At 66.8% G+C, this 111,516-nt stretch carries 106 protein-coding genes (1 of these 106 cut by a window edge); 75 read left to right on the top strand and 31 right to left on the bottom strand.

Going from position 1 to position 111,516, the window contains the following annotated elements:
* The 7 genes from BACI349Y_RS18420 to BACI349Y_RS18390 form a co-directional block, all read left to right on the top strand.
* Positions 1 to 353 carry the 3' portion of an urease subunit beta gene (locus tag BACI349Y_RS18420; protein ID WP_159634193.1) on the top strand. It extends 1 nt beyond the left edge of the window, so the window shows 353 of its 354 coding nt (coding positions 2-354); the start codon is cut by the window's left edge — 2 of its three bases fall inside, at positions 1 to 2; its stop codon occupies positions 351 to 353.
* The gene (gene ureC / locus BACI349Y_RS18415; RefSeq protein WP_159634191.1) at positions 350 to 2,080 is read left to right on the top strand and encodes an urease subunit alpha; all 1,731 of its coding nucleotides are present in this window, start codon (positions 350 to 352) and stop codon (positions 2,078 to 2,080) included. The genes BACI349Y_RS18420 and ureC overlap by 4 nt, the downstream gene beginning before the upstream one ends.
* A gap of 34 nt (positions 2,081 to 2,114) precedes the next feature.
* Positions 2,115 to 2,600, top strand: coding sequence for an urease accessory protein UreE (ureE, locus tag BACI349Y_RS18410; protein ID WP_159634188.1), 486 nt, complete (start codon positions 2,115 to 2,117; stop codon positions 2,598 to 2,600).
* Positions 2,601 to 2,807: 207 nt separating this feature from the next.
* Positions 2,808 to 3,476: an urease accessory protein UreF gene (locus tag BACI349Y_RS18405; RefSeq protein WP_159634185.1), complete on the top strand. Its 669-nt coding sequence runs from the start codon at positions 2,808 to 2,810 to the stop codon at positions 3,474 to 3,476.
* Positions 3,477 to 3,502: 26 nt separating this feature from the next.
* Positions 3,503 to 4,117 (top strand): urease accessory protein UreG, encoded by a 615-nt coding sequence (gene ureG, locus BACI349Y_RS18400; protein WP_159634182.1) that lies wholly within the window; start codon positions 3,503 to 3,505, stop codon positions 4,115 to 4,117.
* A gap of 71 nt (positions 4,118 to 4,188) precedes the next feature.
* Positions 4,189 to 5,019 (top strand): urease accessory protein UreD, encoded by an 831-nt coding sequence (locus tag BACI349Y_RS18395; RefSeq protein WP_236560919.1) that lies wholly within the window; start codon positions 4,189 to 4,191, stop codon positions 5,017 to 5,019.
* Positions 5,019 to 6,056 (top strand): HoxN/HupN/NixA family nickel/cobalt transporter, encoded by a 1,038-nt coding sequence (locus BACI349Y_RS18390; RefSeq protein WP_159634176.1) that lies wholly within the window; start codon positions 5,019 to 5,021, stop codon positions 6,054 to 6,056. Before BACI349Y_RS18395 ends, BACI349Y_RS18390 begins: the two co-directional genes overlap by 1 nt.
* Before the next feature lie 60 nt (positions 6,057 to 6,116).
* Here BACI349Y_RS18390 and BACI349Y_RS18385 read toward each other — a convergent pair whose 3' ends face one another.
* The gene (locus tag BACI349Y_RS18385; protein WP_159634173.1) at positions 6,117 to 8,033 is read right to left on the bottom strand and encodes an adenylyl cyclase; all 1,917 of its coding nucleotides are present in this window, start codon (positions 8,031 to 8,033) and stop codon (positions 6,117 to 6,119) included.
* 168 nt (positions 8,034 to 8,201) lie between these two features.
* Here BACI349Y_RS18385 and BACI349Y_RS18380 point away from each other — a divergent pair, with 168 nt between their 5' ends.
* Positions 8,202 to 9,254 (top strand): LacI family DNA-binding transcriptional regulator, encoded by a 1,053-nt coding sequence (locus tag BACI349Y_RS18380; protein ID WP_159634169.1) that lies wholly within the window; start codon positions 8,202 to 8,204, stop codon positions 9,252 to 9,254.
* 28 nt (positions 9,255 to 9,282) lie between these two features.
* On the opposite strand, the gene BACI349Y_RS18375 is transcribed toward BACI349Y_RS18380, so the two are convergent.
* The 5 genes from BACI349Y_RS18375 to BACI349Y_RS18355 form a co-directional block, all read right to left on the bottom strand.
* Entirely contained in the window at positions 9,283 to 9,732 is a 450-nt protein-coding gene (locus tag BACI349Y_RS18375; protein ID WP_159634165.1) for a DapH/DapD/GlmU-related protein, read from the bottom strand.
* Between the two features lie 91 nt (positions 9,733 to 9,823).
* The gene (locus BACI349Y_RS18370) at positions 9,824 to 10,483 is read right to left on the bottom strand and encodes a GntR family transcriptional regulator (protein WP_159635915.1); all 660 of its coding nucleotides are present in this window, start codon (positions 10,481 to 10,483) and stop codon (positions 9,824 to 9,826) included.
* Between the two features lie 119 nt (positions 10,484 to 10,602).
* Positions 10,603 to 11,622, bottom strand: a complete 1,020-nt coding sequence (locus tag BACI349Y_RS18365; RefSeq protein ID WP_159634162.1) for a transketolase family protein — start codon at positions 11,620 to 11,622, stop codon at positions 10,603 to 10,605.
* Positions 11,619 to 12,542 carry a transketolase gene (locus BACI349Y_RS18360; RefSeq protein WP_159634159.1) on the bottom strand — a complete coding sequence of 308 codons (924 nt, stop codon included), beginning with the start codon at positions 12,540 to 12,542 and terminating at the stop codon, positions 11,619 to 11,621. Before BACI349Y_RS18360 ends, BACI349Y_RS18365 begins: the two co-directional genes overlap by 4 nt.
* A gap of 36 nt (positions 12,543 to 12,578) precedes the next feature.
* Entirely contained in the window at positions 12,579 to 13,916 is a 1,338-nt protein-coding gene (locus BACI349Y_RS18355) for an MFS transporter (protein WP_159634156.1), read from the bottom strand.
* A 186-nt stretch (positions 13,917 to 14,102) separates the two neighbouring features.
* Between BACI349Y_RS18355 and BACI349Y_RS18350 the strand changes: the two genes are divergently transcribed.
* From BACI349Y_RS18350 to BACI349Y_RS18325, 6 genes are all read left to right on the top strand, one after another.
* A complete protein-coding gene (locus tag BACI349Y_RS18350) occupies positions 14,103 to 14,927 on the top strand; it encodes a sugar phosphate isomerase/epimerase family protein (protein ID WP_159634153.1) in 825 nt (274 codons plus the stop codon).
* Positions 14,928 to 15,028: 101 nt separating this feature from the next.
* Positions 15,029 to 15,802 carry an SDR family NAD(P)-dependent oxidoreductase gene (locus BACI349Y_RS18345; protein ID WP_159634150.1) on the top strand — a complete coding sequence of 258 codons (774 nt, stop codon included), beginning with the start codon at positions 15,029 to 15,031 and terminating at the stop codon, positions 15,800 to 15,802.
* 53 nt (positions 15,803 to 15,855) lie between these two features.
* Complete coding sequence (locus tag BACI349Y_RS18340; protein ID WP_159634147.1) at positions 15,856 to 17,604, top strand: dihydroxyacetone kinase family protein; 1,749 nt, start codon at positions 15,856 to 15,858, stop codon at positions 17,602 to 17,604.
* Complete coding sequence (locus tag BACI349Y_RS18335; protein ID WP_275181914.1) at positions 17,604 to 18,095, top strand: RpiB/LacA/LacB family sugar-phosphate isomerase; 492 nt, start codon at positions 17,604 to 17,606, stop codon at positions 18,093 to 18,095. The genes BACI349Y_RS18340 and BACI349Y_RS18335 overlap by 1 nt, the downstream gene beginning before the upstream one ends.
* Positions 18,096 to 18,117: 22 nt before the next feature.
* Positions 18,118 to 18,387: a hypothetical protein gene (locus tag BACI349Y_RS18330; protein ID WP_159634144.1), complete on the top strand. Its 270-nt coding sequence runs from the start codon at positions 18,118 to 18,120 to the stop codon at positions 18,385 to 18,387.
* The gene (locus tag BACI349Y_RS18325) at positions 18,387 to 18,827 is read left to right on the top strand and encodes an SRPBCC family protein (RefSeq protein WP_159634141.1); all 441 of its coding nucleotides are present in this window, start codon (positions 18,387 to 18,389) and stop codon (positions 18,825 to 18,827) included. Before BACI349Y_RS18330 ends, BACI349Y_RS18325 begins: the two co-directional genes overlap by 1 nt.
* Here BACI349Y_RS18325 and BACI349Y_RS18320 read toward each other — a convergent pair.
* Positions 18,805 to 20,376 (bottom strand): carboxylesterase/lipase family protein, encoded by a 1,572-nt coding sequence (locus tag BACI349Y_RS18320; protein ID WP_159634138.1) that lies wholly within the window; start codon positions 20,374 to 20,376, stop codon positions 18,805 to 18,807. The genes BACI349Y_RS18325 and BACI349Y_RS18320 overlap by 23 nt on opposite strands.
* A gap of 102 nt (positions 20,377 to 20,478) precedes the next feature.
* Between BACI349Y_RS18320 and BACI349Y_RS18315 the strand changes: the two genes are divergently transcribed.
* Positions 20,479 to 21,231, top strand: a complete 753-nt coding sequence (locus BACI349Y_RS18315) for a GAF and ANTAR domain-containing protein (protein ID WP_159634135.1) — start codon at positions 20,479 to 20,481, stop codon at positions 21,229 to 21,231.
* Here BACI349Y_RS18315 and BACI349Y_RS18310 read toward each other — a convergent pair.
* Entirely contained in the window at positions 21,216 to 21,521 is a 306-nt protein-coding gene (locus BACI349Y_RS18310) for a hypothetical protein (protein ID WP_159634131.1), read from the bottom strand. The genes BACI349Y_RS18315 and BACI349Y_RS18310 overlap by 16 nt on opposite strands.
* 106 nt (positions 21,522 to 21,627) lie before the next feature.
* On the opposite strand from BACI349Y_RS18310, the gene BACI349Y_RS18305 reads away from it, so the two are divergent.
* The 3 genes from BACI349Y_RS18305 (at position 21,628) to BACI349Y_RS18295 (ending at position 23,210) form a co-directional block, all read left to right on the top strand.
* Positions 21,628 to 22,350 (top strand): AAA family ATPase, encoded by a 723-nt coding sequence (locus tag BACI349Y_RS18305; RefSeq protein ID WP_159634128.1) that lies wholly within the window; start codon positions 21,628 to 21,630, stop codon positions 22,348 to 22,350.
* 99 nt (positions 22,351 to 22,449) lie between these two features.
* Positions 22,450 to 22,734 carry a hypothetical protein gene (locus tag BACI349Y_RS18300; protein WP_159634125.1) on the top strand — a complete coding sequence of 95 codons (285 nt, stop codon included), beginning with the start codon at positions 22,450 to 22,452 and terminating at the stop codon, positions 22,732 to 22,734.
* A 38-nt stretch (positions 22,735 to 22,772) separates the two neighbouring features.
* Positions 22,773 to 23,210, top strand: a complete 438-nt coding sequence (locus BACI349Y_RS18295; RefSeq protein WP_159634122.1) for a universal stress protein — start codon at positions 22,773 to 22,775, stop codon at positions 23,208 to 23,210.
* Here BACI349Y_RS18295 and BACI349Y_RS18290 read toward each other — a convergent pair.
* The gene (locus tag BACI349Y_RS18290; RefSeq protein ID WP_236561069.1) at positions 23,207 to 24,088 is read right to left on the bottom strand and encodes a methyltransferase family protein; all 882 of its coding nucleotides are present in this window, start codon (positions 24,086 to 24,088) and stop codon (positions 23,207 to 23,209) included. The genes BACI349Y_RS18295 and BACI349Y_RS18290 overlap by 4 nt on opposite strands.
* A 215-nt stretch (positions 24,089 to 24,303) precedes the next feature.
* Between BACI349Y_RS18290 and BACI349Y_RS18285 the strand changes: the two genes are divergently transcribed.
* Positions 24,304 to 25,134 carry a nucleoside hydrolase gene (locus BACI349Y_RS18285; protein ID WP_159634119.1) on the top strand — a complete coding sequence of 277 codons (831 nt, stop codon included), beginning with the start codon at positions 24,304 to 24,306 and terminating at the stop codon, positions 25,132 to 25,134.
* A gap of 54 nt (positions 25,135 to 25,188) precedes the next feature.
* Here BACI349Y_RS18285 and BACI349Y_RS18280 read toward each other — a convergent pair whose 3' ends face one another.
* Positions 25,189 to 26,448 (bottom strand): glycoside hydrolase family 1 protein, encoded by a 1,260-nt coding sequence (locus tag BACI349Y_RS18280; protein WP_159634116.1) that lies wholly within the window; start codon positions 26,446 to 26,448, stop codon positions 25,189 to 25,191.
* 223 nt (positions 26,449 to 26,671) lie between these two features.
* On the opposite strand from BACI349Y_RS18280, the gene BACI349Y_RS18275 reads away from it, so the two are divergent.
* From BACI349Y_RS18275 to BACI349Y_RS18245, 7 genes are all read left to right on the top strand, one after another.
* Positions 26,672 to 28,228, top strand: a complete 1,557-nt coding sequence (locus BACI349Y_RS18275) for an ABC transporter substrate-binding protein (RefSeq protein ID WP_159634113.1) — start codon at positions 26,672 to 26,674, stop codon at positions 28,226 to 28,228.
* A 57-nt stretch (positions 28,229 to 28,285) separates the two neighbouring features.
* Complete coding sequence (locus BACI349Y_RS18270; RefSeq protein ID WP_159634110.1) at positions 28,286 to 29,239, top strand: ABC transporter permease; 954 nt, start codon at positions 28,286 to 28,288, stop codon at positions 29,237 to 29,239.
* Entirely contained in the window at positions 29,236 to 31,350 is a 2,115-nt protein-coding gene (locus BACI349Y_RS18265; RefSeq protein WP_159634107.1) for a dipeptide/oligopeptide/nickel ABC transporter permease/ATP-binding protein, read from the top strand. Before BACI349Y_RS18270 ends, BACI349Y_RS18265 begins: the two co-directional genes overlap by 4 nt.
* A complete protein-coding gene (locus tag BACI349Y_RS18260) occupies positions 31,347 to 32,354 on the top strand; it encodes an oligopeptide/dipeptide ABC transporter ATP-binding protein (protein WP_159634104.1) in 1,008 nt (335 codons plus the stop codon). Before BACI349Y_RS18265 ends, BACI349Y_RS18260 begins: the two co-directional genes overlap by 4 nt.
* Positions 32,355 to 32,388: 34 nt before the next feature.
* Entirely contained in the window at positions 32,389 to 34,665 is a 2,277-nt protein-coding gene (locus BACI349Y_RS18255) for a glycoside hydrolase family 78 protein (protein WP_159634101.1), read from the top strand.
* 80 nt (positions 34,666 to 34,745) lie between these two features.
* Positions 34,746 to 35,210 (top strand): phage tail protein, encoded by a 465-nt coding sequence (locus BACI349Y_RS18250; RefSeq protein WP_159634098.1) that lies wholly within the window; start codon positions 34,746 to 34,748, stop codon positions 35,208 to 35,210.
* Positions 35,211 to 35,300: 90 nt separating this feature from the next.
* On the top strand, positions 35,301 to 36,788 hold the full coding sequence (locus tag BACI349Y_RS18245; RefSeq protein ID WP_159634095.1) for a glycoside hydrolase family 43 protein: 1,488 nt from the start codon (positions 35,301 to 35,303) through the stop codon (positions 36,786 to 36,788).
* Positions 36,789 to 36,792: 4 nt separating this feature from the next.
* On the opposite strand, the gene BACI349Y_RS18240 is transcribed toward BACI349Y_RS18245, so the two are convergent.
* Positions 36,793 to 37,176 (bottom strand): CBU_0592 family membrane protein, encoded by a 384-nt coding sequence (locus BACI349Y_RS18240; RefSeq protein ID WP_201302474.1) that lies wholly within the window; start codon positions 37,174 to 37,176, stop codon positions 36,793 to 36,795.
* Positions 37,177 to 37,277: 101 nt separating this feature from the next.
* Between BACI349Y_RS18240 and BACI349Y_RS18235 the strand changes: the two genes are divergently transcribed.
* Together BACI349Y_RS18235 and BACI349Y_RS18230 are read left to right on the top strand one after the other, a co-directional pair.
* A complete protein-coding gene (locus BACI349Y_RS18235; RefSeq protein WP_159634093.1) occupies positions 37,278 to 38,201 on the top strand; it encodes a LysR family transcriptional regulator in 924 nt (307 codons plus the stop codon).
* A gap of 142 nt (positions 38,202 to 38,343) precedes the next feature.
* Entirely contained in the window at positions 38,344 to 39,492 is a 1,149-nt protein-coding gene (locus tag BACI349Y_RS18230; protein WP_159634090.1) for a cation:proton antiporter, read from the top strand.
* Positions 39,493 to 39,498: 6 nt separating this feature from the next.
* Here BACI349Y_RS18230 and BACI349Y_RS18225 read toward each other — a convergent pair whose 3' ends face one another.
* On the bottom strand, positions 39,499 to 40,329 hold the full coding sequence (locus BACI349Y_RS18225) for an IclR family transcriptional regulator (protein ID WP_159634087.1): 831 nt from the start codon (positions 40,327 to 40,329) through the stop codon (positions 39,499 to 39,501).
* Positions 40,330 to 40,489: 160 nt separating this feature from the next.
* Here BACI349Y_RS18225 and BACI349Y_RS18220 point away from each other — a divergent pair, with 160 nt between their 5' ends.
* Genes BACI349Y_RS18220 through BACI349Y_RS18210 form a run of 3 tightly spaced genes read left to right on the top strand, consistent with a single transcriptional unit; the run spans position 40,490 to position 45,182 of the window.
* Entirely contained in the window at positions 40,490 to 43,234 is a 2,745-nt protein-coding gene (locus BACI349Y_RS18220) for an alpha-L-rhamnosidase (protein WP_159634084.1), read from the top strand.
* On the top strand, positions 43,231 to 44,220 hold the full coding sequence (locus BACI349Y_RS18215; RefSeq protein ID WP_159634081.1) for an alpha/beta hydrolase: 990 nt from the start codon (positions 43,231 to 43,233) through the stop codon (positions 44,218 to 44,220). Before BACI349Y_RS18220 ends, BACI349Y_RS18215 begins: the two co-directional genes overlap by 4 nt.
* Entirely contained in the window at positions 44,217 to 45,182 is a 966-nt protein-coding gene (locus BACI349Y_RS18210; RefSeq protein ID WP_159634078.1) for an alpha/beta hydrolase, read from the top strand. Before BACI349Y_RS18215 ends, BACI349Y_RS18210 begins: the two co-directional genes overlap by 4 nt.
* 13 nt (positions 45,183 to 45,195) lie before the next feature.
* Here BACI349Y_RS18210 and BACI349Y_RS18205 read toward each other — a convergent pair whose 3' ends face one another.
* A complete protein-coding gene (locus BACI349Y_RS18205) occupies positions 45,196 to 45,945 on the bottom strand; it encodes a FadR/GntR family transcriptional regulator (RefSeq protein ID WP_159634075.1) in 750 nt (249 codons plus the stop codon).
* A gap of 137 nt (positions 45,946 to 46,082) precedes the next feature.
* On the opposite strand from BACI349Y_RS18205, the gene BACI349Y_RS18200 reads away from it, so the two are divergent.
* The 9 genes from BACI349Y_RS18200 (at position 46,083) to BACI349Y_RS18160 (ending at position 55,972) form a co-directional block, all read left to right on the top strand.
* Positions 46,083 to 47,381 carry an ABC transporter substrate-binding protein gene (locus BACI349Y_RS18200; protein ID WP_159634072.1) on the top strand — a complete coding sequence of 433 codons (1,299 nt, stop codon included), beginning with the start codon at positions 46,083 to 46,085 and terminating at the stop codon, positions 47,379 to 47,381.
* A 106-nt stretch (positions 47,382 to 47,487) separates the two neighbouring features.
* Positions 47,488 to 48,432 (top strand): carbohydrate ABC transporter permease, encoded by a 945-nt coding sequence (locus BACI349Y_RS18195; RefSeq protein WP_236560915.1) that lies wholly within the window; start codon positions 47,488 to 47,490, stop codon positions 48,430 to 48,432.
* Positions 48,429 to 49,304: a carbohydrate ABC transporter permease gene (locus tag BACI349Y_RS18190; RefSeq protein ID WP_159634066.1), complete on the top strand. Its 876-nt coding sequence runs from the start codon at positions 48,429 to 48,431 to the stop codon at positions 49,302 to 49,304. The genes BACI349Y_RS18195 and BACI349Y_RS18190 overlap by 4 nt, the downstream gene beginning before the upstream one ends.
* Before the next feature lie 10 nt (positions 49,305 to 49,314).
* Positions 49,315 to 50,463 carry a galactonate dehydratase gene (gene dgoD / locus BACI349Y_RS18185; protein ID WP_159634063.1) on the top strand — a complete coding sequence of 383 codons (1,149 nt, stop codon included), beginning with the start codon at positions 49,315 to 49,317 and terminating at the stop codon, positions 50,461 to 50,463.
* Between the two features lie 5 nt (positions 50,464 to 50,468).
* On the top strand, positions 50,469 to 51,146 hold the full coding sequence (locus BACI349Y_RS18180) for a bifunctional 4-hydroxy-2-oxoglutarate aldolase/2-dehydro-3-deoxy-phosphogluconate aldolase (protein ID WP_236560913.1): 678 nt from the start codon (positions 50,469 to 50,471) through the stop codon (positions 51,144 to 51,146).
* Positions 51,143 to 52,105 carry a sugar kinase gene (locus BACI349Y_RS18175; RefSeq protein ID WP_159634057.1) on the top strand — a complete coding sequence of 321 codons (963 nt, stop codon included), beginning with the start codon at positions 51,143 to 51,145 and terminating at the stop codon, positions 52,103 to 52,105. The genes BACI349Y_RS18180 and BACI349Y_RS18175 overlap by 4 nt, the downstream gene beginning before the upstream one ends.
* A gap of 52 nt (positions 52,106 to 52,157) precedes the next feature.
* On the top strand, positions 52,158 to 53,387 hold the full coding sequence (gene manD / locus BACI349Y_RS18170) for a D-mannonate dehydratase ManD (protein ID WP_159634054.1): 1,230 nt from the start codon (positions 52,158 to 52,160) through the stop codon (positions 53,385 to 53,387).
* A 47-nt stretch (positions 53,388 to 53,434) separates the two neighbouring features.
* The gene (locus BACI349Y_RS18165) at positions 53,435 to 54,259 is read left to right on the top strand and encodes a class I SAM-dependent methyltransferase (protein WP_159634051.1); all 825 of its coding nucleotides are present in this window, start codon (positions 53,435 to 53,437) and stop codon (positions 54,257 to 54,259) included.
* 975 nt (positions 54,260 to 55,234) lie between these two features.
* Complete coding sequence (locus BACI349Y_RS18160) at positions 55,235 to 55,972, top strand: Pr6Pr family membrane protein (protein WP_159634048.1); 738 nt, start codon at positions 55,235 to 55,237, stop codon at positions 55,970 to 55,972.
* Positions 55,973 to 56,194: 222 nt separating this feature from the next.
* Here the strand turns inward: BACI349Y_RS18160 and BACI349Y_RS18155 are convergent, their stop codons facing one another.
* Positions 56,195 to 57,091: an NAD-dependent epimerase/dehydratase family protein gene (locus tag BACI349Y_RS18155; protein WP_159634045.1), complete on the bottom strand. Its 897-nt coding sequence runs from the start codon at positions 57,089 to 57,091 to the stop codon at positions 56,195 to 56,197.
* Positions 57,092 to 57,371: 280 nt separating this feature from the next.
* Between BACI349Y_RS18155 and BACI349Y_RS18150 the strand changes: the two genes are divergently transcribed.
* Positions 57,372 to 58,076: a hypothetical protein gene (locus BACI349Y_RS18150; protein WP_159634042.1), complete on the top strand. Its 705-nt coding sequence runs from the start codon at positions 57,372 to 57,374 to the stop codon at positions 58,074 to 58,076.
* A 440-nt stretch (positions 58,077 to 58,516) separates the two neighbouring features.
* Here BACI349Y_RS18150 and BACI349Y_RS18145 read toward each other — a convergent pair whose 3' ends face one another.
* Positions 58,517 to 58,978 (bottom strand): hypothetical protein, encoded by a 462-nt coding sequence (locus BACI349Y_RS18145; protein WP_159634039.1) that lies wholly within the window; start codon positions 58,976 to 58,978, stop codon positions 58,517 to 58,519.
* A 248-nt stretch (positions 58,979 to 59,226) separates the two neighbouring features.
* Here BACI349Y_RS18145 and BACI349Y_RS18140 point away from each other — a divergent pair, with 248 nt between their 5' ends.
* Together BACI349Y_RS18140 and BACI349Y_RS18135 are read left to right on the top strand one after the other, a co-directional pair.
* Positions 59,227 to 59,514 carry a hypothetical protein gene (locus tag BACI349Y_RS18140; protein WP_159634036.1) on the top strand — a complete coding sequence of 96 codons (288 nt, stop codon included), beginning with the start codon at positions 59,227 to 59,229 and terminating at the stop codon, positions 59,512 to 59,514.
* A gap of 109 nt (positions 59,515 to 59,623) precedes the next feature.
* The gene (locus tag BACI349Y_RS18135) at positions 59,624 to 59,848 is read left to right on the top strand and encodes a hypothetical protein (RefSeq protein ID WP_159634033.1); all 225 of its coding nucleotides are present in this window, start codon (positions 59,624 to 59,626) and stop codon (positions 59,846 to 59,848) included.
* 55 nt (positions 59,849 to 59,903) lie between these two features.
* Here the strand turns inward: BACI349Y_RS18135 and BACI349Y_RS18130 are convergent, their stop codons facing one another.
* A complete protein-coding gene (locus tag BACI349Y_RS18130; RefSeq protein WP_159634030.1) occupies positions 59,904 to 60,254 on the bottom strand; it encodes a DUF2750 domain-containing protein in 351 nt (116 codons plus the stop codon).
* Between the two features lie 111 nt (positions 60,255 to 60,365).
* Positions 60,366 to 61,367 carry an RNA-binding domain-containing protein gene (locus BACI349Y_RS18125; RefSeq protein WP_159634027.1) on the bottom strand — a complete coding sequence of 334 codons (1,002 nt, stop codon included), beginning with the start codon at positions 61,365 to 61,367 and terminating at the stop codon, positions 60,366 to 60,368.
* Between the two features lie 182 nt (positions 61,368 to 61,549).
* On the opposite strand from BACI349Y_RS18125, the gene BACI349Y_RS18120 reads away from it, so the two are divergent.
* A complete protein-coding gene (locus BACI349Y_RS18120) occupies positions 61,550 to 62,140 on the top strand; it encodes a recombinase family protein (RefSeq protein ID WP_201302473.1) in 591 nt (196 codons plus the stop codon).
* Between the two features lie 235 nt (positions 62,141 to 62,375).
* A complete protein-coding gene (locus BACI349Y_RS18115) occupies positions 62,376 to 62,855 on the top strand; it encodes a hypothetical protein (RefSeq protein ID WP_159634024.1) in 480 nt (159 codons plus the stop codon).
* A 51-nt stretch (positions 62,856 to 62,906) separates the two neighbouring features.
* Here the strand turns inward: BACI349Y_RS18115 and BACI349Y_RS18110 are convergent, their stop codons facing one another.
* On the bottom strand, positions 62,907 to 63,374 hold the full coding sequence (locus BACI349Y_RS18110) for a MarR family winged helix-turn-helix transcriptional regulator (protein ID WP_159635903.1): 468 nt from the start codon (positions 63,372 to 63,374) through the stop codon (positions 62,907 to 62,909).
* 130 nt (positions 63,375 to 63,504) lie between these two features.
* Between BACI349Y_RS18110 and BACI349Y_RS18105 the strand changes: the two genes are divergently transcribed.
* From BACI349Y_RS18105 to BACI349Y_RS18080, 6 genes are all read left to right on the top strand, one after another.
* Positions 63,505 to 64,446: an SDR family NAD(P)-dependent oxidoreductase gene (locus tag BACI349Y_RS18105; protein ID WP_159634021.1), complete on the top strand. Its 942-nt coding sequence runs from the start codon at positions 63,505 to 63,507 to the stop codon at positions 64,444 to 64,446.
* Positions 64,447 to 64,448: 2 nt separating this feature from the next.
* Positions 64,449 to 65,339, top strand: a complete 891-nt coding sequence (locus BACI349Y_RS18100; RefSeq protein WP_159634018.1) for an amidohydrolase family protein — start codon at positions 64,449 to 64,451, stop codon at positions 65,337 to 65,339.
* Between the two features lies 1 nt (position 65,340).
* Positions 65,341 to 66,570: an acyl-CoA dehydrogenase family protein gene (locus tag BACI349Y_RS18095; RefSeq protein WP_159634015.1), complete on the top strand. Its 1,230-nt coding sequence runs from the start codon at positions 65,341 to 65,343 to the stop codon at positions 66,568 to 66,570.
* 53 nt (positions 66,571 to 66,623) lie between these two features.
* Positions 66,624 to 67,079: a MaoC family dehydratase gene (locus BACI349Y_RS18090; RefSeq protein WP_141183076.1), complete on the top strand. Its 456-nt coding sequence runs from the start codon at positions 66,624 to 66,626 to the stop codon at positions 67,077 to 67,079.
* A gap of 110 nt (positions 67,080 to 67,189) precedes the next feature.
* Positions 67,190 to 68,515, top strand: coding sequence for an MFS transporter (locus BACI349Y_RS18085; protein ID WP_159634012.1), 1,326 nt, complete (start codon positions 67,190 to 67,192; stop codon positions 68,513 to 68,515).
* Positions 68,516 to 68,522: 7 nt separating this feature from the next.
* Positions 68,523 to 70,085, top strand: a complete 1,563-nt coding sequence (locus BACI349Y_RS18080; RefSeq protein WP_159634009.1) for an acyl-CoA synthetase — start codon at positions 68,523 to 68,525, stop codon at positions 70,083 to 70,085.
* 277 nt (positions 70,086 to 70,362) lie between these two features.
* Here BACI349Y_RS18080 and BACI349Y_RS18075 read toward each other — a convergent pair whose 3' ends face one another.
* Entirely contained in the window at positions 70,363 to 71,388 is a 1,026-nt protein-coding gene (locus BACI349Y_RS18075) for a LacI family DNA-binding transcriptional regulator (protein WP_159635900.1), read from the bottom strand.
* A 166-nt stretch (positions 71,389 to 71,554) separates the two neighbouring features.
* On the opposite strand from BACI349Y_RS18075, the gene BACI349Y_RS18070 reads away from it, so the two are divergent.
* The 5 genes from BACI349Y_RS18070 to BACI349Y_RS18050 all read left to right on the top strand — a co-directional run bounded on the left by BACI349Y_RS18070 (position 71,555) and on the right by BACI349Y_RS18050 (position 78,299).
* Positions 71,555 to 72,490, top strand: coding sequence for a dihydrodipicolinate synthase family protein (locus tag BACI349Y_RS18070; protein ID WP_159634005.1), 936 nt, complete (start codon positions 71,555 to 71,557; stop codon positions 72,488 to 72,490).
* Positions 72,491 to 72,605: 115 nt separating this feature from the next.
* Complete coding sequence (locus BACI349Y_RS18065; RefSeq protein ID WP_159634002.1) at positions 72,606 to 74,003, top strand: MFS transporter; 1,398 nt, start codon at positions 72,606 to 72,608, stop codon at positions 74,001 to 74,003.
* Positions 74,004 to 74,260: 257 nt separating this feature from the next.
* The gene (locus tag BACI349Y_RS18060; protein ID WP_159633999.1) at positions 74,261 to 75,259 is read left to right on the top strand and encodes a bile acid:sodium symporter family protein; all 999 of its coding nucleotides are present in this window, start codon (positions 74,261 to 74,263) and stop codon (positions 75,257 to 75,259) included.
* 95 nt (positions 75,260 to 75,354) lie between these two features.
* Entirely contained in the window at positions 75,355 to 77,820 is a 2,466-nt protein-coding gene (locus tag BACI349Y_RS18055) for a molybdopterin oxidoreductase family protein (protein WP_159633996.1), read from the top strand.
* On the top strand, positions 77,817 to 78,299 hold the full coding sequence (locus BACI349Y_RS18050; RefSeq protein WP_159633993.1) for a hypothetical protein: 483 nt from the start codon (positions 77,817 to 77,819) through the stop codon (positions 78,297 to 78,299). Before BACI349Y_RS18055 ends, BACI349Y_RS18050 begins: the two co-directional genes overlap by 4 nt.
* 119 nt (positions 78,300 to 78,418) lie before the next feature.
* Here the strand turns inward: BACI349Y_RS18050 and BACI349Y_RS18045 are convergent, their stop codons facing one another.
* Positions 78,419 to 78,658 carry a MerR family transcriptional regulator gene (locus tag BACI349Y_RS18045; RefSeq protein WP_236560911.1) on the bottom strand — a complete coding sequence of 80 codons (240 nt, stop codon included), beginning with the start codon at positions 78,656 to 78,658 and terminating at the stop codon, positions 78,419 to 78,421.
* 244 nt (positions 78,659 to 78,902) lie between these two features.
* Here BACI349Y_RS18045 and BACI349Y_RS18040 point away from each other — a divergent pair, with 244 nt between their 5' ends.
* Genes BACI349Y_RS18040 through BACI349Y_RS18025 form a run of 4 tightly spaced genes read left to right on the top strand, consistent with a single transcriptional unit; the run spans position 78,903 to position 83,691 of the window.
* On the top strand, positions 78,903 to 79,772 hold the full coding sequence (locus BACI349Y_RS18040) for an alpha/beta hydrolase (RefSeq protein WP_159633990.1): 870 nt from the start codon (positions 78,903 to 78,905) through the stop codon (positions 79,770 to 79,772).
* 58 nt (positions 79,773 to 79,830) lie between these two features.
* Positions 79,831 to 80,712: a fumarylacetoacetate hydrolase family protein gene (locus tag BACI349Y_RS18035; protein WP_159633987.1), complete on the top strand. Its 882-nt coding sequence runs from the start codon at positions 79,831 to 79,833 to the stop codon at positions 80,710 to 80,712.
* Positions 80,712 to 82,478, top strand: coding sequence for an FAD-dependent monooxygenase (locus BACI349Y_RS18030; protein WP_159633984.1), 1,767 nt, complete (start codon positions 80,712 to 80,714; stop codon positions 82,476 to 82,478). Before BACI349Y_RS18035 ends, BACI349Y_RS18030 begins: the two co-directional genes overlap by 1 nt.
* Complete coding sequence (locus BACI349Y_RS18025; RefSeq protein ID WP_159633982.1) at positions 82,456 to 83,691, top strand: DUF3500 domain-containing protein; 1,236 nt, start codon at positions 82,456 to 82,458, stop codon at positions 83,689 to 83,691. The genes BACI349Y_RS18030 and BACI349Y_RS18025 overlap by 23 nt, the downstream gene beginning before the upstream one ends.
* A gap of 154 nt (positions 83,692 to 83,845) precedes the next feature.
* Here the strand turns inward: BACI349Y_RS18025 and BACI349Y_RS18020 are convergent, their stop codons facing one another.
* From BACI349Y_RS18020 to BACI349Y_RS18005, 4 genes are all read right to left on the bottom strand, one after another.
* Positions 83,846 to 84,916, bottom strand: coding sequence for a quercetin 2,3-dioxygenase (locus BACI349Y_RS18020; protein ID WP_159633979.1), 1,071 nt, complete (start codon positions 84,914 to 84,916; stop codon positions 83,846 to 83,848).
* Between the two features lie 127 nt (positions 84,917 to 85,043).
* Positions 85,044 to 85,343, bottom strand: a complete 300-nt coding sequence (locus BACI349Y_RS18015; RefSeq protein ID WP_018772148.1) for a DUF4193 domain-containing protein — start codon at positions 85,341 to 85,343, stop codon at positions 85,044 to 85,046.
* Positions 85,344 to 85,581: 238 nt separating this feature from the next.
* Positions 85,582 to 86,961, bottom strand: coding sequence for an MFS transporter (locus BACI349Y_RS18010; protein WP_159633976.1), 1,380 nt, complete (start codon positions 86,959 to 86,961; stop codon positions 85,582 to 85,584).
* A gap of 245 nt (positions 86,962 to 87,206) precedes the next feature.
* Positions 87,207 to 87,761, bottom strand: coding sequence for a hypothetical protein (locus BACI349Y_RS18005; RefSeq protein WP_236560909.1), 555 nt, complete (start codon positions 87,759 to 87,761; stop codon positions 87,207 to 87,209).
* A gap of 327 nt (positions 87,762 to 88,088) precedes the next feature.
* On the opposite strand from BACI349Y_RS18005, the gene BACI349Y_RS18000 reads away from it, so the two are divergent.
* Together BACI349Y_RS18000 and BACI349Y_RS17995 are read left to right on the top strand one after the other, a co-directional pair.
* Complete coding sequence (locus tag BACI349Y_RS18000; RefSeq protein ID WP_159633973.1) at positions 88,089 to 89,297, top strand: aspartate transaminase; 1,209 nt, start codon at positions 88,089 to 88,091, stop codon at positions 89,295 to 89,297.
* A gap of 46 nt (positions 89,298 to 89,343) precedes the next feature.
* A complete protein-coding gene (locus tag BACI349Y_RS17995; protein WP_159633970.1) occupies positions 89,344 to 90,039 on the top strand; it encodes a 4-carboxy-4-hydroxy-2-oxoadipate aldolase/oxaloacetate decarboxylase in 696 nt (231 codons plus the stop codon).
* 149 nt (positions 90,040 to 90,188) lie between these two features.
* On the opposite strand, the gene BACI349Y_RS17990 is transcribed toward BACI349Y_RS17995, so the two are convergent.
* Complete coding sequence (locus tag BACI349Y_RS17990; RefSeq protein ID WP_159633967.1) at positions 90,189 to 90,431, bottom strand: hypothetical protein; 243 nt, start codon at positions 90,429 to 90,431, stop codon at positions 90,189 to 90,191.
* Positions 90,432 to 90,553: 122 nt separating this feature from the next.
* Positions 90,554 to 91,504, bottom strand: a complete 951-nt coding sequence (nac, locus tag BACI349Y_RS17985; RefSeq protein ID WP_159633964.1) for a nitrogen assimilation transcriptional regulator NAC — start codon at positions 91,502 to 91,504, stop codon at positions 90,554 to 90,556.
* 392 nt (positions 91,505 to 91,896) lie between these two features.
* Here nac and BACI349Y_RS17980 point away from each other — a divergent pair, with 392 nt between their 5' ends.
* The 10 genes from BACI349Y_RS17980 (at position 91,897) to BACI349Y_RS17935 (ending at position 100,457) form a co-directional block, all read left to right on the top strand.
* Positions 91,897 to 92,682 carry a LamB/YcsF family protein gene (locus BACI349Y_RS17980; protein ID WP_159633961.1) on the top strand — a complete coding sequence of 262 codons (786 nt, stop codon included), beginning with the start codon at positions 91,897 to 91,899 and terminating at the stop codon, positions 92,680 to 92,682.
* A gap of 2 nt (positions 92,683 to 92,684) precedes the next feature.
* A complete protein-coding gene (locus BACI349Y_RS17975; protein ID WP_159633958.1) occupies positions 92,685 to 93,416 on the top strand; it encodes a 5-oxoprolinase subunit B family protein in 732 nt (243 codons plus the stop codon).
* Complete coding sequence (locus tag BACI349Y_RS17970) at positions 93,413 to 94,426, top strand: biotin-dependent carboxyltransferase family protein (protein WP_159633955.1); 1,014 nt, start codon at positions 93,413 to 93,415, stop codon at positions 94,424 to 94,426. The genes BACI349Y_RS17975 and BACI349Y_RS17970 overlap by 4 nt, the downstream gene beginning before the upstream one ends.
* Before the next feature lie 143 nt (positions 94,427 to 94,569).
* On the top strand, positions 94,570 to 95,331 hold the full coding sequence (locus BACI349Y_RS17965) for an SDR family oxidoreductase (RefSeq protein WP_159633952.1): 762 nt from the start codon (positions 94,570 to 94,572) through the stop codon (positions 95,329 to 95,331).
* Between the two features lie 45 nt (positions 95,332 to 95,376).
* The gene (locus BACI349Y_RS17960; RefSeq protein WP_159633949.1) at positions 95,377 to 96,318 is read left to right on the top strand and encodes a 2-hydroxyacid dehydrogenase; all 942 of its coding nucleotides are present in this window, start codon (positions 95,377 to 95,379) and stop codon (positions 96,316 to 96,318) included.
* Positions 96,315 to 97,085, top strand: a complete 771-nt coding sequence (locus BACI349Y_RS17955; RefSeq protein ID WP_159633946.1) for an SDR family oxidoreductase — start codon at positions 96,315 to 96,317, stop codon at positions 97,083 to 97,085. The genes BACI349Y_RS17960 and BACI349Y_RS17955 overlap by 4 nt, the downstream gene beginning before the upstream one ends.
* Positions 97,085 to 98,161 (top strand): L-idonate 5-dehydrogenase, encoded by a 1,077-nt coding sequence (locus BACI349Y_RS17950; RefSeq protein ID WP_159633943.1) that lies wholly within the window; start codon positions 97,085 to 97,087, stop codon positions 98,159 to 98,161. Before BACI349Y_RS17955 ends, BACI349Y_RS17950 begins: the two co-directional genes overlap by 1 nt.
* Positions 98,158 to 98,778, top strand: coding sequence for a gluconokinase (locus BACI349Y_RS17945; protein WP_159633940.1), 621 nt, complete (start codon positions 98,158 to 98,160; stop codon positions 98,776 to 98,778). Before BACI349Y_RS17950 ends, BACI349Y_RS17945 begins: the two co-directional genes overlap by 4 nt.
* Positions 98,779 to 98,781: 3 nt before the next feature.
* Positions 98,782 to 99,393, top strand: a complete 612-nt coding sequence (locus BACI349Y_RS17940; RefSeq protein WP_159633937.1) for a TetR/AcrR family transcriptional regulator — start codon at positions 98,782 to 98,784, stop codon at positions 99,391 to 99,393.
* Positions 99,394 to 99,434: 41 nt separating this feature from the next.
* Complete coding sequence (locus BACI349Y_RS17935; protein WP_201302536.1) at positions 99,435 to 100,457, top strand: DMT family transporter; 1,023 nt, start codon at positions 99,435 to 99,437, stop codon at positions 100,455 to 100,457.
* Here BACI349Y_RS17935 and BACI349Y_RS17930 read toward each other — a convergent pair.
* The 3 genes from BACI349Y_RS17930 to BACI349Y_RS17920 all read right to left on the bottom strand — a co-directional run bounded on the left by BACI349Y_RS17930 (position 100,377) and on the right by BACI349Y_RS17920 (position 102,384).
* Positions 100,377 to 100,673 (bottom strand): DUF3040 domain-containing protein, encoded by a 297-nt coding sequence (locus tag BACI349Y_RS17930; protein WP_224024459.1) that lies wholly within the window; start codon positions 100,671 to 100,673, stop codon positions 100,377 to 100,379. The genes BACI349Y_RS17935 and BACI349Y_RS17930 overlap by 81 nt on opposite strands.
* Before the next feature lie 94 nt (positions 100,674 to 100,767).
* Entirely contained in the window at positions 100,768 to 101,301 is a 534-nt protein-coding gene (locus tag BACI349Y_RS17925; protein WP_236560905.1) for a DUF488 domain-containing protein, read from the bottom strand.
* A gap of 36 nt (positions 101,302 to 101,337) precedes the next feature.
* The gene (locus BACI349Y_RS17920; protein WP_159633934.1) at positions 101,338 to 102,384 is read right to left on the bottom strand and encodes an aldo/keto reductase; all 1,047 of its coding nucleotides are present in this window, start codon (positions 102,382 to 102,384) and stop codon (positions 101,338 to 101,340) included.
* 178 nt (positions 102,385 to 102,562) lie between these two features.
* Here BACI349Y_RS17920 and BACI349Y_RS17915 point away from each other — a divergent pair, with 178 nt between their 5' ends.
* Together BACI349Y_RS17915 and malQ are read left to right on the top strand one after the other, a co-directional pair.
* Positions 102,563 to 103,297 carry a GAF and ANTAR domain-containing protein gene (locus BACI349Y_RS17915; RefSeq protein ID WP_159633931.1) on the top strand — a complete coding sequence of 245 codons (735 nt, stop codon included), beginning with the start codon at positions 102,563 to 102,565 and terminating at the stop codon, positions 103,295 to 103,297.
* Between the two features lie 171 nt (positions 103,298 to 103,468).
* On the top strand, positions 103,469 to 105,691 hold the full coding sequence (gene malQ / locus BACI349Y_RS17910) for a 4-alpha-glucanotransferase (protein ID WP_159633928.1): 2,223 nt from the start codon (positions 103,469 to 103,471) through the stop codon (positions 105,689 to 105,691).
* A gap of 69 nt (positions 105,692 to 105,760) precedes the next feature.
* Here the strand turns inward: malQ and BACI349Y_RS17905 are convergent, their stop codons facing one another.
* Entirely contained in the window at positions 105,761 to 108,922 is a 3,162-nt protein-coding gene (locus tag BACI349Y_RS17905; RefSeq protein ID WP_159633924.1) for an alpha-amylase family glycosyl hydrolase, read from the bottom strand.
* A 186-nt stretch (positions 108,923 to 109,108) separates the two neighbouring features.
* On the bottom strand, positions 109,109 to 110,185 hold the full coding sequence (locus BACI349Y_RS17900; protein WP_159633921.1) for a lactonase family protein: 1,077 nt from the start codon (positions 110,183 to 110,185) through the stop codon (positions 109,109 to 109,111).
* 210 nt (positions 110,186 to 110,395) lie between these two features.
* Here BACI349Y_RS17900 and BACI349Y_RS17895 point away from each other — a divergent pair, with 210 nt between their 5' ends.
* The gene (locus BACI349Y_RS17895; RefSeq protein WP_224024471.1) at positions 110,396 to 111,253 is read left to right on the top strand and encodes a putative protein N(5)-glutamine methyltransferase; all 858 of its coding nucleotides are present in this window, start codon (positions 110,396 to 110,398) and stop codon (positions 111,251 to 111,253) included.
* The last annotated feature ends 263 nt before the right edge of the window (positions 111,254 to 111,516 follow it).

Here is a 111,516-nt window from a genome sequence, read left to right as displayed (position 1 = left end):
TGATTCCAGGCGAGTACGTCCTCCGGCCGGAGCCCGTGACCGCGAATGCGGGCCGTAAGGCCATCGAGGTGGCCGTGACCAACACGGGCGACCGGCCCGTCCAGGTGGGGTCGCATTTCCATTTTGCCGAGGCCAACGCGGCCCTGGCCTTCGACCGCGAAGCAGCTTACGGCCGGCGCCTGGACATCCCAGCGGGAACGGCGGCCAGGTTCGAGCCGGGGGATTCGCGGAACGTAAGGCTTATCGAACTGGCGGGGACACGGGAGGTTTACGGGCTCAGCAACGCGGTCAATGGAAGGCTCGACGGCGGGACGCGCCAAAGCGGGCCTGTTACGGAAGGGGACGGCGAGTGAGCTTCGACATTCCGCGCCGGCAGTACGCGGACCTCTACGGCCCCACCACCGGGGACAGGATCCGCCTGGCGGACACCGGACTCTTCCTCGAAATCGAAGAGGACCTCACCGTGTACGGCGAGGAAGTGGTGTTCGGCGGCGGCAAGGTGATCCGGGACGGCATGGGGCAGAACGGCCAGGCAACCCGTGATGAGGACATTCCGGACACCGTCATCACCAACGCCGTGATCCTGGACCACACGGGCATCTACAAGGCGGACGTGGCGCTGAAGGACGGCCACATCTGCCGGATCGGCAAGGCCGGCAACCCGCAGATCACCGACGGCGTGGACATCGTGATCGGCTCGAGCACCGAAATCATCGCGGGCGAGCGGAAAATCCTCACCGCCGGCGGCATCGACACCCACATCCACTTCATCTCCCCGGACCAGATCCCCACCGCCCTGGCAAGCGGCGTGACCACGATGATCGGCGGCGGCACCGGCCCTGCCGAAGGCACCAAAGCCACCACCGTGACGCCCGGAAAGTGGCACATCCAGCGGATGCTGCAGGCCGCCGAGGCATTCCCCATGAACATCGGCCTGTTCGGCAAAGGCCACGCGTCCGCCGTCGAACCCCTCGCCGAGCAGATCCGTGCCGGTGCCATCGGGCTCAAAGTCCATGAAGACTGGGGAGCCACCACCTCCTCCATCGACACATCGCTCCAGGTCGCGGACGAGTACGACGTCCAGGTGGCCATCCACACCGACACCCTGAACGAGTGCGGGTTCGTGGAGGACACCATCCGCGCCATCGCCGGCCGGGTCATCCACACTTTCCACACCGAAGGCGCAGGCGGCGGCCACGCTCCGGACATCATCAAGATTGCAGGCATGCCCAACGTCCTGCCGGCCTCCACCAACCCCACACTGCCGTACACGCGCAACACCATCGAAGAGCACCTGGACATGCTGATGGTCTGCCACCACCTCAACCCGGACATCCCCGAGGACGTGGCCTTCGCCGATTCCCGCATCCGCGCCGAAACCATCGCCGCGGAGGACGTCCTGCAGGACCTGGGCATCTTCTCCATCACCTCCTCCGACTCCCAGGCCATGGGCCGGGTAGGCGAGGTAATAACGCGCACCTGGCAGGTGGCGGACAAGATGAAGAAGCAGCGCGGGATGTTGGAAGATGCCGACGGCGGGGCGCACGGCAGTGCGGACAGCGACAACTTCCGGCTCAAGCGCTACGTGGCCAAGTACACCGTCAACCCCGCCATCGCACAGGGCATCGCTGATTCCGTAGGGTCAGTGGAAGTGGGCAAGTTCGCGGACCTGGTGCTGTGGGACCCGGCATTCTTCGGCGTCAAACCGGAATTGGTGCTCAAGGGCGGCCAGATCGCCTACGCACTCATGGGCGACTCCAACGGGTCCATCCCCACCCCGCAGCCGCGCACCATGCGTCCCATGTTCGCCACCTTCGGCAAGGCCGTTCAGCAGTCCTCCATCACCTTCCTGTCCAAAGCAGCTATCGACGCCGGTGTGCCCCAGGAGCTGGGGCTGGAAAAGGTCATCCGGCCCGTCTCCGGCATCCGGACCCTCACCAAAGCCGACCTCAAATACAACGACGCCACGCCCGACATCCAGGTGGACCCGGAAACCTACCGGGTCACGGTGGACGGCGAGGACGTCACCTGCGAACCGTCCGACGTGCTGCCCATGGCCCAGCGGTACTTCCTCTTCTAGAACCGCGAAATTCCAAACCCCCGAAAGCAACCACATGATCATCGACAAAGTCCTGGGCAACCTGCACGACCTGCCGGACTCCGACCTCGCAGCCTACGCCGGCCTGCACCGCGAAAAAGTCGTCCTGCCCAGCGCCCAGCTGGTCAAACGCATCCAGCGCGCCACCACCGACCACGGCAAGGAAATCGGCATCCGCCTCCCCGCCGGCTCCGGCGACCTCCGCGACGGCGACATCCTCCACGTCGAAGAAGCCAACATGATCGTGGTGTCCGTGCTGCCCACCGACGTCCTGGTCATCGCGCCCCGCACCATCCACGAAATGGGCGTCACTGCGCACTCCCTCGGCAACCGCCACCTCCAGGCACAATTCTTCGACGCGGACAGCGAGTACGGGGCGGCCGTCATGGTGTGCGCCTACGACCACACCGTCGAGGACTACCTCACTCATGCCGGTGTGCCCTACTCCCGCCAGGAACGCGTCATGCCCGTGCCTTTTCGCCATGCTGAACACTCGCACTAGTAACCCTGTCGCAGCGCTGCGCGCTCCACGGGTGGTGTCACTTGGGTGCGCCGGCCCGGATTGGGGGCCGTGCCCGTCCCCAGGCGCTCCCAACCCTCGCAAGCTCGGGTCGGGGCCCTCGCGCCAGTGGGCCCCCCACGAGGCCCGCCACGCCGCGGCCCCATATCCCTCGCGTCGCTTGGGTTCGTCGCCTTGGGTGCGCCTTTCGTGAGCGGGTATCAGCTTGCTCTTCAGCAGCTCACTGACTCTGCGCTTCCTACTGGGGCTTTTGCTCACTCTTTTGGGTTTGAGACGTACATCGATCGGGAGCTCGTTTTTGATGAAGGGTCTTTCGGGCTCTGGCTCGGTGCCTTCGTCGGCCAGCAGCTGACTTACTCCGATGGGCTTGCTGTTCGGCTTTTGTATGAGGGGGCTGAACTTGGGGCGCTGGATGCTCTCCTCTCTGCCTCTTTGTTGCCGCGGCAGGTCCGGGAGGCGAGCGTGAAGATGGGCGGCCGGCTGCTCGAGATTGGGGCTGAGGTGTTTCCCTCGCCTGCGCTGGAACTGTACCGGGACCTGGTGGCCACAGGACGGGCCGCCGGGCACCAGCCGCTGGCGTTCGCCGTCGTCGCCCGCTCCCTGGGCGTACCGCTGCAGGAGGCGCTCGCCGCCTACCTCTTCGCCACCGTCACGTCCCTCACCCAGAACGCCGTCCGCGCCATCCCGCTCGGCCAGAACGCCGGCCAGCGCGTGCTGCGGAAAGCGCACGACGACGTCGCTGCCGCCATCGACGCGGTCGCGCACCTCACGGCGGACGACCTCGGCGCCGTCAGCCCCGGACTGGAAATTTCGCAAATGCGGCACGAACGCCAGCGTGCCCGGATGTTCATGAGCTGACAGGGCTCGTGACCTAGGAGGAAACCATGACTGAACCCATCAAAATCGGCATCGGCGGGCCCGTCGGCGCCGGCAAAACCCAGCTCGTGGAACGGCTCACCCGACATATGAGCGGCGACATCTCCATGGCCGCCATCACCAACGACATCTACACCATCGAGGACGCCAAAATCCTCGCCGCCAACGGCATCCTGCCCGTGGATCGCATCATCGGCGTCGAAACCGGCGGCTGCCCGCACACCGCCATCCGCGAAGACACCTCCATGAACACCGCCGCCATCGAGGAACTCAAAGCCCGGCACCCGGACCTGCAGGTCATCTTCGTCGAATCCGGCGGCGACAACCTCTCCGCCACCTTCAGCCCCGAACTGGTGGACTTCTCCATCTACATCATCGACGTGGCCCAAGGCGAAAAGATCCCCCGCAAAGCCGGCCAGGGCATGATCAAATCCGACCTCTTCATCATCAACAAAACCGACCTCGCACCTCACGTCGGCGCCGACCTCGCCGTCATGGAACGGGACTCCAAGGAATTCCGTGGCAACAAGCCGTTCTGCTTCACCAACCTCAAAACCGACGAAGGCCTCGAGAAGGTCATCGAATGGATAAGGCACGACGTCCTGATGCTCGACCTGGCATGAGCACGACGGCGGCAGCAAGTTCCGCGCGTCCGTCACCGGGGCTTCCACCCGCGTCCGCTGATCGGCCCCCGATGGGCGAGCTTGAGCTTCGGGTCGCCGTTCGTGGTCGGCGATCCTTTGCCGAGCATCAGTACCATCGGGGTGCCTTGAGGGTTATGCGGCCGCATTACCTCGATGACTCCGGGCAGGTTTGTTATGTGGTCGTGAATCCTGGCGGGGCTTATCTTGGGGCGGACCTGTTCCTGCTCGATATTGAAGTCCAGGACGGGGCTGACCTGCTGCTGACCACCCAGTCCGCCACCAAGATTTACCGGACTCCGGGCTCTTTTGCCGAGCAGCGGATGGTTTTGCGGCTCGGGGAGGAGGCGCGGCTGGAACTCATGCCGGACCAGCTCATCGCCTACCGGGAAGCCAGCTACCGGCAGCGGACGTCCGTGACCCTGCGGCCCTCGTCGTCGCTGGTCATGGCCGAGGTTGTGACGCCCGGATGGTCGCCCGACGGCGCCGCCTTCCGGTATGAGGAAGTGCGCCTGAGGAACCACATCTGTGTGGAAACCGGGGCGGGGACCGAACTGCTGGCGCTGGACAACCTGCTGATCCGGCCGCCGCTCCACGACGTCACCGGGCTGGGATTCATGGAAGGCTACAGCCACCTCGGATCGCTGGTGGTGGTGGATCCCCGGGCGGACCAGGCGCTTGCCGACGAACTGCACCTGCTGACCACCGACCACCGGGCCCTGACCGGCATCTCGCTGACCCGCACTGTGTCGGGGACCACCGGGCTGGTGCTGCGGAGCCTCTCCAACAGCACCGACGAACTGAACCGCCTGCTTCGATCCTGCACGGACCTGCTGCGCGGACGCTGGTACGGCCAGGGACCGCTGGACCTGAGGAAGCACTGATGGCCGGCATCGCCGCACTCTACCGGGACCGGGACTCGCTGCCGCTCCGGACCCGGGCGCTCTTCACCTTTGGTGCCGTGGCCGCGCTGCACGCTGCCGCCGTCGTCCTTTTGCTTGCCGGAACCCGGACCGGGGGCGGCGGGGCGCTCTCCTGGGGACTTGTCCTCACCGCCTACCTGGCCGGGGTGAAGCACAGCTACGACTGGGACCACCTGGCCGCCATCGACAACTCCACCCGGAAGTTCGTGGCACAGCGGCAGCATCCGGTGAGCGTGGGCTTCGCGTTCAGCCTGGGCCACAGCTCGGTGGTGACCCTGGCGGGGGTGCTGGTAATCGCCGGTGCGTCCATGGTTGGCGGCCTGATGGAGGACGGTACGGCCGGGAACCTGGTGCTGGGGCTGATCGGCAGCGGTGTATCCGGGCTGTTCCTGCTGGCCATGGGGCTGTTCAACGGCTCGGCCTTCACCCGCTCGGCCGCTGCCTTCCGGCGTTCCCGGGCCGGAGCAGCCATTGATCCCGGCGACCTGGAACCGCAGGGCCTGGTGGCGCGGCTGCTGGCCAAACCCCTCGCCAGGGTGCGCCGGCCGCGGAACATCTACGTGATTGGCTTCCTCTTTGGGCTGGGTTTCGATACCGCCACCACCATCGGGCTGCTGATGATGACGACGGCGGCGTCCCTGGCCGGGGTGCCCCCGTTTGCCCTGCTCGCCCTGCCGCTCGCCTTCGCGGCCGCGATGACGCTGTGTGATTCGGTGAACGGGATGGCGATGATGCGGATGTACCGCTCGGCACTGGCTGACCCGCGGCGGAAGCTTGGCTTCAATGCTGCGGTGACGGGCATCTCGGCGGTCTCGGCCCTGTTCATTGCCGTGATCACTTTGGCCGGCTTCTTTCACGCCGCATTCGGCTTGCATGATCCGGTGACGGCGTGGCTTTCATCGATCGACCTGGGCGACGCCGGCCTGTTGCTGGTGGCGCTGCTGCTGGCCGTCTGGGGCGGGGCCGCGCTGGCGTGGAGGCAGGCCCGCAACGGATAGGGGCGCGGAGCCGGCAATCCACTGCCGGTGCCGCGCCCCCCCCGTTGTGGTAGGCGGCTCCTAGCCGAAATCGGCCACGTAGCTGGGAACTCCGACGGCGTCCGTGGACACCGGCGCTCCGGTGTCATTGACCACGTGGTCCAGTGTCCCGGCGCCAAGATTCACGGTCAGCAGGCTGTGCAGCTTCACGTTCGGTGTCACCGGGACCTCGAAGCCACGGCTGGCGTGGATGGTGGGGTCCACGTTGTTGTACACGTAGCTGCCGCCGCCCCACAGTTCGTGGGTTTTGACGGAGTCGGCCACCTTGTACCCGGCCCAGCCCAGGACCCCGTCATGCTGCCACGCTGCCTGGTTGGGGGCGTCGTAGGGCAGTTCATTCTGGAAGAAGACCGTTTTGCCGTTTTCGCCGTTCCAGATGACGTTGTACTCCTGGTAGTGCTCCACGAACAAGCCGGTGGCGGTGACGTTGTTGCCGTTGACGATCACGCCGTTCCTGCCGGGGTTGGTGGTCCAACCGACACCGTTCCCGTGGTCTGCGCGCCAGGCCCAGATGTGGTCCAGGAGGACGTTGTCGCTGTTGACTTCCAGGCTGACCGAGGCCTTGCCCACGTGGGGCCCGCCGATGCGGAAGAACACATCGTGGAGGGTGGTGGGATTGGCTGGATCGCTGCGGACGGCAGAGTTGGCCGGTCCGCCCCCTGCGCCCGGGATTGCCTTGCCGATGCGCATCAGGGCGGGTGAGCTGACCTCACCGGCATCCACGGTAACGGCAGCAATGTCCACGCCGGGGACATCCGCGACTGTCAGGGGAACCGATCCGTTGACGGCGGAAAGTGTTGCCATTCCGAGTCCAAGCACCACCGTGCCTGCCCGCTTGACCTCGATGCTGCGGTCAATGTCGTAGACCCCGGGGGTAAGGAGCAGGTTCTTTCCGCGGGCCAGTTGCGTGTTGATGGTCTGCACTGAATCGCCGGGCGATGCGACGTAGAAGTCGGCCAGCGGGATGCTGCGGCCTTCCGTAGGTCCGTTTTCCCAGGTGGTCCCCGCTGAGTCCTGGCGCACGGAGGGCACGAACACGCTGTACTGCCCGGCGGGGTCCACCGTCAGGTAGGGCTTCTCGCGGCTGATGGGAGTCGTGTCCAGGGTGGTGTACGGCGGGTCCGGGAAGGAATCTGCCGGTGCCCCGTTGACGCCCGAGAACACCTGGTTCCAGACTCCGTTGGACCAGCTTCCAATGCTGCTGTTGCGCACCAGGTACTGCTGCTGGGAGCCGTTGATGACGGCGCCCGCCTTGGAATCAGCGATGAAGCCGCCGCTGGCGTACTGCGGGCCGGCGGTGCAGTAGTCCATCAGGGAAAGGTTGCCGCCGGTGATGTTGACCCGGCGCATCGGCGAAGCCTGGGAGGCGGCCCAGAAGTTTGCCGAGCTGCGGCAGCCTTCGAGGCCGGTGACATTGATGGTGAGGTTGGACAGGGAGCGCCAGAAGTTGTTGAGGGCGATGCAGTTGTCCGCGGTGAGGCAGCGGTTGTAGACGTCGACGTGTCCATTGATGGTGACGTCGGTGGGTGCAGCGCCCAGTCCGGCGACTTCCGTGGAATAGCCCACCTGGACAATCAGGGGCTCCTCGGGGGTGCCGTAGGTACCGGGCTTGAACAGCAGGGAGTAGCGCTTGGTCCCCATTTCGTCATCCACCTGCTGCGCCGCAATGGCGTCCACCGTGGCCTGGATCTGCGCCACGGGCATGCTGGGATCGAAGACGTAGGTGTTGGACCCGAACGGGTTTTGCGGCGCCGGCGGTGGCGACGCCGGAGCCTGGACTGCGGGCTGCGCGGCTGAGGGTGCGGCCTGTGCCGGAACGGTCGCGCCGCCGGCGAAAAGCCCGATGAGGAGGGCGGTGCTTGCGGCAACGATGCCATGGTGGTGCCGGCGCTGCGGCGGAAGGGGTCTGGGTGCATCAGGGCGTGAGGATAGCGGCATTGCTGGTCCTGTCAGTGGTGGGGCTGGACGACCATAACGGCTGCGACAGGCAGCCGGGGTCGAGTGGTGGGAGCGCTCCCGTCGGGGAAGCGTAGCATCGGGTTTTTGCCGGGGCAAGGGTTTCGCGGGAGCGCTCCCATGGAGCGGCGGTGTCGTATTGTCGGTGTAATGAACGAAAAGACCAGCCGGGCCGCTCCGGCCGGCCCCGCGCGGCCCAGCCCCACGCTGGAGGACCTGGCATCGGCCGCTGGGGTGTCCCGCTCCACGGCATCCCGCGCCATCAACGGCGGCTCCAAGGTGAGTGCGCAGGCCCAGGCTGCGGTTGATGCCGCGATCGTGGCACTCGGCTACACCCCAAACCGTGCCGCGCGAAGCTTGGTCACCCGGCGCACGGGTTCGGTGGCGCTGGTCATCCCCGAACCCGACGCCCGGGTCATGATGGACCCGTACTTCGCCGCAGTCATTACGGGAGTCAATGAAGCACTGCGTGAGACGGACCTGCAGCTGGTACTGCTGATGTCCCGAACCGGCGACGACTCGGCGCGGACCATCCGCTACCTGCGCGGGGGCCACGTTGACGGTGCGATCGTGGTATCCCACCACCGTGCTGACGACTGGGTGGAGACCCTGGGCGTTACCGGGTTGCCCACCGTCTTCATCGGAAGGCCGTGGGACACGGAATCCGGAATTCCCTACGTGGACCTGGACAACGTCGAGGGCGGGCGGCTGGCGGCACGGCACCTGGCGGGAACCGGCCGCACCCGACTCGCCACTGTCGCCGGCCCCACTGACATGACGGCCGCCGTCGACCGCCTGGAAGGATGGCTACAGGGGCTCAGGGAAGCCGGCCTTGAGCCCGGACCGGTGATGCACGGGGACTTCACGACGGCGGGAGGTGCCGCCGCTGCCAAGAGCCTGCTGGCCGGGACGCCCGGCGTGGACGGGATATTCGCCGCATCAGACCTCATGGCGCTCGGCGTGGTGGACACTCTTCGCGGAAGCGGGCGGCGGGTGCCGGACGACGTGGCGGTGGTGGGCTTCGACAACCACCCCATCCAGGCGGCAAACGGCCTGGGGCTCACCACCGTGGCCCATCCCGTGGCGGACATCGCGGCTGCGGCCGGAAAGCTGCTGGTAAGCGCCATCGGCAACCCCGGAGAGGCCTGGGAACCCGTCATTTATCCGGCGGAGCTCGTGGTACGCGGAAGCACTGTTTTGTAGCCGGCGGCGCCGGTCTTCCGCCCGGGACTTAGGCGGCCAGCCCGCCCTTCGCCTTGCGGTGCGTCCGGTGCCTGGCCGGTGCCAGGCGTGAATGGGCGCCCCCCAGGACCTCGCTGCCGTCCGGAACGGTGCTGTCCGAATCCAGGTGTACGCCGTGCTCGATCAGGGCGCTGGAGCCGATGCGCGAGTGGCTGCCAATGTGGACGCGGTTGCCGATCACGGTGCCCCGGCCGATGCGCACGCCGTCGCCGATGACCGTCCGGTCACCGATGGTCGCGCCGCGGTCGATCCAGCTGCCGTGTCCAATCCGGCAGCCTGAACCCACCTGCGCGCCGTGCTCAACGTAGGTCATGGGGCCGATCCGGGCGCTCTCCGCCACGCTGGCTCCCGGAGCGATGAGGCCGCCGCCGTTGTCATGGCGGCTGTACCGGGTGACCTTTCCGGCGTCGTCCTCGACTGACACAAACTTTGCGGTCATACCATCCCTCGTTACCACCGCGGTTATTTACCGCGCAGTAGGTTAACGGCCGGGAGGCCGCGAGGATTCCCTGGACTGGGCCGCGGAGGGGCTACGCCACCAGGTTGGCGGCGGCGGTATCCATGTGTTCCAGGATGGTCTTCCGGGCCAGGGTGGCATCCCCGGTGTCGATGGCGCCCACGATGTCCTTGTGGCGGTCAACGCTCATGTTGCTGACGCCCTTTTCCAGGCCCGCGAACATGATGGACATCCGGATGGACCCTTCCAATGACTCCCAGGAGTGGAGCAGGGTTTCATTGCCCGTGAGCCGGCAGAGGGTTCGGTGGAATTCGAGGTCGGATTCGATCCGCTCCTCCAGGCTTCCGTTCGTGGCCTCCGTCATGGCGTCGATGGCTTTGTGGAGGGATTCGGTGACGTGCTGCCGGTCCGGGAGCTCGCAGAGTGTCCGGGCGGCGAGGGATTCCAGGGCGGCGCGGACGGCGTAGATGTCCCGGATTTCCTTTTCGTCCAGGTGGCGGACGGAGAGGCGGCCACGGGGTCCGGCGGACAGCAGGCCCTCCTGTTCCAGCTGGCGGAGGGCTTCGCGGAGCGTGCCGCGGCTGATCTGCAGCATCTCGGACAGTTCGGTTTCCACCAGGTGCCGGCCCGGTTCCAGCTCGCCGCTGGTGATGGCGGTCCTCAGTGCCGAGAGCGCCTGCTCGCGCAGGCTTTTCTTTTCCAGTCCCAGCAGCGGGGCGGTCAGTCCGGCCATGGCTTCTGTCCTCAATGTCATAAGTCGACTGTTTACAGTCGGTAGTGGTTTCGATATTACGGCAGAAAGCACGGCACCGGAGGGGACCGGTGCCGTGCTTTCTGCATTGGTTTCGTGCCCTAGCCGAGCTCGGCGAGGACTTTGGCCACGATGCGGTCCACGGCAAGGCCGTACCGGTCGTGCAGGGTGGGCAGGGCGCCGGCGTCCAGGAACTGGTCCGGCAGCGCCACGGGCACCACGCGCTTGCCCACACCGGCGGTGACGACGGCGGAGGCCACGGTTTCGAACAGCCCACCCACCACGGAGTGGTTCTCCAGGGTGACGGCGAGGCGGTCCGTGTTGATTTCCTTGAGGACGGTTTCGGCGTCGAACGGCTTGATCGTGGGGGTATGCACGACGGCGACGTCCACGTTGTGTGCCGCCAGGGCCTTGGCTGCCTGCAGGGCGCGCATGGTCATCAGGCCGGAGGAAATGAACACCACGTCGTTGCCGCCGCGCAGCACCTTGGCCTTGCCGAGCTCGAACGTGTAGTCGTACTCATCCAGGACGGTGGGCACGTTGCCGCGCAGCAGGCGCAGGTAGGTGGGGCCCTCCGAGACGGCGAGCTGCGGCACGGCCTGTTCGATGTCGATCGAGTCGCAGGGGTCAACGATGGTCAGGTTGGGCATGCCGCGGAAGATCGCCATGTCCTCCGTGGCCTGGTGGCTGGGGCCGTACCCGGTGGTCAGGCCGGGCAGGCCGCCCACGATGTTGACGTTCAGGTTCGGTTCGGCCGCGTCCAGGCAGAGGAAGTCGTAGGCGCGGCGCGCGGCGAACACCGAGTAGGTGGACGCGAAGGGCACCAGCCCCGTCTCGGCGAGCCCGGCGGCTGCGCCGAAGAGCAGCTGCTCGGCCATGCCCATCTGGAAGAACCGCTCCGGGAAGGCCTGGGCGAAGATGTGCATGTCCGTGTACTTGCCTAGGTCCGCGGTCAGGCCCACGATCTTGTCGTTCTCCTGTGCGGCCTTGACCAGGGCGTGCCCGAACGGTGCGTTGGAGGTCTTCTGGCCCGGGTCGGCGAACGATGCGATCATCGCCGAGGTCTTCAGCTTCGGCTTGGCCGCTGCTGCGGTGTCGGGGGCCTCGGTGGTGGTGCTCATGCGGAAGCCTTTCCTTCGTAGCCGGCAGTGAGCTGCTCGCGGCAGATCTGCCATTCGTTCTCTTCGATGCGCATGAAGTGCGCCTTTTCGCGGTTCTCCAGCAGCGGAACACCCCGGCCCACCTTCGTGTCGCACAGGATCACAGAAGGACGTCCGACGGTGGCGGCCTGGGCAGCTGCGTTGTCGAACGCCGCCAGCAGCGCCCCGACGTCGTTCCCGTCCACCCGCTGGGTGTACCAGCCGAAGGATTCCCACTTTTCGGTGACCGGTTCGGTGCGCAGCACCGTGTCCGTCTTGCCGTCGGCCTGCAGGGCGTTGATGTCCACCATGGCGGTGAGGTTGCCCAGCTGGTGGTGGTGCGCGCCCATCGCGGCCTCCCAGGTGGAGCCCTCGTCCAGTTCCCCGTCGGAGAGGAAGTTGAACACCCGGGCGGACGAGCCCTGGTAGCGCAGGCCCAGGGCCATGCCGACGGCGATGGTCAGGCCGTGGCCCAAGGAGCCCCCCGAGATTTCCATCCCGGGCGTATAGGTGGACATCCCGGACATCGGCAGGCGGGAATCGTCCGAGCCGTAGGTTTCCAGTTCCTCCACCGGAACGATCCCGGCTTCGGCGAGAGCGGCATAGTGGCCGATGGCGTAGTGGCCGGTGGAGAGCAGGAACCGGTCGCGGGCTTCCCAGTGCGGGTCCTCGGCGCGGTACCGGAGCTGGTCACCGTAGACGGTGGCGAGCATGTCCGCGGCACCCAGGGCCTGGCCCACGTACCCCTGGCCCTGGACCTCGCCCATGTTCAGGGCGTGGTGCCGGATCCGGTAGGCGGCGGCGCTGATCTTATCCAGCCGTTCCGGAGTCACCGCAGTCTGCAGTGTTTGTCCCTGCAGTGTTTCTCCCTGCGGGGCGTCCTGGACGGTATCTGTAGGCATTACTGGCTCCGTGGTCGTTTGGTGCGTGGTGGTCATTCAGGCGTTGACGGTGTTCGGGGTGCTTTTGGTGGCCTCGTCAGCCAGCTCGCGTTCCCGCTTGCCCCAGGTTTCCCGGGTGGCGACGGCGGCCCAGAGGCCGATCAGGGCGTACGCGCCGAAGAGCAGTGCGGGGCCCATCCAGCCGAAGCTGACGAACAGCAGCGTGGTGATGAACGGGGTGAAGCCGGACACCATGGCCGAGATCTGGTAGGCCAGGCTGGCGCCGGAGGCGCGGGTCTTGGCCTGGAAAAGCTCCGGGAACCAGGCGCCCTGGGCGCCGGCCAGGGAGTTCTGGCATACCGCGTAGGAAATCACGATGGTCAGGATGATGGCGATGAACAGGCCGGTGTTGACCAGCAGGAACATCGGGATGGCGAACAGTGCGGCGAAAGCGGTGGACCAGATGTAGAGCGGGCGGCGGCCGATGCGGTCCGTCATTGCTGCCCAGGCCTGGGTGGCAAAGATGCCGATGGCCGAAGCGATGCAGAGGGCGATCAGGGTCTGGCTCTTGTCCGCCAGGTGCTGGCTGTTGATGTAGGAAATCATGTAGGTGATGGAGACGGCGTAGCCGGCGGTCTCGGCGATGCGGAGGCCGATGCCCTTGACGATGTTGCGCCAGTCCGTCTTGATGACCTCCACGATGGGGGCCTTCACGATGGCGCCGCTGTCCTTGACCTCATCGAACACCGGGGACTCGGGGACCTTGGAACGGATGACCAGGCCCACGATGACCAGCAGGATGCTGGCAAGGAACGGGATGCGCCAGGCGAGCTCGCCACCCAGTTGGACGCTGAACAGGAAGGTCAGGTTGGCCAGCAGCAGGCCCACGGGGAAGCCGGCCTGGACAATGCCGGTGTACTTGCCTTTGGCCTTCCAGGGTGCGTGCTCGTAGCTCATCAGGATCGCGCCGCCCCACTCAGCGCCGAAGGCCAGGCCCTGGACGATGCGGACGAAGACCAGCAGTGCCGGGGCCAGCAGTCCGACTGCCGCGTATGTGGGGAGCAGGCCGATGGCGAAGGTGGCCAGGCCCATCAGGATGAGGGAGGCGACCAGGACCGGCTTGCGGCCCACCTTGTCGCCGAGGTGGCCGCCGATGATGCCGCCAAGGGGGCGGGCTGCGAATCCGACGCCGAGGGTGGCGAAGGAGGCCAGGGTGCCGGTCACGGGATCGCTTCCGGGGAAGAATGCAGTGCCGAAGTACAGTGCGGCAGCGGTGCCGAAGCCGATGAAGTCATACGTCTCAATCACGGCCCCCACGCCGGATCCGATGGCAACTCGCCGGGCGTCCTTGGTGCCGTGGACCGGGCCGCGCATGGTCAGAGCATCTTTGCTCATGGTGGTTCCCTTTCGAAAAGCGGCTGAAGGAGGTCGGCCGCTGTCGACTGTTAACAATTGATGGGATCCAGTGTGACCCAGATCATTCTTACTGTCAACAGTCGACTTTTAGAGTTGACTGTTGACAGTTAACGTCCGTATTGTGGTCCCCATCACTACAGCCCGGCACGAACCAAAGGATCAATGATGTTCCATTCCAGACTTGGGTGCTCGTCCATCAGCTTCCGGCACCAGGACCTGGGCACCGCCCTGCGCACCATGAAGGGGCTGGGCTTCGAGGAAATCGACCTGGGCGCGCTGCCCGGCGTTTGCGACCACGTGCCCTACGAGCTGAACGCGGCCGCGGTGGACACTGTCTCCGCCGAGGTCAACGCTTCGGGCCTGCGCGTCCGTTCCGTGAACGGCGACATCGGGGACCTGAACAAAGTGCTCGACGACGAGGGCCGGGCCGGGCGGGAGCGCCACCTTGACGCCCTGCTGACCCTGACGTCCAACATCGGTGCGAAGGCACTGGTCCTGCCGTGCGGCGCCCTCGTCAACGCCCCGGTCCGGAGCGTTGACGAGGACCTGGACCTCGTTGCCGCCCAGCTCATAGGTGCCGGGCGGCGGGCGGCGGAGTTCGGCGTCGAACTCTGGACCGAATCCCTGCACTTCCTGCGGTTCTGCTGGAACCTGGAGCGCGCGGGACTCCTGGCCGACCGCCTAGCCGGTTCCGGCGTCGGAATCGTCATGGACTTCAGCCACATTGTGGCCTCCGGCGAGGACATCCAGGCTTACCTGGACCGGCACCAGGGCCGCATCAGCCACGTCCACCTGCGCGACGCCGTGCCGGGGAACATCAACCTCAGCATCGGCAACGGGGACGCCGACTTCGCCGGCGGCCTGAAGCGGCTCGCCGCCGACGGCTACACCGGCCACTTCTCGCTCGAACTGGAAACCCGGGACGTCACCAATGACGAACGCCCGGCCGCCGCCGCCAAGGCAGCAAGCTTCATCACCGACCTCATCTGAACCCACTCCCTCCATCGACTGCTGAGTAAGTGTCGTTTTGAACGTCCAAAACGACACTTACGGAGCAATCGATCCATCAAAACAATTCAAGGAGCACCACCATGACCACCATCCAGCGCACCGCCGTCCTCACCGGAGCAACCTCGGACCGCGGCATCGGCATCACCACCGCCCGCCGCTACGCCCGTGACGGCTGGGGCATCGTCATCCTGGACCTCGACGGCGAGAAATCCGCCAAGGTCGCCGCCGAAATCGGCAACGAATTCAACGTCCCCGCCTTCGGCCACGAGATCGACGTCGCCAACGAAGCATCCGTGATTGCCGCCCAGGCCGCCGTCGCCGCCGAAGTGGCCGCCGGCAACCTCCCGCCCGTCGGCGCCTTGGCCAACATCGCCGGCATCACCTCGCCCATCCCGTTCCTGGAGACCACCCTTGAGCTGTGGCACAAGGTCATGGACGTCAACGCCACCGGCACCTACCTGGTGACCAAGGCCTTCCTGCCGGACATGATCAACAACGGCTGGGGCCGGATCGTCAACATGTCCTCCGTGTCAGCCCAGCGCGGCGGCGGCGTCTTCGGCAAGGTCCCCTACTCCGCCGCCAAGGCAGCCATCCTGGGCTTCACCAAGGCCCTGGCCCGCGAACTCGGCACCACCGGCGTCACCGTCAACGCCATCACCCCCGGCGCCGTGGACACCAACATCCGCGTGGGCAGCACCGAGGAGCAGGAAGCGGCCATCAACGCCGGCATCCCGCTGGGCCGCAACGCCACCACCGAGGAAGTGGCCGCCGTGATCGCCTTCCTCTCCTCCGAGGACTCGGCCTACCTCACCGGCACCACCGTCGACATCAACGGCGGCAGCCACATCCACTAGCAGCCCCTGACAGCCCCCAGCACTGACAGCCCCCGGACGCCGGAGAACCCACCATGACCAAAATCTTCAACGACCCCTCAGAGTTCGCCGAGGAGGCCCTGGCAGGCTTCTGCGACGTCCACTCGGACCTGGTCCGCCAGGTCCCCGGCGGCGCCGTCCGCCGCTACCGGCCCGCGCAGCCCAAGGTTGCCGTCCTGGCCGGCGGTGGATCCGGGCACTACCCGGCGTTCGCCGGCGTGATCGGTACCGGCTTCGCCGACGGCGCCGTGGTGGGCAACATCTTCACCTCGCCGTCCGCCCAGCAGGCCTACTCGGTGGCCAAGGCCGCAGAGTCCGGCGCCGGCGTCGTCTTCACCTACGGCAACTACGCCGGCGACGTGATGAACTTCGGCATGGCCAGCGAGCGCCTGGCCGCCGAGGGCATCGCCGTGGAGAACGTCCTGGTGACGGACGACATCGCCAGCGCCCCGCCGTCGGAATCCGGAAAGCGCCGGGGGATCGCCGGTGACTTCACCGTCTTCAAGGTGATGGGGGCCGCCGCCGAGAACGGCGCGGACCTGGCCGAGGTGGTCCGCCTGGGCCGCAAGGCCAATGACCTGACCCGCACCATCGGCAGCGCGTTCGCCGGCTGCACGTTCCCCGGCGCCGACGCCCCGCTGTTCACCCTTCCGGAGGGGCAGATGGGCCTGGGCCTTGGCATTCACGGTGAGCCGGGACTGCATGATACCGACCTGCCGTCGGCGAAGGAACTGGGCCGGGAACTGGTGGCCCGGGTACTCTCCGAAACCCCTCCGGATGCCGGCAGCAGGATCGCCGTCATCCTCAACGGGCTCGGCTCCACCAAGCACGAGGAGCTGTTCGTCCTCTGGGGAACCATTGCGCCGCTGCTGCGCGACGCCGGCTACACGCTGGTGATGCCTGAGGTCGGCGAGCTGGTCACCAGCCTGGACATGGCCGGCGTCTCGCTGACCATCACCTGGCTGGATGGGGAGCTGGAACCGCTGTGGGTTGCCCCTGCCGAGACTCCGGCCTACCGCCGGGGTGCCGTGGTCACCCCGGCGGGAGCTTCCGCCGGGGAAGAAGCGGCCGACGCCGGCGCCTCCGCGGAGGCGTTCGTCGCCACTGACGCCTCCCGTGGGTATGCCGCGGCCTGCGTCGAGGCCATTGGTGCCGCGCGCACCCTGCTGCACGGGGCCGAGGAACGGCTGGGCCGGATGGACGCCATCGCCGGCGACGGCGACCACGGCCGCGGCATGGTCCGCGGGGTGGACGCCGCCGCTGCCGCAGCATCCGCCGCCCTCACCGCCGGTGCAGGTGCCGGCGACGTGCTGGCTGCCGCTGGCGACGCCTGGGCGGACAAGGCCGGCGGAACCTCCGGTGTGCTCTGGGGAGCGGGCCTGCGCGCCTTCGGTGAGACGGTGGGAAACTCCTCCCCACCCGGGGCTCCCGTCCTCGCGGCCGGCGTGACCGCATTCGCGGACCGCATCGTCCAGCTGGGCAAGGCCGAAATCGGCGACAAGACCATGGTGGACGCCCTGCTGCCGTTCGCTTCAACATTCAGCCGCGCGGTGGCTGACGGTGCCGAGCCAGGCCTGGCCTGGCAGGACGCCGCCCGCGAAGCGGCAGCCGCGGCGGCGGCAACCGCCGATTTGCTGCCGCTCAAGGGCCGCGCCCGCCCGCTGGCCGAGAAAAGCCTGGGCACCGCCGACCCCGGCGCCACGTCCCTTGCCATGGTCTTCGCCGTGATGGGGCCTCATTTCACCACCACTACAGCTGGCGCTGCGCCGGCGGGAGCCAAGTAATGACGACGGAAGGACACACCATGGGGCTGCGGCTCATTGTCGGCGCGGACGAAGCCGGCGTTGATTACAAGGACAAGGTCCTGGCGGATCTCCGCAACGACCCCCGTGTCAGCGAGGTGATCGACATCGGCGTCAACAGGACCGACGCCGCGGACGACTTCACCAGGCCCTACCCCTACGTGGGCATCGCGGCCGGCGAGATGATCCGCGACGGCCGGGCCGACCGGGCCATCCTCTTCTGCGGCACGGGCATCGGGGTGGCCATCGCCGCGAACAAGGTGGAAGGCATCCGCGCCACCGCGGCGCACGACTCGTTCTCGGTTGAGCGTTCCATCCTGTCCAACGACTGCCAGGTCCTCACCATGGGCCAGCGCGTGGTGGGCGTCGAACTCGCCCGCCGCCTCGCAAAGGAATGGATCGGGTACACGTTCGATCCGTCGTCGGCCTCGGCGGGCAAGGTCAAGGTCCTCACCGACTTCGAGGGCTGCTAGCCGGACACATCGGGGGAACGTCATGAAGCCCTACCCCTGCCACGACTGGGGGCGCCTGATCGGGGTTCCGGTGGAGATCCGGAGGGACTCCGAGGTGGTGCGGGCCGGTGTGGTGGATGACGCCATGCCGCGCCCGGCCGCGCTGTGGCTCGCAGCCGACGCCGGTGGCGGCAGGGAACTGTTCACCGCCGCCGAAGGGTACGAGGCATGGATCCGGCCCCGGGAGCTGGGCGGAAAACTCTGCTACAAGATGGCTGCCGCCCCGTTGCGCGGTGCTCCTAGACTGGGGTGATGATCACAGTCACCGGAAGTGTGGAAACCAACCTGTCCGCGGAGAAGGCCTTTGCCTTCATGCGTGAGTTCGAAAACACCACCAAGTGGGACCCCAACACCCCTGTCATGGACAAAATCACGCCGGGACCCGTAGCTGTGGGGCACAAGTACCACGCCGAGTCCGAGTTCCGCGGGAAACGCCAGACCCTGGTCTACGAGGTCATCGAACTGACGGACAACCACATCAAGCTGCGCGGCGAGAACAAGACCGTCACCTCGTTCGATTCCATCGATGTCATCCCCAACGGGACAGGCTCGGTGGTGAAGTACACGGCCGAGTTCAGCATCCACGGGCCGGCCAAGATCATCCAGCCGCTCCTGAAGCCTGCCTTCAATTCCCTGCGCGATCCCGCACTGAACGGGATCCGGGACACGCTTAACGCGCTGGCAGCGGCCTGACGGCTTCGAAGAACTCCCGGAGCTCCCGGCGCGGATCGTCCTCCAGCCGGATTTCGTCGCCCAGCACCAGGGTGCTGCGAGCCTCCCCATACTCGGGCCACTCCAGCCCCGCAGTTGCCGGGTTTCCGGTGCCGGCGAAGGCCGCCCAGGCCCCGCTCATGGCGTAGCCGAGGGCTTCCGGTGCCTTGCCCCTGGTGAGGAACGCAGCCTCCGGTGCGTCCAGGTGCCGGAAGACGAAGGGGATGTCCAGTGCGTGGCAGGCACCAAGTTTTCCGCCCATCGCCGGGCTGCGCCACGTGAACAGGTAGGCAAAGGTCTTCCCGGCGCCGCCTTGTGCTGTTGAACCGTCCTCTGCAGCCAGTTGGCGCGCTGCCAGGAGCCGGTTGCTGGGTTGGCGGTAGACGGTATCGGCGATGGCGGCCTCCAACAGTTCCTTGCCGGCAGGCTCGCGGAACAGCACCCGGGCGAGCGCCTGCGGGTAGCCCGAGGCCTGCGCCGACGGCACCCCCGCACCCGCCAGGACGGCGGCGGCGCGGCCAGGGTAGTCCGGATCGCCGGCGGCAGGCGGGCGCATCTCGACCGCAAAGGAGCCCTCGTTGAGGTTGGTCCCGATCAGCAGGTCCACACCGCTGTTGAGCCCGGCCCGGACGCTGTCCAGCGGCGGCACGGGCAGGGACGGCGTCCCCACCGTGGGCTGGAAGGGCAGCGGCACGGCGAAGGTTTCGGCTGCGAGCCGCCGTTCCAGGGCGGCCTGGGCCTCCAGCAGCCGCTCCACAGGGAGGGTGAGCAGCTCCTTCGCGGTCGATTCGTCCAGGCCGCACAGCCCCAGGAACCCGGCGCTGATGCGGGCCGAGTCCTCCGGCCGGCGGTACCGTTCCGCCGTGCCGCTCTGCATGATGGCCCGGCGGAAGAGCCCGTCCGACGCCGGCATGCCCAGCAGGGTGCCGATCGCTGCCGCGCCTGCGGACTCGCCGAACACGGTGACGTTGTCCGGGTCGCCGCCGAACGCGCCGATGTTCCGGCGCACCCAGCGGAGGGCCTCCAGCTGGTCCAGCAGGGCGAGGTTTCCGGAGTCCTCATAGCCGGCACCCAAAAGATCAGCCAGGTGCAGGAAGCCCAGCGCGCCCAGGCGGTAGTTGATGGACACCAGCACCACGCCCGCCGCGGCGGCGAGCCGGGCGCCGTCGTACATGCCGTCACTGTTGGCGCCCAGAAGGTACGCGCCGCCATGGACCCAAACCATGACCGGCCTGGCGGGACCGTCCGTCCCCGGTGTCCAGATGTTCAGGTTGAGGCAGCCTTCCTCGCTCCAGGTGCGCGGCCTGGCGCCCGGGGGCGCGGGGGATTCGGGGTTCTGCGGCGCAGCGGATCCCGGTGCCGTGCAGTCCAGCGCTTCGGTCCACGGCGGCACCGGGACCGGGGGCCGGAAGCGGTGGGCGCCCGACGGCGGCGCGGCGTAGGGGATGCCAAGGAACCGGTGGACGGTGGTCCCGTCAGCTTCCAGGGAGCTGCCATGGACGGGTCCGCTGGGCGTGGAGAGGCGCGTCATGGTTGACAGGTTACGGGGTCCGCACAGGTAGGCTGTCATCACCGTTCGGCAGTGGGCGGCCACGATGCTGTGGCGTTTAACCATTGTCCGGAGGTAAGACCCGTGCTGAACGCCGGCGTCCCTGAATACAGGGACTTCGCAGACGTTGCCCTGCATCTCCAGGAGTCGTTCCTGCAGAACCAGGAGGTGGAGGCATTCCTCCGTGACCTGGCGGAGTATGCTGCCGCGCGGCTCGGCTCTCCGGATCATGAGTGTTCGTGTGAAATTACGGTGCTGCGTCCCAAGAAGCCCGCGGCGACCGCCAGCAGCCAGCCGGGTGGAGCGCTCATAACCCCGCTGGAGTCCAAGTATGGCGACGGTCCGGGACTGACTGCCATGGGCAGCGGAGGCACGGTCCTGGTGGGAGACCTGCGGCGGGAGCAACGGTGGCCGGAGTACGTCAAGGCGCTCCGGCGGCAGGGCATCCTTTCGGTCCTGAGCATCCCGGCCGCGCTGGAAGGGGACACCCGGGGTGTCCTGACGTTCTACTGCTCACAGCCCGTTGCATCCGGCAGCGACGGCGTCCGCGCCGCCGAGGCGTTCGTGAGGCAGGCGTCCAAGGGCCTTAAGCTTGCCCTGCGGATGCTGAAGCTGGAGGAGACGCGGGAGGGCATGAGCGCCGCCATGCAGACCCGCACGGTGATCGACCTGGCCACCGGGGCCATCATGGCGCAGAACCGCTGCAGCCAGGCCGCCGCCTTCAAGTTGCTGCGGGACGCGTCCAACAGCAGGAACATGAAGCTTCGCGACGTCGCCGCCGCCGTGGTCGCATCCGTGGCCGGCGCCGCGGACACCTTCAGCTACTTCGACGAGTAGGGGTCTTTCCGCTCCGGGTCATGCCACTCCGGCCGGAAGAGGAACAAATCGGAGTTGCTGAGGGGAGCCCGCAGCAGCAGGCCTTCGGCGGCACAGTGTTCATTGACGGCCTGGGCCAACGCGTCCCGCTCCTTGGGCGGGAGGGTCCCCTGGCCATCGCAGTAGTCACGGATGAGCTGTTCGGAGGCATCGCCACCCAGCCCAACGAACTCCAGCCACAACTGGGCCAGGTCCAGCCGGTGTTCCTTGATGACAGCCCCGGTCAGGGCCTGCTGGTCCACGGCATCCATCATCCCGTCCTCGCGATTGGCTACACTCCTACACTTTGTCTTCGGAACCGCTGGCCCGGTGGATGGGAAAGATTTTTAAGATTCTTTTGCCTGCAAGAATGGGTCCATGCCTCTGCGCACTTACCCCGTCCGGCGGCTGGCAGAGGATCCGGGGAACGTTCTGGACCGGGCACTCTGGCCGGCGGTGCTGCCACCGGTGTCCCAGGTCCTTGACCAGGGACTCGACCTGGGGCCCGCCACCATCCTGGTCGGCGAGAACGGGTCGGGGAAATCAACCCTGGTTGAAGCCCTCGCGCTCGCCTACGGGCTGTCTCCAGAGGGCGGCTCCACAGGCGCACGGCATGCCACCCGCCGCACCGAATCAGTCCTGGGAGACCACCTGCAGCTCATCCGGAACGCCGGTGCCACCCGGCGGGGGTACTTCCTGAGGGCTGAGACGATGCACGGGTTCTACACGTACCTGGAGCAGAACCCCAGCACAGCCCTCCCGGACATTCCGTTCCACGACATGTCTCACGGAGAGTCCTTCCTGCAGCTGGCAGCCGACCGCTTCAACGGTCCTGGGCTGTGGGTCCTTGACGAACCGGAATCCGCCCTGTCCTTCTCGGGCTGCCTGAGCCTGCTGTCCGTCCTGAAGGAACTGCTGGCCGGCGGAGGATCCCAAGTGGTGATGTCCACGCATTCCCCGTTGCTGGCGGCCCTTCCCGGAGCCTCGATCCTCGAAGTGGGGCCCTGGGGATTACGGCCCCGCGCCTGGGAGGAACTGGAACTCGTCGCGAACTGGCGGCGGTTCATGGACTCGCCGGAACGCTACCTCCGCCACATCTAGACCGCTAGCCCCGGGGGACCTTCGCCCCTAGGCAGCGGACCCGCCCCGGCAGTCAACTTGAGTGTCTGGAGCAGGCAAGCACAACAGGAGGCAAGGACCATGGGCGCATGTGACGTCTGCGGCAGCAGCGAGGGCCGCATGTTCACCGTCAGTATGGGGAACCAGACCGGAACATTCGACAGCTTCGAATGCGCCATCCACATGATGGCGCCGGCCTGCGAGCACTGCGGCTGCCGGATCCTGGGCCATGCCGTTGAAAGCGAGGCCGGCATCTACTGCTGCCTGCACTGCGCAAAGGAAGCGGGGAATCCGCACCAGGCCGCCAAAGCGGAGCACTCGACGGTGGCCGTGCCGGCACAGGGGACCGCAGCGGGCCAGGCCTAGCCCCGCCGGAAGAACTTCACAACAGGAAGAGGGGAACTGTGGCCGGCAGCGGAAGTTTCAGGATCGTGGTGGGCGCGGACGGGTCAGACCAGTCCAAGGCGGCAATGGACTGGGCCATCGAGGAGTCCAGGCTGGGCGGCGGCGAGGTGCAGGCCCTGACAGCCTGGAACTTCCCCTACGTCAGCGATGCCCTCGGCACAGCCTGGGACTACGACATCTTCCAGAAGGACGCCCAGGCCATCCTCGAGGCAGAACTCGAACGCGTCAAGGACCGGGGCGTGCCCATCACGGGGCGCATCGTGGAAGGGAATCCGGCGTCGGCACTTATCGACGCCTCCAGGGACGCGGACCTGGTGGCGGTCGGTTCGCGCGGCCACGGCGGATTCACCGGGATGCTGCTCGGCTCCGTGTCCCACCAGACCATCCACCACGCGCACTGCCCGGTGCTGCTGATCCGCGAACCCGGTTCCGCCTAGGGCGTGCGGGGGGCTCCAGGGAACGTGGGGACCCAGCAGCGCACCGCCTCGCGGTAGTGCTGGAACCCGGCGCCGAACCGCTCCGCGAGGTCTGCTTCTTCCAAAGGCCGGACGGCATAGTTCCACACCAGCGAGCCCAGGACTGCGTAGGCCACCGCGAGCCACGACTGCAGCAGCAGGCCCACCGCGGCTCCCTGCACTATGCCTGCCACCGCCATCGGGTTCCGGATCCACCGGTAGGGCCCGGCGATCACCAGGCGGTTGGGCATGGCCGACGGCAATGGCGTTCCATCCCCCAAGGTGGACATCACCACGGCCGACCAAATCCCCAAGGCGCTCGCCAGGACCAGGAAGGCGGCACCGGCCGGAACTGCCAACGGGGGAAAGGGCAGGGAGAGGCCCCAGCGCTGTTCAAGGAAACCCAGGATGGGCGGAACAAGGCCCAGGAAGAAACCCCAGAACACCACGATCTGCGCAAGCGTTCCGGCCATGTGGAGTCCCGGTCGTGGCCGGCTGCGGGCCTGCCGGAAAGCGAAGGGGCCGCGCACAATCCACTCGGTAGGTATCCGCCCCAGCATGACAAGGCAGAGCGCAGCGGCTGAACCTGAGGTGGCAGCCCCCATAGCCAGCACACCCAGGCCCGCCTGGGCCGTGGCGGTGGCATAGACGGCCAGGGCGGCGGTGACGAGGACGGTCCACGAGGTACTGACGACGGCGGCTGTCCTTACTCCGGCAGCCGCGGCAGCGGAGGCAACAACAAACAGGGGAACGTCCAGGGTGGCGGTGAGGACGGGGTCGAGTCCACCGAGGGTGGCCCGGCGGATCCCGGGCGAGAGGAAAACAGCGACCCACCAGAGGCCACCAGCCACTGCCTGCAGGGCAAAGTACGCCCGGCCCCACCAAGCCAAATCCCCTTGGGCCAAGCGTGGCACGGATCCCCCCGAATCGTTCCACTGAATGAAAGCTGCCGCCCCACCGACGTATCGGGCAGCAAGACTTGTTCCTGAGACTACCTGTTGAGCCGGGACTGCCTGCCGGTCCGGGCGCGGGATCACTCCCGGCCGGCCGCCCCCGGACCTGTGAAAGGACCAGCATGGACATGATTCGGGTCGAGCCCCGGTGCCGCGTGATAATCGACAACGACTGGGCAGGGGACCCGGACGGGCTGGTGGCCCTGGCCCACCATGCGTTGTCGCCCGCCAACAGGATCGTCGGCGTCACCAGTTCACTGACCAACCCGATGTTTGGACCGCCCGGCGGCATGGCGCAAAGGGGCGCAGACCTCGCGGCCGGTTTGCTGCGGGTCCTGAAGCGGCCGGAAGTGTCCGACGTGCAGGCCGGCTCCGATGCCCCCTTCACCGGACAAGCCCGGGACAATGCGGCTGCCCGTGCCATTGTGGACGCCGCGGCGGCCGGAGGAGAGCTGCCCCTGATCCTTGTCTGTGCCGGCCCGCTCACCAACGTGGCCGATGCGCTCCTGCTGGATCCCGCCGTCGCCCATTCCCTCACCCTGGCGTGGGTGGGCGGGGCGGCGGCGAATGAGGAGGAATACAACTACTTCACGGATCCCGCCGCCGCGGATTCTGTGCTGGAAAACCAACAGTTGGCCGTCTGGCAGTTCCCGGCAGAGACGTACCGGCAGGTGGTTGCCCCGGTGGCAGAACTCGATCATGCCTTCAGGAACTCAGGGCCGGCCGGCGCATGGCTGTGGGAGCTCTACAACAGCCTGGAGGTGCCGGATTTCGTGAAGTTCGGGCCGTTGTGGTGCCTGGGCGACAGCGCACCCCTGGTGGTCACCGGGCTCGACGACGTCACGTCCACCTTCACGGAAACGGGCACCCAGCCCTCCCGCCGGACCTACACCTCGGTGGATACGCGGTTGATCATGGCGGACTTCCTCGCGAAGCTGCGCCTGCATCAGTAGCAGGCTAAAACAATGGCCCGGACCGCCAAAGGCGGTCCGGGCCATTGTTTGCCACTATGCCGGCTGCGTGACCGTGGATGCAGTGTGCTGCCGGGCGAAGGTGCCCAGCCAGCGTGCACTGTCCTTCGGGGTCCGTTCCTGGGTGGAGCGGTCGACGGCGATCAGGCCGAACATGGGCCGATAGCCGAAAATCCACTCGAAGTTATCGAACGCGGTCCAGGCGATGTAGCCCCGCACGTCGATGCCGTCGGCAAGGCAGGAGGCAACGCCGTCGACCGCCGCCTCCAGGAAGGCCACGCGCTGCGAGTCATCCTCCGTGGCCAGCCCGTTCTCGGTGACCATCACCGGGATGCCGGCAACGCGCCAGGCCTCCCGGATGGTTGCTTCCAGGCCCTGGGGGTAGATCTCCTCGCCCATCTGGTTCACCGCCGCTCCCTCCGGAGCGGGAGCGTGGCCGTCCGGGCCGTACACGGTGCGGCCGTAGGTCTGGATGCCCACGAAGTCGTCGCCGCGGGATGCTTCCAGGAACCGCTCGTTGACGTCCCGGCGCACCAGGTCCGCGGTTTCCTCGCCGCCGGGGATGGACTGGATGTCCGAGTTGGCCAGGGTCCAGCCCACCTGCAGCTCCGGTCGGTGCGCCTTGATCGCTGCGGTGGCCGCCTTGTGCGCCGCAAGTTTGACGTTGAAGCCGGCCTCCGTGGAGCAGAACTGGAACGGGGCCACCGTGCTGGCGTCCACGCCAAGGCGTTCCGCCGCGGCTGCCCACATGGGAACCCTCCCGCGGTTCTCCGGTGCTTCCCCGCCGATGCCGAACGATTCCAGCAGCCACGGAAGATTGGGTTCGTTCAGGGTGCAGGCGACGCCGATCAGGTCGCCCAGGTGCGCCATCACACGGTCGCAGTAGCGCGCGAAGAGCTCCGGCGTACGCCCGCCCTCCCAGCCGCCGGACCGCAACAGCCAGAGCGGCGACGCGAAGTGGTGGAACGTGACCACCGGGGTGAGCCCGTGCTCGTGGCAGGCCTCCAGCACCCGCTTGTAGTGCTCCAGCTCGGCCACCGAGAAGTGGCCCTCTTCCGGTTCGATCCGGGCCCACTCCAGGGAAAAGCGGTAGCTGGTGAAGCCCAGGCCGGCGATCAGCGCGATGTCCTCCCGGTACCGGTTGTAGTGGTCCACGGCGTCCCCCGAGGGCTCGGCGAAGATGGTGCCCGGAAGGTGTTCCAGGAACCAGACATCGCTGTTGACGTTGTTGCCTTCAACCTGGTGGCCGGCGGTAGCCACGCCCCAAAGGAAGTCATGCGGAAACGGGTTGGTCATAGGGGATTCCTCTCATCATGGACGCGCGGAGGCGTCCCAGGCCTCACTGCCTGCATCCATCCTGTCCAGCGGCGTGACCGCCGCCACAATACTTTTTCAATCAATGACATTCTCATGTTTGGTCCCGCAGGCCCCAACGGATTCTTGAAGGGAGCCGGACAGCTCCGGCCCCTCGAATTTCCTCCGTTTGTCACCGTCATAGAAGAATGCGAAGGCGCACCAGATGAAACTTATGACCTCCACCGCACGCGGCAGCGCTGCCGTCCTGACCGGTGCCCTGCTGATGGGTTCCCTGGCCGCCTGCGGCGGCGGCAATTCCCAAGCGTCCGCGAAGGCTGATGCGAGCAGCCTGACCCTGGCCATCGACAGCGATTCGGCCTCCTTCGGCTACGACCCCCTGCGCGTTGCTGCAGCCCAACGCCAGTTCTTCGAGGGCCTCTACGACAGCCTGATGACCCTCCAGCCGGACGGCTCCACGGGCCCCGGCCTGGCCAAGGACTTCAGCTACAACGCGGACAGCACCGTCCTGACGCTCAACCTCAAGGACGACATCACCTTCACGGACGGCTCCAAGCTTGACGCGGCACTGGTCAAGGCCAACCTGGACCGCCGGTCCGACCCCGCCCTGACCGCCTACTCCGCCGTGGCCAAGGGCGGCGCCCAGGAAATCACGTCCGTGGACGTAGTCAGCCCCACCCAGGTGACCCTGACCTTCGCCAAGCCGCAGCCCGGGTTCGAGAAAAACCTGGCCTCCACCACCGGAATGATCGTGGGCAAGAACGGTGTCACGGACACCGCCAGCCTGGCTGCCACGCCGGACGGTTCCGGTCCCTACACCCTTGACCCGTCCACCGTGAAGGGCAACAAGTACATCCTGGTCAAGAACGACAAAAGCGCTGACGCAGCCAGGTTCGCCTACAAGAAGGTTGTCTTCAGCGTCGTCCTGGACCCCCAGGCCCGCGCCAACGCCCTGGTCTCGGGGCAGGCCGACGTCGCGATGCTGACGTCCTCCACGGTGGACTTCGCCAAGTCCAAGGGAGTGGGCGTTTCCCAGGCGGGCGGCACCGTCAACACCATGATCTCGTTCGACAAGATCGGCAAGACCGCGCCCGCGTTCGCACAGGAAAAGGTGCGCCAGGCCATCCAGTACGCCATCAACCGCCAGGCCCTGGTGGATGCCCTGCACAAGGGTGACATCCCCGCCTGGAATGCCCTCCCCAAGGACTCCGCGGGCTTCACCAAGGACCTCGAAACCAAATTCGCCTACAACCCGGACAAGGCCAAGAGCCTGCTGGCCGAGGCCGGTTACCCCAACGGCTTCGAATTCACCATCATCGCCGGCGCCCAGACCCAGACAGACCTCCAGGCCGTCCAAAAGGACCTCGCCGCCGTCGGCATCACCATGAATGTGAAGATGGCCGCTTCCACCGACGAAGCCTTCGCCGCGGTGGCCACCACGCCCCTGGGGTACGCGCCGCTGAACTGGGACAACCCGGTGGGCGTCATGTACGGCGTCGTCCTCAACGGTTTCACCAACGTCCAGAAGGCCACCGATGACCAGCTCAGCGCCGCCACCGGCGAGCTGGCCGCGGCCAAGGATGACGCTGCTGTGAAGGCCGCCGCCACCAAGCTGAACACGCGGCTGGTGGAGTCCGGCTGGATGATCCCGCTGTACGAGGCGCTGACCAACCAGGGTTACAACACCAAGAAGGTAGCCCCGGTGAAGTTCGCCGGCACCAACGCCTACCCGCTCCTCTCGTCCTACACGCCGGCAAGCTGATACCCGCACCTTCCCGGGCGGCCGCAGGACCAGGGCCGCCCGGGAGGGGCCTGACCGATGGAGGTCACCATGGCACTATTCATCACCAAGCGCCTGCTGATGGCGCTGGCCACCGTGCTGGTGGTTGCGGTGCTGGCATTCCTGCTGGTGCACGCGATGCCGGGCAGCCCGGGGGCCGTGTCCCTTGGCGCCGGTGCGTCCCAGGAAGCCATTGACGAGGTCAACCAGCGGCTGGGCTGGAACGATCCGCTGCCGGCGCAGTTCATTACCTGGCTGGGTTCCGCAGTACAGGGCGACCTGGGCGTCTCGCTCATTGATGGCCGCTCCGTCAGCACAGACCTCGCCAGCCGCCTGCCCGTCACGGCCTCCCTCGCCGCCGGTGCCACCATCCTCAGCGCCATCCTGGGCATCGCCCTTGGCGTCACGGCCGCGGTCCGCGGGGGAGTGCTCGACCAGGCAATCGGCGGCTTCGTGGGCCTCCTGGTTGCCCTGCCCGCCTTCTGGGTGGGCGTCATCTTCGTGTACCTGTTCGCCGTCCAGTCCTCAATCTTTCCGGCCACAGGTTATGTGCCGTTCGACGTTTCGCCGCAGGACTGGGGTTTATCCCTGGCGCTGCCGGTGATCACACTGGCGGTGGGCGGCGCCGCCTTCATTGCCCGCCAGACCAGGGCGTCCATGCTCGAAGCCCTGCAGCAGGAACACATCCGCACGCTGCGCGCCACCGCCACGCCCACGTGGAAGATCCTCTACGTCCACGCCCTGCGCTACGCCAGCCTGCCCATCGTGGCCGGCATCGCCCTGCAGTTCATCGGCCTGTTCGGCGGTTCCGTCATCGCGGAGCAGCTGTTCGCCATGCCCGGACTGGGGCAGGCCGTCCAGACCTCCGTCAGCACCCACGATGCCCCTGCCGTCCAGGGCGTGGTGGTGATCGCCACCGTGGTGGTGGTCGCCGTCAACCTGGTGCTGGAACTCGCCACCAAGTTCCTCGACCCGAAGTTGCGTGCCTCATGATCCCCACAGTTTCCCCGGCCCCCGCGGACGCGGACCAGGCAGGAAGTACGACGGCGGCAGGCGCCTCCGTGCCCGGCGCAGGCAAGGCTGCACCCACCAGATTGTCCAGGCACCGGCTCCTCAGTTCGCCCGGTGCCGTGGCCGGACTGCTCTGGCTGGCCGTGGTGGTCACCGCGTCCCTGACGGCTCCACTCTGGCTGCCGTTCAAGACCGAGGACCAGGATTTCACCGCCGTCCTGTCCGGCCCCACCGCCGCCCACTGGCTGGGGACCGACGAACTGGGCCGCGACATCCTCAGCCGCATCTTCGCTGCCGCGGCAGGCACCCTGGGAACGTCGATGATCACGGTGATTGTCGGCGTCGGACTCGGCACCGTCCTCGCCATGGCCGCTGCCGGTGCCGGCGAGCGGACCGAAGCCGTGATCAACCGCATCACCGAAATCATGATGTCCCTGCCGGGCACCGTGATCATCCTGGCCGTCATCGGCGCCGTGGGCACCAACATCCCCATGGTCATGGCCATCCTGGGCATCCTGATGTCCGCCGGCATCTACCGGGTGATCCTGGGCCAGGCCAAATCACTGCAGTCCCAGCTCTACGTGGACGCGGCCAAGGTGGACGGCGTGGGGCCGCTGGGCATCAGTGTCCGGCACGTCCTGCCCGGCCTTGCCAACACCATCGTGGTCCAGGCGGCTCTCATCTTCGCCGTGGGCATGCTCATCCAGGCAGGCCTGGCGTTCATCGGGTTCGGGCCGCCCATCCCGCAGCCCAGCTGGGGCGGCATGATCCAGGGCGCCTCCCAGCACGTCTATGACGCCCCCTGGATGATGGTGCCCACCGGCGCCGTGCTGGCACTGACGGTCCTGTCCGCCAACGCCATCGGCAATGCGCTCGGCAAGGCGCCCAACGCCGCGGCCCCGCACCTGCCCTCCGCGGCAGCCCGCCGCCAGCGGGCCAGGGCCGTCGCCGCCATCGCCGCGGCTGCCCCGGCGCCCGGGGACGGCGCCCCCGGGGACGCGCCAAAGGGCACCCTGTCCGTGCGCAGCCTGTCCGTCGGCGTCGGCAATGCGGGGACAGGCAACGGCGTCCGGCTGGTCACCGACGTCTCCTTCGACGTCGAACAGGGCACCGTCCTGGGACTGGTGGGCGAATCCGGCTGCGGCAAGACCATGACGGCGCTGTCCCTCCTGGGCTTGCTCCCGTCCGGCGTCTCGGTAACCGGGGGCCAGATCCTCTGGAACGGGAAGAACCTTGCGGCCGCCACGGACAAGGAGATGGAAGGCATCCGGGGCCGTGACATCGCCCTGATCAGCCAGGAGCCCATGCGGGCCCTGGACCCGATGTTCACGGTGGGCTACCAGCTCACGGCAACCATCCGGCGGCTCCGCGGCCTGGGCAAGGCCGAAGCCCGGAAGGAGGCCCTGGCCCTGCTGGAGAAGGTGGGCATCGTGGATGCCCCCCGGATCCTGAAGACCTATCCGCACCAGATCAGCGGTGGCATGGCCCAGCGCGTGGCCATCGCCCTGGCCCTTTCCGGCCAGCCCAAACTGCTGGTGGCGGACGAGCCCACCACAGCCCTGGATGTCACGGTCCAGGCCGAGATCCTGTCCCTGCTGCGGGCCCTGGTGAAGGACACCGGCATGTCCGTGGTGATGGTCACCCACGACCTCGGCGTGGTGGCGGACATCTGCGACCAGGTGGCCGTCATGTACGCCGGGCAGGTGGTGGAGAACGGAAAGACCCAGGCCATCCTGGACAACCCGCGCCACCCCTACACCCTGGCCCTGCTCGCCGCCGACCCGCACGCCAACCACGGGGACGCCATGCCGGAGCGGCTTGCCACGATTCAAGGCCAGGTGCCGCAGCCCAAGGACTGGCCCTCCGGCTGCCGCTTCGCCGCACGCTGCCAGTTCGCCGGCTCCGCGTGCACGGAACCGGTCCCGCTGCTGGCGTCCGGCACCGGCGACGGCCTGGTCCGGTGCGTCAAGGCGGACCAGTTGGCTGTTGAGGGCATGGACTGGCTGGCCACGGACGTCGCCGCTGCCCGGCTCCTCCCGGTCACCCCGGTCAGCCCAACGAACACCACCATCGTCGAAAAGGACCTGGCATGAGCACCGCAGTCACGGAACGCCGCGATTCACCAGCACCTGCGGCCGGCACCCCCGTCCTGGAGGTCAAGGACCTGGTGGTCCGCTACGGCCGCGGGCGCAAGGCAGCTGCCGCAGCCGCCGCCGTCGACCACGTCAGCTTTTCGATTGCGCCCGGCGAGACCGTGGGCCTGGTGGGGGAGTCCGGCTCCGGGAAGTCGACCATCGGCAAGGCCATCCTGGGCCTGCAGAAGGTCTCCGGCGGCTCCATCAGCTACCAGGGCAGGGACATCACGTCCGCCAATGCCGCGCAGCGGCGGGCGCTGGGCGGGGAACTGCGCGCCGTCTTCCAGGACCCCAACTCCTCGCTGAACCCCCGCAACACCATCGGCACCTCCCTTGCCGAACCGCTCCGGCTGCGCGGCGTTTCACCCACTGAAGCCAGGGTCAAAGCGGAGGACATGCTGGAACGCGTGGGGTTGCCGCGGGAGGCCGTGGACCGGTACCCCAGCCAGTTTTCCGGCGGCCAGCGGCAGCGGATCTCCGTGGCCCGCGCCCTGATCTGCGACCCCCAGCTGGTGGTCTGCGATGAGGCCGTCAGCGCCCTGGATCTATCCACCCAGGCGCAGGTCCTCAACCTCCTGGCCGATCTCCGCGACGAACGCGGCCTGAGCTACCTGTTCATTGCGCACGACATCGCCGTGGTCCAGTTCCTGGCCGAACGGGTGGTGGTGCTCTACCGCGGCCAGGTGATGGAAACCGGGCCGGCCGCCGCCGTCACGGAAAACCCGAAACACCCCTTCACCCAGGCCCTGGTGGCCGCATCCCCGGTGCCCCGGCCTGCCGAGCAGGCCGCCCGGCGGGAAGCCCGCGAATCGCTGGGTGTCCGCACCGGCGCCGCCGCCGTTCCCGGACCCGGCGGCTGCCCGTTCCGGCTCCGCTGCCCGCTCGCCACCGAGCTGTGCGCCACGGAACGGCCGGCCCTGCGCCGCGTGGGTGCCGCCGACGTCGCCTGCCACTACGCCTGAATTTGCTGCCCTACTTCAGAACGGACCATCCCGCATGACATCCACCTGGCACGCCGCCATGATCACCCCCGAGCAGGATTTCGACGGCGCCCCGCGCCTCCGCAAGGCGTTCCGGCTCGACGAGGGCCACGGCGGCGTGGTGAAGGCAACGCTGCGGGCCACCGCCCTGGGCGTCTATGAGGCGTTCATCAACGGCACCCCGGTGGGTGACGACGTGCTGAGCCCGGGCTGGAGCTCCTATGAGTGGCGGGTGCGCTACCGCACCTATGACGTCACCGCGCTGGTTGGCCCGTCCACCGTGATCGGCATCGAGCTGGGCAACGGCTGGTACCGTGGCCGGCTGGCCTGGCACGGCCTGTCCAACCTGTATGGCAGCGAGCTGGGCTTCGTTGGGCAGCTGGACATCGAGTTCGCGGACGGCCAAGTGCAGTCGGTCGCTTCGGACACTTCCTGGCAGGCCGGACCGTCCGCCACCACCTTCAACGACCTCTACGATGGCCAGACCATTGACGCCCGACGCGCCCAGCCGGGCTGGGCGGAGCCCGGCTTCGCGCCCGGGACTGAATGGGCGGGCGTGCGGGAGCTGGAGTTCGACGCCGGCCGGCTGGCTGAGCCGGTGGGCCCGCCCGTGGTGCGTGCCGGCGTCGTCCGTCCCGTGGCAATCCTCACCTCACCCGCAGGGAAGACGTTGGTGGACTTCGGCCAGAACCTGGTGGGATGGCTGCGTTTCAGCGTGCAGGGCGAGGCCGGACACGTGATCAGCGTCCGGCACGCGGAGGTGCTGGAAAACGGGGAACTGGGCGTCCGTCCGCTGCGCTCTGCAAAGGCCGAGGATATGTTCATCCTCTCCGGCGGCACGGACCTTTTCGAACCCACCAAGACCTTCCACGGCTTCCGGTATGCCGAGGTCACCGGCTGGCCCGGAACCCTGACAGCAGATGATCTCGAGGCCGTGGTGGTCCACTCCGACCTGGAGCGGACCGGCACCTTCGAGTGCTCCAACGACCTCGTCAACCAGCTGCACCGCAACATCGTCTGGGGCCTGCGCGGCAACTTCCTGGACCTGCCCACCGACTGCCCGCAGCGCGACGAGCGGCTCGGCTGGACCGGCGACATCGCCGTCTTCGCCCCCACCGCCGCCTACCTGTACGACGTCAAGGGCTTCCTGCAGGACTGGCTGCTGGACCTCGCCGTGGAGCAGCAGGCACAGGACGGGCTGGTGCCCATCGTGGTCCCGGATGTCCTGAAGTACTGCCCGCAGCCGCCGGAATTCCCGTCGCCCGAGTCCTCCGCGCTGTGGAGCGAAGCCTCGGTGTGGGTGCCTTGGGCGCTGTGGGAGGCGTACGGTGACCTCGGCGTGCTGCGGAACCAGTACGAATCCATGGCTGCGCACACCCGCCGCGTGGAGGGCCTGCTCTCGCCGTCCGGGCTGTGGGATTCCGGCTTCCAGTTCGGCGACTGGCTGGACCCTGATGCCGCGCCGGACCAGCCGTGGGCAGCCAAGGCGGACACCGCCGTCGTGGCCACCGCCTGCATGTACCGCACCGCCCGGCTCACCGCCCAGGCCGCCGGGCTGCTGGGAAAGCACGACGACGAGGCCCACTTCAACGCGCTCGCGGACCGGGTGCGGAACGCCTTCGCCGAGCACTACGTGGCGCCCGGCGGCACCATCCGCAGCGACTGCACCACGGTCTACGCGCTGGCCATCGCCTTCGACATCCTGGCCACCCCCGAGCTGCGGGAGTTTGCCGGGAACCGCCTGGCCGAGCTGGTCCGGGACAATGGCTACCGGGTGTCCACCGGGTTCGCGGGAACGCCGTTCATCACCCACGCCCTCACGGACACCGGCCACGTGGATGAGGCCTACCGGCTCCTGCTGGAAGAAGGCTGCCCGTCCTGGCTGTACCCGGTCACCATGGGTGCCACCACCGTCTGGGAACGCTGGGACTCCATGCTCCCGGACGGCACCATCAACCCCGGGCAGATGACCAGCTTCAACCACTACGCCCTGGGCGCCGTGGCGGACTGGATGCACAAGGCCATCGGCGGCATCCGGCCGCTGGAGCCCGGCTATGCGCGCGTCCTCATCCAGCCGCGGCCGGGGGAGGGGATCAGCTGGGCCAGGACGTCCCTGAAGACCCCGCACGGTGAGGTCCGCGTGGCATGGACGTCCGGCGACGGGGAGTTCCGCCTCGAGGCGACCGTTCCGGCCGGGGTGGCGGCCGACGTCGTGCTTCCGGACGGCGCGCGGCACACGGTCGAGGGCGGGGAGCACTCCTTCGCGGCAGGGCTGGGCCTGGCGGTGCGGTAGCCGGGGGAAAAGCCGGGGAGTAGTGCAGGCACGGCGCTGATCTGCAACGATGTGCCACAGGACCAAACCCAGGAGGACTCATGCCGTACACCGTGGATTTCAAGAACGTCTCCACCGCCGGCCTGGAATCGTCACCGGTGGCGGAGGCGCTGGCCGGGCTGCGCGCGAACGAGGCGCGCTATTACAAGAACAAATACGACCACGACTTCACCGTCACTCCGGCCGAAGACGATCAGGAGACGCTGCAGTACATCACCAACATCCTGTCCACGGAGCGGAACCTGGTGATCGCGTCCAAGCCCCTTGAAGTGTCCTCCTTCGAGGTGGACGGGCTGCGAATGGCCTACGTCTTCTACGAGTCCGGGCTGTCCATCAACGTCATGTACTCCGTCGAAGAGGGCGGAAAACGGGCCGTGGGCTTCAAGCTGTCCGACGGCATGGAGGTCCCGGAGGAACTGGCGTCCAGCTTCAAGTTCGCCAGGCAAAAATCCAAGCTCGCCGGCACCATCCGCGGCTCCTACTTTGTGATCAAGGGCCAGTACTAGGGTCAGCACAAGGCCGCAGGGCCGAAGAACGCCTTCCAACGATTGGAACCGGGCCCTGCCTGGGGCGCCGCTGGGCGGCACGATAGCGGGATGACCTCCAATCCCATCCTTGCCGGCTTCAACCCCGACCCGAGCATCGTCCGCGCCCCGGACGGTTTCTACCTGGTCACGTCGTCCTTCGAATACCTGCCGGGCCTGCCGGTCTACCACAGCGAGGACCTGGAACGCTGGGAACTGGTGGGCCATGTGGCTACAAGGGAGGAGCAGGTCCAGGTTGCCCAGGTCCCCACGCCGGGCGGCGTCTGGGCGCCCACCCTGCGCTACCGGGACGGTGTGTTCTACCTGATCGTGTCCGTGTTCCTCGGTGGGCGCGGTTGCGTCCTGTTCACGGCCGCCGATCCCGCGGGCCCATGGAGCGACGGGACGGTCATCGGGGCGGTGGACGGCATCGACCCGGACCTCGCTTGGGACGACGACGGAACTGCGTTCGTGACGTTCGCCCGCCACCCCGACGCCCTCCAGCAGGTGCGGGTGGACCTCGCAACCGGGGAAGCCCTCGAGAAGCCGCGACCGCTGTGGTCCGGCAGCGGGCTGTATTCGCCGGAAGGCCCGCACCTTTACCGGCGCGGTGACTGGTGGTACCTGCTGGCGGCCGAGGGCGGCACGGACAGGGGCCATGCTGTGACCGTGGCACGGTCGCGGCGGCCGGACGGGCCGTTCGAATCCGCTCCGCACAATCCCCTCCTCACCGCCGCGGGAACCGGCTCGCCCATCCAGAACACCGGGCACGCAGACCTCGTTGAGCTTCCCGACGGCGGAACAGCCATGGTCCTTCTGGGTGTCCGCCCGGTGGGGCTGGCGAAGTCGTTCGCACCGCTGGGCCGTGAGACGTTCCTGACCACCGTGGACTGGATTGACGGCTGGCCGCACGCCCGGATGCCCCAGCCCGGCGTGACGCCGCCGGAGCAACTTGAGTACGACTTCAGCAACGGTGCCGGGCTGGAGGATCCGCGATGGATCGGTGTCCGCAGGACGCCCGCTGAGTTCTCGGCACCCACGTCCAAAGGGCTCCTGCTCAGGGGCGAAGGCAGCACCATGGGGTCGCCCAGGCCTTGTTTCGTCGCCCAACGCCAGCGCCACCTCGCGATGGAATTCAGGGCCGTGCTGGACGTCGGCTCCGGCGCGGGCGGCATCGCCGTGCGGAACGCCGAGGACAACTGGTTCGGCATCGAGGCCCGCCAGGACGGCGACGCCGTCAGGATCACGGCGCGTGCCGTTGTCGCGGGCTTTGACCGCACCTGGGAAGCAACTGTTCCGCCCGGGGATGTTGAGCTGGCAATCGAGGCCAGCCCGCCGCCGTCGGACTTCCGCGCCGGCGCCGTGGGCGGCGACAGGATCCGCCTGCTGGTCCGTGACGCCGGGGCGGGCGGCAGCGCTGAAGGCGAGCTGCTCACCGAACTGGACGGACGGCACTGGGCCTTCGAAACTGCCAAGGCCTTCACCGGCAGGGCTTTTGGCGTCTTCGCGGTGGACGGCGAGGTCCTGGTCCGCCGGCTGTCCTACCGCGGCAGGGACTGACCCGCTACGCGGCCACGGCGCCGGGCTGCGCGGCGTGTCCGGCCGGCGCCGTGCATGCGGCCCTCGCCGGATCTACGACGGCAAGCTGGCCGGTGGTGTCCGGGACGCCGGGAAGGTGTATGGCAGGGGCCTCGGCGCCGGCCTCCGTACCCCGGGCGCCGCGCAGGCGGAGGAGCGAAACGGCGGAAATGAGGAGCCACGCGGCATTGGTGGCCACTGAGGGCCACGCCTCGTGGAAGGCGCCGTTGAGGATAAAGGCAGCGGCGCCGAGGAGGTTGGCGCCCTGGAACGCCCGGCCGGCCTTCACCCACCCCATGGAGACCGACAGAAACGCGGTCAGAATCATGGCGGCGCCGGCCCAACCGGAAATTTCCCAAACGAGTTCCATTGGTGTCCTTTCGTAAATCGTTACCTAATGGCAATTCTGCGGGCCCGTAGACGTGTAGTTCAATTGCATTCTTCTGCACTCCTGGTTTAGAAATGCTTAACATGGACATGGATCCCCGCCGGCTGCTCGTGCTGCTGGCTGTCGCCCGGACCGGCGGCGTGCTCGCAGCCGCCGATGAACTGCACCTCACGCCCTCCGCGGTGTCCCAGCAAATCACCAAGCTGGAGCGGGAAACCGGGCATGCGCTGATGGTCCGCACCCCGAAGGGGTCTGTGCTGACTCCTGCGGGCCTTGCCATGGCCGAAGCCGGCGAGGAGATTGAACGCGCCCTCAGTGTTGCCCGGACCCGGATGGAGAGCGGGGCCAACATTTCAGGTGTGGTGCGGCTGGGCGGCTTCACCAGTTTCATCCGCACCGTGGTGATCCCCCGGTTGCCTGAGTGGCGGAGCAAATATCCGCAGCTCCAGATCCGCATCGTGGAGGACGATTTTCCCGCCCTGATGCGGCTTCTCCGGCAACGCCAGCTCGACGCCGTGGTGGTGGAACACGACTCCACCACCGCCGGCCAGCTTTCACTCGGGGCAGGAATGATCGAGGAACCTCTGCTGGATGAACCGTGGAGGCTGGCGGTGCCCACCGGAGCGCTGCTTAGCACTGAAAGCGTGGACCTTGCCCGGCTGCCGCTTCCCTGGCTCGGGGTGGATTCCGCAGCCGCGAACTCCGCGGTGCTGGGGCGGCTGCGCCATTCAACGGGCGCCAGCATGGAGACTGCTCACCAGTACCAGGAGACGCTGACGGCGCTGGCACTGGTCGCTGCCGGCGAAGGCGTTGCCATCGTGCCCACGCTGGCCCTGGCTGGCGTGGCCCATGAAGGGGTGGACATCCTTGACGTTCCCGGGCTGGGGACACGGCGCATCGTCCTGCGGCGGTTCGACGGGCGCCGGCGTTCCAGCACCCCGGTGGACACCGTGGCGCGGCTCCTGCGCGAATCAGCGGCGGCGTTCGATACGCGGTCGGCGTCCTGACCGGCCCTGATGTGCAGTCCGCGGTGCCGTTGACCCCCTGCAGGGGCATGGGTACTGTGGGCGCACAATCCGTCCGCGGCGCCGGCAGGCTGCGGATGCCTGCGGCGGGTAACGGTCCGGGCGCGCCGGCAAAAGGAGGCAGGTGTCGTTCTTCCAGCTTTCGCTGATCGCCGCCGTCGCGCTCCTCGGACCCTTGCTGGCATTTCCCCGGACATGGCACCTTCCCATGGTGCTCGGGCAACTGCTGGCCGGAATCGCCATCGGACGCACCGGACTGGGGCTCGTGGATTCCACAGATCCGACGTTCACGTTCGTTGCCGATGTGGGATTCGCCCTCATCATGTTCGTCGCCGGAACGCACGTGCCGGTACGGGACCAGGCCATCCGTCCCGCCCTGGGCGGCGGCGCGCTGCGGGCTGCCATCGCTGCGGCCCTCGCGGCTGCCGTAGGAACCGTCATTGCGTTCGCCTTCGGCACCGGACATGCGCCGCTCTACATCGTGCTGCTCGCTTCCTCGTCAGCCGCCCTTGTGCTGCCCATTGTCGATTCCCTGCGGCTGGCGGGACCGAAGGTCCTGACGACGACGGCGCAGGTGGCGGTGGCGGATATCGCCTGCATTGTGGCGCTTCCGCTGGCCGTCGATCCGCCCAACGCGCCGAGGGCAGCCATCGGGGCGACCGCCGTCGCGGCGTGTTCGGTGGTGTTGTTCTTCGTGCTTCGCTGGCTGGAGCTCAGCGGCACCCGCGGGCGGGTGCATGACGTGTCCGAGGAACGGAAGTTCGCCCTGGAACTGCGGATCCAGCTTGCCTTGCTCTTCGCGCTGTCCGGGCTTGCCGTGGCGGGCCACGTGTCCGTCATGCTCGCCGGATTCTCCTTCGGACTGGTGGTGGCGGCAGTGGGTGAACCCCGCCGGCTGGCGCACCAGCTCTTCGCAGTCAGCGACGGCTTCCTGGGGCCGGTGTTCTTCGTCTGGCTGGGCGCGTCGCTGGACCTGCGCGCGCTCGCCGGCACCCCGGCCATGGTTCTCCTCGGGGTCTGCCTTGGAGCGGGGACCCTCCTGGTGCACGGCAGCCTGCGCCTGCTGGGCCAGCCGCTGCCGCTCGCCGTCCTGTCGGCATCCCAGCTGGGCGTGCCGGTTGCCGCGGCCACCATCGGCTCCCAGCTGTCCCTGCTGGAACCGGGGGAAGCCTCGGCGTTGATCCTGGGCGCCCTCATCACCATCGGGGCCAGCGCCGCGGCGGGTTCACGGGCTGCCCGCACCTTCGCACGGAATGCCGAGGCGCCGGCGTAGCCGGCGCTACCCCCGGGAGTGGGTCCACACCCCGGTGCTCGCCTGCGCCTGGAAGCCCAGGTTGCGGGACACGGCGCGGGCGGCGGCGCGGACCGCCGGGGCAAGGACGTTGGGCGGCGTGGCACCGTCCGGAACCACGATGGACAGCGACGCCACCACGGCGCCCTGCGCATCGAAGATGGGGGAGGCCACGGATACGGTGCGGGACGGGACGGTCCGCCGGATCATCGCGATACCGGTCCGCCGCACGTCGGACAGGGTCCTGCGCAGCTGGCCTTCGGGCATTTCGGGCACGCCGGGTTCGTTTTCCGGCGGGCGCTTCAGGATGGTCTCCTGGAACTGCTGGTCCGCCCCGGCCAGCAGCACCAGGCCGATGGCGGTGGACCTCAGCGGCGCACGGCCGCCCACCCGGTAGGCCACCTCTGTGGCGTCCTTCCCGGACAGGCGTTCGATCAGCACCGCCTCCTCGTTGTCCCGGACCGCCAGCAGCACATGGTGCCGGGTGACCTCAAACAGGTCCTCAAGGTAGGGGAGTGCGATTTCCCGCACGCCGTGCCCGCGCGGAGAGAGGGATGCCACTTCCCACAGCCGGACCCCCACCACGTACCGGCCGTCGTCGAGCCTCTCCAGGGCACCCCACGCCACCAGCCGGGCGATCAGCCGCAGCGCCGTGGGGGCAGGCATATCCGCGTGGCGGGCCAGTTCGGACAGTGTCAGCGCGCGGCGCCGGTCGGAGAAGACGGCGAGCAGGCTCAGTGCCCGGTCGATGACGGGTTCGCCCTGTTTGGGCCGCTTTCCGCGCGCAGGCGGGGTGTCCGTTTCCGGAGTGGCAGTCATGGCAGTGGTTCCTAGCGCCGTTGGCAGTTCCTGTGGCCCACGGGGAAGGCAGTGAGCTGAACCACAATACTATTCCAACCATTGAAAGCTCCCTGTGGAGGGGAAGTCACGAAACGCAAAGCTGGAACTCCCAGCAACCGCACTTCAGGAGTCCCGCCGCATGACCGCCCCCACCCGGCTTCGGGCCGAACACCTGCCTGCGGCGCTGGGCCTGACCGTCACCACGCCCCGGCTGGGCTGGACGCCGCCCGCCGGCACCAGCAGCCAGACGGCGTACCGGATCACCGCCAGCAACGGCTGGGACACGGGCCGGCAGGAATCAGCCGCGTGCAGCGGCATCCCGTACACCGGCCCCGCGCTGGACTCCCGCAGCCGGTTCGAGTGGCGCGTCCGCACCTGGAACTCCGGCGAAGACGGCACCGAAACACCAACCGGCTGGTCCCAGCCGATGACGGTGGAACTGGGCCTCCTGCACGCCACCGACTGGACAGCGCAGTGGATCGGCGCCGACGAGCCGGAGATCCCGGCGGCGGGGGAACGCCCCGGCTACGCCTTCACCAAAACCTTCACGCTCGACGCAGCCCCGCACAAAGCCCGCGCGTACGCCACCGCCCACGGCATCTACGAACTCTTCATCAACGGCCGCCGCGTGGGCGACCAGCAGCTCACACCCGGCTCCACCAGCTACAACACCACGCTCCAGGTCCAGGCCTACGACGTCATGGACCTGCTCGTCGAAGGTTCCAACACAGTCCGCGCCGTCCTCACCGACGGCTGGTACCGCGGCACCTTCGGGTACACGCGCGACGCCGGCATGTACGGCACGCGAACAGCTTTCCTTGCGCAGCTCGAGGTGGAGTCCTCGGCCGGCCGGCAGACCATCGGCACCGACGGCTCCTGGCTGGTGTCCGCAACGGAGATCACCAGCGCCGACCTCATGGCGGGCCAGCGGGTTGACTTCCGGATGCACGACGGCGGGAGCACACCGTCCGCAGGCGCCGCACCCGGGGCACGTCCCGCCGTCGTCCGTCCCGGCGGCTTTACGGCACTCACCGGACCCCTCGCCCCTCCCACCCGCGTGACCCGGGAACTGGCGCCGGTGTCCATCACCCGCCTTCCCAACGGCCACCAGGTGGTGGACTTCGGCCAGAACATCCACGGCTGGGTCCGGCTGTCCCAGCTGGGTGCCCCGGGAGAAACCCTCACGCTGGAACACGGCGAGGCGCTTGGGCCGGACGGTGACGTCACCCGGGACCACCTGCGGCCGCACAATTTCCGCGCACCGGGGGCCTTCCTTGATGCCGGCCAGGTGGACACCGTCACCGCCTCCGGCGCCCCGGGCGAGGTCTTCGAGCCCCGGCACACCACGCACGGGTTCCAATACGTCTCGGTCCAAGGCCTCGCCACGGACCTGCAGCCGGCGGACATCTCCGCCTGCCTGGTCCGGACAGACCTGGAACGGATCGGCACCTTCAGCTGCAGCGACGCCCGGCTGGACAAGCTCCATGACATCGTCGAATGGAGCTTCCTGGACAACTCCTGCGAGGTCCCCACCGACTGTCCGCAGCGCGAGAAGGCCGGCTGGACCGGGGACTGGCAGCTGTTCATCCCCACCGCCGCGTACCTGTTCGACGTCACCGGATTCTCCCGGAAATGGCTCCGCGACGTCCGGGCCGACCAGTGGGAGAACGGCGTCATCGCCAACATTTCGCCCTCGCCCGGACCCGCTGCCACCTCCGCGGAGTTCATGGCATTCACCAATGGGTCCGCCGGCTGGGGCGACGCGATCGTCATGGTGCCGTGGGAGGGCTACCGGGCCACCGGGGACGCATCAATCCTGGCCGAAAACTGGGACGCGATGCAGCGCTGGCTGGGCTTCGTCCGGACCACCGCCGAAACCCAGCGGCACGCAGCCCGCGCAGCTCAGGCGCCCCTCCCGGCCGCCCACGAGCAGTACCTGTGGGACACCGGCTTCCACTTCGGCGAATGGATGGAGCCGGGCGGCCCCGAACCTGACCTGTTTGCCGCCCGCGCGGCGGACAACGGCATCGTGGCCACGGCCTACTACCGGCACACCACGGACCTGATGGCCCGCATCGCCGGGGTGCTGGGGTTCGCCGGGGAAGCCGCCGCACTGGCGGAACTCTCGGCGAACATCCGGAACGCCTGGGAAACGGAATACCTGGACGCCGCCGGGCAGGTGACCCGAGCCAGCCAGGCCAACTGCGTCCGCGCCCTGGCGTTTGACCTGGTCAGCCCGGAACGCCGCGCCACCGTCACCGCGCAGCTCGCAGGACTGATCCGGGACGCCGGCACGCACCTGGGCACGGGCTTTCTGTCCACGCCCTACCTGCTGCCCGTCCTGGCGGACAACGGCGAACTGGACCTCGCCTACGAACTCCTCATGCAGGACTCCGAACCGTCCTGGCTCGCCATGGTGGACCGCGGCGCCACCACTGTGTGGGAACTGTGGAACGGCATCGACGCCCGCGGCACCGCCCGCCAGTCGCTCAACCACTACAGCAAGGGCGCGGTGGTGTCCTTCCTGCACCGGTATACCGCCGGGCTGCGGCAGGCCGACGGCAGTGCGGGCTGGGAACGGCTCGTCATCGAGCCCCGGCCCGGGGCCGGCATCACCTCCGCCACCACTTCCCACCAGGGGCCGCGCGGCCTGATCGAGGTGGCGTGGACCATTTCGGCGGGGACTGCACCGGAGGCGGCAGCGTCTGAAGGCGCACCGGACGACGGCGTGCTGACGCTCACGGCCACAATCCCCGCCGGCACCACTGCCGAGGTGCTGCTGCCCGGCCTGCCGGCCGCCGTCGTCGGCCCCGGACACCATACTTTCCTTGCCGCACCCGGCGGGGAAAGCACCCAACCTGAGCTGATGAGGAGCACACTATGACAGTGGACCGCGCTACCGACGTACTTGACGCTTCCCGCGATGCTTCCCGACCCGGAGGCCGCACCATTCCGCCGTTCCCGGTCTACGACGCCCCCGGCACACCGGAGCAGGCAGGCGGGGTTTCGGTGGTGCACCGCGAAGTGACGTACGCCCGGGCCATCGGTTTCCGGCCGTTGAAAATGGACATCTGGCTGCCCCGCGAGGCCGCCGGACCCACGCCGCTGGTGCTGTGGGTGCACGGCGGTGCGTTCCAGCTGGGCGACCGCCGGGAGCTGCCGCCCACCTTCGCGCCGGACTCCGTGTTCCGGCTGCTCAACCAGGCAGGCATCGCCTGCGCCACGGCGGACTACCGGCACGCCCTGGAAGCCCCCTTCCCGGCGCAACTCCACGATCTCAAAGCCGCCGTCCGGTACCTCCGCGAATTCGCCGCGGAGCTGAACATCGATCCGGAACGGTTCGGCGCCTGGGGCGAATCCGCCGGCGGGCACCTCGTCGCGCTCCTGGGACTCACCGGAAACCGCCAGGACCTGGAGGGCGGCCTCGGCGCGCAGGGGCACCCAAGCAGCGTCAGCGCCGTCGTCGACTTTTACGGTGTCTCCTCCCTGGCGGACATCCCGCCCATGCAGCGGCCGGCCGGGCTGTTCCCCGCCGCACTGACCGCTGCCGTGCCGCCAGGCATGTCCCTGCAGCCGGAATACATGCTGGTGGGCGGCTCGGATGACCGCGACCTGCTCGCCGCGGCCAGCCCCGTCAGCTACGTGACCCCCGGCGCCGCGCCGTTCCTGCTGGTCCATGGCGACAGCGACGGCCTGGTCCCGCACTCGCAGACCGAGCTCCTGGCCGCCGCCCTCGCCGAAGCCGGCGTCGAGCACGACGTGGTGACCATCGAGGGCGGGGACCACTGTTTCTTCGGCGCGGAGGACCGGATGGAGGCCATCCTGGCAGCCGCCGTCGGCTACTTCTCACGGAAGCTGGGCGCAGAATGACACCCACCAAACCTGCCGCGTCAGCGCCGGCGGCCGGCCCCGGGAACGACGCCCAGGCGCCCGACGCGGGGTTCGCGGAGTACCTGGCCAGGCCGGAAGGCCCGCAGTTCCTCAACCCGGACGCCGTGCGGTCGCCCGGGCCCGACGTCCCCATCCGAACCGTGACGGAGGACGGCCGGCACGGGCCGGTGGCCATCCGGATCTACGGTGAGGCGGCCGCTGCCGGCAGCCCCGCCCTGGTGTGGCTGCACGGCGGCGGCTTCGTCAGCGGGAGCGTTGACATCCCCGAATCGGACTACCTGGCACGGGTGCTCGCGGCCCAGGGGACGCCGGTGCTGTCCGTGGACTACCGCCTGGCGCGCAACGGCGTGTCCTTTCCCGTCCCGCATGACGACGCCCTGGCCGGATGGTTCTGGGCGCGGAAGAACGCCGCATCCCTGGGCCTGGATCCGGACCTGCTCTGCCTGGGCGGGGCCGGTGCCGGCGGCAACCTCGCCGTGGGCGCCGCGCTCTACCTGATCGACGCCGGCAAGCCACTGCCCGCAAAACTGCTGCTGGCCTATCCCTTCCTGGACGCCGAACTCCCGCCGCCGGCCGGAGGCCTGGACGATTCGGTCATGGCCGGACTGCCGCGGCACCTGCGGTTCACACTGGAGGACTGCATCCGGACGGCGGAGAACTACGTGGGGGGTCCGGTCAGCATGGCACCGTCCTACGCCATGCCCGGCTACGCGGACCCTGCCGGACTTCCGCCCACCGCTTTGCTTGCCTGCGAGTACGACGACGCCCGCGGCTCAACCGAGCAGTTTGCCTCCGCATTGGCGCGGGCGGGGGTTCCGGTGTCCTACTTCCTGGCCGAGGGCGCAGTGCACGGCCACCTCAACCACACCGCAGGGCTGCCGGAGGGGCAGGCGGCCCTGGACTTCCTGGCAGGCCAGCTGGCGGCGGCGCGGAGGCCTTAAGCGCGGAGGCGGGTCAGGGCTGCCCTGGCGTCTCTTCGGCCGCGTGGCTGCTGGACCAGATGTCCCCCATTTCCTCGGTGGACTGCTCCACGATCCTGCTCATGGCGGCGTGCGCGGCAGCGGCTTCCCCGCGCTGGATCGCGCTGGCCACATCAACATGCAGCTGCAGCGCCTCGTGGTCCGGGAGATGCGGCATCAGGCCGTGCTGGGTGCGCCCGGCCAGCACCTCCGCCACCAGGTTATGCAGCTGGGAAAACATCAGGTTGCCGGAGGCGTTGAGGACTGCGGCGTGGAAGTCGATATCGAGCCGCAGGAATTCCCCCTGGTCCCCGCGCTGCCCCGCAGCCCACAGCCGGGCTGCCATCGAGACAAGGTCGCTGGCCTCATCCAGGGACGCGCGTTCAGCGGCCAGGCGCGCGGCCTGCGGCTCAATGGCGCCACGCAGTTCGTTCAAGGCCCGCAGCTGCTCCAGCCGCTTGGCCGATGCCAGCCGCCACCGGATCACCTGCGGATCGTAGAGGTTCCAGCTCGCCTCGGGCTGGACCACCGTGCCCAGGCGGCGGCGGGACTCGAGCATCCCCATGGACGACAGGACGCGGGTGGCCTCCCGGATCACGGACCGGGACACCTTGTGCTGCGCCTCCAGCTCATCCAGCCGCAGGATGGAGTTTGGTGCCAGCGTTCCCTCGGCAATGGCGAGCCCCAGGTTCTCGACCAGCGATGAATGCAGGTCAGGGGACAACGCCGCCTTTGGAATGGTCATGAATAAATCATATGGGGGCATAGCAAGGTCTTGTATATGTCTGCCTTATTTGTCTATGCTCGCTGAACAGAGCAGACGTAACGAGGCGTTTGTAACCAGCCCGCGCTGATGCGGGCCCAAAGGCAAAGGGAGTCGTAATGAAGCGGCGTTCAATTGTGAAGTACGCGGCCGTGGCCGCGGCGATGTCGCTGGGGCTCACCGCCTGCAGCGGCGGCGGAGGCGGCAGCGACCAGGCGAAGGAGTCCGGCACTGTCCGCGTCACCCTCGCCAACCACGTGTGGACCGAGGGCATCAAGGCCGCCATTCCGGAGTTCGAGAAGTCCAGCGGCCTGAAGGTCGAACTCACCCAGCTGGGCGAAGACCAGCTCTCGGACCAGTACAACGTCAAGCTCAACGCTGGCAGCGACGAAATCGACGTCATGATGTACCGCCCGCTGCAGGAGGGCAAGGCCTTCGCCAAGAACGGCTACCTGGCGGACCTGACCAAGAACGTCTCCTCCGACTCCAACTGGGACTGGAAGGACTACCAGGAGGGCCCGGTCAAGGCCACCACCGTTGACGGCAAGGTGGTCGGCGTGCCGATCATCACCGAGCGCGAGGTCCTGTACTACCGCAAGGACCTGCTGCAGGCCGCGGGACTCCAGGTGCCCAAGACCATGGATGAACTGGAAGCGGCCGCCAAGGCCATCAAGGCTTCCTCCCCGGAGACCGCAGGGTTCGTGGCCCGCACCGGCAAGTCCGCCGCCGTCACCCAGTTCTCCAGCTTCCTGTACAGCTTCGGCGGCGACTTCATGGACTCCAGCGGCAAGGCCTCGGTCAACACCGATGCAGCCAAGAAGGCCTACGCCTACTACGGCGGCCTGATCAAGAACTACGGCCCCGCCAATGTCAGCACGGACATGAGCTGGCCCGAGGCCATGGCCATCTTCACCCAGGGCGGCGCCGCCTTCTACACCGAGGCTGACTCGCTCTACAAGAACGCCACGGACCCCGCCAAGTCCAAGGTGGCGGACAAGGTCGGGTTCGCACCGCTGCCCGCCGGCCCCGCCGGTTCCAAGCCGTACAACATCCCCTCCTGGGCCCTGGGCGTGAACCAGAACTCCAGCAACCAGGAAAACGCCTGGAAGTTCATCCAGTGGGCCACCAGCAAGGAGCGCACCCTGGCAGCCCAGAAGGCCGGCGTCCCGGGCCCGCGTACCTCCGTCTGGTCCAACCCCGACGGGACCTCCACCTACCCCAAGGACCTGGCTGAGGCGATCTCCGCCAGCGCCAAGAACGGCGTGGGCCACGACCGGCCCGAGGTTGTCACGGTAGGCAAGGCCCGCGAAATCGTGGGCGCCCCGATCGTTGCCACCATCACCGGCGCGGATTCCGCGGCCGCGGCAAACGACGCCCAGACTGCTTTCCAGACCTTCCTGGACAGCGAAAAGAAGTAAAACGCCTGGCGCGGATGCGCCGCACCAGCCCGCCGGGACGGCCCCCAACGCCGTCCCGGCGCGGCCCACTTCACCCCCAAAACTCCTTAGGTGAACCATGTCTGTAATGAACCCACCCCGCAGCGCCCGCACCCGCCGGGCCGGTGGCCCCGCCCGTGCCGGGGGGAGCTTGTCCGCCTGGGCCAACCGGCACCGGAAGTGGCTTTTCGCGGCGCCCGCCATGATCTTCGTCGGCGTCCTGATCATCTTCCCCCTGGCCTGGACCCTGTACCTCAGCCTCACCGACTCCCAGGGCTCCGTCCGGGCCGCCACGGAATTCATCGGGCTGCAGAACTACCTCACGGTCCTCAGTGATTTCGAGCGTTTCTGGCCTGCCGTGGGACGCACGCTTGCTTTCACCGGCGTCGCGCTGGCCTTCGAAGTGGTCCTCGGAATGGGCGTGGCCCTGCTCCTGTGGCGGCCCTTCCGCGGGGAAAAGTGGGTCCGCGTGGCCATCCTGCTGCCGCTGGTGGCCACCCCCGTGGCCGTCGGCATGATGTGGCGGCTGATCTTCGATCCCAACATCGGCTTCGTCAACCAGCTCCTGGGCATGGTGGGCATCCCGCCGCAGCCGTGGCTGTCCGGACAGGACACCGCACTGGGCACCACCATCTTCATGGACGTCTGGCAGTGGACCCCCATGGTGGTCCTGATCCTGCTGGCCGGCCTGACCTCCCTGTCCGATGAACCGGACGAGGCCGCCCGCGTGGACGGCGCCAACGCCTTCCAGCGGTTCTTCTACATCACCCTGCCCCTCATGATGCCCACCGTGATCGTGGCCATCCTGCTGCGCGGCATCGATGCCCTGAAGACCTTCGACATCCTCTACGCCACCAAGGGCAAAGGCGGCGGCTCGTTCCACGAAGTGGAGACGCTGAACGTCTACGCCTACGGGCTGAGCTTCGACTACAACCAGTACGGGCTCTCCTCGGCGGTGCTGATCCTGTTCTTCATGATCATCATCGGCTCCATGTGGCTGCTCACCATGCGCAAGAAAGCGGTAAGCAAATGACCGTCATGACAGATTCCGCCGCCACCGCCACCAGCAGGGCCCCGCGCCGGCGCAAGCCGCTGGGCACCCGCGCCTACAAGGTGTTCAGGGTGGTGGCCCTGATTGTGGTGGTGCTGTTCCTGCTGGCACCGCTGTTCTGGATGCTCCTGGCGTCGCTGAAGACCAACGTGGACATCTACGACACCGGCAAGGCGTTCCTGTTCTCGCCCACGTTCGAGAACTACGCCAACGTGCTGCAGCGCAACAACTACTTCGTGTTCATCGTCAACAGCTTCTGGGTGGCCTTCGTCTCCACCGCGCTCTCGATCGTCCTGGGCGTCCCCGCTGCCTACGCCATGAGCCGGTTCAGCATGCACCGTTCCGCACTGGTGGTCCTGATGGCCCGCGTCATCCCGGGCGTTTCCCTGCTGGTGCCCTGGTACTACGTCTTCTCCAACCTGCGCATGGTGGGCAAGTTCGAGGTGCTGATCCTCAGCCACATGTTCGTCGCGCTCCCGCTGATCGTCTACATCATGATGAGCTACTTCGATTCGCTGCCCCTCGAACTGGAGGAATCGGCCGAGGTGGACGGGCTCACGCCGATCGGAGCGTTCCGGCTTATCACGCTTCCGCTGGCGGTGTCCGGTATTGCCACCGCCGGCATCCTGTCCTTCATCTTCTCGTGGAACAACTTCATGTTCGCCCTGGTGCTCTCCGGCGCCAAGACCAAGACCCTGCCGGTGGCGATCTTCGACTTCGTCTCCTACGCCAGCATCGACTGGGGCGGGCTGATGGCCGCGGCCACCGTTGTGACCATCCCCATCATGATCATTGCGCTCTTCACGCAGAAGTACATCGTCTCCGGCCTGACCGCCGGCGCCACCAAGGGTTAGGAACCGCCGCGTGACCGTCATCAGCCGGATCGAAACATTCCTCGTTGCCCCCCGCTGGCTCTTTGTCCGGATCGAAACCGACAGCGGCATCGTGGGCTGGGGCGAGGCCACCTGCGAGGGCCGCAGCGAAACGGTGCGTGCCGCCGTCGGGCAACTCTCGGAGCTGCTCATCGGCAGGGACGCCCTCCGGATCGAAGACCACTGGCAGGTCATGACCAAAGGGTCCTTCTACCGCGGCGGCCCCATCCTGGCCAGCGCCGTGTCCGGCCTGGACCAGGCGCTGTGGGACATCGCCGGCAAGCACTTCAACACCCCCGTGCACCAGCTGCTGGGCGGCCACGTCCGCGACCGGATCCGGATGTACGGCTGGGTGGGCGGCGACGAGCCCAACGAGGTGGCCGACCAGATCAGCGCCCAGCTGGAGGTAGGCCTCACCGCCGTCAAGATGAACGCCAGCGGCCGGATGAGCCCGGTGGCGTCAGTCGCCGAGATCGACGGCGTCATCCGCCGTGTCGCGGCGGCCCGCCAGGTGCTGGGCGACCACCGGGACGTCGCCGTCGATTTCCACGGCCGCTTCAGCCTGGCCAACGCCAGGCGGGTGGCACCCCTGCTGGAGCCGTTCCGGCCATTCTTCCTCGAGGAGCCGGTGGTCCCGGAAAACACCCACCTGCTGCGCGAATTCACCTCCTCCACCACCACCCCGGTGTCCACGGGGGAGCGGCTCTACAGCCGGCAGGAATTCCTGCCCGCGCTGCAGGCAGGCATCGCCGTGGCGCAGCCGGACCTGTCGCACGCCGGCGGGATCACGGAGGTCCGCAAGATCGCCGCGCTGGCCGAGGTGTACGAGGTCCAGCTGGCGCCGCACTGCCCGCTGGGCCCCCTGGCGCTCGCGGCCTGCCTGCAGGTGGGCTTCGCCACGCCCAACTTCCTCATCCAGGAACAGAGCATCGGGATCCACTACAACCAGGGCGCCGAAGTCCTGGACTACGTGGTGGACAAGACGCCGTTCAAGTTCGTCGATGGCCACATCGAGCGGCTCACCGGGCCCGGACTCGGCGTCGAAATTGATGAGGCCGTGGTGCGGGCAGCGGACAAGCGCGGCCACGCCTGGCGCGGACCGGTGTGGCGCCACCCCGACGGATCCTTCGCAGAATGGTGAACCCCATGACATCGCAAAATGCAGCTGTTACTCCAGCCGAATTGTTGGCCGGCATCCGGCAGGCGCGCCTCGTCGGCATCGTCCGCGGGAACGACGGCGGTGCTGCCGCCAAGGCTGCGCTGGCCGCCATGGAGGAGGGCTTCCAGTACGTGGAGATCGCCCTCACCACGCCCAACGCGCTGGAGGCCATCCGGGAAGTCCGCGCGGCTGCCCCGGCCGGCTGCCTGGTGGGCGCCGGCACCGTCCTCAGCCAGGCCGACGTCGAACACGTCACCGCAGCGGGCGGCCAGTTCATCGTCACCCCCTCCCTGGCCCCCTCGATCAGCGAGGCCGCCAACGCCGGCATCCCCGTCCTTGCCGGGGCGCTGACGCCCAGCGAGGCCTATGAGGCGATGGAACGCGGCGCCACCGCCATCAAACTGTTCCCCGCCTCGATCGGGGGCCCCGGCTACCTGAAGGCCGTCCGCGATCCCTTCCCGGACATCCCCTTCATCGCCGTCGGCGGCGTGGGCCTTGACGAAGCCGCCGGGTACTGGGAAGCCGGGGCCATCGCCGTCGGGCTGGGGGGACCGCTCTTCGGCACGGCGGCCTCGGGCGGTGACCTTTCGGACATGCGGGACCGCGCCCGCCGTTTCCTGGGCCTCGCTGCCGAATTCGCGGCCCGTACCGGGACCCCTTCGTGACGGTGGACCTGCTGACCTTCGGCGAGTCCATGGTCTCGCTCCGGTCCACCGGCCCGCTGGCCTCCGGCGGGACCCTGAACATGCAGGTGGCCGGGGCGGAATCGAACGTTGCCATCGGCGTGGCCCGCCTTGGCCACACGGCGGCCTGGGCCGGGTCCGTGGGCGCGGACCCGCACGGCGAGTTCATCGTCAAGCAGCTCCGGGGCGAGGGTGTCCAGCTGCACCACAGCGTCCACCCGGAGCGGAGCACCGGCGTGATGTTCCTGGAGCAGCGCACCGCAGACCTCAGCCGGGTCTTCTACTACCGCGCGGGGTCCGCAGGGGCCACCATCTCGCGTGCGCACGTGTCGGCCGCGCTGGATTGCGGTGCCCGGATCCTGCACCTGACCGGCATCACCGCAGCGCTCAGCCCGGAAGCCCGCGACGCCGTGGAATACGCCGCGGAACGGGCGGCCGCTGACGGTGTGGTGGTCAGCCTCGATGTGAACTACCGCAGCAAGCTCTGGTCCCCGGACCAGGCGCGCGCGGTGCTCGGCCCCCTGGCGAGGCACGCCACCGTCGTCATTGCGTCCGACGACGAGCTCGACCTGATTGCCCCGGCGAACGAGGGGAGCGGGGCGGCTATGGACGAAGCTTCCGCCGCGGCCCGGCTGCTCGACGCCGGAGTCAGGGAAGTGGTGGTGAAGCGCGGCGCAGCGGGCGCGGCGGTTTATACCGCGGAAGGGCGCCTGGAAGCACCGGCCCTCGCCGTGACCTGCGTGGACACCGTGGGAGCCGGGGATGCCTTCACCGCCGGCTACCTCTCGGCGCTGCTCGACGGCGTCGGTACCGCCGACCGCCTGCGGCAGGGCATCCTGGCAGGCGCCTTCGCTGTCAGCACGCGCGGCGACTGGGAGGGGCTGCCGCGTCGCGAGGAGCTTGCCCTGCTTGGTGCCGCCCGGGGCAGCACCGTGCGCTGACTCCTGCCCTTCACACTCCAGACCTTTAGAGATTCCAACCCGAAAGCCAGCCATGAAAATCGTTGCCGCCGATGTGTTTGTTACCAGTCCGTCCCGGAACTTTGTGACCCTCCGGATCACGACGGAGGATGGTGTGACCGGTATTGGTGATGCCACGTTGAATGGCCGGGAGTTGGCTGTTGCTGCGTATTTGAAGGAGCATGTGGCGCAGCTGTTGATCGGGAAGGATCCGCACCGGATCGAGGATACGTGGCAGTTCCTGTACCGGTCCTCGTACTGGCGGCGGGGCCCGGTGACGATGGCGGCGATCGCCGCGGTGGATATGGCGCTGTGGGATATCAAGGGCAAGCTCGCCGGGATGCCGGTGTACCAGCTGCTCGGTGGTGCGTCGCGGAACGGGTTGCGGGCGTACGGGCACGCTTCGGGGTCGGATATTGAGTCGCTGTTCGATTCCGTGCGTGAGCACCTGGAGCTCGGATACAAGTCGATCCGGATCCAGACCGCCGTGCCGGGCATCAAGGCTGTTTATGGTGTGGCCGCGCAGGCCCAGGCCTCGGGGGAGCGGTACGACTACGAGCCCGCCGGCCGCGGCGCTTTCCCCGTGGAGGAGGATTGGGATACCCGCGCGTACCTGCGGCACCTGCCGACGGTGTTTGAGGCGGTGCGGAACGAGTTCGGCCCGGAGCTGCCGCTGCTGCATGACGGGCATCACCGGATGACGCCGATCCAGGCCGCCAAGCTCGGCAAGGCCCTGGAACCGTACGACCTGTTTTGGCTCGAGGACTGCACCCCGGCGGAGAACCAGGAGGGCCTGCGCCTGGTCCGGCAGCACACCACCACGCCGTTGGCGATTGGGGAGATCTTCAATACCGTGTGGGATTACCAGACGCTGATCAAGGAACAGTTGATCGATTACGTCCGGGCCGCGTCCACCCACTTTGGCGGGATCAGCCCCCTGAAGAAGGTGATGGATTTCGCCGCGCAGTACCAGATCAAGTCCGGGTTCCACGGACCGACGGACATTTCCCCGGTGGGGTTCGCGGCGCAGCTGCACGTGGGGTTGGCGATCCATAACTACGGGATCCAGGAGTACATGCAGCACTCGGATAAGACCAACGAGGTCTTCGAGCAGTCCATGACGTTCGTGGACGGGTACCTGCACCCGGGCGACAAGCCCGGGATCGGCGTCGAATTCAACGAAGAAGCCGCCGCAGCCTACCCGTACCAGCAGGCCTACCTGCCCTACAACCGCCTCGTCGACGGCACGGTGCATGACTGGTAATCGCGCTTCCCGTTGACCCTGCAGCCGCCCGGTGTGAGGATGGCGCAATGAACCAGGTTTCGGCGTTCTACACCGGCCCCGGCGGACTTGTGGGGGCCATCGGTTCTGCCTTGGACGCGGCCGGCGTGGACCGTACGAGGCTGCGGCCGGCCGACCTCGCGCCTGTTGACGAGTTCCACATCCGTGGCCGCAGGGCAACCCTGGAAATCATCGAAGCACTCGCCCTCACCGCCGATTCCCATGTGCTCGACCTCGGCAGCGGACTGGGCGGCCCCGCACGGACCCTCGCCGAGTTGACCGGGTGCACTGTCACAGGGGTCGACCTCACTCCGGAGTTCTGCCAGGTAGCGACGGCACTCTCGGAGTGGACTGGCCTGTCCGGCCGTACCCGCTTCCGCGTTGGGGACGCCACAGCCACCGGTCTTCCCGATAAGTCAGCGGACGCGGCACTGACCATGCATGTGGCCATGAACATCCCGGACAAGCACGCGCTGTATGCGGAAGCTTTCCGTGTCCTCCGGCCGGGCGGCAGGTTCGTGGTTTACGACGTCCTGCAGGGGGAAGGCGGCGAGGTGCACTACCCGGTGCCGTGGGCCGCCGACTCCTCGACGAGCTTTCCCGCGACCCTGGAAGAGATGCGCGAACTCCTCCCGTCCGCAGGTTTTAATGTCGTTTCGGAAGTCGACTCATCGGACGAAAGCCTTGTCTGGTTCCAGCAGATGCTCGCCAAAATCCAGAGGGAGGGGCCACCGCCGGTGACCTTCGCGACCTTCCTGGGGGACGATTTCGCGCAGATGACAGCCAACCAGGTGGCCAACCTCGCCGAGCGGCGCATCCGGACCATCATGTTCGTGTGCTCCCGGCCGTCCTGATCTTTTAACTGCAGGGGATCATGGATGGCGGGCCACACCGGGTCAATACCTCCGATGAGATTGAGGACTCCATTGTTCCCGTCCCAGTCCAGGGTGTACGAGCCGCGGGCGACCGGTTCATACCCGTCGTCGGTGGTCCACGAGCTCGCGCGCAATCCGATCCCGCCGAACCTGACCGCGTACAGGTCACCGCTGCCGGCGAAGAGAAATGAAAACTCGCGCACGACGGCACGGCAACCGGTGGCCGCAGGAGGACTCAGTGAGCTCTTTACTTTCCCCCGGGTCCCCACAGGCTGAGAGTCTAATCTCGACAAGAGTTCAATCAGTGGTGCGGGACAATTGGTACGTCAATAGCAATAGTTTCTAGGGTTATCGTGAATAGGTGCCCCGTACCGTGCGCGCGTCTTTCCTGCCGCTTCTACTCATGGCGGCTTCTTCTCTGACTGCCTGCTACACGCCGTCGTGTGCCACGTTGCTGGAACCGAACCTCCTCACAATCGATTTCTCGGCGACAGGGCGGCCCGCTGTCGACCTGGAATTCGAAGTTGACTGTCCGGGTAAGAGCGAGTGCTTCGAGAAGCCTGCGGGGGCTCGATTCGACGCTGCCACCCAAAATGCAGTCGAGGTGTGGCCTGGAATCAGCAATGTCCACGTGGTTGTGTATGAAAAGGGCGGGCAGTCCGTAATTTTTGAGAAGGCCCTTGATCCAGTCCCGTGGGATCCACCCACCAAGCCCAACAGTTGTCCGGTACCAGGCAAAGCGGTGCTGAAGCTCTAAGACCGCCGGCTCATATCGCACGGCAAAGTATGGATGAGCGAGCTGCGGGGATAGGCGCGTTCTTCCAGTTTTACGTGGCCGCCCGGAAGAGAATCCTTCCCCGGGACGCCGCACGTTCTTGGCGGCATCAGGCGGTCGGTGGCAATCCTGTCCTTTTGACCCTGGGGCCGGGCTTGGCGCAACACTACGCTGATGCCATGAGCGACGTGCTGATGCTGAGTCCTCCGGTTCAACGCAACGTGGGCGCCAACCGGGCGCTGCATCCGGACCGTCTGTGGATCCGTCTAGTACGCGGCGGCGCCGGATTCGCCATGCTCGCTGCCCTTGGGCAGGAGCTCTATGACGCGACCCAGCCCGGCAATTCCGTCGATATCCCCCAGCTCATCTCCCAGTTCACGTTCCAGTCAAACCTCGTCCTCGGGCTCGTGTTCCTTGTGTCCGCCACGCGGCCGCGTGCGCGGCTGCCGCAGTGGTGGGATCACCTCTTCGGCGCCCTCGCGTTCTACCTGGTGATGACGGGCATTATTTATGTGGTGCTCGTGGCTCCGCCTGGCGAACCGTGGTGGACGCTGGACATGTATTGGCCGTGGATGGTCACCCATCGCATCGCGCCGCTGGTCGCGGGGCTCGACTGGCTCCTGGTCACGCGCACCGTCCGAGGCCGGTGGCGGCGGCCCCTCGTCTGGCTTTGCTACCCGGGGGTGTTCCTGATTTTCTCCTGGGTGCGCGGTGCCCTCGATGGCTGGTACCCCTACGACTTCCTCAACCCGGGGCTCGACGGCGGCTGGCCGGCGGTCATTGCCACCAGCGCCCTGGTACTCGCCGCGTTTCTCGTGGTCGGCATACTCGTGCACCTCGCCGGCAATGCCCGGGTGGGTCTCGCCCGCGGACCCGGAAAGGAAATCCTTGCCCAGCCGGCAGTCCCGGCCGGCTAGATGCTTCGTCACGCTCGGGAGATGGACTGGTCCAACCTTGTTGCAAACTGCTGTCTGAAGATCCCCTATCCCAGTAGCAACAAACGACCATCGACCACGATGGTCCCATTTTGGTTCGGTTCGTTGGTTGGAGTGGCCCCATGGGTCGCGATGGGCCTCAATATCCCCACTCTGCTGACGTGGCAGGTCTTCCTGGTCTCGCTCATCGAATGAATAAGTGCACTAACGAAGAACTCGGGCTGAGAGAGACTCGGCCGCTGCGACTACGTGGTCAAGGTGGTCGTCGGAAATCAGCCAGGGGTTGGGTTCTATTGGTTGGGCGTGCCGATTGAATAGTGCCCCCGATCTGTCTTCCAAGGCGGGATGGACCACGAGGGGCACAACTTTTTCGGCGTAAGCCTCCGCGCTCTGGAAGAGCACACCTATGAGGGTTTGCTGTGCTCGTAGTTTCAAGGTCGCTTGTCCGAGGGCACCGGCCATGATGTTGGTCTTGATGATGCCGGGATTCATACCGAACACGTTGATGTCCGGAAAACGAGCGGCAGCATGGTGGACCAGAGCTTCGTTGAACACGACGGTGTTGCCGTGGGCTGTCTGCCAGCGGTAGTTTCGGCTCGATTGAATATCTGTCAGATCCAGCGCGCGTTCGCCCCCGGGAAACCCCCAGACAAAAAGGCGCGGCTTTTGCCGAAGCGAAGGCCTTCCCCCGCCCAGCCGTGGCGCCAGTTCCTGGGCAACCACCCACCGGCTCATAGCGCTCGTGGCCAGATCTTTCTCTACTCCTTCCGGTGTCACTTCGCGGGTCCGTCCCGCAAAGATCCCGTGGGTGAGCAGGACTGCGTCGAAGGTTTCGGCCGGCAGATTGCGGGCCACCTGGCGGGAGCTGTTCAAGGACGACAGGTCTGCCGGGATAAATGACCTCCTGGGGTGAGGAGGGTCCTTGAGCGTCCTTCCCACGACGGTGACCTCGGCCCCTTTGCGCAGCAGGGACTGGGTGATGGCCCGGCCGAGACCGCCGGTACCGCCAAAAATCACCACGCGAAGACCCTCGTAATCGGTCTGGGCAGAAGACAGCGTTCCGGGTTTCCAGTCCTGTCGCACCGTTCCGAAGGAGGACATCTGTAACTCCATTCTTGGCCGAAAGACTCGGCCTACGCCATCACTTCGAGGCCAGCGGGCCACAGCCATGCGGGCGGTAGCGGATTGGTTGGGCTGCCTTAGGAGCCGACGTTACAGCGGCTTGAGCCAGTGTGGACAGACGGGGAGGACCGCGTGCTCCAGAATCATTTGCTCAGTTTCTCACGAACGTGCGGTTGAGGATCCCTTAGCGGACATTCGAGACCTGAAGCTCAGTCTCGGTCCTGTTTACAGGTTCCCTCGTTTGGTTCATAGTCGAGGCATGAGAGCGGCAGGCATTCTTCCTGAAGACGCCCCGGATCCCCGTGCCGAATGGGCCGAGAACCTGAAACTCATGCCCATTCCGGTGATGGGGCTTACGCCCCAACCTTCGCTGGAGGACACGGACTCCGTGGGTGTGACCAACGGCTGGGATGATCACGGGTCCAGAGAAATGACTGCAAGCATCACTTACACGCTTTGGCGAAATCCGGATAATCACGAAGATCCGGTAAACCTCGCAGACCTCGACGAGAAGACTCGAAGATCGATTGAGGAAGTTCCGCCTTGGCCGCGCCCCCCTTGGCTGATTGAGCAGGTGGAGCGACTGCGCTACCCGCAACTATGGGACGCCGTCCGAACCACCTGGCACCGCGCTCCATCCGAGCACTCATCGGTTCAACGCCTTCTGGCTGATCACATCAACCACATCCTCATGAACCAGTTCCGACAAGAGCTCTGGCCGGGAAGCAACCCCTGGGACCAGCACGCGCCCCCAATAACCGCCCGGATGGTCAATAGTCAGGCCGGGACCCTCGTCAACGGGATCAGTGTGCCCGGTGTGGAGGTTGATAGGGACCCGTTCGTGTACGGCGTCGGAGCCCAGCTGGCAACCGGCGGCGTCGTGACGGCAGTGCTTCCACGCGCCGAGCTCAAGCGCATCCAGGTACAGTTCGCGACCCGTTCGAACACTCCCCAGCGCCCGTAGGCCGATCGTCTACCGAACACTGCTTTCCGTTGGCTGGGGCCAAATTTTGCGGTACCTGCGCCAGCGAACCCACATGATTGCGGCCGGATAGGCCAGACAAAGGTCTGCGAGTAGGAACCAGACAAAACCCCGGCCGGGACTGACAAAGATGCTGACGGTGAACAGGACCACGCAAACGGTGAGAACGACAGCGCGGATAAGGAGCTCCATAGGAGTTGATTTCGCGAGGATTTTGGCGTGGGTACGAGGGCTGTCGGTAAAACCCAAGAAGTCGGTAATTCTTCTTCCCACCGGAACTGCACTGTCCCCTCTCATGCCCACAGCATAACGATCCTGCCAGCACCAGTCACTGAGAACCAATGACCGGCCAGTGTCTGTAAGCCGGTGACCCAACGGACGGCCAAAGCGCCCGGTTGAGGATCCTTCACCGGTGCACGGAGCTACCAGCTCTCCAGGATAGCGCGGGCATCGTTTCGTAGCTCGCGCTGAAGCATGTCGCGACGTTCGGGGAGTTCTTCCCAGTCATCTCGGCCGGCAACTAGGGGGTTGAGTACCGCAGGCCGGCCCAAGGCAAACCAGGCGAGGCCGAGGATGAGGTCGGCCCCGGTATATGGGTCGAGGATCCCGTCAACGATTTGCTGTAACCAGCGTCGGACTAACATGCGGCGGGCAAGGCCGTCATCCTCAAAAGGTTTGTCCAACTCATCTCGCACCTGAGACCACAAGTCGTGCGTTCCCTGTGGATCGTTCCGTGGGTATCCAGCCAATTCTCGAAGCGCGGGAGAATCGTAACCGTCCACAAGTAGATCTGCCGCGATCTCGGAATACTGCTCAGGTGGGATCAAACCAACTTGGTCGCGGAGAAACAGTAGACGCACACTCTCGATTTCCTCGGCACTCATGGATTGACCATAGTCGCCTTGCCGCCCACAGCTTCGGCAGATGAAGGCGTCCCGGTGACCGATCCACTGCCGGACGACGTGAGGAAATCTCGACCAGCCCTGCTATTGTGGCTCGCTTTCTCCCGGCATAGTCTTTGAGCCTGATCGTGGATTGGGGTGCGGTCGTATTGGCCGGAAAAATCAGACTCTCGCTACTAGCCGGTGCGCTATCGGCCGTCCTGGTTGCGTGCGCAGGTCCCGCTACGCCCATGACTGAAGCCTCCCCGGAATCGCCGGCCCCTACGGCTTCCGGCATGCCAACCATGCTCTACACGCACTGCGGAATCAAGGAATTGCGCGTCGCCGACACGTTCTTCCTCGCCGAAACACCACTGGACGACGGCCAAGGCAACCCACCTCCGGGATGGGGAAACCCCTATCAGGCCGGCACTGTGACCGTGTCTGGCTCAAAGGCTGTATTCCGGGATGACAATGGCCACATCGTCACCTTCCTTGCTCGTCCGGGTGCAACAGGCTTTCTCAATATTTGTTCCTAACAGCCGATGTTCCGCCCGGTAAAGGATCCTTCATCGGGCGCATCCGAAGCGCTGCATCTTGAGCCGGATTCGTCTCCTCATCTCTTGACGTCTTCGCTACGCTCAGGTCATGAGCACCAGGAACTGGAAGCAGCCAACCAAAGGTGGCGCCATAATTATGGGCTTGGTGGCGGTGATGTGGTTGGCGAATAACCTATACGCTGTTCTGGCGGAGGGGTTCCGAGCGACCGTTTGGTACTGGATTATCCAGGTAATGAATATGGTTCTATTGGGCTTCAGCTTCTGGTGGTACCGCCAAGCCGTAAAGAAGGCACCCAAACAAAGCGAATCGTAAAACGAAGTCCGAAAGTCGATCCTTTACCGAGTAGTCCAAATGGCCCTGTTAGGCCCTATTCGATGGCCTCGAGTCGAGTGCGGACTTCAAGCGGCTGAACGTCATAACCCGTTGCGCGAACGCCCGACCAGTTGAGGCCCACCAGAATGCCATCTCGGTCGAGCCCATCAATCCACCGCGTGCGCCAGACGCTAAGGGGGATCTCCTCTACTTCGAAGGCGCGATACGCCGGAATGCTACTGATCACTTTCTCGGCTCTGCTTCGCAGCGACCAGAATGGCATGCTGCGTTCGCCATCTCCATTGCGGGGTGCAGGGAAACCACCTGAATCACGGATTCCCCACACTTGCTGGTGCAGGATGACCTCTTGGTAGAAGCGGCTCGCCTGGGCCGCGCTGATACTCACATGGCAAGCCTAAATCACGGCCCTTAACCGGCTCCGAAGAGATGTCCCGTACCCGACAGCTGGATTTGGACGATGGGCGCCCGGTGGAGGATTCCTTTCCGGACTCGGTGGTCACTTCGCAGCAGTGAGCAGCCTAATGGCGGCGAGCTCCAACTTCACCAAGTCTGACTTGATCGCATTTATCTCTTGGTAGGCGGAAACCCGATCGTCCTGACTGTCCCTGCCTTTGGAATGAAGGACAGCGAACGCCTTGCCGCCCCGGATCCTTCGCTGCGCCTCCAACGCGGGCAGGACAAGCGAGTCTTCGCCGGTGTGGAGCCGAAGCTTCCGAATATTGCGATCTACCGACTGAGCATTCTGAGTCATCTCTCTGCCGCTGTCGGTGTCCACCCATTCGATCCAATCCCGCTGCTTCCATTCGTGACCCGTGCTCGACATGACCAGGATCTGCATCGTATCTGCCCAGCGATTCCCTGCTTGCACGAGGTCTGTGACAATTTCTCGCAGCTCGCTCTTCCTTGTGGCCTCACGCAATGCGGCGCCCTCTGCTTCGGAGCCGCTGAGCAACCGATCCTGCAGCATCTCCAATTCGGCACGTGAAGCACGCTCTGTGGCTCCGGGGCGCCGCACGAAGATCGTCCCTTCTGGAACCATGGGCCCCTTCGCCGCCTGATACGACTTCTGCAACAAGGCGATACGGTCACCATCGCGCGGGGCCTCCACTGTTACTACGAGCACTGTCGCATCGTTGAATGTCAGAGTTCGAGCGTCCCAATAAGGCCATCCGTGCCCCGTGTAACGATGAATGGCGTTTAGGAGCTCTGCACTGTCGGGGACGCGTTGGCCTTCCAGCGAACCTGGTTCGACTCCGACTACGACGTAACCCACGCCCTCGAATGAGGCGGCCGCGACGGTGACGGGACGATTTGCCAACCCAAGAATTGCGCGACTGATGGCGAACGAGGCTTCTGTGCTGGTGAGGTCGCTGTATGCCGACTTCCATTCGATAGATCGACTCTCATCCTCGGGCTCTGCCTCGAAGACAGCTTGAATGAGCGACCGTACTTGGTCTGGGGTGCGGAGCGCACGAGAGCTGTCAATTGAAAGAACCACATCCCGATGCTGCCAGTCATTCTGTGAAATCGGTAGCCGAGCTGATCGCCCGTTAGCCGGTCCATCAGCGCGCCGCCGAAGACCGCCATCGAGCCCCGCGCTGCTGCTGGTCGAAGCCATGTACGTAAGACCCGAACGGCGACATGCACGCTGGCGGAGGGATTACTGCAACCATATTCCTTATGACCGGAATGAAGATCGGCTACGCCCGCGTCTCGACGATTGATCAGGACCTGACCGCCCAACGAAACGCTCTCCTCGCCTTGGGTGTTGACGAGAAGCAGATCTTTGTTGACCAGGGACTGACGGGAGCGAACCGGGTGCGGCCGGGGCTCCGTGAAGCGATGGCGGCCTGCCGCGCCGGCGACACTCTCGTGGTGACCAAACTTGACCGATTGGCACGCTCCCTTTCCGATGCCAGAGATATAGCCGACGAACTGACAGCCAAAGGGGTAGTGCTCAGTCTCGGCGGCAGCACCCACGATCCGAATGATCCGGTTGGCCGGTTGCTGTTTAACGTCCTGGGCATGGTGGCTGAGTTCGAGGCGGACCTGATCCGGATGCGCACCCGTGAGGGAATGGCGGTCGCTAAGGCGAAAGGGCGGCTGAAAGGCAAGCAGCCAAAGTTGTCCAAGACGCAGCGAAAGCACCTTTTCACACTGCACGACGCCGGGGAGCACACGCAGGCTGAACTGGCGGAGCTATTCGGGGTGTCCCGGACCACGGTGTACCGCGAGATTCAAAGGCGCTCATCCGGAGCCATCGCACCTTGAGCGAGGACAGGGTGCTGACTCATGGGCTGGTAAACCGACGCCAGCCCTAGGCCTATCCGGCCTCCCAGCCTGCACCAAGAACCACGCGACCACGTCTATGGCGACCAGGCGCCTCCTGATCCGGTTCCGACCCATGCGTTGCCCGTCTTAAGAACGCCGTCAAAGCACCAAAGGCCCTTCCCAGGCTCTTCCGGTGGGCCTAGCCTGTCCCCACCACCATCCACAGGAGGCATCAATGCGGACAGCAAAACCACTGACGGAATCCGAGCAGGTTCATCGTCTTTCCGAGAACCTCATGACGCAGCTGGCCAAGGGCAGGGAATGGGCCACCCCTGGCGTTCAAGCAGCCCTCCAGAGAGCGGTGGCCGGACTCGATACCGGCATCGAAACTGCCTCCCCGCGGCTCCAGGCGCTGTTGCGGCGGTTGGCGGATGAACTCGCCGGCAGCGTGGAGACCATCACTCCCAGGGTCCATGAACAACTGATGTGGGTCGGGCCAAAAGCTGCTGCTCCAGCCCCGATCCAGGCCAAGAAGTCCCCGTCCCGGATCTGGTGGTTGATCACAGGAATCGCCGCCCTGACAGCGGGAGCAGCCGTTTGGCGGTCCATGCAGGCATCCAGGCCCAAACCCTCACCATGGGAAAACCCCCAGGAACAGGAAGCCAAGAGCACTGACCCCAACGTCGACGCAGACCTGGCCTCGGGCCGGATGTAAATCCAGGCGCCGGACGTCAGCATCACCGACGGCACTGCGGAACCAAGCGGCCTACTCCGCCGCGCCCCACAGTGCCTTGCGGAGCAGCCGCTTCAATTCCTGCGACTCCTCCCCGGACAGTACGGCCAGCTGGGTCAGTTCGGCGGCGTCCATGGCGGTGCGGGCCTTCGCGTGCATCTTCCGCCCCTCGGCGGTGGAGACGATGATCTTGGCGCGCCGGTCCTGCTTGCCCTGCGCCCGTTCCACCAGGCCGCGGCGTTCCAGATCGTCCACGAGGGTGACCACCTGGCTGGGGTCCAGGCTGAGGAAGTCCGCCAGTTCCCGCTGCGTGGGCTCGAGCCCGCTGCACGCCAGCGTCAGGATGGAGAAGGACCGCTCGCGCAGCCCGAAGTCAGCCAGGGCCTTGTTGTTCAGCACCGAGCCGGCGGCGTGCAGCTTGGCGAGCAGCAGGCCCACATCACTGCCGATCCTGGCTGCCGCAAGGCGGGGTGTCTGAACTTCTGTGCCCAAGGTGGCCATCACAACTCCGGTGTAAAAAACAATCGTTGACTTTTTCAATGATCCGTAATTTCATTGATTCCAACAAGGATCTCACACCGCAGTGGGACCACCACAACGGCTTCGGCCGGCGCATGCGAAGGAGCAGGCCATGAGCTTGAACGGCAAGGTTGCAATCGTCACCGGCAGCGGGCAGGGCCTCGGCCTCGCCTACGCCAGGGAACTGGCCCGCCAGGGTGCCGCCGTCGTCATCAATGACGTCAACGCCGACACCGCCGCGCAGGCCGTCGCCCAGATCGAGGCCGACGGCGGCCGCGCCACCGCTGTGGTGGTTCCGGTGGGCACCACCGACGCCGCCAAGGCCCTGGTGGCCGGAGCCGTGGACACCTTCGGCGGCCTGGACATCCTGGTCACCAACGCCGGCATCCTCCGCGACAAGTCCCTGCTGAAAATGACGGACGAGGACTTCGACCTGGTGATCAACGTCCACCTCAAGGGCACCTTCACCTGCGTCCGCGAGGCCTACGCCTACTTCAAGGAACACAACGTCCGGGGCCGCATCATCACCATCGGTTCGCCCACCGGCCAGCGCGGCAACTTCGGCCAGACCAACTACGCCGCCGCCAAGGCCGGCATCGTGGGCATGGCCCGCACCTGGGCGCTGGAAATGAAGAAGGCCGGCGTTACGGTCAACAGCGTCATCCCCGTGGCCGCCACCGCCATGACCAAGACCGTGCCCTACTTCCAGAAAGCCGTGGAAGCGGACGAGCGAGGCGAGGCCATGCCGTCCTTCTTCCGCCACGACCTGGGCTTTGGAACGGCCGACGACGTCTCCGGACTGGTTGCCTTCCTCGCCTCCGACGAGGCAGCCAACATCACCGGCCAGGCCATTGGCGCCGGCGGGGACCGGCTTCAGGTCTGGACCCACCCGGAAGCGGCCACCACCGAGTACCGTGAGGGCGGCTGGAGCTATGAGGCGCTGGAGGAAAACGCCGCCCAGCTGTTCACCACCGACACACTCCAAAGCTACGGCGAGGAATTCCTCCCGCTGCCGGATGATCTGAAGCCCGCTCAGCCCGCCGAGGCCCGCTGACCATGGCCGACCGCTACGAACTGGGCATCGACCCGGCAAAGCTCGACGCCATCGACATGCACGTCCACCTCGAGGTGGACAGCTGCGGCCACGGCTCCCTGCCGGAGGAACTGACCGAAGCCTCGGCCAAGTACTTCAAGGCCGAGGACCGCACCCCGTCCCTGGACCGCATCGCCGAGGTGTACCGCGAACTGAACATGGCCGCCGTCGTCTTCACCGTGGACGCCCGCACCCAGCTCAAGCACGAGCCCAACAGCATCCCCGAACTCATCGCCGGCGCCGCCCGGAACAATGACGTCCTGATCCCGTTCGGCAGCGTGGACCCGCGAACCGGCGAGGACGCCATCGCCGGGGCCAAGCACCAGGCCATCGAACTCGGCGCCCGCGGCTTCAAGTTCCACCCCTCCCTTCAGGGCTTCGACCCCTCCAGCGAGCGCTTCTACCCGCTGTGGGAAACCCTCCAGGAACTGGGCCTGCCCGCCATCTTCCACACCGGACAAAACGGCATGGGCGCGGGCCTTCCCGGCGGCTACGGCATCAAGCTGGCCTACTCCAACCCCCTGCTGCTGGACGCCGTGGCCGCCGACTTCCCGGGCCTGCAGATCATCATGGCCCACCCGTCCGTGCCCTGGCAGGACGAGGCCAACTCCATCGCCACCCACAAGGCCAACGTGTTCATCGACCTCTCCGGCTGGTCGCCCAAGTACTTCCCGGAATCGCTGGTCAAGGCCTCCAACTCCTACCTCCAGGACAAGGTGCTGTTCGGCACCGACTTCCCGCTGATCACCCCGCAGAAGTGGCTCGGCGCCTTCGCGGACCTCCCGCTGAAGGACGAGGTCCGGCCCAAGATCCTCAAGGACAACGCGGTCCGCCTGCTCGGGCTGGGGGCCTGAAATGGACACGCTGACGACGGCGGATGCCGCCTTGGGTGCCCGGCTTTATGAAACAGCGGATTGGTACGACGCCGAGTCCCTCCTCACACCCGAAGAGCGCCAGGTCCTGTCCCTGCTGCGGTCATTCCTGGACGCGGAAGCCAAACCGCTCCTCGCCGAGTACTGGGAACGCGGCGAGTTTCCGGAGCAGCTCGCCCGGCCGCTGATCGACCTTGACCTCATGGAACCAGCCGAACTCACTGGCGCCGCGGGTGCAGAACACAGCCCGGCCCGCGGCATCTACCAGGGCTTCCGGATCTTCGAACTTGCCCGCATGGACGCGTCCCTGGCTACCTGGTACACCGCCCAGGCCGGCCTGTTCCGGACAGCCATCCGCGTGGGTGCCTCGCCGGAACAGCAGGCCGAATGGATGCCCAAGGTTATCGACTTCTCGCTCAAAGGCGTCTTCTCGCTGACCGAACCAGAGTCCGGATCGGACATCGCCGGCGGACTCTCCACCACCGCCCGGCGGCAGCCCGACGGCAGCTGGATCCTCGACGGCGCCAAGCGCTGGATCGGCGGCGCAGCCACCGCGGACGTCCTCGCAGTATTCGCCCGGGACACCGCGGACGGGCAGGTCAAGGCCTTCCTCGTGGACCGCACAGCCGGCGGCGTCACCCTGGAGAAAATCCAGGGCAAGACCTCGCTGCGGATGATGCAGAACGCCCACATCACCCTCACCGGTGTCAGCGTCCCCGAGGCCATGCGCCTGCACAACGTGAACTCCTTCCGGGATGTGGCGGCAATGCTCCGGGCCATGCGCTCGGACGTGGCCTGGATCGCGACCGGCATCGCCGCCGGCGCCTTCGAGGCCGCCCTCACCTACGTCAATGAACGCCGGCAGTTCGGACGGACACTCGGTTCCTTCCAGCTGGTCCAGGAGAAACTGGCCCGAATGCTCGGCAACGTCACGGCCAGCCTTTCCCTGGTGGTCAGGCTCACCGAACAGCAGGCCAAAGGCATCTACCGCGACCAGGACTCCGCCCTGGCCAAGATGCAAACGTCCCTGTTCATGCGCGACACCGTAGCCCTGGCCCGCGAAGTGGTGGGCGGCAACGGCATCACCCTGGCAACCGACGTCGCGCGATTCCATGCCGACGCCGAGGCCGTCTACTCCTACGAGGGCACCCACGACATCAACGCCCTCATCATCGGCCGCGCCCTCACCGGCGAGAGCGCCTTCACCCGCTAAGCCCTGCAACACCTGCACAGCACCACAACCACACACCAGCCCAGGAGGCAACGATGCCCAATCTCGTCGTCGATTTCGACACCCTGCTCACCCTGTCCGGCAAGGACCTCGGCACCACCGACTACCGCCAGATCACCCAGGACCAGATCAACCAGTTCGCGGACGCCACCGACGACCAGCAGTGGATCCACACGGACCCCGAGCGCGCCAAGGACGGCCCGTTCGGCGCCCCGATCGCCCACGGCTTCCTCACGCTGTCCCTGATCATCCCGTTCTGGGGCGAGCTGTTCGACGTCGAAGGCGTCACCACCAAGGTGAACTACGGCCTGGACAAGGTCCGCTTCACCTCTCCCGTGAAGGTGGGCTCCAAGGTCCGCATGCAGGCCACCATCGCCGACGTGACCGAGGTCAAGGGCGGCGCCCAGATCAAGGTCAACGCCACCATCGAGATCGAAGGCCAGGAACGCCCGGCCGTCGTCGCCGAATTCCTGGCCCGCTTCTACAAGTAGCCCGCTTCCACCAGGAACAGCCGTTTCCCACCCCCCAGGCGGCGCGCCCCGGCGCCGCCGCCTCAGGCAACCCCAAAAACCCCCACATTCCTCCGTCTTTAGGAACAGCCATGTCCGGACACACCACGCTCGCACCTGCGGGCACGGCCGCCAAGCGCAAGGAAGCGCGCACGGTCATCCTGTCCAGCTATCTGGGCAGCACTATCGAGTTCTACGACTTCCTGCTGTACGCCACCGCCGCAGCTGTGGCCTTCCCCAAGGTCTTCTTCGCCGGCACGGACGAATGGGTGGGTGTCGTCGCCGCCTACGCCACCTTCGCCGCCGGATACGTGGCCAGGCCGCTGGGCGGCATCATCTTCGGCCACTTCGGTGACAAGGTGGGCCGCAAGGGGATGCTCATCATCTCCATGGCCATGATGGGCATCGCCTCCACCCTCATCGGCCTGATTCCGGGCGCCGGCGTGATCGGTCCGTGGGGTGCCGTCATCCTGGTGCTGCTGCGGGTCTGCCAGGGAATCGCCGTCGGCGGTGAATGGGGCGGGGCCGCGCTCATGGCGCTGGAGCACTCGGACCCCAAGCGGCGCGGCTTCGCGGCATCGTTCGTCAACGCCGGTGCCCCCACCGGCGCCGTGCTGGGCACCCTGGTGATGGGCGCTTTCTCGGCCCTGCCGCAGGACGCCTTCCTGGCCTGGGGCTGGCGCGTTCCGTTCCTGCTGTCCTTCGTGCTCCTCATCGTGGGCATGTTCGTCCGCCTGCGGGTTTCTGAAAGCCCCATCTTCGCCGAGGCCGTGGCCAAGGAAGAGGCGCAGGGCGCCAAGCGCAAGATCCCGCTGCTGGATGTACTCCGCCGGCCCAAGGCTCTGATCATGATCATGTTCGCCGGCGCCGCCGGATTCGGCCTGCAGGTGGTGCTGCCCACCTTCTCGGTGACCTACGCCGTGTCCAAGGGCGCCCCCCAGCAGGGCGTGCTCTACGCTTTCGCCGGCGCCTCGGCCATCTCCATCGTCTTCGTCCTCCTTGGCGGACGCCTGTCGGACCGGTTCGGCCGCCGCCCCGTAATGATCGCCGGCCTGGCCCTGTTCATCGCCTACCTCTTCCCGATGTTCGGGATGCTCGGCTCGGGCAATGTGGGCCTGGTGTTCGTGGCCTTCACGGTGGCGCTGATCCTCCACTCCTCCCTCTACGGGCCGCTGGCGGCATTCGTGTCCGAACAGTTCGGCACCACGTCCCGCTACACCGGCGCCGCGGTGGGCTACCAGCTGGCCACGCTCATCGGCGCCGGCTTCACTCCGGGCATCATCGCCGGACTCTACAAGGACTCCGGCCAGAACATCCTCCCGGTAGTGGTGTTCCTGTCCGTCATGGCGCTGGTCTCGATTGTCTTCATCGCCCTGACGCGGGAATCTAAGAACAACGACCTCACCACGGTCCGTTAGGAGAACCATGGACAACAACGGAGTTGGCTCCTGGCTGCAGCGCCGCCGCCGCAAGTCGGGCACCAAGACGGCCCTGCTGTCAGCAGCGGGCACCCTGAGCTACGAGGAGCTCGCCGCCCGGGCGGACCGTTTGGCCAACGCGCTCCGGGACAGGGGAGTGGCCAAGGGGGACCGGGTGGCCTACCTGGGGGAGAACCACCCCTCCTTCGTGGAGACCTTCTTCGCCTGCGGCCTCCTCGGTGCCATCTTCGTGCCGCTCAACACCCGGCTCGCACCGCCCGAGCTGCAGTTCCAGCTGCAGGATTCCGGAGCCCGGCTCCTGGTCAACGCCGGCGTCCTGGAGGCGCCTGCATCGGCCGCGGTGGAAGGGACGGCGGTGACGCACCGCCTGGTCGTCGCGGCCGACGGCGGGACGGAACCTTCCGGTATCACGTCACCCGCCGCCGTCGGACACTCCGTCACGGTGGAACGGTACGGGGAGGCGCTGCAGGCAGCAGCGCCGGAGCACCCCGACGTGCCCGTGGGCCATGACGACGGCGCCATGATCCTGTACACCTCCGGGACCACGGGCAAGCCCAAGGGTGCCCTGCTGACGCACGGGAACATCACCTGGAACTGCATCAACACCATTGTGGACATGGACCTGAACCGCAACGACGTGGCGCTGATGATCTCGCCGCTGTTCCACGTGGCGTCCCTGGACATGGGCCTGCTGCCGATGCTGCTGAAGGGCGCCACCGTGGTGCTCGAGGCCAAGTTCGATCCCGCCAGGGTCCTGGACCTGGTCCGGAAGCACAAGGTGACCACCCTCAATGGGGTGCCCACGACGTTCCAGCTGCTCTGCGAAGATCCCGGATGGGCAACTGCGGACCTCAGCTCGCTGGACAAGCTGACCTGCGGCGGCTCCGCGATTCCACGCCGGGTCCTGGACGCGTACGAGGACCGCGGCATCGGCTTCACCAGCTGCTACGGCATGACCGAAACCGCCCCCGGCGTCACCATGCTTCCCGTGGACCGGTCCAGGGAGAAAGCCGGTTCGTCGGGCCTGCCGCACTTCTTCACCGACCTGCGGATCGCCGATCCCATGGGTGGCGCGGTGGCACCGGGCGAGGTGGGGGAAATCCAGATCTCCGGCCCCAACGTGATCAAGGAGTACTGGAACCGGCCGGAGGCCACGGCCGCCAGCTACGCGGACGGGGCCTGGTTCCGCTCGGGGGACATGGGCTACCGGGACCAGGAAGGCTTCCTGTTCGTCTCGGACCGGCTCAAGGACATGATCATCTCCGGCGGGGAGAACATCTACCCGGCGGAGGTGGAGGCGGTCATTTCCGAGCACGGTGCCGTGGGCAGCGTGGCCGTCATCGGCGTCCCGGATGACAAATGGGGCGAGGTCCCGCAGGCGATCGTGACCCTGCGCGAAGGGGAATCGCTGACCGCAGAGCAGCTGCGCAGCTTCCTCGACGGCAGGCTCGCCCGCTACAAGATCCCCAAGTCATTGGTGGTGGTGGAGGACATGCCGCGCACCGCCAGCGGCAAGATCCGCAAGATGGAGCTCCGCAAGCAGCTCTGACGTCAGGGACATACAGCTGCCCGCCCCGGTTTCCGGGGCGGGCGATTGTCTTAAGGGGCGATGAGCCCTGTCAGGCGGCACGTCCACGGGCGCCCGTTTGGACAGTGACACCGAGACTGCGGTGGAAGGAAGCGCGCCACCTCGATTTCGACAACAGCGGAGCTTCCGTGGATGTCAACGACTTCGCAGCCCAGGTAACCGCCGGGGCCGCGTAGGGCCGACAGCACCCCAGCTGACGACGGCGGGAGGAACCGCCATCGTCAGCTGGGGTGCTGTTTCACGTACCGGTGCGCTGGGGCGCTCCGCTGGATTGGCGTGGGATGAGAGTGGGCATGGACCGGCGGATGAGTGGTTCGATGCCTGGGTTGACGATGAGGTCGATGGCGGTGGCTGCTATCTGGTCCAGGGGAACGTGCACCGAGCTTAGGGGCGTCGGCAGCCGGGCGGACAGTGGCGTGTCGTTGTATCCGACCAATGCCAGATGGTCGGGGATGCTGATCCCGTTACGGTGTGCTGCCGCCATCACACCCATGGCGATGTTGTCATTGGCGGCGAAGATGGCTGTCGGGCGGGATTGCGGTGTTCCTGCGAGGAGCGTTTCGCCGGCCGTGTAGCCATTCTCGATGCCGTACCCGGCAGCGATAAGCCATTCTTCGCGCGGCTGGATGCCTGCCTCATTCAATGCTCTGCGTGCTCCCGCCAAGCGTGCGGTTCCGGTGGAGGTGAAAGCGGGGCCGGTAACGACAGCAATGTTGCGATGGCCCAGGTCGATAAGGTGACGTGTGGCGAGGTAGCCGCCGACCTCGTCGTCTCCGAGCGCAGAGGGACTGATGCCGTCAGTTCGGAGCACCAGCGCATGCGCTACACGGCGCTCACGCAGCAGTCGGGGGAGCTCGTCATCGAGCCGCGCCGTGGCGAGAATCAACCCATCGACGTTTCTATCGAGGAGTGTTTCGGCCGCGCTGCGTTCATCCACGGGGTCATCTCCGCTGGTGGCGACCATCGCAAAGTAGCCCCGGGATGACGCTGCCTTTTCGAGTTCTTCGAACATCAGTGCCATAACCGTGTCGCTCAAACGCGGGACAAGGACACCAAGGGTGCGGGTCTCACCACGCCGCAAACTTGAAGCAAAAGAGTTCCGGCGGTACCCGAGTTCTTCCGCGATCTTCCGGACATGGGCTGCCGCCGCGGATCTGGAGGTGGTGCGTTCATCCAGTGCGCGGCTGGCGGTCGAGATGCTCACGCCACTGGCAGCCGCGACATCCTTGAGCGTGACAATCCCTGCGGGGGCGGGACGTTCCATCGCGGTTCTCCTCTTCAGCAAGGGTGTTACAGCCACTCTATTCCTCCTTCTTGCAAACGTTCTCTTGACAGTGAGCTGCGACACGTGCAAACTTGAAAACGTTCCCGCAAACGTTTTCACCATAGCGGGACTACCGACCATCAAAGAAGACAAGAAGGTAGCTGCAATGGCACTCGATCTCCGCGGACTCAACCCCGCACCTGTCACCCCGTTCACCGAAGATGGCGCCGTCGACTTCGCTGCAATCCAGCGCCTGGGTTCGTGGCTCGGATCGATTGAGGGCGTGAAGAGCCTCGTCGTTCTGGGGCACGCCGGCGAAGGGACGTTCCTCACCGAAGAGGAGCAGCTGGACGTGATCCGCGCGTTCGTAGCATCGACCGACGGCCGGGTACCGGTTGTAGCGGGCATCACGAAGGAGGGCAATAAGACAGCGGCCCTCGAAGCCAGAAAGGCCGTCGATGCCGGCGCGTCAGCTGGTCTCGTCTACCCCTCGCACGGGTGGCTGCGCTTCGGCTACCAGAAGGGCGCACCCCAGTCGCGCTATCAGGAGATTTACGACGAATCCGGTCTGCCGCTGATCCTGTTTCAGTACCCGGACAACACCAAGGCAAGCTACGACCTCGAAACCCAGCTGGAGATTGCCGGCCAGGAGGGAGTCTTTGCGACGAAGAACGGTGTCCGGAACATGCGCCGGTGGTACACCGAGATCCCCGCGCTGCGCGCCGCGTACCCCGAACTGCAGATCCTGTCCTGCCACGACGAATACCTGCTGCCGACCATGTTCGATGTCGACGGCCTGCTCGTGGGCTACGGCAACATCGCCCCCGAACTGCTCGTCGAACTGATCGAAGCCGGCAAGGCGCAGGACTACCCGCGAGCCCACGCAATCCATGAGCGGTTGCTCCCGGTAACGAAGAACGTTTACCACCGCGGCTCCCACATGGAAGGCACGGTCGCCCTGAAGTGGGGCCTCGTGAACCGCGGCATCCTGGACCACGCGACAGTGCGCACCCCGCTCCTGCCCCTCCCCCAGGGCGCCGAAACCGAAATCGCGGAAGCCTTCGCTGCCGCGAACATCGGCAAGGTCACCGTCAACGCCTGATCCACGGATCCTGAGGATGGCGGGAGCAACTCCCGCCATCCTCCCCTAGGCTTTAGCCATCTCCACTTTGGTCAATGAGGACCCCAGCATCGCTGCTGGAGAAGGAGGACTCGCCATGCGCGAGCCGAACAACACTAAAACTATGGCCGGCGGCGCCAATGCCGCCAGGATCAATGCAGAGCTGGTAGCCCGCCTCGAACGGCTCCCGCTCACGCGACGGCTGACCGTGATCCGCGTGGTCATCGGGTCAGCCACGTTCTTCGACGCCTACACCGTCCTGGCAATCGCCTTCGCGATGCCCCAACTGTCCTCGGAATGGCACCTGAATGCCGGGGAAATCGGCATGATCCTCTCCGCAGGGTACGTCGGCCAGATCTTCGGGTCCCTCTTCTTTGGACACCTCGCCGAAAGAATCGGCCGACTGCCCGTCCTGCTCTTTACGATCCTGCTCTTCGTCTCCATGGACATCGCCTGCCTCTTCGCGTGGGGCGCCACGTCCATGATCATCTTCCGCTTTATCCAGGGCATCGGCACTGGCGGCGAAGTGCCGGTCGCCAGTGCCTACATCAACGAATTCGTCGGTGCCAGGAAGCGTGGCAGGTTCTTCCTCCTATACGAGGTAATCTTCCCGGTCGGCCTGATGTTTGCCGGCATCGCCGGATACTTCCTGGTCCCTGTCGTGGGCTGGAAAGCCATGTTCATCGTCGGCATCGTGCCTGCCCTGCTCACAATCCCCATGCGCTGGCTTATGCCTGAATCACCGCGCTGGCTGGCATCCAGGGGTCACGTCCACAAGGCCGAGACTGTCGTCTCAATGCTCGAAAAGGAAGCGGTCAAGGCAGGACATACACTCTCCGAACCCGTGGTTCGGCCCGTTGACCCCAAGGCCACGGCCCGTACCGACTGGCGTGAACTGTTCTCCGGGATATACAAAAAGCGCACCTTCATGATCTGGATGCTCTGGATCTGCGTATACATGGTCAACAACGGCCTGGTCACCTGGCTGCCGACGCTCTACAAGCAAACCTTCAACCTTCCCCTGCAAACCAGCCTCGCCTACGGCTGGGTCACGTCCGCTGTAGGTGTTGTGGCCTCCGTCCTCTGCGCGCTGCTCATCGACCGCGTAGGCCGTAAACGTTGGTACACATTCGCCTTCCTGGCCGCGACCGTCCCTCTTGTCATCCTCACAGCCCTCGGCGCCGTGTCGGCGACACAGGTCGTAGTATTCGCCAGCATCGCCTACGCCATCCTGCAGACCATCTCCTTCTCGCTCTACCTCTACTCCGCCGAGCTGTACCCGACCCGGCTCCGCGCCATCGGCACGGGCTTCGGCAGCGCCTGGCTCCGGGCAGGCTCCGCCATCGGCCCCATCCTGGTCGGCTGGATCGTGGACAACTACGGAATCAGCCTGGTGTTCACCGTCTTCGCAGCCGTTGCCCTGATAGGCGGCCTGGTGACGATCTTCTTCGCCATCGAAACCAAAGGCCGGGTCCTCGAGGAACTCTCGCCCTAACTCCCCAGCACCCGCCTCAATGGCAGCGCCACGAACCAGCTCCGGTCCGTGGCGCTGCCGTTGCCAGTCAAGGACAACCCTCGGACCATCGCTTCCCGTTCCGCCCAGATCCCAGGTGTGCCGTCCTGAGGACAGTCGCTGCGCTTCGGCGGGCAAGGCGTCGACCTCAAAGGCGCATTGCCGTGGGGGCCCCGGCCTTGTTACCGCTCACGGTCATCAATTGGCGGAATCCTATAGGACAGTGCCACCATTATTGGATGCTTGAGGCAACTAAACCCCAGAAGTCCCCGGACGGGACGCCCGTCAACCCCGCGCTCGAAGCGGAAAGCAAAATCGCCCGCATCGCGGTGACGGTGTTCCCCATCCTGGTGGTCGTTGCCGGCATCCTCGGTTTCCTGCTCCCCGGGGTCTTCAAGCCCATGGCCCCCAGCGTGCCCTACCTGCTGGGCATCATCATGTTCTGCATGGGCCTGACCCTCACCCCGCCGGACTTCGCCGCGGTGGCCAAGCGGCCGTGGGCTGTGGCCCTGGGGATCCTGGCGCACTACATCATCATGCCCGGCGCCGGCTGGCTGATCGCGGGCGCCCTGAACCTCCCGCCCGAACTGGCCGTCGGCGTAATCCTGGTGGGCTGCGCACCCTCCGGCACGGCCTCGAACGTCATGGCCTTCCTGGCCAAGGGCGATGTTGCCCTCTCCGTGGCGGTGGCCTCCGTCTCCACCCTGATCGCACCGATCGTCACCCCGCTGCTGGTCCTGTTCCTGGCCGGCTCGTACCTGCAGATCGATGCCGCCGGCATGGTCCTGGACATCGTCAAGACCGTGCTGCTGCCGGTGGTGGCCGGCCTCCTCGCCCGGGTCTTCCTCAAGAAGGTCGTCGCCAAGGTGCTGCCCGCGCTGCCGTGGGCGTCCGCCGTCGTGATCTCCCTGATCGTGGCCATCGTGGTGGCCGGCAGCGCCAACAAGATCATTGAGGCCGGGGCCATCGTGTTCCTCGCCGTGGTGCTGCACAACGGGTTCGGGCTGGGCCTTGGCTACCTGGCCGGCAAGCTGGGCCGCCTGGACGACAAAGCCCGCCGCGCCCTTGCGTTCGAAGTGGGCATGCAGAACTCCGGCCTGGCGGCGACGCTGGCCACCGCCCACTTCACCCCGCTGGCTGCACTGCCGTCCGCGGTCTTCTCGCTGTGGCACAACATCTCCGGCGCCATCGTGGCCGCCTGGCTCGCCCGGCGCCCGCTGCGGGACAAACAAGCCTAAGGGGCCCGTTAACAGCCAGCCATTCCGGGTACAGGCTCCGGTAAGGACAGCGCCGTTTCGACGCTGTCCGCCAGTTCCTGTAAGGAGATGGACAGATGGCTCGGATTGACCGGATAGCTGAACCATGGGGGACACGGACGCCGTACGGCACCGGCGGTGACTGGCCCGTCCGGGTGGACACCCACCTGGCCGAAGGAGTGGCTCCGGAGGACGTGGACCGGTGGGTCCAGACGGCCTCGCTCCTGCACTCCAACGGCGACGCCATGGACATCGCCGTCAAGGACAACAGAATCGTCGGCGTGCGGGGACGGGCCGTGGACCGGGTCAACCACGGCCGCCTGGGCCCGAAGGACCTCTACGCCTGGCAGGCGAACGCCTCCCCGGACCGGCTCACCAAGCCCCTCATCCGCGAGAGCGGAAAGCTGGTGGAAACGGACTGGGACACCGCCATGCAGCGCATCGTGGACAAGTCCAAGGCGCTGCTCGCGGAACAGGGCCCCAGCGCCCTTGGCTTCTACACCACCGGCCAGCTCTTCTCCGAGGAGTACTACACCCTGGGCACGCTGGCCCACGGCGGCATCGGCACCAACCATGTGGACGGCAACACCCGGCTGTGCACGGCGACGGCGGGGGAGGCCCTGAAGGAATCCTTTGGCTGTGATGGGCAGCCCGGCTCCTACACGGACGTGGACCACGCCGATGTGATCGCCCTGTACGGGCACAACGTGGCCGAAACCCAGACCGTCCTCTGGACCCGGATGCTGGACCGGCTGGCCGGCCCCAACCCGCCCAAGATCATCTGCGTAGACCCGCGCATGACGCCCGTGGCCAGGGCAGCCACCGTGCACCTGGCGCCGCGGCCCGGCACCAATGTGGCCCTGATGAACGGCATCCTGCACGAGATCATCACCAACGGCTGGGTGGACCGGGAGTACATCCAGGCGCACACCGTGGGGTACCCGGAGCTCGAAAAAGAGGTCAAGAACTACCCGCCGGCCCTCGTGGCGGAAATCTGCGGTGTCCCGGCGGAGCAGATCACCGAGGCGGCCAGCATCATCGGCCACGCGGAGCGGCTGCTGTCCACGGTGCTGCAGGGCTTCTACCAGTCCAACCAGGCCACTGCGGCTGCCGTCCAGGTGAACAACGTCAACATCATCCGCGGCATGCTGGGCAAGCCCGGCTGCGGCATCCTGCAGATGAACGGCCAGCCCACCGCCGAGAACACCCGCGAATGCGGGGCCGACGGCGACCTTGCCGCCTTCCGGAACTGGTCCAACGATGCGCACATCCAGGACCTGGCCCGGGTCTGGAACATCGATCCCATGTCCATCCCGCACTACTCCCCGCCCACGCACGTCATGCAGATGATGCGGTACGCGGAGGACGGTTCCATCCGGATGCTGTGGGTCAGCGGCACCAACCCTGCCGTCTCGCTGCCCGAGCTGGCACGCATCCGCAGCATCCTGGAACAGGACCGCCTGTTCCTGGTGGTGCAGGACATCTTCCTGTCCGAGACCGCCCAGCTGGCCGACGTGGTGCTTCCCGCCGCCACCTGGGGCGAAAAGACCGGCACCTTCACCAACGCGGACCGTACCGTGCACCTCGCCGAGAGGGCCGTGGACCCGCCGGGCGAGGCCAGGCCGGACCTGGAGATCTTCATCGACTACGCGCACCGCATGGGACTGCAGGACAAGGACGGCCGGCCGCTGATCAAGTGGCACGATCCCGAGTCGGCCTTCGAAGCCTGGAAGGAATGCACCCGCGGCCGGCCCTGCGACTACACCGGCATCACTTACGACAAACTCCGCGGCGGCTCAGGCATCCAATGGCCCTGCAACGAAGAGAACCCGGACGGCACAGAACGGATCTATGCTGACGGGAAGTTCTGGGCGCACCCGGAGTACTGCGAGACCTACGGCCGCGACCTTATCACCGGCGCGCCCGTGGACCCCACGGAGTACAAGGCGCTCAACCCGGAGGGCAAGGCCATCATCAAGGCCGCCGAATACATGCCGCCGCACGAACTGCCCAGCCAGGACTTCCCGTTCCAGCTCATCACCGGCCGCACGCTCTACCAGTTCCACACCCGCACCAAGACGGGGCGGACCCCGGAGCTGCAGGCCGCCGCGCCTGACGTGTGGGTGGAGTTGTCAGCGGACGACGCCGGCGCGTACGGGATTGCCGAAGGCGACCTTGCGGAGGTGGAGACGCCCCGCGGGGCCGTCCGTGCCAGGGTGCGGATCAGCGGCATCCGCAACGGGGTCCTGTTCCTGCCCTTCCATTACGGCTATTGGGACGCGAAGGGCGGACACCAGCCGGACGGGCCCGGCAGGGCTGCGAATGAACTGACCATCACCGACTGGGATGCGGCGTCCAAGCAGCCCATCTTCAAGACCGCGGCAGCCCGCATTACCCGTATTTCCGGCGGTGAGGGGCCCTCTCCGGCGCCCACCACCACGGCGTCGGCCCCCGCCGGGGAATTCGCCGAAGGGGCCAGGACCAAGGGAATTTTGAGCGCGCTGGCGGATGAATCCATGGACGCGGCAGGAGGGGCACGATGAAATTCGGGCTGGTACTGGAGGAAATGCACCGCTCCGAAAACGACCTGGCGCACCACCTGCTGGTCATCTCCGAGCGGCACAAGGTGGACCACGAGATCTACCACCTGGCCCGGGACCTGGCGCGCTGGTCGCAGCAGCACGTCCGGGACATCGCGGACATCGCCAAGAACTACGGCCAGGACCTGGACCCGGAGCCCCGCGGCGAGGCAGGGCTGATGGAAACCATCCGGGAGAAGGGCAGCGAGATGATGGGCCGGCGCCCCGAAACCGGGATGCTGCTGCTGCGCGACCTCCGCGAGCTCTACCTGAAGGCATGCGGCGTCTCCGCCGACTGGGAGCTGCTGGCCCAGGCCGCCCAGGGGATGAAGGACAAGAACCTCCTGGCCCTGGCGGAGAAGTGCCACCCGCAGACCATCCGCCAGATGAAGTGGGCCAACGGCAAGCTCAAGGAATCCGCCACCCAGATCCTGGTCAGCTAAGCGCAGGCGAGCAGGGAACCCTCAGCGCGCCTCCCGGGCCGCCTGGAGGTGCGCCACCAGGGCCTGCAGCTGCTCCGCGGTCCACCTGCCGCAGGCCCTCCTCCACCAGCCCCGCCCACTCAGTCCGCTTGGTCCAGCACTGGTGCGATCTCGGCGAGCGGCACGCCCAGGCTGCGTAGGGTCCGGATGCTGTACAGCCGCCGCAGGTCAGGTTCCGTGTAGCGGCGGTGGCCGGCGGCGGTCCGGCCGCTGGCGTGGAGCAGCCCGATGCTGTCGTAGTGGTGCAGCGCCCTGACGGTGACCCCTGTGGCCGAGGCCAGTTCGCCGATGCTCCAGCGGGGTTCTTCCGGTTGCTCCATACCGCCCACCGTAGGACCTGACGCCGCGTCAGGTTCAACCCCGGCGCACGCGACGCCGGCCAGGATACTGCGTGCAGGGAACCAGTTTCATTCAGTGAAACTGGCGGCGCGTGCGGGGCGGCCCATGGCACAGAGTTGAGTCCATGAACGAGGGGCCCGTTGCGGGCCCCGCCCAGCCCATTGAGCAGTTCACCAACGCTTCAACACACAGCACAGAAACGGCGCGCTACACATGGAGTCAACGATGACGGGACGGCGGATCCTCAAGGGGATCGAGTTCGCCCGGCCACAGAACGCGGAGCCGCTGCTGCTGGACCTCTACCTGCCCGCGGGAGCAACGCGCCAGGGCGGCCGGCCGGCGGTGGTCCACTTCCACGGCGGCGGCTGGCGGACGGGGGAGCGGTCTTCGCTGGGCCCCGCTGTTGACGGTTTCGGACTCAGCCCCATCGAGCAGCTGGCCGATGCCGGGTTCGTCGTGGCCTCGGCGGACTACCGGCTCAGCACGGTCGCCACGTTCCCGGCCCAGCTGCTGGACGCCAAGGCAGCTGTCCGCTGGCTCCGCGCCCACGCGGCCGAATACGGCGTGGACCCGCACCGCATCTACGCCTGGGGCGACTCGGCCGGCGGCCACCTGGCCAGCCTCCTGGGCCTGACCGCGGATTTCCCGGTCCATGCCGGCATCGACGCGCCGGACGACGACCGGGTTGCCGGCGTCGTGGCCTGGTACCCGCCCACGGACTTGCTCAGGATGGGTGGACAGGCACGTCCGGATGCCGTGGCCCGGGCGGATGATCCCGGATCCCGCGAAGCGCTGCTGATCGGCGCGCAGCCGGCCGGCGCCCCGGACAAGGCCAGGGCCGCAAGCCCCCTCAGCTACGTCCACGCAGGCGCCCCGCCTTTCCTCCTCATCCATGGAACGGCGGACCGCTTCGTCCCGGTGGCGCAGTCCACCTCGCTGGCCGGGGTGCTGGAAGACTCGGGCAACGCCGTCGAACTCCTCCTGCTGGAGGGCGCGGACCACATGTGGGCCAGCCCGGACGGCAACAGCGGTGCCGCGGAACAGGCCATTGCCGCCACCATCGATTTCCTCCGCCGCCAGTCGGAACAGCACTGATTTCCCACCACCATGCCGGGGCAATACCCGCACCCCGGACCAGACCGAAAGGCCTCCCATGCAGTTCATCGGCATCACTCACCACGGCGGACCCTGGGCAGCGGCGCTCGCCGGCTCCCGTGTCCTCCCGCTCACGCCGGCCGACGATTTCTGGGCCGACGCCGAGGGCTGGCAGGACAAGGCGGCAGCCCTGGTTGCCGGCGCGGCACACGCTGAAGCGTCCGACGGCGAGGGCTGGCTGGAACGCGGCAGCGTCACCGAGGTGCCGCTGGTCCCCGCCTCCGCGCGGGTGATCTGCGTGGGGCTGAACTACAAGGCGCACGTTGCCGAGGGCAGCTTCAAGGACCAGGAACTCCCGCCGTACCCCACGCTGTTCGCCCGGTGGACAGCTTCCCTGTCCGTGGGCAACGTGCCCGTCCCCGTCCCGACGGGTGAGGCAGGGCTGGACTGGGAAGGCGAAGTTGCCGCTTACATCGGCCGCCGGGTGGAGTCCGCCGACGAGGACACCGCCGCGGATGCCGTCTTTGGCTACTCCACATTCAACGACATCACCTCCCGCAGGGCCCAGAAGCTCACTTCGCAGTGGACCCTGGGCAAGAACGGCGATTTCAGCGGCCCCCTGGGTCCCGTCGTCAGCCGCGACGAGGTGGGCGACCTGCGCGACGGGCTCCAGGTCCGCACCCGCGTCAACGGGATCGAAGCCCAGAACGGCAACACCCGCGACATGATCTTCTCCGTCCCAGCCATCATTTCGCTCATCAGCGAAACCTTCACCCTGCACCCGGGGGACGTCATCGCCACCGGCACCCCCGAAGGCGTGGGCTACGCCCGCACCCCGCAGTGGCTGCTGCAGCCCGGCGATACCGTGGAAGTGGAGATAGAGAAGCTGGGCATCCTGACCACGCCGGTGGGCGACATTTCCCTTCGGAGCCGTGCCTGATGAACGCCTTTCATACCGCGGCGGACCTGCCGCCGGAGGCACAGGTCCTGATTGCCGGGGGTGGCCCCAGCGGACTCTTCCTGGCCCTGGATCTCGCCTCCCGCGGCGTGCCCAGCACCGTCATCGAACCGCGGACAGCGCTGGACCACACCCGGCCGCGTGCCAAGACCACCAATGCCCGCACCATGACGCACCTGCGCCGGCTGGGCCTCGCCGAGGTCCTCCGGGACGCCGCGCCGCTGCCGGTGGAATACGCCCAGGACGTCATCTTCTGCACCGGCCTCACCGGGCTTTCCGCGTACGAGCTGCGCCGGTTCCGCAACGCCTTCCAGCTGGTTCCCGGCCGCTACGGGCCGCAGCCGGAGTGCGGCCAGCAGGTACCGCAGCCCGTCCTCGAGGAGGTGCTCCGGGCCGCCGTCGAAAGCCATCCGCTGGTGACGTTCCTGGCCGGGTGCACCGTCACTGGCGTGAGTGCCCCTGAAGGCGGGGCCGCCACGGCACCCTGCGCCGTCGTCGTTGGGGATCCCGAAGGTGCGTCCCGCACCATCGCCGCGGAGTACGTCATCGGGGCCGACGGCGGGTCCTCCGCCGTGCGCCGCAGCCTGGGGCTGCGGCTTGAGGGCGGCTCCGCCGAGCTGTCCAACATCAGCATCCTCTTCCGCTCGAAATCGCTGGCGTCCGCTGTCTCTTTGGATCCTGCGGTGCAGTACTGGGTGGTGGGCTCGGAGACCTCCGGCATGGTGGGACCCATGGACCGTGACGGCACGTGGTGGGCCATCGTCCAGGGCGTGGATCCGTCCGTGACGGTCACTGCCGGGGAGGCGGCCGCGATGGTCCGCTCCCTGGTGGGCTCGGACGTGGACATCGACGTGGTGGCCACGGACCCGTGGACGGCCCGGATGCTGCTGGCTCCCGAATACAGCCGCGGCAACGTCTTCCTGGTGGGGGACGCCGCCCACCTCAACCCGCCCTGGGGAGGCCACGGTTTCAACACCTGCATCGGCGACGCCGCCAACCTGGCCTGGAAGCTCGCCGCCACGATCAACGGCTGGGCCGGGCCCGGACTCCTCGCCAGCTACGGGGCGGAACGCCGGCCGGTGGCTGCGCGCACCATCCGCGACGCCGCCACCAACGGCAAGGCCCTGGCCTACCACTTCGCAGACCCGGACCTGGTTGCGGCCGGCCCTGCGGGGGATGCCGCCCGCGGGGCTGCGCACCTGGCCCTCGCCGTGAAGCAGAGCGAGTTCGATTCCCTGGGCCTGGTGCTGGGCTACGCGTACGGTCGCTCGCCCGTGGTGCTGCCGGACGGTTCTGCCCTCCCCGACGAGGACCCCATCCGGTACATTCCGTCCGCTGCTCCGGGGGCCCTGCTGCCGCACGCCTGGCTGGCGGATTCCCGGTCCCTGTACAGCGCCCTTGGTGCGGGCTTCACACTGCTGGCCGACGCCGGATCGCTGGGCGGGGTGGACGCCGCCGAAGTTTTCGAGCCGGTCCTGGCAGCCGGTGGCCGGCAGGGCATCCCGGTGACCGTGGCCGCCGTCGGGCCTTCCGACGACGGAACGCACCTTGCGGACCTGTGGGGCGCTGCTGCCGTGCTGGTCCGTCCGGACCAGCACGTGGCCTGGCGCGGCAACTCCCCGGTGGAGGCCGCCGCCGCGCTGTCCGCCGCCGCGGGCTGGGCGACCGCTTTCCCTCCCGCACGTCCTGAAGAACCTGCACCTTCCATCGAGACCAGGAGCGCCCGTGTCGACGCCGTCATTCCGTGATTTCCTCTTCGCCCCGGACCACCCCCGCGTGGCGGGCATCCGCGGACTGGATGCCCGCGAATACGCCGAGGCCGCCACGTCCGATGCGTTCGCCGGGCCCATGATCGAGGGCTGGCGGAAGCTCTATCCGCAGCTGTTTACGGGCATCACCAGCGACGGCGTCCGCCGGGAATACCTCTACCCGCTGGCACCTGCCCGGCCCGGGGAGGAAGCGCCCACCGCGGACATGGTGGCTGCGGCGCGGAAGCTGCTTGGCGCTGTCACCGCGGACCAGGCCGGGAAGCTCTGCTACGCCGTGGACGCGCCGGAGTGGCAGAGCTGGGCCAACCCCGAGTTCATGCAGCACGACACCGGGCTGCGGCTGGACGAGGTTGCCGCTCCCGTGCGGGATGCGGTGCTTGGCGTGGTGGAGGCTTCGCTGAGCCCGGCCGGGTTTGAACTGGTGCGGAACCTGATGCGGATCAACGGGTTCCTGGGCGACCTTGTGGAGCTGCCGCTGCTCATGAACGAGTTCAGCTACAACTTCGCGCTGTATGGGGAGCCGTCCGAGACGGAACCGTGGGGGTGGCAGCTGTTCGGCCACCACGCGGCGCTGAACTGCCTGGTGGCCGGGACGCAGCTGGTGGTCTCGCCGGTGTTCATGGGCGCCGAGCCGGACATGATCGACGCCGGCCCACATCAGGGCGTCAAAGTGTTCAAGGAGCGCATCGCCCTGGCCCGGCAGCTGATGGCCGCCCTGCCCGCGGACCTGCGGGACCGTGCTGTTGTTTATGCGGAGATGGTGGACCCGGCCATGCCCGCGGGGCGCCTCCACCCGGGCGACGAACGGCACTTGGGCGGCTGCTTCCAGGACAACCGGGTGATCCCGTACGAGGGCATCCCGGTCACCGACATGCCGCCCGGAACCCGGGAACTGCTCGACGCCGTGGTGGAGGACTTCATCGCCTACCTGCCGGACGGCCCCCGTGCCGCCCGCCGCCGGGAGATCCAGGAACACTACGGCGAAACATTCTTCAGCTGGATCGGCGGCTGGGAAGGGGAGGAAGCGTTCTACTTCCGGGTGCAGAGCCCTGTGGTGGTGCTGGAACTGGACCACCACACCGGCGTCTTCCTCAGCAACGACCAGCCCGCCCCGTTCCACATGCACACCGTGGTCCGCACCCCCAACGGCAACGACTACGGCCGCGAACTCGTCAGGCAAGCCACCCCCTGACCCACCCACCATTCACCGACCCACCTACCATCGATTGCTGAGTAACTGCCGTTTTGGAGCGCCATAACGGCAGTTACTCAGCAATCGATGGGTTTTAAAAACCAGAAGGCCCGGATTTCCTCTCGGAAGTCCGGGCCTTCTGTGGTGGATTGGTTTAGGGGATGTCCAGGGCTGCGCGGCGCTGCGGCGGGGGTCCGACGACGGTCAGGTCCATCTCGGCCTGGGCGCGCCCGAAGCCCTCCATGTCCATGTACGGCTCGCCGCCCTCGGTGTACATGTAGTCATCGGTGGGCGTGTTGAAGTACTCGAAGAAGCCGTTGAACACCGACGGCGTCAGGAAGCCCACCATCTGGGTGTTGTGGGCATCGAGCGCGAACGAGTGGATGGTCCCGGCGGGGGCGTGCACGAAGTCGCCCTTGGTCAGGAGCATCTCCCGGCCGTTGGCGTAGAGCCACATCCGGCCCTCGGTGCAGAGGAAGTTCTCCGTGTGCTGGGAGTGGAAGTGCATCGGGATGTAGGGGGTTTTGGCGCCTTTGGTGTGCACGGCGAAGTAGTTGGAACCGGTGTTGGCGGGCCGGGACAGGTAGGTGAACATGGTCTGGTAGCTGACCAGGCGCTCACCCTCCCCGGCACTGAGGAAGTACGGGCTCTGCGTGGGCGGCAGCCCGGCGTCGTGCTTGAACGACGGCGCCACACGCTCAAGGTCAGGGAACGTGATGCCAAACTCGGCGCCCACCTCTGCCTGCTCCTGCAGGCTGGCCTTGTGGCCGGGGCGCACCGGCGGGACGTGCGAATCGATGGGCGTGCCCACCCGCTCGTAGTAGGCCTCGCCGCCGCCGGGCGTCATCCAGTTCAGGAAGCGGGTGTAGTGGCTGGCCATCCGGTACGCGTGCGGCGTGTTGGGCGGGATGACCACGGAGTCGCCGGGGGTGAGGATGCGGCTCTCGCCCGGCAGCCAGACATGCAGGATCCCGTCGAAAATGTAGAGCGTCTTGTGCTCCACTTTGTGGCTGACGAACGGCGACTCAGCGCCCATGCCGCCGGAGATGTAGGCAGCGCTGAAGATGCCCCCGGTGTCGGCGGCGCGGGCGATGACCGTGACCAGCTGGCCGTTGATCTCGTAGCGTGCGCCTTCGCCCGACGCCATGTAATACGGGACCGCCTCGCCGGGCAGCGCGTTGGCCACCGGGAGCTGCTTGTTCATTTCCTCAACGCTGAGGGACATGGTTTCCTTCTTTCCAGTCGGCCGGCCCTTGCCGGAGCGTGACCTACATCATGGCTGTCCCACGCCCCGGCCACGAGCCCTGATTCCATTAGTTGAAATCAGAACGTGGCCGGCCATCGTCCCCCTGCTACCCCTCACATTCCTTGCAGTACTTCTTGCCGTCCTTCTCACGGGCCAACTGGCTGCGGTGATGCACCAGGAAGCAGGACATGCACGTGAATTCGTCTGCCTGCACCGGGACCACCTGGATGAGGAGTTCCTCGTTGGAGAGGTCGGCGCCGGGCAGCTCGAAGCTGTCCGCGAGGTCCGTTTCGTCCATGTCGGGAGCGGCCTCCCGGCGGCCGGACTTGTCGGACTTCAGCTCCTCCAAGGCGACGTTCGGCTCTTCCTCGGGAGTCACCCGCGGAGCGTCGTAGTCAACTGACATGTGGTGTGTTCTCCTGTCCAGCTGCTGATGTCCAGATTGTTCTGGACAGATCGACAACGCCGGATGGGCGCAACTAATTCCCTGCCCGTGCGCAAAGTGAAGACCTCTTAATTGTTGGCTGTGTTGCTGCCGTCACTAAGAGGTCTTCACTTGTTCACAACGGAATCAACGTTGTGGCCCGTACAGCTAGTACGCGATCATCTCAGGGGGCGATGACCTGTCACCTCTGCTTTTCGGGCTAACCAGCGAGGCCGCGGGCAGCTGTGCTTGGGGACATGGCCGCGGCCGTGAGGACAGACGTTTCCTGCTCGCTCTGCTGCACCTCGTCGAGCTCCTTGAGGGTGTACTTTTTGGTCTCCTTGGCGGTGAGGGCTGAGATTCCTGCCAGGACCATGAACCCGAGAGCGACCATGGATGGTCCGACCCAATCTTTCAGGTCGGGGCCAGCGAGTGCTGTCGAGAGAACGGGGCCGATGACGCCCGAGATGGCGAAGCCGATTTGGGTGCCAAGGGCGAGCCCGGAGACGCGCAGCCGGCCGGGGAACATCTCCGCGAAGAACGACGGCCAGGACGCGTTCACCATTGAGTAGAAGAGGGAGTAGTTGATGATGCCAAACAGGAAGATCAGCGACCAGTTGCCGGTGGTGATCGACCACAGGTAGGGCACCATAGTGACGCCTACGCCGCCCGTTGCAATAAGGAACATCGTTTTGCGGCCGATCTTGTCCACAAGGAATCCCGCCAGGGGCGTGATTCCGAGGGCGATTACGGCCGAGACTGTGGTCGTCAGGAGCATGGTTGGCTTATCCAGCTTGTACCCGGCGGTCCCGAAGGCTACCGAGAAGGTCTGCATCATGTAGCTGGTGCCCGCGATGAGGGCACAGAATACGATCCGCAGCACTGCACGCCAGTGGAAGCGCAGAAGATGCCGGAGAGGGGCAACATTCGCTTTGGCGGCCTGGGCCTTTACGAACTCGGGCGGCTCCTGGACGTGGCGGCGGATCAGGTAAGCAGCGACCACCACGAGGGCGGAGGCCCAGAACGGCAGCCGCCAGCCCCAGCTCAGCAACTGATCCGAGGGCATAGCGGCGATCGGGATGAAGACCAGCAGGGTGAGCAGCGTGCCTGAGGAGGAACCCAAGGTGGTGAAGCTCGCGAGGAACCCGCGCCGGCCTTCGGAGGCATGCTCCAGGCTCATGGTGATGGCACTGGGCTGCTCGCCGGAAAGGCACAGTCCCTGGATGACGCGGATCAGCACGAGCAAGATCGGAGCAAGAGGACCGATCTGGGCGTAGGTGGGCAGGCACCCGATCAGGAAGGTGCAGCCGCCGATGCCGAACAGCGTGATCATCATGACGAACTTGCGGCCGCGGCGATCGCCCAGCGGCCCCAGGATGAGGGAGCCGAGCGGGCGTACCGCGTAGCCGACCGCGAAGGTGATCATGGCGAGCAGCACGCTGAGGCCCTGGGGCAGCTCGGGTGAAAAGAAGAGCACGTTCAGAACCAACGCCGACGAGGTGCCATACACCGCGAAGTCGTAGTACTCCAACGTCGTACCGATCCAGGCCGCGATTGCGGCCCTGACCGGGGTCTTCCTGGGAAGGGTTGTTTCTGTCATTTCGTCTCCGTGGGTGATGGTGAACACCGGTTGCCGCTAAACCTGGGCTCTCGGAAAGAGATCTTGAGTGGAATATCCGGCCGGTCCTGCTGTGAGCTCTCTCGCAAGTCGTGTTGACGGCTTTTGCGGACCGGCCCCAGACATCAAGTTAACGTTTGCGGTGTGGGTCACACAAAGTCCTCTTTTATGTACCTACATAGCGATTTGTTATGGCTTGGAGCCGAAGAACCGGAGACCCTGGACGATCATTGCGGATGGGCCACACGCAAGCCGACGCCCCTGGTCATTTTGCGGATTTCGTCGGACTTCAGGCCGCTTGCCCCGGCAAGTTGGTAGTCGTCCAGGAGCCGGGATTTCCTGGCCAGGGCCAGTACCTGCGTTCGTTGTTCTTCCGCATCACTCCGGGCGCCTTCGGCTGCCGCCAGCTCCGAAGCCAATCCCGCAATGAGGTGAAGATGACCGCTTCGGGTTTGGCCGGAGGGGTACAGCCCGCCGCGTGCCAGCGTGGCAGACCGGATACTGGCGGCAGGCTGGCCGGCGGCCTTCGCGACGGCGGAAATCTTCACGCCGTCGCACACGGCCTGGGCAAGGCAATCACCCAGCTCGGCGGTGAGGGCACGTACCCTGCTGGACCGAAGTGCGAGGGTCGTCCGCAGCTGGGCCAGCATGGCCAGGGCTTGTTGGGCGCGGGCCGTGGCGGGGTCTGGCTTCGGGACGCCACGGTACCGGTACGCTGCTGCGCCGGCCCCGGTGCCGGCTGTTCGCGGAGGAATCCTTTCCTGCATCTCTCTGCGAGGCACCTCTGCTCCTTGTCTCCGTTGGTGACTTCATGCCCGCGTGGCTTCCTGCCAGCAGGCGTACCTCTCCCGCGGTTCGGGACGCTGGCCTGGAAGGCGTCGCGGCGGCGCTTGGCCTTCAGTGGGCCCGTTATCCACCCTGCAGGTTACGCCGCCGGCAATCCGGTAAGGCAATACCGAAAGTGCGTGGAGCAATAGGCGAAAGTTTTGGCTGCTCCGTCATAAGGGCTGCTTATCTGTCCACGCACTTTAGGTCTTATCCAAGAGGGCGGCTCCTTCCCTAGGCTCGATGGAACAACCCTCATCCGTACCGGAAGCCTGGAAGAGACCATGCCTGAATTCGTGCCCGCATCACGCGTAACCCGTATCAAATCCTCACCCAGCGTTGCCGCGGCGGCCCGTGTCCGGGAGCTCAAGGCCGAGGGCCGCCGGATCCTGGACCTGACGGTCGGCGAGCCGGATTTCGACACGCCCCAGCACATCAAGGACGCTGCCATCGCAGCCATCGGCCGTGGTGAAACCAAATACACATCGGTCACCGGGACGCCCGAACTGCAAAAGGCCATCCTGCAGACGCTGCATCGCAAAACCGGCCAGCAGTACGCGCCGGGCGAGATCACCATCGGAGGGGGCGGGAAGCAGGTCATCTTCACCGCGTTCATGGCCACACTCGATGCAGGCGACGAGGTTGTCATTCCCGCCCCGTACTGGGTCTCCTACCCGGACATGGTGCTCGCCAACGAAGGCACCCCCGTCATCGTTTCCTGTGGTGAGGACACCGGTTTCAAACTCACCCCTGAGGCGCTGGCAGGGGCACTGACGGAGCGCGCCAAGTGGGTTATTCTCAATACGCCCTCCAACCCCACAGGGGCGGTGTACTCCCGCGAAGAACTGGCAGGCCTGGCCGCCGTCCTCAAGGAGCATCCTGCCGTCTACGTCCTCACTGATGAGATCTACGACGAGATCCACTTCGGCGAAGAGCCCATCACCAGTCTGGTGGCCGTTGCCCCTGAGCTTAAGGACCGTGTGCTGGTCACCAATGGGGTCTCCAAGGCCTACGCGATGACCGGATGGCGGCTGGGTTACGCCGGAGGGCCGGCGCCCCTGGTGGCTGCCATCAACAAGCTGCAGTCCCAAATGTCCTCCTGCCCGTCCTCTATCAGCCAGGCAGCTGCCGCCGCGGCACTCACCGGGGACCAGACGTTCGTCCGCGACAGCGTGGAGGTGTACCGCGAACGGCGTGATGCGGCAGTCTCCGGACTGAACGCGGTCAAGGGCCTGGAGTGCGCGACGCCGGATGGCGCCTTTTACGCGTACGTCAACTGCACCGGGGTCATCGGCAAGACGACGCCCGATGGCAGGAAGATCACCAACGACGAGGACTTCACGCTGTACCTGCTGGAGGCGGCCTCTGTTGCCGTCATCCAGGGGTCGGCGTACGGGCTGAGCCCCTACTTCCGGATTTCCTATGCCACCGGGCTGCCGGTGATCGAGGAATCCATCGCGGCCATCGAAAAGGCCGTCACGGCTCTTGCCTGACCCAACCACTACTTTGCCCAGACTTTCCACACAACAGGAGCACCACATGATCCACGTCAAGACGAAATTCGACCGGCCTTCCGAAGACGCCGTTCAGCGGCTTTCCAAGTTCTCCTCCGCCACGGTGCACGAAGCACAGGGCCGCAAAGGGGCCCTGTGCTCGAAAATAAAGCCGATCGACCGCAGCATGTCCTTCTGCGGCCCCGCCGTCACCGTAGTCTGTGCGCCGCGGGACAACCTGATGCTTCAGGTGGCCATCCATTACGCCCGGAAGGGCGACGTTGTGCTGGTGGCAGCCGGTGAGTACGACGAAGCCGGGACGTTTGGCGACGTGCTGGGCAACGCCATGAAGGCGAAAGGCCTGGCCGGTATGGTCACGGATTCCGGTGTCCGCGACACCAAGGACCTGATTGAACTCGGACTGCCGGTGTTCTCCGGCAGTATCTGTATCAAGGGGACCGTCAAGGAAACCATTGGCCCCATCAACCATCCCCTGGTCTTCGGCGACGAGATTGTCTACCCGGGCGACGTCCTGCTGGGTGATGCCGACGGCGTGGTGGTGGTCCGCAAGGATGAGATCGAGGAAGTCATTAAGCTGTCGCAGGCACGCGTGGACGCTGAGGACGACCTCATCCGCCGCTACAAGGAAGGCGGCACCACCATCGAGTTGTGCAAGCTGACCGATGTGCTGAAGGCCAAGGGTCTGCTGGTGGAGGACGCCGAACTGGAACCCGCCCTGTAGCCCCACACCCATCGATTGCTGAGTAATTGCCGTTTTGAGCCCTCATAACGGCAGATACTCAGCAATCGATGGGGTTAAACCACAGAGGCCCGGGGTTCCTTTCGGAACTCCGGGCCTTGCCTGTTGCCGCTTTGAAGCCGATGCGCCGATCAGTTCATGCCGGGCAGCAGGTGGGTAGGCGGTCCCACCTGGGCGTCATCCAGGTACCACATGGTGGAGCCGCGTTTTCCGGGCGGCATCATGCTTCCCTCGAACACGAAGACCGGTTCCGTGGCGGGCGCGTCCTCCGGACGCCAGAAGCCGTTGGTGGGGCAGTGGGAACCGGTGCCGGCTTTGAGCTGGATCCTTCTTTCAGCTGATTTCCGGTACTGCACGCTGGTGATCTTTTTCATGGCTGGGCTCCAGGGAAATTAATTGCCAGGGTTGCGCCTTTGGCGAACCTTTATGGCTTTTATCCTAGGACCTGCTGAATTACCTGAATAAGACTAAAGCAGAGTGACCTGATAAGGCGCGCTTATGATGCCGCGAGTGGCGTGGCAGGGGGCGCGGAATATTTACTCCGGAGTATTTCCTGCAGCATTTCCTTGAGTACCAGCAGGACGGCAGACGCGGCTTCGGACAGGGGCTCGTGGTCAGGGGTGCAGAGTGCGATCCTGCACTGCAGCGCGGGTTCGACGATCCGCAGCACCCGGAAGTCCTCCTCGTGGAACAGTGCGTCCGCAGCCGACTTGGGCAGGATGGTGGCTCCGAGGTCCGTGCGGAGCAGCCGGGTGAGGGATGGGACTGATTCCACCTCGCCCACCAGCTTCAACTTCAGGCCCCTGCTGTCGATGCCCGCCTGAACCACCTGCCGCAGCGTGTGGATCTGTTCCGGCAGGAAGAGCCCGACGTCAGCCACCTCGTCCAGGGTGATCGTGTCAGCGTCCGCCGCTACCGGGAGCTCCCGCCGGGAGTTCACGATCAGGTACAGGTCCTCGACGATGAGGGTGGTGAACTGCACCCCGCGAATTGGCCCCGGCTCGTAGATGAGTGCCATGTCCAGCCGCCCGTTCTTGATGGCATCACTGAGCACGCCGCCGTAAATCTCGGTCAGGTGCAGCACGATGTCGGGGTAGCGCCGCCCCACCTCACTGATAATCCGCGGGGTCAAGCTGGACGCCATGCTGTAGGGGGCGATTGCTATGGAGACGCGGCCGGAAGGCGCCGCCCCTGAAGCTGCCACATCGATCCTGGCCTGGTCCACGAGCCGCAGGATGGTCTGCGCGTGCCGGTACAGGGTATGGCCGGCCGCCGTGGGCTCCACGCCCTGCTTGCTGCGGATCAGGAGCCGCTGCTTCAGCTCCGTTTCCAGGGCCGACACCTGCTGGCTCAGCGCCGGCTGGGCCACGTGGAGGGCGGCGGCCGCCTTCGTGATGCTTCCTGAGTCGACGATCTTCACGAAGTACGCCAGTTTCCGGGTGTCCATAGCGCTCCTCTTTTCCAGCCGGGGACGGCTCAGCATGCGGGGTCATACATTGGCGCTATGGCGGGACAGGCATTACGTCTTTGTGTGATCCGAGTCTCGGGCATAGGTTAATTGCAGATGACTTTCCAATGACCAGAACATTCTATCCCCGCCCCGGCCATCACCGATTTTGATGGTGGCATATGTTTTGCGCATAAGCAGGGAAGCAGTTTATTGGAAGCACCATTCTTATAGTCACGAAACAAGGACCCTGTACATTCTTTGCGCCGTCAATAGCGCCGGCCAAGGTCATAACTGTTCCCTATAGCGTGATACCGCATTCGTCTTTGTGTGGCTCCTATCCCGCTGCCACACTGATTTACACCCGCAGTACCAGCAGAGGAAGGCCCGTAATGCCCACAGTCGATCTCGTAGCGGATCTTGGTGAAGGTTTTGGCGCCTACTCGATCGGTGACGACAAAGCCCTGCTGGAAATCGTGTCCAGCGCCAATATCGCCTGCGGCTTCCATGCCGGGGACCCTGACATTATGGACGCCACCGTGGCTGAATGTGTCAGGACGGGAGTCGGCATCGGTGCGCATCCGAGCTTCCCGGATCTCCGCGGCTTCGGCCGCCGGGCGATGGACCTCACAGCTGACGAAGTCCGCACCGACGTCATCTACCAGCTGGGAGCCCTGTCGGCGTTTGCGGCCTACCACGGCGCTTCCGTCTCCCACCTGGCACCGCACGGCCGCCTGGGCAACCTCGTGGCCACCCGGGCGGACTATGCCGGAGCCGTAGCTGATGCCGCCGCCCGGGTGGACCCGAAGCTGATCATCCTGGCGCAGGACGGTGAACTCGCCACCGCTGCGGTAGAGCGCGGCCTGCGGATGGCCATCGTTGGCATCGCGGACCGCGCCTACCAGGATGACGGCACCCTGGTGCCGCGCAGCGAGCCGGGCGCCGTGATCCACAACCCCTCCGTCATCGTCCAGCGCACCGTTCGGATGGTCACTGAAGGCCTCATCGAGACTGCCTCCGGCAGGGACATCGCCATCCAGGCAGACACGGTGCTGCTCCACGGCGACAACCCGGGCGCCGTCGAACTTGCCCGCCTGATCCGCAGCGAACTGATCGCCGCAGGCGTCACCATCGCCCCGCTGGCACAGGTGCTCGCCGCAAAGCAAAAGGTTTCCTGACCATGTCCGCCACAACGACGACCAGCCAGACAACGCTGGACATCTACGAGTCCGGCGACGCCGCCCTGCGCGTGGTGGCACGGTCCGGTGACGCAGAAACCAACTGGGCCACCGTCCATTCCCTGGCAGGCTGGCTGGCAGCCGCCGGCGTCGACGGCATCCACGGCGCCGTTCCCACCTACGACTCCGTCCTGGTGGAATTCGACCCCTACCTCACCTCCGCCCGCCAGGTCCGGGCCTTCGTGCTCCTGGGCATGCGCCAGCTGGACTTCACCGGCACCGCCCTGCGGGAGCCGCGCCGCTTCGAAGTCCCCGTGGTGTACGGCGGCAGCTACGGGCCAGACCTGGACCGCGTGGCGGAGCACCAAGGCCTGGACGTTGAGGACGTCATCGCCCGGCACACGGCCAAGACCTACGTCATCCGCTGCCTCGGAGCGCCGGCAGGATCTCCCATGATGGACGGACCAGACTTCCCGGTCGCCGTCCCCAGGCTCAAGGACCCGCGGCTGTCCGTTCCCGCCGGTGCCGTATCCGTGGCCGGACGCCAAGCCGTGATCGCACCCGCAGTGGCACCAGGAGGCTGGTGCGTCATCGGCCAGACCCCCCTGACGGTCCTGGACGCAGCACGCGAACCCCTGGTGCCATACGTCCCCGGCGATGAACTGCGCTTCTACCGCATTCCCGCCGAGGACTTCGGACACTTCGAGGGGCAGTTCCTGGAGGCACGGCCATGACCGGGTCACTTGTCATCCTTCAGCCCGGCCACTCCGTAGTCACCGACCTCGGCCGGACGAACGGCCCTGCATTCGGACTTCCCGTCAACGGGGCCCTGGACCAGTTTTCGGCCAAGGCCGCGAACATCCTGGCCGGCAACGGGGACAATGATCCGCTGCTGGAACTCACCGCCCTGGACTTCAGGATGCGCGCCACCACGGACCTGCTGATCGCCGTGACCGGCGCGCCCCTGGACCTCACGGTGGGCGGCCGCGACTGCCCCCAGTGGGAGCCCGTCTCCGTCCGGGCCGGCGAAACAGTGACGGTCCGCGGAATCCGCACCGGTCTCCGGGCCTACATCGCCGTCCACGGATCCTTCACCGTCCCCATGCTGCTGGGCAGTTGCGCACCGGACACGGTGGTGGGCTTCGGACTGAAACTCGTTGAGGGCACCCTGCTCGCAACGCAAAAGACCACCGCACCCATCACGCAGCCTCACTTCGGCCTGCCCCTGTTCAGGCTGGGATTGGCAAAGCCGGAATTCACCACCCACCCGGTCATCGACGTCACGGACGGGCCGGACGTGGCCGAATTCGGCGACACCGCAGACCTGCTTTTCACCACGGAATACACCGTGAGTCCCCGAAGCAACCACATCGGACTCCGGCTCGGCGGCGCACTGCCCGAACGCCAGCTGACCTCCGAGGTCCTCTCCCGCGGTGTCCCGGTGGGGGCCATCGAGGTTCCGTCCCGGGACGAACTGCTGGTCCTGCACCGGGGACGCGGCGTCACGGCGGGCTATCCGGTCCTGGGAGTGGTCACAAGCCGCTCCCTGGACGTCCTGGCGCAGTCCAGGCCTGGACACACCGTCACCTTCAGAAAGACATCCGTGGCTGAAGCAACAGCCATGCACCGCACAGCCTGCCTGGAACTGGACAAACTCCGGAACACCATGACCACAGTCTTCGGACTCCTCGGGATCGGCGCCGGCCAGCGCTGGTACGAACTCAGCCCGGCGTCAGGAGCCTGAACATCATGAATGCCCTTCCCGCCGCCCAGGACCGCACCCACAAACCGCTACGCAATCCCTAACCCCCTGCCAACCGGGGACACCTGCGCCCGGCCCCGCGCCGGACGCAGGAGCCCGTCACTTCCCACTTTCTGGAGTACCAAATGCCTTTTTCCGACTACACAACAGCCCTCGTCACCGGAGCCTCCACCGGCATGGGCGCAGCCATCGCCGAACGGCTGGCCAAGCGCGGCCTGACCGTCCACGCGGTGGCCCGCAACGAGGAACGCCTCGCTGAACTGGCGGACCGCACGGGAGCAGTCCCGCACGTGGTGGACCTGACCGACACGGCCGCGCTCACCGCCGTCGTCCGCGACCTCAAGGTGGACGTCCTGGTGAACTGTGCCGGCGTGTCCCGGCCCGGCAACATCCTGGACTCCTCCGAGCAGGACATCGACGAACTGGTGGACGTGAACCTCCGCGGGCTGCTGCAGCTCACCCGGCTGGTGCTGCCCGGCATGGTGGAGCGGGACCGGGGCCACGTGGTGAACATCAGCTCGATCGCCGGCCTGTACAACTTCTATGGCCACACCGTGTACCACGCAACCAAGGCCGCGGTGCACCAGATCTCCCGCCAGCTCCGCAACGACACCGTGGGCAAGCGCATCCGCGTCACCGAAATCTGCCCCGGCCGGGTGGAAACCGAAATCTTCGGCCGCAATCTGGGCGGCAGCCCCGAGGCCATGGAAGAAGCCTGGAATACGTACTACGAGGGCTACGAATCGCTCACTACCGATGACATTGTCAACGCCCTTGATTACGCCATTGAGACGCCGCGGCACGTGAATGTTGGCATGCTTGAACTCATGCCCACCTTCCAGGTCCCGGGCGGCCTGACCTTCGACCGCCGCGAGCCCACCGCCTGACGTCCGCCCGCACTTCAACCACCACCAACCGATAGGTCCCCACCCATGCAGCATGTGCACACCGTCAGCTTTCCCGATTCCCGGCTCCTGGCCGACCTGTCGCCGCTTCCCGGCAGCCTGCGCGGGGTGGTGTGGGACATGAAGGAGGCCCCCGGTGGGGACCTGGGCAGCATCGACGGCGTCATCCTGCCCTACCTCAACGCCGGGGAAGTGCTGGGTTCCCTGGGCAAGGTCCCGGACCTCAAGTTCGTGCAGACGCAGTCAACAGGATACGACGGCGTCTGCGAGGCGGCCGGTCCGGGCGCCGCGGTGGCAAACGCCTCGGGCGTCCATGCAGCTGCCACCGCGGAGCTGGCCGTTGGCCTCATCCTCGCCAAGCTGCGCGGCATCGACCAGGCCGTCAAGGACCAGCAGATTGAAAGCTGGAAGCCGCAGCGCCGCCAGTCCCTGGCCGACCGCAAGGTCCTGCTGCTGGGCATCGGCGGGATCGGCAAGGAACTGGCCCGCCGCCTGGAACCCTTCGAGGTGACCATCACCCGGGTGGGAAGCACGGCCCGCACGGACGCCGCCGGGCAAGTCCACGGCCCGGATGAACTGGTGGCCCTTGCCGCCGACCACGACATCCTGGTCTCCGTCCTGCCCCTGAACGACAACACCCACCACCTGGTGGGCCGGGGCGTCCTGGCCGCCCTGCCCGACGGAGCCCTGGTGGTGAACGTGGGCCGCGGCGCCGTCATCAGCACCGAGGCCCTGACCCGCGAAGTGGTCTCCGGCCGCCTCCAGTGCGCCATCGACGTTGTCGATCCCGAGCCGCTGCCCGCCGGCCACCCTCTGTGGTCCGCCGAAAACGCCCTCATCACCCCGCATGTGGGCGGCAACGCCTCGGCCTTTGAGCCCCGGATCCTGAAACTCCTGAAGCAGCAGCTCGTGGCCCTGGCCGCCGGCCAAACCCCGGCCAACCTGGTGCAGGAAGGACCCTTCGCATGAGCGCGTTGTTCGATCTCACGGGGCGCGTAGCCCTGATCACCGGTTCAAGCAGGGGCATCGGTTCTGCCCTTGCCAGGGCGCTGGCCGACGCCGGCGCAACAGTAGTGCTGAACGGCGTCAACCCGGAGCGGCTCAAGGACGCCGAGGCGGCCATGGCGGCAGACTTCCCGCCCGGCCGGATCCACAGCGTGGCCTTCGACGTCACCGAAGACGACGCCGCCGCCCGCAGCATCCGCTGGATCGAAGACAACGTAGGCCCGCTGGAAATCCTGGTGAACAATGCCGGCATCCAGCACCGCGTCCCCATGCTCGACCTGGATGTGGCGGACTGGGAACGCGTCCTCTCCACGGACCTCACGAGCGCCTTCCTGGTGGGCCGCGAAGCCGCCCGGCACATGATCACCCGGGGCCGGGGCAAGATCATCAACATCTGTTCTGTCCAGACCGACCTGGCCCGGCCCACCATCGCCCCGTACATCGCGGCCAAGGGCGGGCTGCGGAACCTCACCCGTGCCATGACCGCAGAATGGGCAGCCTCTGGACTGCAGATCAACGCCGTGGCACCTGGCTACATCCACACCGAAATGACCCAGAACCTGGTGGACGACGAGGAGTTCAACTCGTGGATCCTCGGCCGGACACCGGCCCACCGCTGGGGCACCGTGGAGGACCTGGCCGGTCCGGTGGTTTGGCTGGCCTCGGACGGCTCCAACTTTGTGAACGGACAGACCATCTTCATTGATGGCGGAATGACGGTGGTGGTCTGATGGCAACGCCCCTTGATGTCGCATTGCCCGCCACCGGCCCGGCACTGGTGGCGCACGCCGCCGGCGACCTGCGGATCGACGAGGTCCCGGTGCCCCGGCCCGCAGCCGACGAAGCGGTGGTCGAGGTCCTCTACGGCGGCATCTGCGGTTCCGACCTGCACTACTGGCTGCACGGCGCGGCCGGGGAGTCCATCCTCAAGGCGCCGCTGGTCCTGGGCCACGAGATCTCCGGCACGGTGGTGCGCCAGGCGGCGGATGGCTCCGGGCCGCAGGCCGGGACCGCCGTCGCCGTCCACCCCGCAACGCCCGGTCCAGGCGCCGCGCGCTATCCGGCGGACCGGCCCAACCTGTCACCTGGCTGCACCTACCTTGGCAGCGCCGCCCGCTACCCGCACAAGGATGGCGCCTTCAGCCGCTACGTCACGCTGCCCGTCCGGATGCTCCGCCCGCTGCCGGACAGCATCGACCTGCGCACCGCGGCACTGATCGAACCCGCGTCCGTCGCCTGGCATGCCGTGTCCAGGGCCGGGGATGTCCGGGGGAAGACCGCGCTGGTCATCGGCTCCGGCCCCATCGGCGCCCTCGCGGTCGCCGTCCTCAAGCGAGCCGGCGCAGCGCACATCACCGCCGTCGACCTTCACCCCAAGCCGCTGGAGATCGCCACGGCCGTGGGCGCCGACCAGGTCATCAACGCCGCGGACACCGAAGCCATCGCCGCCGTGGAGGCCGACGTCGTGATCGAATCCTCCGGCAACCACCACGGGCTGGCCTCGGCCATCCGCGGCGCGGTGCGCGGCGGCACCGTGGTGATGGTGGGGCTGCTGCCCACCGGCATGCAGCCGGTGCCCATCTCGCTGGCCATCACCCGCGAACTGCAGCTGCTCGGCTCGTTCCGCTTCAACGACGAGATCGATGACGTGATCGCAGCCCTCGCCGACGGGTCCCTGCACATCGAGCCCGTCATCACCCACGAATTCCCGGTGGCCGACGCCCTCCACGCCTTCGAGGTAGCCAAGGACTCCACCAGCTCCGGCAAGGTGCTCCTCTCCTTCGGCGACGCGGGGCAGGCCCAATGAGCGGGCACCTGCCACCGCTGGTGGTCATGGGAGTCTCCGGCTGCGGGAAGTCCACCGTCGGCGCCCTCCTGGGCCGCCGGCTGGGCAGGCCGTTCCTCGACGGCGACGACTTCCACCCCGCCGCCAATAAGGAAAAGATGGGCGCCGGGATACCGCTGACCGACAGCGACCGGGAACCATGGCTCGCCGTCCTGGGCGGCCTGCTGGCGGGACGGGACGGGTTGCCTGGAGCGGCGCCCGGGTTGTTTGAAGGAACGGCCGACGGCGGGCCAACAGTGCCGCCGATCGTCGCCTGCTCCGCGCTCAAGCGCCGGTACCGCGACCTGCTGCGCAGTTACGCGCCGGACCTGGTGTTCGTCCACCTCGCCGGCAGCGCGGAAACCATCGGCGCGCGGATGGATGCCCGGGCCCACGAATTCATGCCGCGCACGCTGCTGGAGTCCCAGTTCGCAGCGCTGGAGGAGTTGGCAGCGGACGAGGCCCACGTTCTCGGCGACATTACCCAGCCTCTCGATGTCCTTGTGGAAGGGGTGGCCCGGCAGCTCGAGGCAGGCGCTCCCTGGGCCCCGGCTGACCCCGGGTGTGTCCCGGAGGCTGTCCACCTGCGCGAGGAGTGAACCATGGCTGCTGCCGGCCTCTCATCACCTGTCAGCCCGACCCCTGCGCGCCGCCCCGCCCGCGAACTGCTGCTCGACGCTGCCGCGCGGCTTTTCTATGCCAACGGCGTGACAGCCACCGGGATCGACACCATCACGGCCGAAGCCGGAGTGGCCAAAAAGAGCCTCTACAACAACTTCAGCTCCAAGGCGGATCTGGTGGCCGCCTACCTTGAGGCGAGGCACGAGGAATGGCTCGGCCTGTACCGCAAGCGGCTGGCAACGGCGCCGACACCGCGCAGCCAGGTCCTGGCCGTCTTCGATGCCTACCTGGACCACGCCAACTTCGCCTACCAGTACGGCTTCCGGGGATGCGGCCTGCTCAACGCCGCGGCTGAACTGCCGGCCGGCCATCCCGGCCGGGACGCTGTGCGCCGCCACAAGGAGGAAGTCCAGGAACTCCTGGCCGGGCACGTATCGCCGTTGCTGCAGGGCCGGGAAGAACAGGTCCCCGCCATCGCCGCGCATCTGGCGTTCCTGCTCGAAGGCGCCATGGCCCGCGCCGGGCTGGAAGGCAATGACGGTCCGCTGAAGGACGCCAGGCGCATGGCCGGTCAGTTGCTGGACGCCCTGTGAGCAGCGAACGCCACCACCCCAAGGCCCAACGCTGGGGAGCGATGTCCGTGGTGGCTGCCTCCGTCCTCTGGGGCACCACCGGGACCGCAGCCACCTTCGCCGCAGGCGTGAGCCCGCTGGCCATTGGCGCCGTGGCAATGGGACTGGGCGGCCTGCTGCAGGCGCTCTTCGCAGCGCGGCACATCGGCCGCCAGGCGGGCAGCCTGCTCGCACGGTGGCGCCTGGTCTTGCTCGGTGCCGCGGCCGTGGCCACCTACCCCCTGGCCTTCTACAGCTCCATGCATCTCTCCGGCGTAGCCGTGGGAACCGTCGTCTCCATCGGCTCGGCCCCCGTGGCGGCAGCCCTCATCGAACGCTTCGCGGACAGGAAACCGCTGAGCAGGCAATGGATTCTTGGGGCCCTGCTGGGAGTCGGCGGCGCCGCCATGCTCTCGTTTGCCGGGCATGCCGCCGCAGTGTCACCACCGGTCCCGGCTGCTGCGGGGGAGGCCACGGCTTGCAGTCCGACGGCGGGAATCCTCCTTGGGCTGCTGGCCGGCGCCACCTATGCCCTGTATTCGTGGGCGGCGCACCGCCTGGCGGGGACCGGGGTCACGGCCAGGGCCGCCATGGGCAGCATCTTCGGGCTGGGCGGTCTCCTCCTGATGCCTGTCCTCGCGGTGACGGGCGGCCCGCTGCTGGAGTCCTGGGGCAACGCGGGCGTGGGGGCCTACATGGCTGTGGTTCCGATGTTCGCCGGGTATGTCCTGTTCGGCTGGGGCCTGGCCCGCGTGGGGGCGAGTACCGCCACCAGCATCTCCCTGCTGGAAACCGTGGTGGCTGCTGTCCTGGCGGTGCTGGTGGTGGGCGAAAGGCTTCCGGCACTCGGCTGGCTTGGCGCCGCCGTCGTCCTGGCCAGCCTGTTCATCCTGACCCCACGCACCCGTCCGGCATCATCACCTGCAGCGGCACAGCCGGGGGCGAAAGAACAGCCTGCCGCAGGATCAGCCGGTGTGCTGCCGCCCCGCGCTCCGGGCCAGCACCGTGGGACCCAGGAGCAGGCAGGCGCCCAGGCCCAGCAGTAAGATCCCTAGCACCACCGCGCCCGGTGCAGGGACTCCGGCCCCAGCCAGGATGAGCACCACGCCGATCAGGGCCGCCAGCATCCCCGGGAACAGGCCTGCGGGGAAACGCCGCGCCGGATAGCCGGACAACAGTTCCATGGCCAGGTGGGGATCGTCCGCGATCAGCCCCAGTTCGAGCTCCTTGAGCAGGCGTCGCTCCTCATCGGACATTGGCATGGCGGGCCCCTGTTTTCCCTGGGAGGCGGTAACGGTATCGACCGTAGGAGCCTTCTACCGGTTAGTCAATAGGTCCAGTGGCGCTGCACGGCCGTCACTCCAGGACGTCGTAGCGCAGCTCATTTTCCGTTACCCGTACGCCTTTGGTGGGAACATGCGGAACTGCCTTGGCCGGCGGCATCAGGTGTTCAACGGGCAGGCCCGCCAGCAGGACGCTGTGGTCCGCGATGAGGCGGCGGTGGCAGCGCCACCACAGGGTTTCGCTGCACATGATGGCGGTGGTTGCCGCCTGGGAGCCTGCCACCAGTTCTGCGGCTGCCGCCCGGAAGTCTTCACTGCGCATATAGCCTGCGTAGGCGCGGAATGACTCGTTGCGGAGGGCCGTGTCCGGAGAGTCCGGGAGCAGCTTGCGGAACCCGCCCAGCCGCTTCTCCCAGCGGTAGCCGATACCCGCCTCCGGAAGCCACAGGGCCAAACGGTCCTTGCCGAAATGCGGGTACTTGCGGCTGCCCGGCCCGATCCGGACATCCACCAGGGACGTCACCCCGGCGCTGCGGAGCAACCCGGCGAAGTCCTCCTGGGAAGCGGTGCCGTGACCTACGGTGAACAGGGCCTTCATCGAAGCCATGATAGGCACGGGGGCGGGGTGGCCCGCAGAAGCCGGCTACCGTCGTCGTAATTCGGCGAACTCGATGGACGGCACGATGGCGCCCGCATCCCGTTCCACGAAGTTGGTGCCCGGGGGCACCAGGTCGTCGATGGCGTCCAGCACTGCCTCGCCCAGCTGGACGTCGGCCGCGCGGAGGTACGCCTGGAGGTGTTCTTCGCTGCGGGGGCCGATGATCACGCTGCTGATGGCGGGGTGGGTCAGGGCGAATCCCACGGCCAGGTCCACCAGGGACAGATCCAGCTTGTCCGCCAGGCGGGCCAATGAGTCTGCGGCGAGCAGCTTCCGCTCACTGGACGGTCCGGACAGGTCGTACCGGCCGGGAAGCGTATGGACGCGGGTGGGCGGCTTGCCCGATTCCAGCACGAAGCTGCCGGAAAGCCAGCCGCCCGCCAGGGGGCCGTAGGCAAGGACACCCAGGCCGTACTGCTGGGCAATCGGCAGCACGTCGCGTTCATTGCCGCGGACCAGCATGGAATACGGGACCTGGTTGCCCAGCGGCGGGATCAGGTGGTTGGTGGTGGCCAGCCACTGTGCCTCCACCAGCTGCGCCGGCGTGAACACGGAGGTGCCGTAGTACAGGATCTTGCCCTGGCGGATGAGGTCGTTCAGGGTGGTGATGGTTTCCAGGACGTCGGTGTTGTAGTCCGGCCGGTGGGCCTGGTAGAGGTCGATCCGGTCCGTCTGCAGCCGGCGGAGGCTGCCCTCCACCGCCTGGGTGATCCAGCGCCGGGAGTTCCCGGAATGCGCGGGGTTGGGGCTCATCTGGCCGTGGAACTTGGTGGCCAGGAAGACGTCGTCCCGGCGTCCCCGGAGTGCGCGGCCCACCACCTGCTCCGATTCGCCCTGCGAGTAGACGTCGGCGGTATCAACCGCTGTGATGCCGGCGTCCAGTGCCGCGTGGATGATGCGGATGCTCTCGTCAGCGCCGGTGGGTGCACCCTGGCCGTTGCCGGTCCCCTCGCCGAAGTTCATGGTCCCCAGGGTGAGGGGACTGATGGGGGTTCCCGACCGTCCGAACACCCGCAGTTCGCTCAGGCTCATCTCCGGTCTCCTCCATTCAGTTGCCGTGCCCTGGATTGTCACGACGCTACACAGATCAGGCCGGCGGCCGCAGATTTCCGTTGCAGTCCTTCTCTTTTCGTCGCATGGAGTAACCGGCGCAGCGGGGATGACGTTTTGTGGCGCGCAAAGAGGAGCGAATTACGCCTATATTGAGGGCATGGGCATCCTCAGCAGCGATGAACAGTTCGTCCAGTTGCACGACCTCATCATCGGCAGCAGCAACGTCGCTGACTTCCTGTCCGAGCTTTCCGTTGTGGCCGCGTCAACGCTCAGCGATGCGGCGGGTGTCTTCATCGAATGCGGGGTCACGCTCCGCCGCCGCAAGCGCAGCGCGACCATTGCCGGCAGCAGCGAACGGGCCGCCGTGCTGGACAAGCTGGAACAGGTCCTCGGGGAGGGGCCGTGCATCGCATCCCTGGACGCAATGCAGCCCATGGTCCTCTCCGACGTCCACACCGATACCCGCTGGCCCGACTACCAGAAGGTGCTGGCCGAAAACGGCTGCCGCAGCGTGCTGGGCGTACCCTTGGCACTGGACCGGAACCAGGCAGCCGCGCTGAACTTCTTCGCCGCGGAGCCTGATGTCTTTGCCCCCAACGTCATCCGCACGGCGGAGGGATTTGCGGACCTTGCCGGCCGGGCGCTGAGGCTGGCCCTGCGGATCGCGGACGCACAGAACCTGGCGGATGACCTGAAGGCCGCCATGGCGAACCGCACCACGATCGACCTTGCCTGCGGGGTGATCATGGCGCAGAACCGGTGTACCCAGGATGAAGCCATGGCCTTGCTCACCAAGGCGTCCAGCCACCGGAACCAGAAGCTGCGGGACCTGGCCGCTGAAGTCCTTGGCCGGGTCAGCGACGGGCCGGTGACCACGCACTTCGATCCGTAGCCGGCCGGATCCACCCTCCAACTTTTCCCCGCCCGGCTGCATGTCGCCTGGGTTTCGCCTCTGCGCCGCCCTGCAATAATCTGAACCAACGGTTGTGCACGGGGGTGTGAGCGCCCGGCACGACAGGCAGCACTGCAAGTTCCGGGACCATCACAGACGAGGCGGACACCCATGACGGCTTCAGACCAGCAGCACGCAGCACGGCCGACGAGGCCGGCAGACCCTCCTGCCGCTGCCCCGGGGCCGGTGGATCCGCGCCTGCTGCAGCGGCTGGCCGACGCGCATGGCGTGGGCACGTCCTTCCAGGGCTGGGACGGGCTTCCGCATTCCGTTGCCGAAGCAACCCTGATCAAGGTGCTGGCAGCGCTCGGAGTCGAGGCGCACACCAACCAGCACATCGAGGCCGCCCTCGCGGAGGTGGAACTGGCGCCCTGGCGACGGATGCTGCCGGCCGCCGTCGTCATCAAACAGGGTGAACCGGCGCAGGTGCCGGTCCATGTGCGGGACGGCGCCACCGCGAGCCTCACCATCGCCCTTGAAGGGGGAGCCGGATCCCGGGAGGCGGTCCAGCAGGACATCTGGATCCAGCCCCGGGAGGTGGACGGCGTCTCCACCGGACGTGCCACGTTCTCCCTTCCCGAGGACCTGCCGTTGGGCTGGCACACCCTGCATGCGGAATCGGAGGGCGCCACGGCCAGTGCCGTCCTGGTGGTCACACCGGCCCGGCTGGGCACGGCCAAGCCCCTTGAGGAACGCCGCGGCTGGGGGCTGGCCACGCAGCTGTATTCGGTCCGGTCCAAGCGGTCATGGGGCATCGGCGACTTTTCGGACCTGGCGGACCTGGCGGCCATCAGCGGCGCGCGCGGGGCCGACTATGTGCTGGTCAATCCGCTGCACGCGGCGGAGCCTGTCCCGCCCGTCCAGCCCTCGCCCTACTCGCCGTCCACCCGCCGGTTCTTCAACCCCCTGTACATCCGCATCGAGGCCATCCCCGAGCTGGCGTACCTCCGGCCCCGGAAACGGGCGGCGCTGGAAAAGCTGCACGAGGAAGTGGCCGGCCTGAACAGAGACGGTGCCCGGCTGGACCGGGACGCCGTTTACGCAGCCAAGCTGCAGGCACTGGAGATGCTGTACCACACGCGGCGTTCGCCCTCCCGGCAGGCGGCCTTCGAGGAGTTCTGCCGCATCTCCGGCAGCGGCCTGGACGATTTTGCGCTCTGGTCCGCCATCCGCGAGGACCTGGCGCCCGGTGATCCGTTATGGGTGGATCCGGCGTGCGCCATCGGAACCCCGGAAGCGGAGGCCCTGCGGGAGAAGCTGGCGGACCGGATCGGTTTCCACCGCTGGCTGCAGTGGATCTGCGACGAGCAGCTGGAAAGCGCCCAGCAGGCGGCCCTCCGCTCCGGCATGCGGCTGGGCGTGGTGCACGACCTCGCAGTCGGCGTGGACCACAACAGTGCCGACGCGTGGACCCTGGGCCGTGTGCTCGCCCCAAACACCAGCGTGGGCGCGCCGCCGGACATGTACAACCAGCAGGGCCAGGACTGGGGCCAGCCGCCATGGCACCCCGCCCGCCTGGCCGAAGCCGGCTACGAACCGTTCCGCAACATGCTGGCCAACGTGCTGCGCCACGCCGGCGGCATCCGCGTGGACCACATCCTGGGCCTGTTCCGGCTGTGGTGGATCCCCATGGGAAATGCGCCGGGGGACGGTGCCTACGTCCGCTACGACCACGAGGCCCTGATCGGCATCCTGGCCCTCGAGGCGCACCGCGCCGGTGCCGTGGTGATCGGCGAGGACCTGGGCACCTTCGAGCCCTGGGTGCGTGACTACCTCGCGGCCCGCGGCATCCTGGGCACGTCAATCCTGTGGTTTGAGTACGACGGCGATTCGCCCCTTGCACCGGAAAAGTACCGTACACAGGCGCTCGCCAGCGTGAACACCCACGACCTTCCGCCCACGGCCGGGTACCTTGCCGGCGACCATGTGGGGCTGCGGAGCCGGCTGGGGCTGCTGGAGCGGTCTGAGGAGGAAGAACGAGCCGAGCACAACGCGTCGCTGGAGAAGATGTTTGCCCTGCTGCGCGAACGCGGGTACCTGTCCGAGGGGGCAGCCGGCGGAGCCGGCGCGCAGTCGGCGGAGGAGCACACCATCGAGGCGCTGCACCTCCTGCTGGCCCAGGCACCGTCTGTACTGCTCGGTGTGGCACTGGTGGACGCGGTGGGGGAGCGGCGGGTGCAGAACCAGCCCGGAACAACGGAAGCCCTGTATCCAAACTGGCAGGTTCCGCTGGGCGGGCCGGACGGCAGGCCGGTTTACCTGGACGACCTCCCCGGCAATAGGCGCTTCAACGCACTGCTCGCTGCCGTGGAGGGATCCCTGCACGGGTCCTGACTGGCTGGTTAACCACCATGGCCCCGCCGCTTCCGTAAGCGGCGGGGCCATGGTGGTTGTTCCGCTGAACTAGCCTGCGGTGATCACGTGGGTGAAGTGGTCGTAGCGGAAGGTGACCGGGCCGCCGTCGTGCTCAAACACGATGTTGGCTCCGGGTGTTGCCCCGCCGGCCCCGTAGCTGATGTCCCATGACTTGTTGAGGGCCGCCTTGAACTCGTAGCTCCCTGCCGCCAGGTCAGGCACGGTGAGCTTCCAGACGAGGTCTGCCGGGTCCAGGACCAGCTGGGCCTGCTGGCAGGCGGGCTCCCAGTCGGTGGCGCAGCCCAGCTCGCTGTCCATGCTTCCGGCCGCCGCCACGGCGGACGGCTGCTGCGACGCGTAGACGGCGCTGAGCAGGTGCGTGCTGTTGTCGTAGCGGAACGTGACCGGTCCGCCGGGGTGGTCCAGCACGATGTTCTGGCCATTCAGCTGGCCGTCGGAACCGTAGTTTTCGTCCCAGCCGCCGTTGAGCGCTGCCTTGTACTCGTACTTCCCGGCCGGCAGGTCGGCGGTCAGCCGCCAGATGCGGTCCGCCGGGTCCAGGACCATTTTGGCCTGCTGGCACGTGGGATCCCACTGCGCGGTGCAGCCCATGGCCTGGTTCAGTGATCCGGCCACCGTCACCGAGTCCGGCTGCGGCGCCTGGCCTATCGTGACGGTCCTGGTGCCGCTGGTGACGCTGAAGCCCGTGCCGGCCATGACGGCCCGGTACTGGACTTTCGTGCCGTCGGCCAGCGTGGAGACATCATCGGTTGCCGAGTACACGGGCGACGACGAATCCGTGCCCACCGCCGTCCAGTCTCCGCCGTTCACGCTGCGCTCAAAGGTCACTACGTAGCTGGCCTTCTCCGGATCGGCGGTGGCGCTAAGTTCCACCTTTCCTTCCACGCTGCTGCCTTCGGCCGGCTTCTGCAGGGTCAGGACGGGCGCGGGGACGCTGGCTTGGCGGCTCTGGCTGGTGGCGGTGTGGCCGCCGTTGTCCAGCACCGTGGCGCGGTACTCCAGGGGCGTCCCTGCGTCCAGGGCCGCGACGTCATGGAACACCTGGTAGGGGGCGGTGTCGTCCGTGCCGATCGGCTGCCACTGGCCGCCTGCCGTGCGGGCCTCGAAGGTGACCTCGTAGAACGAAGAACCGTCGACGTCGGCCGTCACGTTGATGCGCCCGTTGTCACTTGGGGCTGCGGCCGGCTGCTGGAGGGCGACGGCGGGTGCAGCCTTTGAGTGCGGGATCCGCCCCGAGGATTCGTAGACGACGGCGGAGAGCGGCGGCACAGTGACCGTCAGCTTGGCGTCCTCCGAGGTTTTGGCTTCGTCGGCCCCTTCGCCGTAGATGCGCGTGTAGCTGCGCTTGGCAATGTAGGCGGGGACTTCGGCCGTCTGTGGCTGGGCGCTGTTGTTCAGGGCCACCACGTATTCGCGCTGGTCCTGGGCGTCCGTGCGGGAGAAGGCGTAGATGCCGGGGCCGTCCGAGGCGTAGCGGTGCTGGTGGGCGCCGTTCCGCAGCGCCGGGTGCTCTTTGGTCAGGGCAGCCAGCTCCTTGATCTTGGCGTACAGGGGGTGGCCCGGGTTGAAGTTGTCCGTGGCGTGCGTGGCATCGGTGCCCAGCAGGTCATCGTCAAGGTACTCCGGCACCTTGCTGGCGAAGAGCGTCTGGCGGGCGTCCTGGTCGCCGCCGGGGCCGGTGAAGCCCTGCTCGTCGCCGTAGTAGACCACCGGGTTGCCGCGGGAGAAGTACATCAGCTCGTGGGCCAGCTCGTTCCGGGCCACCTTCTCGGCGTCGCCGGCAGCCGGGTTGTCCTGGGCAATGAAGCTGCCGATGCGGCCCATGTCGTGGTTGCCCAGGAAGGTGGGGAGCTCGTAGACGTTGGAGTCGGCGTCGGTGTACCAGTCGTCGCCGGCGAAGAAGGTTTGCAGCGCCTTGGCGTCCTGGCTCCTGGACGCGAAGTTGCGGGCCGCATCCTGGAAGGGGAAGTCCAGGACTGCCTGCATCTTGTTGCGGGTGGTGAACTGGGACGTGAAGCTCTTGGTGGTGTCGAAGACCTCGCCGAACATGAAGAACTCGTCCTTGCCGTGCTCTTTGGCGTAGCTGAGCACGTTGGGGCCGAATTCCTGCCAGAATTCGTTGTTGACATGCTTCATGGTGTCGATCCGGAAGCCGTCCACGCCGAAGTCGCCGATCCAGGACTTGTAGATGTCCTCCATGCCGTGCACTACTTTGGGGTTTTCGGTGAACAGGTCATCGAGGCCGAAGAAGTCCCCGTACATGGAGTCCTCGCCGGTAAAGGTGGTGTCGCCCCGGTTGTGGTACAGCGTGGGGTCGTTCAGCCAGGCCGGCACTTTGAGGTTTTCTTCGCCGGGTGCCAGGACGGGCTTGTAAGGGAATGAGGTGTTCGCGTCCAACTGGGGGAAGGTCCCGGTGCCGGCGTAGTCGCGGTCATCGAAGGGTTCGCCGGAGGCCGTCTTGTAGGGGGCGGCGTCCTTGGACACGTAGCCCTTGCGGTCGCCCTCCTGGTAGCCGATGACGTCAGCGGTGTGGTTGGTGATGATGTCGAAGTAGACCTTCATGCCGCGTGCGTGGGCCTCGTCGATCAGGGCCTTGAGTTCGTCATTGGTTCCCAGGTGCGGATCGATTTGGGTGAAGTCGGTGACCCAGTAGCCGTGGTAGCCGGCTGACTTGTCCTCCGGCTGGACTGCCTTGTTCTTGAAGCTGGGGGTCAGCCAGATCGACGTGGTGCCCAGGCCCTGGATGTAGTCGATCTTGTTCCGGAGGCCGGCCAGGTCGCCGCCGTTGTAGAAGCCCTTTTTCGTGGGATCGAAGCCGGAGACCATGGGATCGGGGCCAAGGCCGCCTTGGTCGTTGGCCGTGCTGCCGTTGCTGAACCGGTCCGCCATGACGAAGTAGAAGTTTTCGTCCGTCACGGGACCGCGCAGCGAATGCAGGGCGGGCGCGGATCCCCGGTTCCTGCTGCCGGGGTCGTTGGAACCGGGACCGTTGGAGCCTGGACCGTTGGGGGCGGCCTGGGCCGAGAGGACTGCTGCGGAGACGGCGACGGCGGCTGCAAGTAGACCGGCCGCGGATCGGGCTGCAATGCGCTTCCGGGTTGGCCTGGTTACTGAAGGGTGCGGTGTTCCGGCTGGACGTGCCGGTTGGTGGGCGCGTGGGGGCGCGCCGGGAGGGGTGCGGAATAACAAGGGTGAGACCTTCCTGGGAAGCAGCGCTGCTGTACAGGCTTGCCGTTGAATGGGGATGCGGCAGGAGGGTTCGAAGAACAGCATGCTGTCTTGTGAACCAAGTCACAACTGTAAGCGCTTGCACTGAATTACTCCAGTGTTTAGGGAGCGCGCTGGCGCGCGAAGTTTCCGCCGGGACCTGCAGTGCTAGCTGGCGGCTACCAGCGCGGTGGGCGAGGCGGCATGCAGGGTGTGCAGCACCCGTCCGGGAAGGCCGGTGATGGGATCCAGCTCAAAGGTCGCGATGTTGTGTGATCGTTCGTGCGCCACATGGAGCCAGTTTCCGCGGACCACGTGGTGGCGCGGCCAGTTCCCGCCGCTGTCAAAGTCCTTGACGGGGATCAGTTCGGTGCCATCCCCGGCAACCTCCAGAACGCTGATGAGGTTGGAGCCGCGCACGCCGGCATAGGCGAAGTTTCCCCGGGGGCCAAGGCAGATCTCGGCGGCGGAGTCGCCTTGCTGGCTTCCTCCCGCCGTTGCAGGTCCGCGGAATACCAGCTCGTAGGTGCCGGCCTCGGGACGGACCACGAAGACTTCCACAGAGTACTCCGACACGATGAAGACGTTCCCGTTCGGGTGCCCCACCAGGTGCCGCGGGCCGCAGCCGAAGGGGAGGACCACCTCGTGGTCCGCCACCAGCCCGGCGCCCGGCTGGTAGGTCCAGATGCGGAGGGTGTCATGGCCCAGGTCTGTAGTCATCACGCGGCCGTCCTGGAGCATCAGGCTGGCGTGGGCGCGGCTTTGCCGCGGGCTGCCGGGAGAAAGGGCCGCGTGGGGATCAACCGACGGTGCGGCGGGGAACCGCCCGGCCATGCCGCCGTCGGAATCCAGCTCGTAGAGGAGGACCTGCCCGTCGCCCCAGCACGCGGCCGTGACAAAGCGGCCGTGCGGGTCAACGGCAACATGGCAGGTGGCCTCACCGGCCGGCTGCGGTTCCCCGTAGGGTTCCAGGGCGGCCTCGCCGTGCCGGCGGTAGGCCCGGACCTTCCTGCGCTGCTCAGCCGCCGCGTACACCACAGGAAGGGTCGGGTGTACAGCAACGAACGACGGCGATTGAGCCTCGACAGCCGTTCCCAACCATTCCAGGCTGCCGTCCTGGTGCTCGCGGACAGCGCCGATGCCGTCCGCACGGCCGCCGCCGTCGGGGGTATACGTGCCGATCCACAGGATGTTGCTGGCCTGATTGTTGGTGGCTGCATTGTTGATGGCTGCGCCGTTGGTCATGGTCCAATCCTGCCAAGCTTTCGCCCCTATTCCCGTACCCCGGGCCGCCGATTAGCATGGGATTTCCGGCAGTGGCAGAAGGGAGGCGGGCGCGGTTATGGCTGCAGCTACGTCGATTTTCCCCACCCGGGGCCCTTCGGAGACCTGGGCCTAGCCCGCGTGGAGGTGTCCGTGGGCTGGCGGGAGGGCGGCGTTCAGCCTCCTCACGGGTTGCCGGCTGCTCACGGCCAATCCCCGCAGCTGGGCTACGACCAGATCGTCTCCCAGTTGCGTTCCGCAGGCTGTGTTTTCGCCGAAGATGAGGCCCGGCTCCTCCTCGCTGAGGGCGCCGGCCCCGCGGAACTGTCACGCAATATCCAGCAGCGGGTGGAAGGCGTCCCCCTCGAGCACATCCTGGGCTGGGCTGAATTTGCCGGCGGCCGCGTGGTGGTTGAGCCCGGCGTTTTCGTGCCGCGGCGACGCACGGAACTCCTGGTCAACGCGGCCCTGGACCTGCTGGCGGAGGACGCCCTGGCCCTCCCGGCGGATGCCGCACTGCCGGCACCCCCGGTGGTGGTGGATCTCTGCTGCGGATCCGGGGCCGTGGGAACCGCCATCCTTCGCCATGCCCCGCAGGTGGAGCTGCATGCAGCGGATATCGAGCCTGCTGCCGTAAGGTGTGCCCGGCGGAACCTGGAACCCCTGGGCGGCCATGTCCATGCGGGTGACCTGTTCGCAGCCCTCCCCGCCGCGCTGCCCGGCCGGGTCCGGGTGCTCGCGGTCAACGCTCCGTACGTCCCTACGCGTGCAATTCGCACCATGCCGCCGGAAGCCCGCCTGTACGAACCCGCTGCCTCGCTCGACGGAGGCCCGGATGGCCTGGACTTCCACCGACGGGTCGCCGCCGAAGGCGTTCACTGGCTGGCTCCCCACGGTCATCTGCTGATCGAGACCAGTGAGCAGCAGGCAGCCGGGACCTCCGGCATCTTGGCCGCAGCCGGGTTCGCGGTTCGTACTGTGCGGTCGGAAGAACTGGACGGGACGGTGGTCGTCGGACGCCTGCCGGCCCAAGGTGTGGGCGCGGCGTAAGGCAGTGGCTTTCCGTGTGCCGCGCCCACCTATCGCTGCCGTTTGTGAAACCTGCTAGCGGCCGTTCCTGCTACCCCTCCAGCTGCCGTTCCTGAAAGTGCGCGTGTTAGCAGATCTTGCCAGGCCTCAAAGTGCGCACCGAATGGCCGAAGCAATGCCTCAAGCAACGTCTTTCCAGCCAGCCTTCATTATTGCCGAGGGTGGGGTGGCGGGGGTGGTTTGAAGTAGTGGTTTTGTTGGGGTGTTTGGGTGGGGTCGATGTG

It is taken from the genome of Arthrobacter sp. 8AJ (genome assembly GCF_902506025.1).
GTDB lineage: Bacteria > Actinomycetota > Actinomycetes > Actinomycetales > Micrococcaceae > Arthrobacter.
Note: the sequence above shows the minus strand (reverse complement) of the source record. Positions and strands in the feature narration are given on the sequence as shown.

Bases quoted from the DNA above. Each gene is read 5' to 3' on its own strand.
- ureE (WP_159634188.1), top strand. From the start codon at position 2,115: ATGATCATCGACAAAGTCCTGGGCAACCTGCACGACCTGCCGGACTCC.
- ureG (WP_159634182.1), top strand. From the start codon at position 3,503: ATGACTGAACCCATCAAAATCGGCATCGGCGGGCCCGTCGGCGCCGGC.
- BACI349Y_RS18395 (WP_236560919.1), top strand. From the start codon at position 4,189: ATGGGCGAGCTTGAGCTTCGGGTCGCCGTTCGTGGTCGGCGATCCTTT.
- BACI349Y_RS18390 (WP_159634176.1), top strand. From the start codon at position 5,019: ATGGCCGGCATCGCCGCACTCTACCGGGACCGGGACTCGCTGCCGCTC.
- BACI349Y_RS18385 (WP_159634173.1), bottom strand. From the start codon at position 8,033: ATGCCGCTATCCTCACGCCCTGATGCACCCAGACCCCTTCCGCCGCAG.
- BACI349Y_RS18380 (WP_159634169.1), top strand. From the start codon at position 8,202: ATGAACGAAAAGACCAGCCGGGCCGCTCCGGCCGGCCCCGCGCGGCCC.
- BACI349Y_RS18375 (WP_159634165.1), bottom strand. From the start codon at position 9,732: ATGACCGCAAAGTTTGTGTCAGTCGAGGACGACGCCGGAAAGGTCACC.
- BACI349Y_RS18370 (WP_159635915.1), bottom strand. From the start codon at position 10,483: ATGGCCGGACTGACCGCCCCGCTGCTGGGACTGGAAAAGAAAAGCCTG.
- BACI349Y_RS18365 (WP_159634162.1), bottom strand. From the start codon at position 11,622: ATGAGCACCACCACCGAGGCCCCCGACACCGCAGCAGCGGCCAAGCCG.
- BACI349Y_RS18360 (WP_159634159.1), bottom strand. From the start codon at position 12,542: ATGCCTACAGATACCGTCCAGGACGCCCCGCAGGGAGAAACACTGCAG.
- BACI349Y_RS18355 (WP_159634156.1), bottom strand. From the start codon at position 13,916: ATGAGCAAAGATGCTCTGACCATGCGCGGCCCGGTCCACGGCACCAAG.
- BACI349Y_RS18350 (WP_159634153.1), top strand. From the start codon at position 14,103: ATGTTCCATTCCAGACTTGGGTGCTCGTCCATCAGCTTCCGGCACCAG.
- BACI349Y_RS18345 (WP_159634150.1), top strand. From the start codon at position 15,029: ATGACCACCATCCAGCGCACCGCCGTCCTCACCGGAGCAACCTCGGAC.
- BACI349Y_RS18340 (WP_159634147.1), top strand. From the start codon at position 15,856: ATGACCAAAATCTTCAACGACCCCTCAGAGTTCGCCGAGGAGGCCCTG.
- BACI349Y_RS18335 (WP_275181914.1), top strand. From the start codon at position 17,604: ATGACGACGGAAGGACACACCATGGGGCTGCGGCTCATTGTCGGCGCG.
- BACI349Y_RS18330 (WP_159634144.1), top strand. From the start codon at position 18,118: ATGAAGCCCTACCCCTGCCACGACTGGGGGCGCCTGATCGGGGTTCCG.
- BACI349Y_RS18325 (WP_159634141.1), top strand. From the start codon at position 18,387: ATGATCACAGTCACCGGAAGTGTGGAAACCAACCTGTCCGCGGAGAAG.
- BACI349Y_RS18320 (WP_159634138.1), bottom strand. From the start codon at position 20,376: ATGACGCGCCTCTCCACGCCCAGCGGACCCGTCCATGGCAGCTCCCTG.
- BACI349Y_RS18310 (WP_159634131.1), bottom strand. From the start codon at position 21,521: ATGGATGCCGTGGACCAGCAGGCCCTGACCGGGGCTGTCATCAAGGAA.
- BACI349Y_RS18305 (WP_159634128.1), top strand. From the start codon at position 21,628: ATGCCTCTGCGCACTTACCCCGTCCGGCGGCTGGCAGAGGATCCGGGG.
- BACI349Y_RS18300 (WP_159634125.1), top strand. From the start codon at position 22,450: ATGGGCGCATGTGACGTCTGCGGCAGCAGCGAGGGCCGCATGTTCACC.
- BACI349Y_RS18285 (WP_159634119.1), top strand. From the start codon at position 24,304: ATGGACATGATTCGGGTCGAGCCCCGGTGCCGCGTGATAATCGACAAC.
- BACI349Y_RS18280 (WP_159634116.1), bottom strand. From the start codon at position 26,448: ATGACCAACCCGTTTCCGCATGACTTCCTTTGGGGCGTGGCTACCGCC.
- BACI349Y_RS18275 (WP_159634113.1), top strand. From the start codon at position 26,672: ATGAAACTTATGACCTCCACCGCACGCGGCAGCGCTGCCGTCCTGACC.
- BACI349Y_RS18270 (WP_159634110.1), top strand. From the start codon at position 28,286: ATGGAGGTCACCATGGCACTATTCATCACCAAGCGCCTGCTGATGGCG.
- BACI349Y_RS18265 (WP_159634107.1), top strand. From the start codon at position 29,236: ATGATCCCCACAGTTTCCCCGGCCCCCGCGGACGCGGACCAGGCAGGA.
- BACI349Y_RS18260 (WP_159634104.1), top strand. From the start codon at position 31,347: ATGAGCACCGCAGTCACGGAACGCCGCGATTCACCAGCACCTGCGGCC.
- BACI349Y_RS18255 (WP_159634101.1), top strand. From the start codon at position 32,389: ATGACATCCACCTGGCACGCCGCCATGATCACCCCCGAGCAGGATTTC.
- BACI349Y_RS18250 (WP_159634098.1), top strand. From the start codon at position 34,746: ATGCCGTACACCGTGGATTTCAAGAACGTCTCCACCGCCGGCCTGGAA.
- BACI349Y_RS18245 (WP_159634095.1), top strand. From the start codon at position 35,301: ATGACCTCCAATCCCATCCTTGCCGGCTTCAACCCCGACCCGAGCATC.
- BACI349Y_RS18240 (WP_201302474.1), bottom strand. From the start codon at position 37,176: ATGGAACTCGTTTGGGAAATTTCCGGTTGGGCCGGCGCCGCCATGATT.
- BACI349Y_RS18235 (WP_159634093.1), top strand. From the start codon at position 37,278: ATGGACATGGATCCCCGCCGGCTGCTCGTGCTGCTGGCTGTCGCCCGG.
- BACI349Y_RS18225 (WP_159634087.1), bottom strand. From the start codon at position 40,329: ATGACTGCCACTCCGGAAACGGACACCCCGCCTGCGCGCGGAAAGCGG.
- BACI349Y_RS18220 (WP_159634084.1), top strand. From the start codon at position 40,490: ATGACCGCCCCCACCCGGCTTCGGGCCGAACACCTGCCTGCGGCGCTG.
- BACI349Y_RS18215 (WP_159634081.1), top strand. From the start codon at position 43,231: ATGACAGTGGACCGCGCTACCGACGTACTTGACGCTTCCCGCGATGCT.
- BACI349Y_RS18210 (WP_159634078.1), top strand. From the start codon at position 44,217: ATGACACCCACCAAACCTGCCGCGTCAGCGCCGGCGGCCGGCCCCGGG.
- BACI349Y_RS18205 (WP_159634075.1), bottom strand. From the start codon at position 45,945: ATGACCATTCCAAAGGCGGCGTTGTCCCCTGACCTGCATTCATCGCTG.
- BACI349Y_RS18200 (WP_159634072.1), top strand. From the start codon at position 46,083: ATGAAGCGGCGTTCAATTGTGAAGTACGCGGCCGTGGCCGCGGCGATG.
- BACI349Y_RS18195 (WP_236560915.1), top strand. From the start codon at position 47,488: ATGAACCCACCCCGCAGCGCCCGCACCCGCCGGGCCGGTGGCCCCGCC.
- BACI349Y_RS18190 (WP_159634066.1), top strand. From the start codon at position 48,429: ATGACCGTCATGACAGATTCCGCCGCCACCGCCACCAGCAGGGCCCCG.
- BACI349Y_RS18180 (WP_236560913.1), top strand. From the start codon at position 50,469: ATGACATCGCAAAATGCAGCTGTTACTCCAGCCGAATTGTTGGCCGGC.
- manD (WP_159634054.1), top strand. From the start codon at position 52,158: ATGAAAATCGTTGCCGCCGATGTGTTTGTTACCAGTCCGTCCCGGAAC.
- BACI349Y_RS18165 (WP_159634051.1), top strand. From the start codon at position 53,435: ATGAACCAGGTTTCGGCGTTCTACACCGGCCCCGGCGGACTTGTGGGG.
- BACI349Y_RS18160 (WP_159634048.1), top strand. From the start codon at position 55,235: ATGAGCGACGTGCTGATGCTGAGTCCTCCGGTTCAACGCAACGTGGGC.
- BACI349Y_RS18155 (WP_159634045.1), bottom strand. From the start codon at position 57,091: ATGTCCTCCTTCGGAACGGTGCGACAGGACTGGAAACCCGGAACGCTG.
- BACI349Y_RS18150 (WP_159634042.1), top strand. From the start codon at position 57,372: ATGAGAGCGGCAGGCATTCTTCCTGAAGACGCCCCGGATCCCCGTGCC.
- BACI349Y_RS18145 (WP_159634039.1), bottom strand. From the start codon at position 58,978: ATGAGTGCCGAGGAAATCGAGAGTGTGCGTCTACTGTTTCTCCGCGAC.
- BACI349Y_RS18140 (WP_159634036.1), top strand. From the start codon at position 59,227: ATGACTGAAGCCTCCCCGGAATCGCCGGCCCCTACGGCTTCCGGCATG.
- BACI349Y_RS18135 (WP_159634033.1), top strand. From the start codon at position 59,624: ATGAGCACCAGGAACTGGAAGCAGCCAACCAAAGGTGGCGCCATAATT.
- BACI349Y_RS18120 (WP_201302473.1), top strand. From the start codon at position 61,550: ATGACCGGAATGAAGATCGGCTACGCCCGCGTCTCGACGATTGATCAG.
- BACI349Y_RS18115 (WP_159634024.1), top strand. From the start codon at position 62,376: ATGCGGACAGCAAAACCACTGACGGAATCCGAGCAGGTTCATCGTCTT.
- BACI349Y_RS18110 (WP_159635903.1), bottom strand. From the start codon at position 63,374: ATGGCCACCTTGGGCACAGAAGTTCAGACACCCCGCCTTGCGGCAGCC.
- BACI349Y_RS18105 (WP_159634021.1), top strand. From the start codon at position 63,505: ATGAGCTTGAACGGCAAGGTTGCAATCGTCACCGGCAGCGGGCAGGGC.
- BACI349Y_RS18100 (WP_159634018.1), top strand. From the start codon at position 64,449: ATGGCCGACCGCTACGAACTGGGCATCGACCCGGCAAAGCTCGACGCC.
- BACI349Y_RS18095 (WP_159634015.1), top strand. From the start codon at position 65,341: ATGGACACGCTGACGACGGCGGATGCCGCCTTGGGTGCCCGGCTTTAT.
- BACI349Y_RS18090 (WP_141183076.1), top strand. From the start codon at position 66,624: ATGCCCAATCTCGTCGTCGATTTCGACACCCTGCTCACCCTGTCCGGC.
- BACI349Y_RS18085 (WP_159634012.1), top strand. From the start codon at position 67,190: ATGTCCGGACACACCACGCTCGCACCTGCGGGCACGGCCGCCAAGCGC.
- BACI349Y_RS18080 (WP_159634009.1), top strand. From the start codon at position 68,523: ATGGACAACAACGGAGTTGGCTCCTGGCTGCAGCGCCGCCGCCGCAAG.
- BACI349Y_RS18075 (WP_159635900.1), bottom strand. From the start codon at position 71,388: ATGGAACGTCCCGCCCCCGCAGGGATTGTCACGCTCAAGGATGTCGCG.
- BACI349Y_RS18070 (WP_159634005.1), top strand. From the start codon at position 71,555: ATGGCACTCGATCTCCGCGGACTCAACCCCGCACCTGTCACCCCGTTC.
- BACI349Y_RS18065 (WP_159634002.1), top strand. From the start codon at position 72,606: ATGCGCGAGCCGAACAACACTAAAACTATGGCCGGCGGCGCCAATGCC.
- BACI349Y_RS18060 (WP_159633999.1), top strand. From the start codon at position 74,261: ATGCTTGAGGCAACTAAACCCCAGAAGTCCCCGGACGGGACGCCCGTC.
- BACI349Y_RS18055 (WP_159633996.1), top strand. From the start codon at position 75,355: ATGGCTCGGATTGACCGGATAGCTGAACCATGGGGGACACGGACGCCG.
- BACI349Y_RS18050 (WP_159633993.1), top strand. From the start codon at position 77,817: ATGAAATTCGGGCTGGTACTGGAGGAAATGCACCGCTCCGAAAACGAC.
- BACI349Y_RS18045 (WP_236560911.1), bottom strand. From the start codon at position 78,658: ATGGAGCAACCGGAAGAACCCCGCTGGAGCATCGGCGAACTGGCCTCG.
- BACI349Y_RS18040 (WP_159633990.1), top strand. From the start codon at position 78,903: ATGACGGGACGGCGGATCCTCAAGGGGATCGAGTTCGCCCGGCCACAG.
- BACI349Y_RS18035 (WP_159633987.1), top strand. From the start codon at position 79,831: ATGCAGTTCATCGGCATCACTCACCACGGCGGACCCTGGGCAGCGGCG.
- BACI349Y_RS18030 (WP_159633984.1), top strand. From the start codon at position 80,712: ATGAACGCCTTTCATACCGCGGCGGACCTGCCGCCGGAGGCACAGGTC.
- BACI349Y_RS18020 (WP_159633979.1), bottom strand. From the start codon at position 84,916: ATGTCCCTCAGCGTTGAGGAAATGAACAAGCAGCTCCCGGTGGCCAAC.
- BACI349Y_RS18015 (WP_018772148.1), bottom strand. From the start codon at position 85,343: ATGTCAGTTGACTACGACGCTCCGCGGGTGACTCCCGAGGAAGAGCCG.
- BACI349Y_RS18010 (WP_159633976.1), bottom strand. From the start codon at position 86,961: ATGACAGAAACAACCCTTCCCAGGAAGACCCCGGTCAGGGCCGCAATC.
- BACI349Y_RS18000 (WP_159633973.1), top strand. From the start codon at position 88,089: ATGCCTGAATTCGTGCCCGCATCACGCGTAACCCGTATCAAATCCTCA.
- BACI349Y_RS17995 (WP_159633970.1), top strand. From the start codon at position 89,344: ATGATCCACGTCAAGACGAAATTCGACCGGCCTTCCGAAGACGCCGTT.
- BACI349Y_RS17990 (WP_159633967.1), bottom strand. From the start codon at position 90,431: ATGAAAAAGATCACCAGCGTGCAGTACCGGAAATCAGCTGAAAGAAGG.
- nac (WP_159633964.1), bottom strand. From the start codon at position 91,504: ATGGACACCCGGAAACTGGCGTACTTCGTGAAGATCGTCGACTCAGGA.
- BACI349Y_RS17980 (WP_159633961.1), top strand. From the start codon at position 91,897: ATGCCCACAGTCGATCTCGTAGCGGATCTTGGTGAAGGTTTTGGCGCC.
- BACI349Y_RS17975 (WP_159633958.1), top strand. From the start codon at position 92,685: ATGTCCGCCACAACGACGACCAGCCAGACAACGCTGGACATCTACGAG.
- BACI349Y_RS17970 (WP_159633955.1), top strand. From the start codon at position 93,413: ATGACCGGGTCACTTGTCATCCTTCAGCCCGGCCACTCCGTAGTCACC.
- BACI349Y_RS17965 (WP_159633952.1), top strand. From the start codon at position 94,570: ATGCCTTTTTCCGACTACACAACAGCCCTCGTCACCGGAGCCTCCACC.
- BACI349Y_RS17960 (WP_159633949.1), top strand. From the start codon at position 95,377: ATGCAGCATGTGCACACCGTCAGCTTTCCCGATTCCCGGCTCCTGGCC.
- BACI349Y_RS17955 (WP_159633946.1), top strand. From the start codon at position 96,315: ATGAGCGCGTTGTTCGATCTCACGGGGCGCGTAGCCCTGATCACCGGT.
- BACI349Y_RS17950 (WP_159633943.1), top strand. From the start codon at position 97,085: ATGGCAACGCCCCTTGATGTCGCATTGCCCGCCACCGGCCCGGCACTG.
- BACI349Y_RS17945 (WP_159633940.1), top strand. From the start codon at position 98,158: ATGAGCGGGCACCTGCCACCGCTGGTGGTCATGGGAGTCTCCGGCTGC.
- BACI349Y_RS17940 (WP_159633937.1), top strand. From the start codon at position 98,782: ATGGCTGCTGCCGGCCTCTCATCACCTGTCAGCCCGACCCCTGCGCGC.
- BACI349Y_RS17935 (WP_201302536.1), top strand. From the start codon at position 99,435: ATGTCCGTGGTGGCTGCCTCCGTCCTCTGGGGCACCACCGGGACCGCA.
- BACI349Y_RS17930 (WP_224024459.1), bottom strand. From the start codon at position 100,673: ATGCCAATGTCCGATGAGGAGCGACGCCTGCTCAAGGAGCTCGAACTG.
- BACI349Y_RS17925 (WP_236560905.1), bottom strand. From the start codon at position 101,301: ATGGCTTCGATGAAGGCCCTGTTCACCGTAGGTCACGGCACCGCTTCC.
- BACI349Y_RS17920 (WP_159633934.1), bottom strand. From the start codon at position 102,384: ATGAGCCTGAGCGAACTGCGGGTGTTCGGACGGTCGGGAACCCCCATC.
- BACI349Y_RS17915 (WP_159633931.1), top strand. From the start codon at position 102,563: ATGGGCATCCTCAGCAGCGATGAACAGTTCGTCCAGTTGCACGACCTC.
- malQ (WP_159633928.1), top strand. From the start codon at position 103,469: ATGACGGCTTCAGACCAGCAGCACGCAGCACGGCCGACGAGGCCGGCA.
- BACI349Y_RS17900 (WP_159633921.1), bottom strand. From the start codon at position 110,185: ATGACCAACGGCGCAGCCATCAACAATGCAGCCACCAACAATCAGGCC.